General features: G+C 39.2%; 82 protein-coding genes and 1 pseudogene (1 of these 83 cut by a window edge). 51 read left to right on the top strand and 32 right to left on the bottom strand.

Annotated elements, in window-relative coordinates; all coding sequences use genetic code 11:
- Positions 1 to 94 precede the first annotated feature (94 nt).
- On the bottom strand, positions 95 to 2902 hold the full coding sequence (locus tag AC1EU0_RS10320) for a hypothetical protein (protein WP_480302310.1): 2808 nt from the start codon (positions 2900 to 2902) through the stop codon (positions 95 to 97).
- Positions 2903 to 3110: 208 nt separating this feature from the next.
- Between AC1EU0_RS10320 and AC1EU0_RS10315 the strand changes: the two genes are divergently transcribed.
- Positions 3111 to 3500 carry a hypothetical protein gene (locus AC1EU0_RS10315; RefSeq protein WP_480302309.1) on the top strand — a complete coding sequence of 130 codons (390 nt, stop codon included), beginning with the start codon at positions 3111 to 3113 and terminating at the stop codon, positions 3498 to 3500.
- A gap of 192 nt (positions 3501 to 3692) precedes the next feature.
- Positions 3693 to 4190, top strand: a complete 498-nt coding sequence (locus AC1EU0_RS10310; protein WP_480302308.1) for a hypothetical protein — start codon at positions 3693 to 3695, stop codon at positions 4188 to 4190.
- Positions 4191 to 4409: 219 nt separating this feature from the next.
- On the opposite strand, the gene AC1EU0_RS10305 is transcribed toward AC1EU0_RS10310, so the two are convergent.
- Positions 4410 to 5477 (bottom strand): 3-deoxy-7-phosphoheptulonate synthase, encoded by a 1068-nt coding sequence (locus AC1EU0_RS10305; protein WP_480302307.1) that lies wholly within the window; start codon positions 5475 to 5477, stop codon positions 4410 to 4412.
- Positions 5478 to 5829: 352 nt separating this feature from the next.
- On the opposite strand from AC1EU0_RS10305, the gene AC1EU0_RS10300 reads away from it, so the two are divergent.
- Positions 5830 to 7911, top strand: a complete 2082-nt coding sequence (locus AC1EU0_RS10300; protein WP_480302306.1) for an ankyrin repeat domain-containing protein — start codon at positions 5830 to 5832, stop codon at positions 7909 to 7911.
- Positions 7912 to 7988: 77 nt separating this feature from the next.
- Here the strand turns inward: AC1EU0_RS10300 and ppsR are convergent, their stop codons facing one another.
- Positions 7989 to 8801 carry a posphoenolpyruvate synthetase regulatory kinase/phosphorylase PpsR gene (ppsR, locus tag AC1EU0_RS10295; protein ID WP_480302305.1) on the bottom strand — a complete coding sequence of 271 codons (813 nt, stop codon included), beginning with the start codon at positions 8799 to 8801 and terminating at the stop codon, positions 7989 to 7991.
- A 291-nt stretch (positions 8802 to 9092) separates the two neighbouring features.
- On the opposite strand from ppsR, the gene ppsA reads away from it, so the two are divergent.
- Positions 9093 to 11462 (top strand): phosphoenolpyruvate synthase, encoded by a 2370-nt coding sequence (ppsA, locus tag AC1EU0_RS10290; protein ID WP_480302304.1) that lies wholly within the window; start codon positions 9093 to 9095, stop codon positions 11460 to 11462.
- Between the two features lie 103 nt (positions 11463 to 11565).
- On the opposite strand, the gene AC1EU0_RS10285 is transcribed toward ppsA, so the two are convergent.
- Complete coding sequence (locus AC1EU0_RS10285) at positions 11566 to 14913, bottom strand: magnesium and cobalt transport protein CorA (protein WP_480302303.1); 3348 nt, start codon at positions 14911 to 14913, stop codon at positions 11566 to 11568.
- A 109-nt stretch (positions 14914 to 15022) separates the two neighbouring features.
- Positions 15023 to 19417: a hypothetical protein gene (locus AC1EU0_RS10280; protein ID WP_480302302.1), complete on the bottom strand. Its 4395-nt coding sequence runs from the start codon at positions 19415 to 19417 to the stop codon at positions 15023 to 15025.
- Positions 19418 to 19540: 123 nt separating this feature from the next.
- Here AC1EU0_RS10280 and AC1EU0_RS10275 point away from each other — a divergent pair, with 123 nt between their 5' ends.
- From AC1EU0_RS10275 to AC1EU0_RS10200, 16 genes are all read left to right on the top strand, one after another.
- Positions 19541 to 20110 (top strand): pyridoxamine 5'-phosphate oxidase family protein, encoded by a 570-nt coding sequence (locus tag AC1EU0_RS10275; protein WP_480302301.1) that lies wholly within the window; start codon positions 19541 to 19543, stop codon positions 20108 to 20110.
- A gap of 69 nt (positions 20111 to 20179) precedes the next feature.
- Positions 20180 to 20476 carry a GNAT family N-acetyltransferase gene (locus tag AC1EU0_RS10270; protein ID WP_480302300.1) on the top strand — a complete coding sequence of 99 codons (297 nt, stop codon included), beginning with the start codon at positions 20180 to 20182 and terminating at the stop codon, positions 20474 to 20476.
- Between the two features lie 259 nt (positions 20477 to 20735).
- Complete coding sequence (locus tag AC1EU0_RS10265; RefSeq protein ID WP_480302299.1) at positions 20736 to 20909, top strand: GNAT family N-acetyltransferase; 174 nt, start codon at positions 20736 to 20738, stop codon at positions 20907 to 20909.
- A 610-nt stretch (positions 20910 to 21519) separates the two neighbouring features.
- The gene (gene napE / locus AC1EU0_RS10260; protein WP_121839983.1) at positions 21520 to 21675 is read left to right on the top strand and encodes a periplasmic nitrate reductase, NapE protein; all 156 of its coding nucleotides are present in this window, start codon (positions 21520 to 21522) and stop codon (positions 21673 to 21675) included.
- Positions 21676 to 21721: 46 nt separating this feature from the next.
- On the top strand, positions 21722 to 21979 hold the full coding sequence (locus AC1EU0_RS10255) for a chaperone NapD (RefSeq protein WP_480302298.1): 258 nt from the start codon (positions 21722 to 21724) through the stop codon (positions 21977 to 21979).
- A gap of 2 nt (positions 21980 to 21981) precedes the next feature.
- Positions 21982 to 24471, top strand: a complete 2490-nt coding sequence (gene napA, locus AC1EU0_RS10250) for a nitrate reductase catalytic subunit NapA (protein ID WP_480302321.1) — start codon at positions 21982 to 21984, stop codon at positions 24469 to 24471.
- Between the two features lie 7 nt (positions 24472 to 24478).
- Positions 24479 to 24982 carry a nitrate reductase cytochrome c-type subunit gene (locus AC1EU0_RS10245; RefSeq protein ID WP_480302297.1) on the top strand — a complete coding sequence of 168 codons (504 nt, stop codon included), beginning with the start codon at positions 24479 to 24481 and terminating at the stop codon, positions 24980 to 24982.
- Between the two features lie 8 nt (positions 24983 to 24990).
- The gene (locus AC1EU0_RS10240; RefSeq protein WP_480302296.1) at positions 24991 to 25578 is read left to right on the top strand and encodes a cytochrome c3 family protein; all 588 of its coding nucleotides are present in this window, start codon (positions 24991 to 24993) and stop codon (positions 25576 to 25578) included.
- 327 nt (positions 25579 to 25905) lie between these two features.
- Positions 25906 to 26064, top strand: coding sequence for a periplasmic nitrate reductase, NapE protein (locus AC1EU0_RS10235; RefSeq protein WP_480302295.1), 159 nt, complete (start codon positions 25906 to 25908; stop codon positions 26062 to 26064).
- 51 nt (positions 26065 to 26115) lie between these two features.
- The gene (locus AC1EU0_RS10230; protein WP_480302294.1) at positions 26116 to 26373 is read left to right on the top strand and encodes a chaperone NapD; all 258 of its coding nucleotides are present in this window, start codon (positions 26116 to 26118) and stop codon (positions 26371 to 26373) included.
- A gap of 2 nt (positions 26374 to 26375) precedes the next feature.
- A complete protein-coding gene (napA, locus tag AC1EU0_RS10225; protein ID WP_480302320.1) occupies positions 26376 to 28862 on the top strand; it encodes a nitrate reductase catalytic subunit NapA in 2487 nt (828 codons plus the stop codon).
- Positions 28863 to 28873: 11 nt separating this feature from the next.
- Complete coding sequence (locus tag AC1EU0_RS10220; RefSeq protein ID WP_480302293.1) at positions 28874 to 29383, top strand: nitrate reductase cytochrome c-type subunit; 510 nt, start codon at positions 28874 to 28876, stop codon at positions 29381 to 29383.
- Positions 29384 to 29391: 8 nt separating this feature from the next.
- Positions 29392 to 29979 carry a cytochrome c3 family protein gene (locus AC1EU0_RS10215; protein WP_480302292.1) on the top strand — a complete coding sequence of 196 codons (588 nt, stop codon included), beginning with the start codon at positions 29392 to 29394 and terminating at the stop codon, positions 29977 to 29979.
- Between the two features lie 150 nt (positions 29980 to 30129).
- Positions 30130 to 30879, top strand: coding sequence for a hypothetical protein (locus AC1EU0_RS10210; protein WP_480302291.1), 750 nt, complete (start codon positions 30130 to 30132; stop codon positions 30877 to 30879).
- Positions 30880 to 30965: 86 nt separating this feature from the next.
- On the top strand, positions 30966 to 32180 hold the full coding sequence (locus AC1EU0_RS10205; protein WP_480302290.1) for an RsmB/NOP family class I SAM-dependent RNA methyltransferase: 1215 nt from the start codon (positions 30966 to 30968) through the stop codon (positions 32178 to 32180).
- Positions 32181 to 32319: 139 nt separating this feature from the next.
- Positions 32320 to 32598 (top strand): peptidylprolyl isomerase, encoded by a 279-nt coding sequence (locus AC1EU0_RS10200; protein WP_480302289.1) that lies wholly within the window; start codon positions 32320 to 32322, stop codon positions 32596 to 32598.
- On the opposite strand, the gene AC1EU0_RS10195 is transcribed toward AC1EU0_RS10200, so the two are convergent.
- From AC1EU0_RS10195 to AC1EU0_RS10150, 10 genes are all read right to left on the bottom strand, one after another.
- Positions 32595 to 33791, bottom strand: coding sequence for an ankyrin repeat domain-containing protein (locus tag AC1EU0_RS10195; protein WP_480302288.1), 1197 nt, complete (start codon positions 33789 to 33791; stop codon positions 32595 to 32597). The two genes, AC1EU0_RS10200 and AC1EU0_RS10195, sit on opposite strands and share 4 nt — an antisense overlap.
- 201 nt (positions 33792 to 33992) lie before the next feature.
- On the bottom strand, positions 33993 to 37082 hold the full coding sequence (locus tag AC1EU0_RS10190; protein ID WP_480302287.1) for a hypothetical protein: 3090 nt from the start codon (positions 37080 to 37082) through the stop codon (positions 33993 to 33995).
- 139 nt (positions 37083 to 37221) lie between these two features.
- The gene (locus AC1EU0_RS10185) at positions 37222 to 37899 is read right to left on the bottom strand and encodes a hypothetical protein (protein ID WP_480302286.1); all 678 of its coding nucleotides are present in this window, start codon (positions 37897 to 37899) and stop codon (positions 37222 to 37224) included.
- 159 nt (positions 37900 to 38058) lie between these two features.
- Positions 38059 to 39063: a D-alanine--D-alanine ligase gene (locus tag AC1EU0_RS10180; protein WP_480302285.1), complete on the bottom strand. Its 1005-nt coding sequence runs from the start codon at positions 39061 to 39063 to the stop codon at positions 38059 to 38061.
- 106 nt (positions 39064 to 39169) lie between these two features.
- Positions 39170 to 39496, bottom strand: a complete 327-nt coding sequence (locus tag AC1EU0_RS10175) for a hypothetical protein (RefSeq protein WP_480302284.1) — start codon at positions 39494 to 39496, stop codon at positions 39170 to 39172.
- A 69-nt stretch (positions 39497 to 39565) separates the two neighbouring features.
- Entirely contained in the window at positions 39566 to 40252 is a 687-nt protein-coding gene (locus AC1EU0_RS10170; protein ID WP_480302283.1) for a DNA-3-methyladenine glycosylase I, read from the bottom strand.
- A 21-nt stretch (positions 40253 to 40273) separates the two neighbouring features.
- Positions 40274 to 42253, bottom strand: a complete 1980-nt coding sequence (gene recD, locus AC1EU0_RS10165; RefSeq protein ID WP_480302282.1) for an exodeoxyribonuclease V subunit alpha — start codon at positions 42251 to 42253, stop codon at positions 40274 to 40276.
- Entirely contained in the window at positions 42250 to 45804 is a 3555-nt protein-coding gene (gene recB / locus AC1EU0_RS10160; RefSeq protein WP_480302281.1) for an exodeoxyribonuclease V subunit beta, read from the bottom strand. Before recB ends, recD begins: the two co-directional genes overlap by 4 nt.
- Before the next feature lies 1 nt (position 45805).
- A complete protein-coding gene (recC, locus tag AC1EU0_RS10155) occupies positions 45806 to 49195 on the bottom strand; it encodes an exodeoxyribonuclease V subunit gamma (protein WP_480302280.1) in 3390 nt (1129 codons plus the stop codon).
- A 215-nt stretch (positions 49196 to 49410) separates the two neighbouring features.
- A complete protein-coding gene (locus AC1EU0_RS10150) occupies positions 49411 to 50250 on the bottom strand; it encodes an isopenicillin N synthase family dioxygenase (protein ID WP_480302279.1) in 840 nt (279 codons plus the stop codon).
- A gap of 125 nt (positions 50251 to 50375) precedes the next feature.
- Here AC1EU0_RS10150 and AC1EU0_RS10145 point away from each other — a divergent pair, with 125 nt between their 5' ends.
- Entirely contained in the window at positions 50376 to 51278 is a 903-nt protein-coding gene (locus AC1EU0_RS10145; RefSeq protein WP_480302278.1) for a bifunctional methionine sulfoxide reductase B/A protein, read from the top strand.
- On the opposite strand, the gene AC1EU0_RS10140 is transcribed toward AC1EU0_RS10145, so the two are convergent.
- The 3 genes from AC1EU0_RS10140 to rne form a co-directional block, all read right to left on the bottom strand.
- Positions 51244 to 52299, bottom strand: a complete 1056-nt coding sequence (locus tag AC1EU0_RS10140; protein ID WP_480302277.1) for a serine hydrolase domain-containing protein — start codon at positions 52297 to 52299, stop codon at positions 51244 to 51246. The genes AC1EU0_RS10145 and AC1EU0_RS10140 overlap by 35 nt on opposite strands.
- A gap of 127 nt (positions 52300 to 52426) precedes the next feature.
- The gene (locus tag AC1EU0_RS10135; RefSeq protein ID WP_480302276.1) at positions 52427 to 53983 is read right to left on the bottom strand and encodes a SulP family inorganic anion transporter; all 1557 of its coding nucleotides are present in this window, start codon (positions 53981 to 53983) and stop codon (positions 52427 to 52429) included.
- 147 nt (positions 53984 to 54130) lie between these two features.
- Complete coding sequence (gene rne, locus AC1EU0_RS10130) at positions 54131 to 57259, bottom strand: ribonuclease E (RefSeq protein ID WP_480302275.1); 3129 nt, start codon at positions 57257 to 57259, stop codon at positions 54131 to 54133.
- 625 nt (positions 57260 to 57884) lie between these two features.
- On the opposite strand from rne, the gene rluC reads away from it, so the two are divergent.
- Positions 57885 to 58838, top strand: a complete 954-nt coding sequence (rluC, locus tag AC1EU0_RS10125; RefSeq protein WP_480302274.1) for a 23S rRNA pseudouridine(955/2504/2580) synthase RluC — start codon at positions 57885 to 57887, stop codon at positions 58836 to 58838.
- Positions 58839 to 58877: 39 nt separating this feature from the next.
- Here rluC and AC1EU0_RS10120 read toward each other — a convergent pair whose 3' ends face one another.
- Positions 58878 to 59462 (bottom strand): Maf family protein, encoded by a 585-nt coding sequence (locus tag AC1EU0_RS10120; RefSeq protein WP_480302273.1) that lies wholly within the window; start codon positions 59460 to 59462, stop codon positions 58878 to 58880.
- 249 nt (positions 59463 to 59711) lie between these two features.
- On the opposite strand from AC1EU0_RS10120, the gene yceD reads away from it, so the two are divergent.
- The 8 genes from yceD to fabF all read left to right on the top strand — a co-directional run bounded on the left by yceD (position 59712) and on the right by fabF (position 66354).
- Positions 59712 to 60236, top strand: a complete 525-nt coding sequence (gene yceD / locus AC1EU0_RS10115) for a 23S rRNA accumulation protein YceD (protein ID WP_480302272.1) — start codon at positions 59712 to 59714, stop codon at positions 60234 to 60236.
- A 15-nt stretch (positions 60237 to 60251) separates the two neighbouring features.
- Positions 60252 to 60422 (top strand): 50S ribosomal protein L32, encoded by a 171-nt coding sequence (rpmF, locus tag AC1EU0_RS10110; protein WP_121839867.1) that lies wholly within the window; start codon positions 60252 to 60254, stop codon positions 60420 to 60422.
- A gap of 15 nt (positions 60423 to 60437) precedes the next feature.
- A complete protein-coding gene (gene plsX / locus AC1EU0_RS10105; RefSeq protein ID WP_480302271.1) occupies positions 60438 to 61466 on the top strand; it encodes a phosphate acyltransferase PlsX in 1029 nt (342 codons plus the stop codon).
- A gap of 124 nt (positions 61467 to 61590) precedes the next feature.
- On the top strand, positions 61591 to 62550 hold the full coding sequence (locus AC1EU0_RS10100; protein ID WP_480302270.1) for a beta-ketoacyl-ACP synthase III: 960 nt from the start codon (positions 61591 to 61593) through the stop codon (positions 62548 to 62550).
- A 334-nt stretch (positions 62551 to 62884) separates the two neighbouring features.
- Positions 62885 to 63811: an ACP S-malonyltransferase gene (fabD, locus tag AC1EU0_RS10095; protein ID WP_480302269.1), complete on the top strand. Its 927-nt coding sequence runs from the start codon at positions 62885 to 62887 to the stop codon at positions 63809 to 63811.
- 10 nt (positions 63812 to 63821) lie between these two features.
- Complete coding sequence (fabG, locus tag AC1EU0_RS10090; RefSeq protein WP_480302268.1) at positions 63822 to 64568, top strand: 3-oxoacyl-ACP reductase FabG; 747 nt, start codon at positions 63822 to 63824, stop codon at positions 64566 to 64568.
- A gap of 222 nt (positions 64569 to 64790) precedes the next feature.
- Positions 64791 to 65024: an acyl carrier protein gene (gene acpP, locus AC1EU0_RS10085; protein WP_480302267.1), complete on the top strand. Its 234-nt coding sequence runs from the start codon at positions 64791 to 64793 to the stop codon at positions 65022 to 65024.
- A 91-nt stretch (positions 65025 to 65115) separates the two neighbouring features.
- On the top strand, positions 65116 to 66354 hold the full coding sequence (fabF, locus tag AC1EU0_RS10080) for a beta-ketoacyl-ACP synthase II (protein ID WP_480302266.1): 1239 nt from the start codon (positions 65116 to 65118) through the stop codon (positions 66352 to 66354).
- Here the strand turns inward: fabF and AC1EU0_RS10075 are convergent.
- The 5 genes from AC1EU0_RS10075 to AC1EU0_RS10055 form a co-directional block, all read right to left on the bottom strand.
- Positions 66351 to 67184, bottom strand: coding sequence for a hypothetical protein (locus tag AC1EU0_RS10075; protein ID WP_480302265.1), 834 nt, complete (start codon positions 67182 to 67184; stop codon positions 66351 to 66353). The genes fabF and AC1EU0_RS10075 overlap by 4 nt on opposite strands.
- A 141-nt stretch (positions 67185 to 67325) precedes the next feature.
- Positions 67326 to 68567, bottom strand: coding sequence for an ABC transporter permease (locus tag AC1EU0_RS10070; protein WP_480302264.1), 1242 nt, complete (start codon positions 68565 to 68567; stop codon positions 67326 to 67328).
- Positions 68560 to 69267, bottom strand: coding sequence for an ABC transporter ATP-binding protein (locus AC1EU0_RS10065; protein ID WP_480302263.1), 708 nt, complete (start codon positions 69265 to 69267; stop codon positions 68560 to 68562). The genes AC1EU0_RS10070 and AC1EU0_RS10065 overlap by 8 nt, the downstream gene beginning before the upstream one ends.
- Complete coding sequence (locus AC1EU0_RS10060; protein WP_480302262.1) at positions 69264 to 70451, bottom strand: efflux RND transporter periplasmic adaptor subunit; 1188 nt, start codon at positions 70449 to 70451, stop codon at positions 69264 to 69266. The genes AC1EU0_RS10065 and AC1EU0_RS10060 overlap by 4 nt, the downstream gene beginning before the upstream one ends.
- An 85-nt stretch (positions 70452 to 70536) precedes the next feature.
- Positions 70537 to 71250, bottom strand: coding sequence for a YIP1 family protein (locus AC1EU0_RS10055; protein WP_480302261.1), 714 nt, complete (start codon positions 71248 to 71250; stop codon positions 70537 to 70539).
- Between the two features lie 245 nt (positions 71251 to 71495).
- On the opposite strand from AC1EU0_RS10055, the gene AC1EU0_RS10050 reads away from it, so the two are divergent.
- From AC1EU0_RS10050 to AC1EU0_RS10030, 5 genes are all read left to right on the top strand, one after another.
- On the top strand, positions 71496 to 72860 hold the full coding sequence (locus tag AC1EU0_RS10050; protein ID WP_480302260.1) for a hypothetical protein: 1365 nt from the start codon (positions 71496 to 71498) through the stop codon (positions 72858 to 72860).
- Positions 72861 to 72890: 30 nt separating this feature from the next.
- Positions 72891 to 74012, top strand: coding sequence for an imelysin family protein (locus AC1EU0_RS10045; protein WP_480302259.1), 1122 nt, complete (start codon positions 72891 to 72893; stop codon positions 74010 to 74012).
- A gap of 103 nt (positions 74013 to 74115) precedes the next feature.
- Positions 74116 to 75723, top strand: a complete 1608-nt coding sequence (locus tag AC1EU0_RS10040; RefSeq protein ID WP_480302258.1) for a di-heme oxidoredictase family protein — start codon at positions 74116 to 74118, stop codon at positions 75721 to 75723.
- A 201-nt stretch (positions 75724 to 75924) separates the two neighbouring features.
- Entirely contained in the window at positions 75925 to 76401 is a 477-nt protein-coding gene (locus tag AC1EU0_RS10035; protein ID WP_480302257.1) for an acyl-CoA thioesterase, read from the top strand.
- Between the two features lie 183 nt (positions 76402 to 76584).
- Positions 76585 to 76806 (top strand): hypothetical protein, encoded by a 222-nt coding sequence (locus tag AC1EU0_RS10030; RefSeq protein WP_480302256.1) that lies wholly within the window; start codon positions 76585 to 76587, stop codon positions 76804 to 76806.
- Here the strand turns inward: AC1EU0_RS10030 and AC1EU0_RS10025 are convergent.
- Positions 76803 to 77102: a hypothetical protein gene (locus tag AC1EU0_RS10025; protein WP_480302255.1), complete on the bottom strand. Its 300-nt coding sequence runs from the start codon at positions 77100 to 77102 to the stop codon at positions 76803 to 76805. The genes AC1EU0_RS10030 and AC1EU0_RS10025 overlap by 4 nt on opposite strands.
- Positions 77103 to 77195: 93 nt before the next feature.
- On the opposite strand from AC1EU0_RS10025, the gene AC1EU0_RS10020 reads away from it, so the two are divergent.
- Positions 77196 to 78734, top strand: coding sequence for an FGGY-family carbohydrate kinase (locus tag AC1EU0_RS10020; RefSeq protein ID WP_480302254.1), 1539 nt, complete (start codon positions 77196 to 77198; stop codon positions 78732 to 78734).
- Between the two features lie 11 nt (positions 78735 to 78745).
- Positions 78746 to 79621 (top strand): NAD(P)-dependent oxidoreductase, encoded by an 876-nt coding sequence (locus tag AC1EU0_RS10015; protein WP_480302253.1) that lies wholly within the window; start codon positions 78746 to 78748, stop codon positions 79619 to 79621.
- 400 nt (positions 79622 to 80021) lie between these two features.
- On the opposite strand, the gene cdd is transcribed toward AC1EU0_RS10015, so the two are convergent.
- The 5 genes from cdd to AC1EU0_RS09990 all read right to left on the bottom strand — a co-directional run bounded on the left by cdd (position 80022) and on the right by AC1EU0_RS09990 (position 85042).
- Positions 80022 to 80912 (bottom strand): cytidine deaminase, encoded by an 891-nt coding sequence (gene cdd / locus AC1EU0_RS10010; RefSeq protein ID WP_480302252.1) that lies wholly within the window; start codon positions 80910 to 80912, stop codon positions 80022 to 80024.
- Between the two features lie 131 nt (positions 80913 to 81043).
- Positions 81044 to 82450 carry an exodeoxyribonuclease I gene (sbcB, locus tag AC1EU0_RS10005; RefSeq protein ID WP_480302251.1) on the bottom strand — a complete coding sequence of 469 codons (1407 nt, stop codon included), beginning with the start codon at positions 82448 to 82450 and terminating at the stop codon, positions 81044 to 81046.
- A 173-nt stretch (positions 82451 to 82623) separates the two neighbouring features.
- The gene (locus AC1EU0_RS10000) at positions 82624 to 82917 is read right to left on the bottom strand and encodes a HigA family addiction module antitoxin (RefSeq protein ID WP_480302250.1); all 294 of its coding nucleotides are present in this window, start codon (positions 82915 to 82917) and stop codon (positions 82624 to 82626) included.
- A complete protein-coding gene (locus tag AC1EU0_RS09995) occupies positions 82917 to 83195 on the bottom strand; it encodes a type II toxin-antitoxin system RelE/ParE family toxin (protein WP_480302249.1) in 279 nt (92 codons plus the stop codon). The genes AC1EU0_RS10000 and AC1EU0_RS09995 overlap by 1 nt, the downstream gene beginning before the upstream one ends.
- 332 nt (positions 83196 to 83527) lie before the next feature.
- A complete protein-coding gene (locus tag AC1EU0_RS09990; RefSeq protein WP_480302248.1) occupies positions 83528 to 85042 on the bottom strand; it encodes a DKNYY domain-containing protein in 1515 nt (504 codons plus the stop codon).
- A 665-nt stretch (positions 85043 to 85707) separates the two neighbouring features.
- Between AC1EU0_RS09990 and AC1EU0_RS09985 the strand changes: the two genes are divergently transcribed.
- The 3 genes from AC1EU0_RS09985 (at position 85708) to ushA (ending at position 88952) form a co-directional block, all read left to right on the top strand.
- Complete coding sequence (locus AC1EU0_RS09985; protein ID WP_480302247.1) at positions 85708 to 86433, top strand: hypothetical protein; 726 nt, start codon at positions 85708 to 85710, stop codon at positions 86431 to 86433.
- 4 nt (positions 86434 to 86437) lie between these two features.
- On the top strand, positions 86438 to 87037 hold the full coding sequence (locus AC1EU0_RS09980; RefSeq protein ID WP_480302246.1) for a cytochrome b: 600 nt from the start codon (positions 86438 to 86440) through the stop codon (positions 87035 to 87037).
- Between the two features lie 154 nt (positions 87038 to 87191).
- Positions 87192 to 88952 carry a bifunctional UDP-sugar hydrolase/5'-nucleotidase UshA gene (gene ushA / locus AC1EU0_RS09975; protein WP_480302245.1) on the top strand — a complete coding sequence of 587 codons (1761 nt, stop codon included), beginning with the start codon at positions 87192 to 87194 and terminating at the stop codon, positions 88950 to 88952.
- A 143-nt stretch (positions 88953 to 89095) separates the two neighbouring features.
- On the opposite strand, the gene AC1EU0_RS09970 is transcribed toward ushA, so the two are convergent.
- Together AC1EU0_RS09970 and AC1EU0_RS09965 are read right to left on the bottom strand one after the other, a co-directional pair.
- A complete protein-coding gene (locus tag AC1EU0_RS09970) occupies positions 89096 to 89302 on the bottom strand; it encodes a hypothetical protein (RefSeq protein WP_480302244.1) in 207 nt (68 codons plus the stop codon).
- A gap of 110 nt (positions 89303 to 89412) precedes the next feature.
- Positions 89413 to 89589, bottom strand: a complete 177-nt coding sequence (locus AC1EU0_RS09965) for a hypothetical protein (RefSeq protein ID WP_480302243.1) — start codon at positions 89587 to 89589, stop codon at positions 89413 to 89415.
- Positions 89590 to 89637: 48 nt separating this feature from the next.
- On the opposite strand from AC1EU0_RS09965, the pseudogene AC1EU0_RS09960 reads away from it, so the two are divergent.
- From AC1EU0_RS09960 to AC1EU0_RS09910, 11 genes and pseudogenes are all read left to right on the top strand, one after another.
- Positions 89638 to 89988 (top strand): annotated as a pseudogene (locus AC1EU0_RS09960) (RbsD/FucU family protein).
- A 207-nt stretch (positions 89989 to 90195) separates the two neighbouring features.
- Positions 90196 to 90975, top strand: coding sequence for a glucosamine-6-phosphate deaminase (gene nagB / locus AC1EU0_RS09955; protein ID WP_480302242.1), 780 nt, complete (start codon positions 90196 to 90198; stop codon positions 90973 to 90975).
- Between the two features lie 68 nt (positions 90976 to 91043).
- A complete protein-coding gene (locus AC1EU0_RS09950) occupies positions 91044 to 91955 on the top strand; it encodes an ROK family protein (protein WP_480302241.1) in 912 nt (303 codons plus the stop codon).
- Positions 91956 to 93089, top strand: a complete 1134-nt coding sequence (nagA, locus tag AC1EU0_RS09945; protein ID WP_480302240.1) for an N-acetylglucosamine-6-phosphate deacetylase — start codon at positions 91956 to 91958, stop codon at positions 93087 to 93089.
- Positions 93090 to 93295: 206 nt separating this feature from the next.
- Positions 93296 to 93484, top strand: a complete 189-nt coding sequence (locus AC1EU0_RS09940; protein ID WP_480302239.1) for a hypothetical protein — start codon at positions 93296 to 93298, stop codon at positions 93482 to 93484.
- 250 nt (positions 93485 to 93734) lie between these two features.
- Entirely contained in the window at positions 93735 to 94160 is a 426-nt protein-coding gene (locus AC1EU0_RS09935; protein ID WP_480302238.1) for a hypothetical protein, read from the top strand.
- 73 nt (positions 94161 to 94233) lie between these two features.
- Positions 94234 to 96315, top strand: a complete 2082-nt coding sequence (locus tag AC1EU0_RS09930) for a hypothetical protein (protein WP_480302237.1) — start codon at positions 94234 to 94236, stop codon at positions 96313 to 96315.
- 325 nt (positions 96316 to 96640) lie between these two features.
- Positions 96641 to 97321 carry an ion channel gene (locus AC1EU0_RS09925; protein ID WP_480302236.1) on the top strand — a complete coding sequence of 227 codons (681 nt, stop codon included), beginning with the start codon at positions 96641 to 96643 and terminating at the stop codon, positions 97319 to 97321.
- A 170-nt stretch (positions 97322 to 97491) separates the two neighbouring features.
- Positions 97492 to 98376 carry an efflux RND transporter periplasmic adaptor subunit gene (locus tag AC1EU0_RS09920; protein WP_480302235.1) on the top strand — a complete coding sequence of 295 codons (885 nt, stop codon included), beginning with the start codon at positions 97492 to 97494 and terminating at the stop codon, positions 98374 to 98376.
- Between the two features lie 72 nt (positions 98377 to 98448).
- Positions 98449 to 98691 carry a permuted SH3 domain-containing protein gene (locus AC1EU0_RS09915; protein ID WP_480302234.1) on the top strand — a complete coding sequence of 81 codons (243 nt, stop codon included), beginning with the start codon at positions 98449 to 98451 and terminating at the stop codon, positions 98689 to 98691.
- Between the two features lie 5 nt (positions 98692 to 98696).
- Positions 98697 to 99057: the beginning of an efflux RND transporter permease subunit gene (locus tag AC1EU0_RS09910; protein ID WP_480302233.1), read on the top strand. The gene runs 2810 nt beyond the window's last position; 361 of the gene's 3171 nt are visible here — the first part of the coding sequence; the start codon lies at positions 98697 to 98699; its stop codon lies beyond the right edge, outside the window.

Raw genomic sequence — 99057 nt, 5'->3', positions numbered from 1 at the left:
CAGATAAGTCGTTAGTTCAGTCCCTTTTTTATAAATACTCTCACAACTTATGATATTAAATTCATACCAAAGTTAATATTCAAGCCATTTATTCTTACTGTAAAAAACTAGATTCAAATTCGGTGTATGCAGCTGGTAGGCTGTTCAGGAAAGGCTGAGGATGATGAGTAATCTTGCTATATGAGTAGCTATGTAAATACTCTTTATGGCCAGTAGAATTAACTCGTGAAAAGTAGTTTCTTAATACTTGCTCTAAATCCTCCATTAAAATTGGAGAATCTAAATCGACACCTTTCCAGCACAAAATGGAGTTGTCTAAAGAGAAAAAGGCATACAAATCATAAGCTGGTACTTTCTGTTCAGCTTCAACTCTTTTTTTTATATGAAAAGCTACGCTTTTAACGCTTTCTGGTCCACAACGATACTCATTTGCAGTAATTAGTAGTTCGCCTTCTATCCTTAATGCAGCAAAAAAATCAGGATCTAGTTTAATCTGATCGCACAAAACAATTTCTTTGCGTTCTGCAAGATAGGTTTCCCTATTTTCATAGTACTCCAAAACTAAAACCGATAAATAACTATATGTTTTTGTTTGCTCAATAAAGGGAATAAATTTAAAAGGGTTTGACTGGTGTCTACAGTAAATACTAAAAAGAATTGCTATGCCGTAGGGGGCCATGTGTGGAGGGTAAGCTTTTAGTGCTGTATGCGGTATAGCGCCTTGAGAAGTTACACTTAATGCTTGTTGGGAATTTCCTTCTTCAATTGGGAATTGCAACGGTAGTGAATGGTAGCGTATTCGATTTAAGCTTCTTTGTTTATCAATTTTGGCTTGGACATTCAAATCATGAGGGCAAATTAATGAAGTTGAATAAGATAGGGCAAGGCTTTGTATTCTTTCGTTATCCCTAAGGTCGAGACTACAATGCTGCCGCAGTATATCAGGATGCTTTAAATAGATAACGGTGAGAATACGGTATGGTCTATTTTCAGGCTTCAATGAATTTACTTCTACCTTCTTTAAAAATTCAGTCGCTAGTTCACGTTGCCAGCAGAGAAATTCCAGAGCGTTTGATGCGGCAGCACAATCACTCTCGTGTAGTCTGCTAAATAAGTTAACTGGTATGTCATTCCAGATTTCTTGTGCTAGAACTGGCCATTCACAAGCTAACAAAGCTTTTAGGATGAAGCTTAATTGAACTCCATGTTCTTGTGCATATGAGAGAAAAGTTACTGCTTTTTCTTCTGTATCGAGACAAGCGCTTGCTATGTCATATTGATCGCCTTCGTGTTCGAATTTAGTATTGGAATTTATTGCCCCAAGCATTTCAGGGTGAAATTGAGCTACTTGGGCAAAAGCTTCTGGTTCTAGAACGGATGAAAGTTGGGTAGCTGTACTAAGGTCTTCCTTGATTGCAAATATGGCCATCTCATATTGACAAAATTTACCAGATTTACCAGATTTATCTCTTATTGCTGCAAGCACTTCTTTTTTGGGATATGGATGATGGAGAGTGCACAGTTTTCCTGATAAAAGTTCCATCCTGTGTTTCTGTGCTAATTCTTGTAATTCTTTAGTTTTTTGTACCAATCTAGGCAATTGTACATCGTGGTTGGTAGCGAATTGTTGCATGTCATCTGTTTCATCATCTGGTAGAGCGCACGAAAGTTGATCCACTAAACTAAAAATATGCACGAATCTTGGTTTTTGTTGTTTAATTTGGCTGGCTGTTTGTTGCTTAAGAGTCTCACTTTGTCTAAAGACATAAATACAACGTATTCCAGCTTTACACAGTTGAGTAGCTTCAGAATTGGTAGTTAATAAAGTGCTTTCCTTACCTATTGGGACATAAAAAGATTTATCTATTTCATGTTGTAGCATCAGTTTGAGTGTAATACTGCATAATTCAAAGTAATGAGTAAATAACCTTGGTTCAGCTGAAAGTTGCAGCATTAGATCTAATACTATCGTGAGGTTTTCTATTTTCGGAATACTGGGAAGCTGTACTTGAACTTCTTGAGGTTTATGTTGAGTAAGTAGATTAGCAATTGTGCTTAAAATGCTTGCACTCTTAGGCCGTTCGTTTTTGACTAACTCTTTTTCTCTAGGGACAAGCATAGAATGATGTAATATATACTCGAAAAAATGAGTACTTCCTGAAGAATTAATGAATGTCAGTTTTGGATAATGCTTCGTGAAAAGCTGAAAGACTTCTTCTAAGGAGTAACTAGATGCGAATTCACCTTTAGTTAGTAAATCATATAAAGTTTGTCTTTCTACTGTAGAAACGTCAGGCAATTTCCAGCGAAACAAGGTTTGTGTCAATTCAGGAAAGGTTTGATGCAATAAAGCTAATTCATTGCAATTTAGTTTAAAGGCATCATAAAAGCATTCGAAGCCTGTCCTTTTATTCATACGGTGCCCTATGCTGTCAAGCAAGCTTTTCATCATCTCTTGATACTGCTTTAGATGACTAGGATTTGCCGTACAAAAATTACCTATCCCTATAATTAACCTGTTTACTTTGGCTTTTGTGTGTGGCTCAAAATTGTCATCATCCCACTTATGACTTGTGAATATATTATATATAATAAATTCAAATAGTTGAGGTTTGGCAAGAGTTAAGCTTAATAAATCTTCATTTGTTAGGCTATATAAAAGAGCTGGAAAGTGGCGTTTCTCTTTACTACTTTCAACGAAAAGGGCGATCTGTAATCGTTCATCCATATTGTGAGAATTTAGTAACCTTGAAAGCTGTCTTTCTAAATGCTGAGGAAGAAAGCCGTGATAGTCTCTAGTTTCCCGCTCAATATCAGATTGCAATTGACAAACCCTTTGTGAATAAACTGCTGCGTATGGGGGAGGTGTTAAAGAAGTGCTATCTGCTTTTAAACTCATCATTATGTCTAGCTGCAATACTCCAAGAGGTTGATTTAAGTTTATCTGAAAGCAGGGTGAAGTTCGTTAAACATGAGTGAATATTTATTTATCTTAGCGTCAGTTCTGTATAACGAATTTAGATTGAGTGGCTTGTATTTAAAAGGGTTAAAAACTGTATAATAAAAAATTGCCTAGCGAATCAAATTAGCATTTTTTAGAGGGAATTATCATGAAAAAATTATTTTTATTGATGCTGTGTTTATCACTATTTGCGTGTAATGCGGAGTTAAAGCCTAATTCGAATGTTCAAGTATTCATTAGTGATGGCGCAAAACAGTGCTTTGGCGGTGGAATGACTTTAAAAGACACAATGAGCCAACTTGAATTGCACGGAATTAAGGTCGCATCATCAACGTGTGGCCAAATTAAAGATATGATGGTGATTGCTCAATGTGGGGCATCAACACTCAATATTAACGTTCATAGCGTAGCTGAGTCAGATTTAGATAAAGCCATACAACTTGGTTTTAAACCAGTTTCAGAGTTAGAGTCTGGATTTGATAAAAGCGAATGCCCTCATTACAAAAGTACTAGAAACAATATAGATTCAACTAAATAGCTTTAGCTTTAGTTATTTTTTAACTGCTACCAGCTTATGTTCAGTAGGCTTGAGTTACTCTCCTCTGTCGTTAATTGAAGTAAATTTAAAGAAACGGATCTAGCTTCAGAAGGTGAAAAGTAATTGCTTTGAAGTTTTATGTACAGTTGCTCAACTCAGACAGCTATATTCGAGAGGTATGGGGTCATAAAAATGAAAGGCTTAATTTTATTCATAACATTGAGTGCGCCTGCTTTAGCTGCAGCACCAGTTCATACTTTTGGGAAATGGAAGGTAATTGGCTCAAATACTGGGTTTGCTACTCTTACACCCACTTCAGAACCAGAAAACTCAATAGTCTTTACACTTACCTGTGATACTACACGCAATTGTGAAATGGCATACACAGATTCTAAATCTTGCCGTACAGGTGCTACCCGCACAGCAAAAATAGTCACAAGTAATGATCATGGTTCATATACTTTTCCCATTACTTTTACCTGCACACCAAGCAAAGGTTGGGCAGATGGTAATCCAAATGAAGTTAATGATGTCAGATACGCTATTACCGGGGGGGATCACTACTACACAGATCTTGATATCTCTTATGAAGATGACTCCAATACGCATAACCATTATTCACTGGTTGGTGGTGCTGATGCCGTAATGTATTTATACAATCGAGGGAATAATTTCTCGTATTCTAGATAAAATGCATAAAACTTTGAGTCATCCTCGCAGTAAAAAAATACTAGTCTAATTGAATGCACGATGCATTATTTTTAGTAAGTTTTTATTATCGTTAGATAGTTGCTACAAACTAATATAACTGGAGATATGTACGGCTCTGAAGTTTTCTTCAATCAGATACCGTACACAAAGTTTTGGAATGGACTTTTCAGGCTGAACTAATGTAACGGAGTTAGGGGATTAGATCTTTTTCAATTTTTCTATTCGGTTTTGACTTGCTTTAGCCAGCTTTTGTAATAGCTCTTTAGTATCTTCCCAATGCAAACAAGCGTCGGTTATGCTTTTTCCGTATACAAGAGGTTGATCAGGAATGACTTTTTGGTTGCCTTCCTCTATAAAGCTTTCTGCCATAATACCTGCAATTGCCGTGCTGCCACTTTCTAGTTGGGCAATGATGTCATCTGCAACATCTAGCTGTTTTTTATGCTGTTTTTGGCTATTTCCATGGCTAAAATCAATGACCATACGCTGGAATAAACCGACATCCTTTAAACCTTGTCTTGCTTTTTCAATGTCTTCAGCAAAATAGTTTGGCTTCTCGCCACCACGTAAAATGATGTGACCGTATGGATTACCAGAGGTTCTTAGTACCGCCATAGCACCATCTTTATCTGGTGAATAGAAAATGTGTGGCACTTGAGCTGCACGCACTGCATCTACAGCAATTTGGATACTACCATTTGTACCGTTTTTGAAGCCAACAGGACAGGATAGTGCAGAAGCCATTTCACGGTGAATTTGGCTTTCAGTTGTACGGGCGCCAATGGCTCCCCAAGTGATCAAGTCAGCAATGTACTGGCCATTCACCATGTCTAAAAACTCAGTGGCAATTGGTAGGTTTAACTCTGTAATTTGCTGTAATAGGTGACGAGCTTTTCTCAAACCTTTATTTGGACTAAAGCTACCATCTAAATCTGGATCTGAGATCAGTCCTTTCCAGCCAACAATAGTGCGCGGTTTTTCAAAATAGACTCGCATTACGATACAAAGATCTTGTTTTAACTCATGGTGTAGGACTGCAAGTCGTTTAGCGTAGTCTAAAGCCGCATCGGTATCATGAATTGAGCAAGGACCGACAATCACTAGTAAGCGTTGATCTTTTCCTTCAATGATAGCTTCTACTTCTTTACGTTGTTGAAGCAAGTACTCAGCTGCATGAGTCGTTAGCGGATACTCTGATGCTAACTGTGCAGGTGAAATAACCTTACAAAGTAATGAGGTTCGTAATTCGTCGGTTTTGATGGTCATTAATAATCCACTTGAAAAAACAGCTTGATAGCAAAACTTAGCGAATTATATCTAAACAAAGTATTAAGCACAGCGAAAATTTTAATAAAACGGGGATAGATGAAGAAATATTGATGCACTCGAGAAATGGAACGATTAAATTTTCATATCAAAGCAGTACAAATTTGAGCCGGTTAAGCCGGTATGAATTTTAAAATATAGCTTTTGTATGTGATTAATATTCGTTCACATTTCAGTTTTGCCATGAACATTTTGGTATTACTCTAGTCAAAACAAAATTCGATAAAAATTGGCATAACTGTGGTTGTTAAGTTTTCTTAGTTTCTATTTATAAATATTAAGGTTGTACGTTATGGCAAGCTCGGCTGCAGTAGCAACATCAGCTCAAACTTCAACGGTTCAACAGACTGGTAGTGCTTCTGGCAACGGAATGTTGTGCTATTACACAGCGGGAAATCTATATTATTTAGAGTTTCGTGATCAAGAATATCGAATGTCTCGAGGCTATGCAGAGCTGACCAGTAAACTCAAACAACAAGTTGAACTTAGTTTCCAAATATTTAATGGAAGTCCTGACCTTGAAAGTAGTGCTACTTGTTCATTAGACATATCGCTAGACGTCCATCGCTACCCTGTGGTTGGGAAAAAGGCAAATGGCTGGCAGGTAAAGTTCTTAAATAGTGATAAATTACCAGAGGCAATATCCAATTCAGTTTCTTTTGTGGACGATAGACTTAATAACCCTCAACGAGCATTTGAACTTACCAAAGCTATTCTTCGTAATGAAGAAGCCAAGTTGCAAAAACTACTCATAAAAGGGGTTTGTGTAAATTATGTCGTTAACAGTACTAATTTTTTTGTGAAACAGGATGATGCAGGACACGAACACGGTTTTACGAGAATTAAGCGATCTAACGACTATGATTTAGTTCAATGGGGGAATAAGAAGAAATTCCAGTTTAAGGAGTTGATTCCTATGGTGGCAACACCTTTGCATCTTGCTGTAGTACTCGAATATCCCAGAATAATAGCTCATTTGATTAATGCTGGCGCATCTTTAAATTTTACTGATAAAGATGAAAATACCCCACTTGTTTTAGCGTTAAAGGCAAAACAATATGATTTATTACCGCATTTGCTTAAGGCCTGTAACCCGACCAATGTCAACCTTGCAGATAAGGATAAGTTGACAGCCCTGTTCCATGCTGTCAAAGCAAATAAAGTAGACGTTGTAAAAGAATTGCTTAAACGAGGTGCTAGTTGCTCTATAAAAAATCCACAAGGTGATACTCCACTTCATCTTGCAGTGGAACTTAAGTATTTAGCAATAGTTCAAGAAATACTTAAAGTTGATGCAAAGGCCGCTTTAATAAAAGATAAGAAAAATTGTACTCCATTTTATAACGCTGTTGATAATCAATCCCAAGAGTTAATTGAAGCCTTTATAAAAGCGAAAGTAGATGTGAATGCACAACATTCAAATGAAAACTCTTTGGTTTCTTGTTCGGTAATGAAGGGAGCAAAGGCAGCTGAGGCAGCGGTTAAGTCGTTGATTGCAGCTGGCGCGAATCCATTTTTAGTAATCGAGAATGGCAAACCAGCAGTGGCTCTAGCAATAGAGGGTCGTTTGTCACGGTATAGTTCAGCAATGTTTGATGCTGTAATAAATGTTCCCGATGGACAATTCAAAGATAAAATTGCCCAAAATCTCGAACACTTTTATCAAATGGCTAGGGAAGTAAGTAATTTATATGTCATGTTATCAGTTGTTAAAAGAATAGATAGTTCCCTTTTTGAAGCAAAAGTCAACGAAATTTTGATAGCAGCCATACACGCTGGAGATCAGGGAATAATTCAGAATGCTTTGAAGGTTATGCAAAACAATGGCGCAAATGTGCCTTGCTCTGCAATTGAGGCAGCTATTTCTAAATTCCTTTTATTAGATTTTGAATGTGTGCAAAGGAACCCTTTATATGTTCTTGTATCTGCGCCTAACTGTGATTACTCAAGTGTTAGGAGAGGGCAAGGGGGAATTATCGCTGTTGTGAACTGGTCCTACTCAATACTTAATGAACGTCAAAAGGCATTAGCTTGTAGAGTCTTTATTAAAGTAGCACTAGAGAAGGGGGATCTAGATATCTTAATCAAGAAATTTGGCGAACTAGAGACCTGGCAGTATTTAGATAGAATAAAGGATTCAGACCTCAAAGAAGATTATCGTGAAGCTGTTCACGTGTTGACTCAGCGCAAACGTGAAAAAGAATTGAAAGCAATAGCGCAAGAAAAAGAGTCAAAACTTGAACCAGAATTCCTTCTAGTTGATGAAAGAGATGCCCGAGTTCAAGTACAAAAGCAAAAGAAAAAGCAAGTACAAGAGCGAGGGCAGGTTTTGGTAAAAGCTAATGAAACTATTGAACTGAATGATAAGGTGTAAATAGAAAATCAATGTGCAGAAGGAGAATCCTGCAAAAAGCAATGGTTGAGTATACGTCATTGCAGAATTCTCTGAGGTTAAAACATGTGTCTTTCTAGCCCTGTGATATCAAGGATTTTTGCTGAAATTTCTTCTACAGAATGGTTGGTGGTGCTTATGTACGGAATACGTTCTCTTTTATAGAGCATCTCAACTTCTTTTACTTCAATTCGGCACTGCCTTAAAGATGAGTATCTACTATTCTGCATCCGTCCTTGTCTGATTTCATGTAAGCGCATTGGGTCAATGGTCAAACCAAATAGCTTCTTTTTATTTCGTTTTAGGGCTTCAGGCAGCTTGAGGTTATCCATGTCGTCTTCGACAAATGGGTAATTGGCGGCCTTAATACCAAATTGCATGGACAGATATAAGCTTGATGGCGTTTTACCGCAGCGGGAAACGCCTAATAAAATAATATCGGCTTCATCCATGTGCTTCATGGTTTGGCCATCGTCGTTATCTAATGAAAAATTGATAGCATGGATTCTGTTTTCGTAAGCGCCATTCGTTTTACCATGTGTTCTGTGTACCTTCGGCGATGCTTTTATACCTAACTGTTCTTCAAGTGGCGCAACAAAGGTATTTAAGAAATCATAATTCGCTCCTTCGGACGCTGTAATTATATGTCGGATTTCCGCCTTTACGATGGAATGAAAGACCAAAGGCTGTACGCCTGTTGTAATAAAACTATCATTTATCTGCTTGGTAACGTCTTCTGCTTTTTTTATCGTCTCCACAAAAGGAATTGTAACTTGTTCAAATTCAATGGGGAATTGTGACAAAACGGCATGCCCAAACACCTCTGCAGTGATTGCTGTTCCGTCTGAAATAAAGAATACCTTTGGTACCATAACTGCCTCTTGTGGTAATAAAATTACAAATGAAATTATACGTTTACGACTCTTATATCGGAGTGTAAAATGCCGTTGCGATTCTGTGAAGAGCTAGATACTTATTCTGATAGAAGTTTTACTTTAACCACCTGTAAATACTAAGTTTGTTTTTGAGCATTTCAAGATGAACTTAGTGTAAAGGTTTTTAACCGTATAAAGTGCTCTTTGGGTGAATGAAAGTTAGGTTGAAAGTGTTACAGTTTAAAACTCTTATCAGAATCAGTATTTCACACACACGGAGATAGAACTGTGCAACAATATGTACTCTGGTATCAAGAATTAGGCATGGGCGACGTTAACACTGTTGGCGGTAAAAATGCATCTCTTGGCGAGATGATCAGCAACTTATCTAATGCTGGTGTTCAGGTTCCAGGAGGCTTTGCAACTACTTCACATGCGTTTAATGAATTTCTTGAACAAAGTGGAGTTAATCAAAAGATTTATGAAATCTTAGATACATTGGATGTAGATGATGTTAATCAACTTGCTAAAGTTGGCGCACAGATCAGACAATGGGTAATTGACACCCCATTCCAACCTGAATTAGAACAAGCGATTCGTGAATCTTACGATAAATTATCTTCTGAAACTCAGGATGCTTCTTTTGCAGTTCGTTCATCAGCAACCGCTGAAGATATGCCTGATGCTTCTTTCGCGGGTCAGCAAGAAACTTTCTTAAACGTTAAAGGCTATGATTCAGTTCTTGTGGCTATCAAGCACGTATTCGCTTCTTTATTTAATGACCGCGCTATCTCTTACCGTGTTCACCAAGGTTATGATCACCGTGGTGTAGCACTTTCTGCTGGTATTCAGCGCATGGTTCGTTCAGATAAAGCGGCCTCTGGTGTTATGTTTACCATGGATACAGAATCTGGTAACAATGACGTAGTATTCATCACTTCATCATTTGGTCTAGGTGAAATGGTGGTGCAGGGTGCTGTAAACCCTGATGAGTTTTATGTTCATAAGCCAAGCCTTACCGCAGGCCACAAAGCCGTTGTTCGTCGCAACATCGGTAGCAAGCTAATTCAAATGGTTTACTCTGACGACTCTAGTCATGGTAAGCAAGTTAAGATTGAAGATGTTGCTGCTGAAAACCGTCGTCAATTCTCAGTTTCTGATGAAGAAGTGATGGAACTGGCTAAACAAGCCATGATCATCGAAAAACACTATGGTCGTCCAATGGATATCGAGTGGGCGAAAGACGGTAACGATGGCAAGCTTTACATTGTTCAAGCGCGTCCAGAAACCGTACGTAGCCGTGAAGACGTTCAATTAATTGAACGCTATCACTTAAAAACTCGTGGTGAGTTATTGAGTGAAGGTCGTGCTATCGGTCATAAGATTGGTAGTGGTGTGGCTAAAGTGCTTAAATCAATCGATGAAATGGATCAAATCCAAGAAGGCGATGTACTTGTAACAGACATGACTGACCCGGATTGGGAGCCAATCATGAAACGTGCTAGTGCGATTGTGACTAACCGTGGTGGTCGTACTTGTCACGCTGCGATTATTGCTCGTGAGTTAGGTGTTCCAGCAGTTGTGGGTTGTGGTGATGTAACTGATATCGTTAAGACTGGACAAGAAGTTACTGTTTCATGTGCTGAAGGTGATTCTGGTTATATCTACCAAGGTCAGCAAGAGTTTGAAGTGGTAACGAACCGCGTTGATACTCTTCCTGAACTGCCAATGAAGATCATGATGAACGTGGGTAACCCAGATCGTGCGTTCGACTTTGCTCGTCTACCACATGAAGGTGTTGGTCTGGCTCGTCTTGAGTTCATCATCAACCGTATGATTGGTATTCACCCTAAAGCATTGCTTGAGTTTGATAAGCAAGACGCTGAGCTTCAACAAGAAATCCATGAGATGATTGCAGGTTACGATTCTCCGGTTGAGTACTATGTTGCTCGTCTAGTTGAAGGTATCGCGACTATTGGTGCAGCATTCCACCCTAAAAAAGTTATCGTTCGTATGTCTGACTTTAAGTCAAACGAATACGCAAACCTTGTTGGTGGTGAGCATTATGAGCCTGAAGAAGAAAACCCAATGTTGGGCTTCCGTGGCGCAAGTCGTTATATTTCTGAATCATTCCGCGATTGTTTTGCACTTGAGTGTGAAGCCATTAAGCGTGTTCGTAATGATATGGGTCTTAAGAATGTTGAAATCATGATCCCATTCGTTCGTACTCTTGATGAAGCGGCACAAGTGATTGAGTTGCTTAAAGAACAAGGTTTAGAGCGTGGTAAAGATGGTTTACGTGTCATTATGATGTGTGAGCTACCATCAAACGCACTATTAGCTGAAGAGTTCTTAGAGTACTTCGATGGTTTCTCTATCGGTTCAAATGACTTAACTCAGCTATCACTTGGTCTTGACCGTGATTCAGGCATTATCAGTCACTTATTCGATGAGCGTGACCCTGCGGTTAAGAAGCTTCTAGCTATGGCAATTCAAGCCGCTAAGAAGAAGGGCGCTTACGTAGGTATTTGTGGTCAAGGTCCATCAGATCACCCTGACTTTGCAGCATGGTTGGTAGAACAAGGCATTGATACCGTATCTCTAAATCCAGATACCGTAATTGATACTTGGTTATACTTGGCTGAAAATCACGCTTAAAGAACGAGATTTTAGGGCGATATATCGTTTAGCAGAATAGTTTTGGTGAGGCATTTTGTCTTGCCAATCAGGGAGAGCTATTTTGATGATGTATCGCCCATTCTTATTCTAAAAATTCTCTGTCATCTACTTTCCAATCCATTACATTGACTATAGGTTCCTTCAAAGGATATTTGACTGGATCTATTAGAAAAGCTTTAACGGCGTCTCGATGTTCAGAACGAGCGTATTTATTTACGGCCGCTTCTATAATGTCACGGTTTTCTTGTGGCGAACTTGTTTCATGTAATATCCCAAATTCAAATGCGTCGCTTTCATCGCCGTTGCGTCGTTTGAAAAATTCAGGGTGCTTTGCGGGATCAAACGAACTAGGGCTTTTTTCGATTCTGTTAAAATCAATGTCTACACTTTCTAAAATTGTTAGTAATAAGGCATAATTATCTGCCATTTGTAACCCATGGCGATCAGCCTCTGTTTTTAATTTTATTATTCCTTGTGTAAAATGGCTGACGGTACCTGTTGGATGCTCTAATGGGAAACTGAATTTGTGACTTCTCTCAAGATCTCCTGTAACAGGAGCCCAGCATAAGGTTGTTAAGTCAATTTGATGAAGCTGTGGCCTGTCATAGCGAACTTGCTTTTCAGAGCCCGCATACTCCGCGTATAAAATATTATCAGGCTTAATATCTCGATAAAAATACCCAAGTTGATGTGAAGCAGCAATGTCTGCACTTAGTTGTTTAAAGCAATGAATATTAACCTTAGTAGGTTTTGCAGTTTTGGGTTTAGTAATTGCTGCTAGACTGAGCCCGCCCCTTGCAGCGATCAAAGTGCTGTACGGAACAATCGTTCCATCTGGCCTGTGTTGGACGTATTGTCCTTGCAACCCCGGTGTGATAGTTGGTAATTCACTGCCTACGGCTTTGGCATCCTTAATTAATTGTCCTAACATTTGTTGGTTTTTTTCAACCTCAAATGGATCTACCATTGCTGTATGACCACTTTCTTTAACTTCAGTTACGGTGAATTTAATAAATGACTCATCAAAGCTTTTGCATGTTTTATACGCACCTTTTAGGGTATTTCTAGCGGGGATTTGTTGGGTTGCTTTATCTGGTTCTCTTAGCGGGGGAATTACGCTGTTTTTCGTGTGCCAATAAGTGAGACGCTTGCTGTCATTAGTCATACTTACAAGGCTGGCGTCTGTTTCAGAAAACTTTTTAGCTCTCCGAGCCTTGTATCTCTTAAACCTCAGCTTTATGAGTGTTGCTTTTGTTTGCTCTTCCATTGTAGCGAAGCTCGTCGCAAGCAACTGAAACTGCCTTTTGTTTAAGAAGTCATCTCTTTCTTTTGCTAGTTCATTTTGTGGTAGAGTTTGCTTTAAGTTTTCATGGTCTATTTCATCCCATTTTGACAACAGCGTAGGCATCTGGGGGTGTAATACAACAGAGGTAAGGACTTCGACTCTTGCCGATTGAGGTAGTGTAATAATAGCTTCAGCTAGGTCTTTGAGTGGAATATTATAAAGTAATGCGTATCTTTGCTGGTGGCCGCATAATTGGATTAGTTCTGAAGTTGCTATTTTCTGTGGGCGAGTAAGCCAATAACGAGTTTGCAGCTCACTATGAAAGTCAATCCAAGTGTGCACTTGGTTATTTGGTATTTTTGTAGCAATTGTTAACCACAAGTCATTAGAAATGGATCTAATAATTTTTTGTTTTTGCTCAAAAGACAACTGGTCATAAACATCAAACCATGTATTGAAGTTATTAGCGGTTGTCGAGGGTAGGTTTTCTGGTTTGAATGATTCTAGGTTTTCATACCAAAAATTTGCAAAATAAGCTTTATCTCCAGCAGGCAATAGTGGAAACAGCCTAAGCATTTGAATAAATTGTAAATTTGGATGTGTCAACGCTTTACAACTGAACACTAATGCTTCTCTGAAAGCTGCTGGCTCTAATGCAGTGATGACAGTACTTGGTAGGTCTTCAAAACAATAATGTAGTAAATGGCCTAGTGATTCCTTTTCGCTGTTTTGCATTAATTCGGTAAATTGGCTGATAATTTCTGCTTTTATGTTGCTATCATGCAATGCAGGGAGCAACACTACTGAAAACAGCGCTGTAGTGCTCGGGTCTTTTAAAAAAATCTTTAGTGATTCTTCCGGAAGCTGTCGTAGCCTAAGCAAAATCGTTTGCGGGGCACACTCTGAAATAAAGTCAAATTTCTCCTGAGGTTGAGCAAGTTTAACCAATTGAATTACAATGGGGTAAATTCTACGGAGTTGACTTAATCTTTGTGTAAGAGGGAAGTTCTTTTTAATCAAACCTTGTTCGTTTGAGATCTGTCTTACTTGTATTAAAAAAGCCCCCTCTTCAGCTGTGAAGGTTTCAAGGATAATTTGGAGTCTGTCAGTTGATTGCTCTCTTAGCAAAGCAATACACTCATTAAAAACTTCATATGGTTCTGTTTTCGTAAGAGGGGAAGTAGATTTTGTAGTCGTGGGTAGCATTATCATCCAGCCATCGCTGATCATCTTTTTACATTCATCAACCCACCATGGTGCTTGCTGTCTAGTGGTTGAAATCTCCGAGCTAGTATGTAAATACAGTAAGCACACCAATACCTCTGCAATTCTTCTTTCCGGTATACGCAATAACACCTCTTTTTTATTGTCTTTAGAGAGGTGTTGTAGTAACTCCATAGCTGCCGAAGGAGAAATATGCGTAAATATTTCAACTCTTTTATCGGGAGCAATTTGATTCAACTGCTTCATGATCTGTGATTTAGGTAATGGGCCTAACTTTTGTTCTGATATAACGCTGAGTAACATAAAGTAGGGTTGAAGCTCAGTAACATCTAATTTATTTAATATAGGTAGAGCTATATTGGGAGGTAAGTACGGGAAGAGTTGATATAAATTAGGATTTTCCTGAGCCATATAATTGCTAACCAGACGATTGAGGGTAGTGTGGTTTATCCCTGAAATCATATTTAGGCCAATATCAGTTGGAAACACTTGTAGAAGCTCTAAAGCTGAACTTTGTCTCTTTTCCAACATAAATTTTATGACTTTCATGGCTTTATGAGGGGGGATTTTTTGTATTAGTTGTTTTTGTTTTTCTATTGGTAAGACGGAAAGTTGTTGTGCAATTATCTGCACTGGCATAAATGTTGACGCCAATGCTTCATTTAAAATGCAGGCGACAGGCTCTGCGGAATCTAAATCATAGGTATTGTCAGCTCTAGAGGAGCTCTTTTTATGGAATTCCTCTAGAATCATTTTGTTTTTCGATACCTTAATACGGTATTTTTGGTGCGCAAGTCCTTCTTGTTTTGCTAATTTCAACTCGACAGCTTGCGAGCCTCTAAGCTGAGAATAATCCGCTTTTTGTATTTTCGACAAATTTGGTTCGATTAGTGTCAGGACTGATGTTGGTGGTAAAGACAAGATGTTTTCCGATTAATATGCCTCAATAAAGTTTGGAAGCTAATGGCATGGAACTCAACAAAGATTAAAATATTTTAATGTTTTTAATGTGATAGCAATAAGTTAGGCATCAAGTGAGCGATTTTGACGTGTTTGGAACCTTGGTCTTATCACGTATGACTTCATGATTGTGCTGAGAAATACTAGCTTCAGGATGGGCTTTCGCTTGAGGGATTTCGAATGCCATCTTTTCTTCAGGTCTATCTTCTTCGCTTAAAGGTGCTAATTCGCCGTTTTCATTGAAGTCTTCAAATTGTTGAATATTGGTTTGATAATTTTTATCTAAATCTCTGTACCAATTAATTACTTCATCAATGGTATGGTCGAAATCAAAAACCGTAGGGTTAGTTAAAAATAGTCTGACATCACTTTGAAATTCTTTGAATACATATTCTTCAATCAAGTCTAGTAATATTTTTATATCATCTGCTGGCGTACTATTCTGGTGCAGAATACCGTCTTTTCGCATGCTTACACCATTATTGTCCGCAATGTAGAATGGACTATCTTGTGGGTAATCACATGGCCGTATAATCACTTTTCTTGCTTTGGCTGAAATTGTATAAAAGATAGTTAAAATCATCGCATAGTTGTCGGCAGCTCTTAAGGCCAGCGCTAGTTCAGCATAATTTGTTGTACCTCTTTTCAGTTCTAATATTTCAGAGGTCATGAATGCTTCTGTACCGGTATTAGCATCCATATCCACAATAGAGAAATGTTCACCCTCTGGGTTAGGGTTTAGCAGGCACATATCACTGAGATCAACTGAATAGAGTTGTGGAAGTTCATGCCTTTGTTGGCTAGTGGTGGCATGGTCGGCAAATTCAGCAATCAAGATATTGTCAGGCTTTATATCTCTAAAATAAAAACCGCCTCCATGACAAAATGATAAGTCTTCACACAATTTTTTTAAAACCCAGATATTCAATTCGTTAGGTACTCCATTTTTTCCAGCTAAATATCTAGTTAATGATGGCCCACCTCTGGCTGCAATCAGAAAACCTGCTACAGGAACCAAGCCTTGAAGCCCAGGTTGGATTGTACGACCTCTAAAAGTTTTGTCAGGCATTACATACTCTAATTCATCCAACATCCGCATCATTAATACTGAGTAATCTTTACTCATAATGTACTCATAGCCCTGACTTTCGGCATGCGTCATAGTAAAGCTGATAAAGTTCTCATCCATGCTGAAAGGTGTTTTAAATCGGCCGGGTGGAATTTCACTAACATCGAGTTGTGAATCTTGTTTGGGTGACCTTAAAATTGGATAGAGTTTGAGTTTATCATCATAATATTGAACATGGTTTTGTGTAGATTGCCCCTGTTTTTCTGTAGATTGAAGTACATTTACTCTTCTAGGTGCTTCTAGTTGAATATCTAGCAATCTAACCCGAAGATCTGAGAATTTAAGTTGAATTAATCTGGCTATTCGATCATGTCTTATCTCTTGACCAAAGAGAAAGGCTAAACGAACAAAACTTTTTGGTGATGTTAAAGCCGTTCCTTCAGTTTTATCTCCAGGCATTTTCCAACTCTTTCTCAGCTTCTCAAGGTGTTGTATCATCTTGAAATTTTCTGTTAATTTTTGGCGTATACCATGAAATGGTATCCCATATTTTTCGGTCGACCTCTGGCCTTCACTATTTATTATTACTTTCGTTCTTTCAATAACATATTCATCTGGAGTACTCTGAATTATTAAAGACAAGTTCTCTTTATCGTTATTGTATAGAAAGAATAAAATAATCGAGGTTTTTCTGTGTGTTGATGCTTCAATGAGCAAGTCAGCCGCTTTAGCGGGGGGGAGCGCAGCTAAGCTTGCGCTAATTTCTTCTGGAGCGATTGATTCCAAAATGGCGGAGAATTGTTGAGGATCACAAACACGAAGATATTGGGTAAGTTTAGTTGTGCTGCTGGCAAACTGGTTATTAAAAAATACAGTTTGTAATTCAGAGCGAAAATCTACCCAAAATGGTAACTGAGATTCAGATAACTTTCTGGCCACAGATAACCATTGTTTTTCATTTAAAATGCGGTTAACTTTTGATCGCTTCTTAAAGTGCAGCTGTTGAAAAAGGAAGAATAATTCTTGGGTGAAGTTTCCAACAAGTAATGTACACCAGAGGGCTGGAGCATTTTCTGTATGGTCAAATATACACTCTACAGCCAATGGAGGTAGCCTTGTTATAAGACTTGGATGGAACAACGATAAGCTACTAGGCTTGCTTTGCACTAAATATTTAAGTGCTTCAGGTGGTAATTTATTTGCTAGTTCTACAAAATAATCTTCATCCGATTTTATTTGTCTTTGGTAGTCCTTTAGAGTTTTCATTTGCTTAAATTTATTATTTATCTTCTGTTTTTGTGTATTTCGTACTATTGACTTTTCAGAAACCAGCACAGTAGATTCTTCTATTGACAGAGAATCAAAGAAGTCTTCCGCACTTCTATTTTCATCTGTGACTTTTTCTTGAGTGACATCTCGAGTCGATTTTAAAACAGTATCAGTGGTTCCTATCTCGCCGCTAGGCAATGTCTCAGCTTCGCTTTGAGTGCTTATTAAAGCTTCCGCATTTGTTGAGGGCTGTGCGATGCTTAATTCAGCGACTGCAACTGCTGAAGCTGTGGGGAGGCTTGGTTGCAAGCAAGGAGGTTCAAGAGCCGTAGGTAACTTTGATGGCGATTGTAAAGTCTTTTTTGAGTCTATGGGGAGACCGTCACTAGATATAGGAGCATCTTGCAAGAGTAGTCTTGTGTCTATATTTTCAAGGGCGGCTCGGCACAATGGGATATCTAATTCAGAGCTATCACTGTCGCCCCTCATGTTGTGATATAAAAAATAAACGGCTTGCTTCACTAGAAGGGGATTTAAGTATCTAATAACTCTTGCTGTATAAGCTTTGGGTAAATAATAAAGAAACCAACTGGCGATAGCTGTCTCTTGCCAGCCAAGTTCACTGATGGCTGTCGCTAACATTTTATGGTTATGAAATGGGCGACATTCATTTTGGAGCCATTGACTGATTGTGGTTTCAATAAAATCTTTACCATACTCAGAATATATGAAGTTTCCTCGCCTTAACAACGGAAGGTAAAAGATAGTTCTCAGTGCTTCTCTAGGTGCTACTAATTTAATTAAATTATATATTTCGTCATTGTTCATGTGGAATACAATTTGGCTTGCATGCCTACGTTGGTCGTCAAAACAATAACGAGTAAATTGACAGGTAGGATTACCTTTTACCTGTAGCAACAAAGTAGATAGCATATGAAAGTAAGCTATCTGAGCTGATGGCTGTGATTTATACTGAGATCCCATATTAATTATAAATTTTGATTCTTCTCTAGATAGTGCAGCAATGGCTTCTTTTAATTGTTGAGGGTTCCTTTTTTCCAATTCGATGACTAATTGATGTGTGCTGTAAGTTTGTGCAGGAAATAAGTCAGAATCTAATTTAGTCACTTTAGCTTTCACGTCACTGACTCTGTAACAACTCAGCCAATCTTCTAGCTCAATAAGTTGCTTCCCTGTTGACCACCAGTGATTTTTTTCAGTGATTGCTGCTGATTTTGGGTATTTGGTAAAATAAGTAGCTGACACCAAAAATTCGGCTACTTTTCTTGGTTCAAGATAAGAGATTAAAGTACAAGCTTCTTTCAATGAGAAACTCAATAGTAGCTGAGTGAGGCCTATTGGAGACATATAACCTATGATAATGGATAATTGCTCTTGTGGTAACCGTTTCAAAAAAGCTATGTAATTGTTGAAGTCATGACAAGGATATGGCCAACCACTAGTTTCATCTAATTTCGGTGAAAGGATACTTATCATTTTATCTTCATCAACTCGCGAGATAAACGTTGGGGGAGCATCGGCAGGAAAGTTAATAATAATTTCTAGTCTAGCGGCTTGATGCTCAGCTGAGACTTCACAGTTAACTAATACTCTTCTTTGCACATCAGTATGTTGAGTAGCTAGTGTTCTCGCTACGACCTTGGGTGGAAGTTGTAACAAAATAGAATTATCTAGGTTGATTGCTCCTTGTGCTTCCTGCATAGAATGGAGCACATAAAGCACTAACTCCTCTATTTTACGTTCTGGTAATGAAGCAAATAACCATTTTCTCTCAGCATCTGAAATTACGCCTAATTCATGGTGCAGTACCTTTACCGGTAAGCTAGGGTTGGTGAGCGCAGCGAGTAAAGCTGGACGCATGTTTTCACTCGGATAAGTTTGTATGTCTAACCCTCGGATTGAATCAGATTGTAGGACATGGAATTTAGCAATTTTTGTCAATATCAAACTATCACCATTATATGAAAAGCGATATTTTTGGCTAAAAAGATCCTCGCCACGCACTCTTACTTCCATTGCGTGATCGTTTTCAGGTACTGCTACGAAATCAATACCAGCAATCGCTGTTCTGTCATGCTGCGTTAAAGGCGCAAGTGGATTTGACATTGAGAAAAATATTTTTTAAAACAAGGAGTAAGAATCTAGCCAAACAAGTGGTTTTTTACAATAAAGTTTAAAACATGATTAATGGACCTCATTCAATAAAGGTCGAAAAAATAAGGATGTAAAATGGGCAAAATATTTGAGTCGATCACTACTCATCAACAAGATTTTATCTTGAAACAAAAGATGTTTTTTGTGGCAACGGCAGCAAATGAAGGAACTGTAAATCTATCCCCAAAAGGGTTAGATGCATTTAGGATCATAAACGAACATCAAGTGGTCTGGTTAAATTTAACGGGCAGTGGCAACGAAACATCTGCTCATGTTCAGCAAAACCCAAGAATGACTATTATGTTTTGTGCTTTTGAAGGTAGCCCTTTAATTCTGCGATTGTACGGTAAAGCTAGAGTGCTGCATCAGGGAGATAGTGATTGGAAAATGTATCAAGCACTATTTCCTACCTTTACTGGAACAAGACAAGTTTTTGTATTAGATGTTGATAAAACCCAATCGTCATGTGGAATGGGTGTGCCATTATATGATTTTGTTGGGCAGCGTGAACAATTAGTGAATTCCCATGACAAACAAGGCAAAGATGGCGTAGAGGCTTACTGGAAAAAGGCCAATCAGTTGAGCTTTGATGGTGATGAAACTAGAGTGTTGGAGCTGTCAGGTTTACAAGATGAAAGTGAATAAAGATTAATACCATTCTTCTCTTTTTAATAACAAAATGGCTACATAGTAGTTAACAACTTAAGGGAATAAATGGAAGTTAAAATTCGTAATGCAGTTGAGCAAGATTTGCCTGAATTAGTAGAATTGCTCGCTAATGATGACCTTGGAAAGCTTAGAGAAAATACAGATTTACCGCTCAATAAATCATATCTTGAAGCTTTCAGTGCTATTAATTCCGACCCAAACAATCAGCTTTTGATAGCGACTCTAAATAATGAAGTTATAGGAATGCTGCAAATCACTTACATACCGTATCTGACACACAAAGGCAGTTGGCGCTGCTTAATTGAAGGTGTAAGAGTGAGTGAAAATATTAGAGCGTGTTGATCTTTCTGGATTGAATTTTGTGCTATTTGAGCGCTTTTCTGTTCAAGGCGTGAGCAGTAAAGCTTAGTCATCTAAGTAAGCTGCTCACAACACAGAACAAGAAGCGCTCAAAGGCATCGCAGACAGCGTAAATTGGTCACTTCTGCTGCGTTATCGTTTGTTTATGTGGAGTAACCACACAGCACAAACTCCGCCTTGCATAAGATAACCAATTTATCGCTGCAAAAACAATCATGAAAGATTAACACGCTCTACAGGAATGGGTATTGGTGAGCTTATGTTTAACCATGCTATATCCTTAGCAAAAGAAAGAGGGTGCTCATTAGTTCAGCTTACAAGCGATAAACAAAGGCCAGATGCCATTCGTTTTTATGAAAAACTTGGTTTTGTAGCCACTCATGAAGGTTTTAAAATGAAAACAGCTTTAGGCTAAATAACCTGAGCTCTGCATAAGCAAACCTCTACAGCACAGCTACTTATGCGTATTTCTGTGTTAGAACAGCTCGAAATAGGCTGGCTATTACGAACTGTTCTGCCTTGAACTACACAAAATTAGCTGCACTGTAGATTCAATTTAAATTTCATCTATTAAAACAGTACGGTACTGATTTCTTTATACAGAGCTCAGGTTAAATAAGGTTTGGCCTCTTGTTAAAACTATCTTTAAAAGTCCATTTCAGCTGTGTTCGAATACACTCAAAATCTTCCAATGATGATTTACTATTAGTGCTGTAACTCTATTGTTAGCTTCTATTTAGTTGCTAACAATTTAACGTGATGTGATCTATTTCAATTTTTAACTGATTAATTTTGAATAAGAAAATTGATCTGGATCATGAATACTCTTTGCCTAAAAAAGCCACAGCTTTCCTTTTAATGCTCTTCTCGTCATTAACTTTTCATTTTGAATGATCTGGATCAACCGATACACGAATTTAACAGCTGTTAAGGGTATAGCTTCATTTTGTTGCCCGTTATTATTAACTCATCAGCTGGAGGGTTCAGCTGACACTACTTATCGACAATATCCGCAAGGAGGATACATGAGTAATGCTTCGAGCGATGAGAAGAAAGTGGAACTAAAAATGTTCGTGTTTTTGACCGTGTTTTTAGCGCCGCTTCTGTCAATTTTAATTGTTGGTGGATATGGCTTTTTAATATGGATGAGCCAGATTTTGATGGGACCACCCACGAGTTAATTAAAACGACAAACGAAAAATAACAAATCTTTTATTGAGTGTAAAAATGAGCAAAGAACTTCACGTAACCAGCTTGGTGGTACAAGTAAAACCAGATTATATGTCTGACGTTCGTAAGGCCATTATGGCCATCGAAAACGCTGAGCTGTCGGTAAACAACGAAGTTAAATTAGTGGTGGTCCTAGAGGGAAAAGGTCGCCGCGAAATTGTGGATATGATTGATGAAATCAACGCACTGGAAGGCGTTATATCAACCTCCATGGTTTACCACCAAAGTGAAGTGCTTGACGAGGGCGAGATATGAAAATGAATAGACGTGAGTTTATGAAAGCGAATGCTGTAGCAGCAGCGGCTGGCGTTGCCGGCTTAGCGTTACCTGCTACTGCAAGCAATCTCATAACAAGTTCAGAGCAAACTAAATTAGACTGGAACAAAGCACCATGCCGTTTTTGTGGTACTGGTTGTTCAGTTATGGTTGCCCGTAAAGACGGCAAAGTTGTCGCAACACAGGGTGACCCTGATTGTGAAGTTAACCGCGGTTTAAACTGTGTTAAAGGTTACTTCCTGTCTAAAATCATGTACGGCAAAGACCGTCTAACCTCGCCAATGCTTCGTATGACCGATGGTAAATACGACAAAAATGGTGAGTTTACCCCAATTTCTTGGGACAGTGCTTTCGACATCATGGCAGAAAAATGGAAAGAGACCATTAAGAAAAAAGGTCCAACTGCTGTAGGTATGTTCGGTTCAGGTCAGTGGACAGTCTGGGAAGGCTACGCTGCTGTAAAACTGATGAAAGCGGGTTTTGGTTCTAACAACATTGACCCTAACGCTCGTCACTGTATGGCGTCTGCGGTAGGTGGTTTCATGCGTACCTTTGGTATCGATGAGCCAATGGGTTGCTACAACGATATGGAAGCGGCCGATCGCTTCGTGTTGTGGGGCTCGAACATGGCAGAAATGCATCCAATCTTATGGACTCGTGTGACTGACCGTCGTTTAAGTGCGCCACATGTTCGTATTGGTGTACTTTCTACTTACAAGCATCGTTCTTTCGATCTTGCTGACGTACCAATGGTGTTCACTCCACAAACTGACTTAGCAATTCTGAACTTTATTGCTAACTACATCATTCAAAACGATGCAGTGAACTGGGACTTTGTGAAGAAACACGTTAACTTCCGCAAGGGTATGACGGATATTGGTTATGGTTTACGTCCTAACCATCCTACCCAAATGAAAGCGAAAAATGCTGATAAAGCGGGTGCGTCTTCTCCAATCGATTTTGATGAATTTAAGAAGTTTGTTTCTGAATACACAGTTGAGAAAGCAGAAGAGCTTTCTGGTGTTCCAGCCGACAAATTGATTGAAATCGCTAAATGGTATGCCGATCCTAAACTGAAAGTAACTTCTTTCTGGACTATGGGTGCAAACCAACATACTCGTGGTGTTTGGTGTAACAACCTGCTTTATAACATCCACTTATTGACGGGTAAAATTGCCACTCCGGGTAACAGCCCATTCTCGCTAACCGGTCAGCCATCAGCTTGTGGTACTGCACGTGAAGTAGGGACATTTGCTCACCGTTTACCAGCTGACATGGTGGTTAAGAATCCTAAGCACCGTGCAATTGCTGAAAAAAATTGGAAGATCCCAAGCGGCATCATTCCAGCAAAACCGGGTTTCCATGCCGTATTGCAAAGCCGTAAGTTGAAAGATGGTGACTTGAATTGTTATTGGACTCAAGTAACCAACAACATGCAAGCTGGACCTAACATCAACGAAGAAATTCTTCCGGGCTGGCGTAACCCTGAAAACTTCATTGTGGTTTCTGATCCATATCCAACCGTTTCTACTCAAGCCGCTGACTTGGTACTGCCAACTGCTATGTGGGTTGAGAAAGAAGGGGCTTATGGTAACGCCGAACGTCGTACTCAGTTCTGGCATCAAATGGTGAAAGCACCGGGCGAAGCTAAATCTGACTTATGGCAAACCATGGAGTTCTCTAAGCGCTTCACTACTGATGAAGTGTGGCCAAAAGACGTACTAGAAGCAAATCCTGAGTATAAAGGTAAGACACTATTTGACGTGCTTTATGCGAACGGCAACGTGAACAAGTTCCCATTGTCTGATATGGCTGAAGGCTATGACAATGAAGAGTCAGAAGCATTCGGTTTCTACGTTCAAAAAGGTCTATTTGAAGAATACGCTGAGTTCGGTCGTGGACATGCTCACGATTTAGCACCATTTGATACTTACCATGAAGTACACGGTCTACGTTGGCCTGTTGTCGATGGTAAAGAAACCCTATGGCGCTTCCGTGAAGGTTCTGATCCGTATGTTACTCCGGGTAAAGGTTATGAGTTCTATGGTAAGCCAGACGGCCGAGCAGTGATTTTTGCTCTACCTTATGAGCCTGCTGCAGAATCTCCAGACGAAGAGTACCCAATGTGGCTATGTACTGGTCGTGTACTAGAGCATTGGCATACTGGTTCTATGACTCAACGTGTGCCTGAACTGTATAAAGCCGTGCCTGATGCTGTTTGTTACATGCATCCAAAAGATGCGAGAGAAAAAGGTTTACGTCGTGGTGATGAAGTGGTTGTTCAGTCCCGTCGAGGTGAAATTAAAACTCGTGTTGAAACTCGTGGCCGTAACAAGCCGCCAGTAGGTCTGGTGTATGTACCTTTCTTTGATGCTAGCCAACTGATCAACAAAGTGACACTGGATGCGACAGATCCACTTTCTAAGCAGACTGACTTTAAAAAGTGTGCAGTTAAAGTGTTCAAGGCATAAGGAGCGAATGATGAAAACAGTTAAACAAACCGTCGTAAAAATGGCTGCACTGTTAGCATTAACTAGCTCTGCTTTTCTAGCGACTGCTGCGGATAAAGTGATTAACGAAGATGATTTAGCTACTTTGCGTGGTACAGCGATTACTAGCGAGCCAACGCCACCGCCATTGAAAAATGAAGTGGACCACAATGGAACCTTTGGTCGTGCATTTCCGACTCAAGCACCCGTTGTGCCTCATAAAGTGAGAAAGTATCAGGTAAACCTTAAAGTGAACCAGTGCTTAAGCTGTCATGATCGCAGCCGTATCGAAGAGTCAAAAGCGCCTATGGTCAGTGTGACTCACTATATGACTCGTGATAATCACTTCTTGGCACAAGTATCGCCACGTCGTTACTTCTGTACTCAATGTCATGTTGCACAAGATGAAGCTCAACCATTAGTGCCAAACGTGTTTATTGATGTAGATAAGTTGCTTGAAGCGGCCGAAGCCAAGAAAAGTGCAGAGCACTAGGAGGCACTATGATGAATAAACTGAAACAGGTTTGGCGTGTACTGGCTAAACCAAGTGTTCACTATAGTTTAGGCTTTCTAACCATTGGTGGCTTTATCGCGGGAATTATCTTCTGGGGTGGTTTTAACACTGCCCTTGAAGTAACCAATACTGAAGAGTTCTGTATTAGTTGTCACGAAATGGAAGCCAACGTGTATGAAGAGCTACAGGGCACTATTCACTTCAGCAACCGAAGTGGCGTGAGAGCAACTTGTCCTGATTGTCACGTACCGCACGAATGGACGAATAAGATTGCGCGTAAGATGCAGGCTTCAAAAGAAGTGTGGGGTAAAATCTTTGGCACTATTAATACTCGTGAAAAGTTTGAAGCAAAACGCCGAGAGCTTGCCGAGCATGAATGGGCGAGGTTAAAAGCGAACGACTCACTAGAATGTCGTAACTGTCATAACTTCGACTACATGGACTTTACTCGTCAAGCGCCAAGAGCCGCAGAAGCGCACTCAACTTCACTTGCAAGTGGTGAGAAGACTTGTATCGATTGTCATAAAGGTATTGCACATCATTTACCTAATATGACAGGGGTTAAAGGTTACTAATTCTACTCATCGTATTTAGTGATATTTAAAAGGTTGTCCATAGGGCAACCTTTTTCTTTTTAATCAATTCGTTATTGATGTTTTCCACTAATCTGAACAGGGGCTTACAAGTCATAGTGTGACCAAGTTCACATCATTTTTTATAAAAAAATCATACCGTTTTTTTCACCAAGAACATTCTTAATGCCAATTACTGGAATTGGTCTGGATTCGTTTCAACCCGATCAGTTTTACTCTTTTCTTAATGTTTTCACATGGACGAACTTACCGCTGAGCGGCATCAATCGCTTGGTTGGAACTTAACTCGACCAAATTAAAGGAGGGGACATGGGTAATGATTCAAGTGACGATAAAAAGTCTGAATTTCAGGTTTTTATCTTTCTTACCGTGTTTCTTGCACCACTGTTATCAATAGCAATTGTTGGAGGCTATGGCTTCCTCATTTGGATGAGCCAGATTATTTTCACTGGTCCGCCAACAAGTTAAAACTTCAAAGAAATAGCAATAATCCAAAAACAATAAATATTGAGTGAATAAATGAGCATAGAACTTCATGTTTGTAGTTTAGTGGTTCAAGTCAAACCAGAAAAAATGCCTGAAGTCAGGCAGGCAATCATGGTGATGAAAAATACTGAGCTATCGGTGAATAATGAGATCAAATTAGTGGTGGTAATTGAAGGAGAAAGGCGTAAACAAGTGATGGAGCGCGTTGATGAAATTAATGCCATTCCCGGGGTGATCTCTACCTCAGTCGTTTACCAGCAAAGTGAAGTGCTTGAAGAGGACGAGATATGAAAATGAATCGACGTGAGTTTATTAAAGCCAATGCCGTAATTGCTGCTGCTGGCGCTGCGGGTTTAGCTCTCCCAACAAAGGCCAGCAACCTCATAACAAGCAGCGAATTTACCAAACTTGAATGGAACAAAGCCCCATGCCGCTTTTGTGGTACTGGTTGTTCGGTCATGGTGGCGAGAAAAGAGGGCCGAATTGTTGCGACCCAAGGTGATCCAGATTGTGAAGTTAACCGAGGTTTAACCTGTATTAAAGGCTACTTTTTATCAAAAATCATGTATGGCGAAGACCGTTTGACGACGCCTATGCTTCGCATGACAAACGGCAAGTTTGATAAAAACGGTAATTTTACGCCAATATCTTGGGATAAAGCTTTCGACATAATGGCTGAGAAGTGGAAAGCCACGATTAAGAAAAAAGGCCCTACTGCGATTGGGATGTTTGGCTCAGGGCAGTGGACGGTATGGGAAGGTTATGCGGCTTCCAAGCTGATGAAAGCGGGATTTGGCTCAAATAACATTGACCCTAATGCTCGTCACTGTATGGCTTCAGCGGTTGGTGGCTTTATGCGAACCTTTGGGATTGATGAACCCATGGGTTGTTACAATGATATGGAAGAGGCTGATAAGTTCGTGCTCTGGGGTTCGAATATGGCTGAAATGCACCCAATCTTATGGACTCGGGTTACGGACAGAAGATTGAGTGCTCCACATGTTCGTGTCGCTGTGTTATCGACCTATCGTCATCGTTCGTTTGATTTAGCTGACTTGCCGATTATTTTCACCCCTCAAGCCGATTTAGCGGTTCTCAATTACATTGCTAATTACATCATTCAAAATAACGCGGTTAATTGGGACTTCGTAAAAAAACACGTTAATTTCCGTACTGGTGTTACCGATATAGGTTACGGTTTACGTCCAACTCATCCGTTAGAACAGCAAGCGCAAAATGCGGATAAAGCAGGGGCTTCTTCACCTTCTAATTTTGAAGAGTTTAAAAAGTTTGTTGCTGAATATGATATTGATAAAGCCCATGAGATTTCGGCAGTTCCAAAACACAAATTATTAGAGCTAGCAAAATGGTATGCCGATCCAAAGACCAAAATTACGTCATTTTGGACAATGGGAGCCAATCAACATACACGTGGTGTTTGGTGTAATAATCTTCTTTATAATATTCATCTGCTTACAGGTAAAATTGCGACTCCGGGCAGCAGTCCATTTTCACTCACTGGTCAACCCTCAGCTTGTGGTACTGCTAGAGAAGTAGGCACATTCTCACATCGTCTACCCGCAGATATGGTAGTAGCTAATCCTAAACACCGAGCTATAACTGAAAAAATTTGGAAAATCCCCAGTGGTATTATTCCGCCGAAACCGGGGTATCACGCTGTACTTCAAAATCGAAAATTAAAAGATGGTGAGCTGAATTGTTACTGGGTGCAAGTAAATAACAATATGCAAGCTGCACCCAATATGAATGAAGAAGGCTTACCCGGTTATCGTAATCCAGAAAACTTTATTGTCGTGTCTGATCCTTATCCAACCGTGACCACTCAAGCTGCTGATTTGGTTCTGCCAACGGCAATGTGGGTAGAAAAAGAGGGGGCTTACGGTAATGCTGAGCGCCGGACTCAATTTTGGCACCAAATGGTGCAAGCACCCGGTGAATCTAAATCAGATTTATGGCAATTAGTTGAGTTCTCTAAACGCTTTACCACTGATGAAGTTTGGCCAAAAGAAGTATTGGATGCTAACCCAAGCTTTAAGGGGAAAACGCTATTTGATGTTTTGTACAAAAATGGTCAAGTGGATAAATTTCCATTATCTGATCGTGCTGAAGGTTATGATAATCCTGAATCTGATGCTGTTGGCTTTTATATTCAAAAAGGACTATTTGAAGAATATGCCACCTTTGGGCGAGGTCATGGCCATGACTTGGCACCGTTCGATGATTACCATGAAGCACACGGTCTTCGCTGGCCTGTAGTTGACGGCAAAGAAACACTCTGGCGCTTTAAAAAAGGCTCAGATCCTTATGCAAAACGCGATGGGTGGGATTTTTACGGCAAGCCAGACGGTAAAGCCATTATTTTTGCTCTGCCTTATGAGCCACCTGCGGAATCCCCTGATGCTGAATATGATTTGTGGTTATGTACAGGGCGAGTGCTTGAACATTGGCACTCAGGTTCAATGACACAAAGGGTTCCTGAGCTGTATAAAGCCTTCCCAAATGCAGTGTGTTACATGCACCCAGTAGATGCTAAGAAGCGTGGATTAAGGCGAGGAGACGAAGTAATTGTGCAATCACGGCGAGGTGAAACAAAGACTCGAGTTGAAACTCGTGGTCGTAATAAACCGCCAGTAGGTTTAGTTTATGTACCTTGGTTTGACGCCAGTCAGTTGATTAACAAAGTCACTTTAGATGCAACTGATCCCATATCCAAACAAACTGACTTTAAAAAATGCGCAGTTAAAGTAATTAAGGCGTGAGGAGCAAGGTCATGAAAACATTCAATAAGTCCTTTGTTAAAATTGTGACATTGCTGACATTAACAGGAGCAGCATTTATCGCTGTAGGTGCAGGAATAGAGAAAACGATTAATGAAGACCATTTTGCAACATTGCGTCATGCTCCATTAAACACTGAACCTACTCCTCCACCTTTAAGCAATGAGAAAGAGCATCATGGTAAGTTAGCACGTAATTACCCATCTCAAGCGCCAATTATTCCTCACCAAGCTCATAAATATCAAATTAATAGAAAAGTAAATCAGTGTTTAAGTTGCCATGACCGCAGCCGTGTACATGAATCTAAAGCACCAATGATTGGTATATCCCATTATTTAACTCGTGATAATCATTTTTTAGCTCAAGTATCTCCGCGTCGATATTTTTGTACTCAATGTCATGTATCTCAAGAAAACTCGACTCCACTGGTGAAAAACACATTCGTTGATGCTGATAAATTAGTTGAAGCTGTAGCTAATAAAGCCAGTAAGAATCATCATTAGGAGGCAGCATGATTGAAATACTTAAGAAGGCTTGGCGGATTTTATGTAAACCAAGTGTTCATTACAGTTTGGGCTTTCTAACCTTAGGTGGCTTCGTAGCTGGCATCATTTTTTGGGGGGGATTTAATACTGCACTTGAAGCAACCAATACAGAGAAGTTTTGCATTAGTTGCCATGAAATGCGAGATAACGTCTATCAAGAACTAAAAACGACCATTCACTTTACTAATCGAAGCGGGGTGAGGGCGACTTGCCCAGATTGTCATGTTCCTCATAAGTGGACGAACAAGATTGCCCGCAAAATGCAGGCTTCAAAAGAAGTATGGGGCAAGATTTTTGGGACTATCAATACCAGAGAAAAATTTGAAGCTCACCGAAGGGAGTTGGCTGAACATGAATGGGAAAGATTAAAAGCCAATGATTCACTAGAGTGTCGAAATTGCCATAACTTCAACTATATGGATTTTACAAGACAGTCCCCTAGAGCAGCTAGGGCTCACTCAACAGCACTTGCCAGTGGTGAAAAAACCTGTATTGATTGCCATAAAGGTATAGCTCATCATTTGCCTGATATGAAAGGGGTTAAAGGGTTTTAACAATTTTGATAGTAAAAAAGGCTGTTTGTCATCAGCCTTTTTTATAACCATTTTATACTATTTAATTCTAATTAAATCTTTAGATTTTGAGTTGCTATGTGATGAAATGCTTTATCTTAAGTTGTTAATTTAAATAGGGTTAATGAAAATATGGCGGTAAGGTCTCCAAGTTTAACTGTGTTACTTGATTTTAACCAAGAAACAAAGAAGTTTTCAATATCAGCCGAACAATGCCAAGAGCTACAAGCTAAAGTTCCTAAACAGAAAAGTGGTTCAGAAATAGTTTATGTTGGTTCTGGTGGCACTTTTCAAGTAACTTTTGTTGGCTCTCGGAACAAGCAGTATGAATTTTTGGAACAAGTACCCAAGGCACGAAATAAAAAAAGTTTACTCGACTACAAGTACAAGAAAACAGATAAGTCTAAAAATTTGCAAGCTGAATTTCTTAAAGCTTTAGCAAGCCCTCCTGAGCAAAAAACTCATTTGATTCCTTTTAGTACCTCTAGACCCCCCTCTCTTGCTTCAAGTGCAAGTTTTAACAGTTTAGCTGATGCTGAAAAAAATGGAACTGAAACGCCTAGCAGCCGAAGATCATCACCAACGTCCCTAGATGATAAATATGGAGAAGATGCCCTGTTAGGGCCCAGAACTTTTACGATGATTAACGATGCTAAACACCCAACTACTGCACTTAGCTTTGGACATGGAGGCCCTAGCGCCGATAATGGTCATGGCATTGAGATCAGAGTATCAGACGCTGATGGTAGGACTATACCTAAGCGAGAAAGAACTGATAGCGAGAAAAAAGAGGCCAAGGGCTGGAAAAAAGCTGGAGTTACAGATATTGACTTTTCTAAAGTTCAATTAAGAAAAACAGAAAAAGGGGACAAAAAAAGCTAGCTACTAGCTATAGAGTACTGGATTTTTAGGGGTAAACTCCCTATGATCCGCACCTCTCTATAATTCTCAGTTTGGCTGTAGTGATCATGCTCAAAACCTCATTAAATGTTAAATCTTCTCAGCTCGTAGTTAACGTGCTTAAATTGGTTCTTGAGCAAGGTAAGCCACTGGATAGAGGCTACTCCATTAGCTTTTCTGAGATAAAACTTAAGCCAGAAGAGCAAGCAAGGATCACTCAAGTAGTGGGTGATTTGATGCGTCGCTTAAACCTTTACTGCTACCTTGCCAATATTCAACTTCAAGATGCAGCTAAAAACGCTGAACTTCTGGTTGTCGTTTGGCACGAGTTTAATGGATTGAACTTTGGTAAGTTACCTAAGGCAAGTCAATTTAAACGTTCTGAATATCAACATTTGTTGACCAAAGCTAAACAAGATGAAGTGTTGTGGGATGGTTGTCCAGAGTGGTTAGAAAAAATTGGCTCAGAGCAATTGGGCAAAGCGTGGCAGGCTGAGCGCAAAGCACTATTACAACCTGCGAAACGTTACCTACGTGCAAACCAATTAAAAACGACTCGTGATGAACTTAAAAAGTCATTGAGCAAAGAAGGCATTGAAACGCAGCTGGTTAACGGTGTTGATAGTGCGCTTGTAGTAACCTCAAATTCTCCGTTATTTAAGAGTAAAGCCTTTAAAGCTGGGTTATTTGAACAGCAAGATGCTGGTTCACAGCTTGTTGCTGCTGCCGTTGATGCAAAGCCGGGGATGAGAGTGGTTGACGCCTGTGCTGGTGCTGGTGGTAAAACACTGCATTTGGCTGGACAAATGCAAGGTAAAGGGCGCTTACTTGCCATGGATGTTGAGCAGTGGAAACTTGACGCGTTAAAAGACAGAGCTAAGCGAGCAGGGGCTCATAATGTCGAAACTCGTATTATTGCTAGCTCAAAAACCATAAAACGGTTGAAATTAACTGCTGATAGAGTGTTGTTAGACGTTCCTTGTTCTGGTTTGGGCGTGCTAAAACGCAATCCAGATTCAAAATGGCGTGATACTTCTGAGCGTTTGCCGGTCTTGGTAAAACTGCAAGAAGATATTTTACAAAGTTATAGTCGTATGGTGAAAGTGGGTGGAATACTCGTATATGCGACTTGCTCCATCATGCCAGAGGAAAACCGCCAGCAGGTGGATAAGTTTTTAGCTAATAATCCACACTTTAGTTTTATTGAAGATGAAAATATTACGCCTGCCAATACAGGCTTTGATGGTTTTTATTTAGCCAAATTAAAAAGAGTGGCTGAGTAAATAACCTGAGCTCTGCATAAGTAGCTGTGCTGTAGATTGAATTTATATTTTATCTATAAAAAGAAAACAGTACTGATTTCTTTATACAGAACTCAGGTTAAATACGGTTAGTTGATAAAAAGTAAGTGAGAGACGAAAAATGGCAAGAGCTTGCGCAAGGCATATTTTGGTGAAAACCAAAGAAGAAGCTGAAAAAATAAAAAAAGAACTCGCTAAAGGCGCTTATTTTGGCAAGCTAGCCAAAAGGTATTCGTTATGTCCGTCAAAAAAGCGCGGAGGCGATCTAGGTGAATTTAGCCCTGGTCAAATGGTTAAAGCCTTTGATAATGTCGTATTTAAAAAGCCTGTATTAGAAATTCATGGACCTGTTAAGACCAAGTTTGGCTTCCATCTAATCCAGACAGTTTACCGCTCCTAAAAAGTAGTCAAGAGTTGCCTTACATTAAGCATATGATATTTAGTACTAACAGGTACTGGTCTTGAGTTTGGATTCTTCACTAAGAAAAAACGAATTAATGGATGTCTACTATTGGCCGCTTTAGCTGTTCGATTCCACTTTTGCCCAACTTCATGAGGGAGTTCTCCAGCTTTATTTTTTATTTCAGTATTCGCACCATGTTGTTCTAATAACCTGATCATATCAGTATCTTTATTTTGGTAGGCGAAATGCAATGGCGTGTCCCCTACATGCATAGTTTGTGCTTGCAGCTGTCTATCTTTATTTTCTCGACGTAAAAATAGTTGAACAACATTATGCTGCTTATTTTGTACTGCTTGCATAAATGGTGTGACGTTAACATGATTTCTAGGTATAGAAACGACAGTGTGGTTTAGGATTATTTTAACCACATCTATAGCACCAAACGCCGCTGCAAAATGAAGGTATGTATTTTCATCATTAAATTTTCTATTCAAGTTTGGTTTGGCTTGTTTGAGCTCTTGAGCAACAGCATAAGCGATGAGGGTTTTAGCTGCAGAAACGTTAGATACCATGTCCAATGGTGTGTTTCCGCTTATATCTTCAGCGGTAGCGTCTGCTCCTGCCTCTAAAAGTGTTGTTAATAATTCTTGCGCGCCTCTCACCTGATCATTGATGCATAAAACTAAATGATGTAATGCTGTCTGATTGTTTCTATCACGGTAATTAACGTCAACAGTGCTTGTGTTTAATATTTCATTTGCTTTGGTGAAATTACCTTGCTGTATAGCTGTTAAAAACTGTGTGTGTGGAGAAGACTCTCCTGAATGTTCTAACGCCTTTTTTATTACTTTTTCTGCTTCAGTGCTACCCGCTCGCTCATGTAATGGATTACAGCCAAATAAAGTTTCGGCCACTTTAAACTTGAGCCTTTGAAAAATAGTAACAGGTCTATCGGTCGTTAAGAATTTTAGTATTACTTCAGGGCCACACAATACGACGTGGCGCTCATTATCTTGGCAAACAAAATATCTAGACTGACTCATTGAGCCATCGTCTTTGGTTAAGTAAAAACTATTTGGGAACCTAACTCTACTCCCCCTTGATTCAACATGCTGCTGTTGATTTTGAACGAGTTCAGAGTGTGCATCAAAATCAATTATTACACCTAATGGCTTTTCTTGAATGGACATAGGGGACTTCCAAATAAATAATTTTATACAATGATACTTTTTTAACCAAAAATAAAACAAGTGAGATGAATGAAATTTCATGAAGATAGATTGCATCAGTAACACAACTAAACAAGCACTAAAAGCTGCTATGTTTTATGCTTCAACACCAGCAGCTAGTAGCATTCGAGATTAAATAAATTCAAACATCTAACTAAAGATTTAATTTAACGTTTTTTCGACTTTTTGACGTATTTCCAGTGGTAATTTCTCTAATAATTGTGGGCGGTGAGTTTCATCGAGCATACTGACTAAGAGGGTGCCCCTATTTACGGTTGCCTTACCGTTAGCGATTGCCTTTATTCCAGCCTTAATTATCTCTTGTTGTAGCTTTTCAGCTTGCTCAGGGAAGCTCTTAAGTAAAAATTGCGATCTGTCTTCTCTTGTAATAGGCATGAGTAGCTTTACAACATGTTCTAAGTATGATTCTGGATGCTCCAGTTTTAGGTAATCTAAATAACTTTGTTTTTGTTCAAGAGTTAGTGCTTGTGCTACTTCTGCCCTATATGTAGATTTCGTTGTCGAAAAGTATTCATACATGAGCTCGTTGTTCATATATTCTCTTGCTATTTCAGAGCGCATGTGAGCAATTCCAACAAGTTTATAAAATACCTTGGCTTTGTCGGATTGGTAGTTTAATAACTCCCTTAAAATTTCTGCCGGTAAAACTGAACAAGCATAGGCAAATTCTTCATCTGATAAGATTTGTGAAAATTCGTTTAATGCCCACCCTGTCATTTGCTTTGGTGCTGTTTGGATGAGAGCAGACACGTGTGCTTGTATATTTGCCTTTGTTTCAGCATGTCTTGCTTGTATTTTAGCCTTTTCTTCAGCATCACTTGCTTGTATTTTAGCCGCTGCTTCAGCATGAGTTGCTTGTAATTTGGCCGTTGCCTCAGCATGACTGGCTTGTATTTTAGCCTTTGCTTCAGCATAGTTTGCTTGTAATTTAGCCTCTTCTTCAGCATCAGTTGCTTGTATTTTAGCCTCTGCTTCAGCATGGCTTGCTTGTTGATAAGTTTGTTTTAATTTTGGTGCATATTGTTCGAGTAAGCTCTGTAACGGCTGGTAACGACCTGACCGAGCGAACAATGATAGGACTTCTTCATTTGATAATGTTTCTAGCAAAGGTAATTTTTGTTTTGAGCTTAATCCGGTACTTTCCTCTTCTAACGCTAGTATGGCTTTTTTTGCTTTGTCTGGCATCATCGCACAGCACTCAATAAATGTAGCACCTGTTTCAACGTTTAATGATTCTATGTATAAGATAAGCTTTACTGTATTTGTTAATACCTGTTTATGCTGTGAGTCGTCAGTATTCATCATTGCTTGCTGTAGCCCTGCAAAAACTTGCTTAGATGTGAGGCATCGCTTAGGCAAGTAGACACGTCTCATCATTAGATCTAGTCGTTGCAATTGATCCTGTTTTGCCATCAACATGCCAGCTAAACTGCCTTCCATTTCAGCAAGTTGAGATGTAAAATCTTTCTTTCTACTAAAACCAATGACCAGAATGGGTTCGTTTTGAGGCAACATTTTCTCTAGCATGCCATGATGAATTTCAAGCATTTTTTGAGTGATAAATCTGCCAGTTAACGCTTTATGCTCCTGTGGTAAGCACTGATAAGCAGCTGATATCACCGTATGTTCAACTTTTTGGGGATTTTTGAGCACATCTTTTAGTTCATCAGTTGTAATGTCGGGTGACCCATGAGAGGCGATAAAGTTGAGAACCAAAACTTTTACATGTGGTTCCATTGCAGGGTGTGCAAGCGTGTGCACGAATAATAACGTTATTATTTGCTGTTGCATTTGGCCTGATGAAGAGTTAACTAGAGTCGATAATATAAGACTCGCCATATTTCTTGTTGTGAAATCCACAAGATAAGGGATTAAAAAATTAATTAAGCCAGAAGGGTCGACTAATTGCTTTTGTGTAAGCAGTGGTAAAACCTCAGCTATCATTTCCAATGGGTGTGGGCGTTTAATGCCTTTTACTACATCTTGAATTTGAGCTGGCGATGCTTCAGACCTATATATGAATATTCCTGTTGTTATAGGCCTAGCACTTGATTGAGCAGCATCTAATGCTTGCATACATTGTTTGAGTTCTTTTTTAGCTTTATTTTGTCTTTCAATTAACAGTTTTTTAGCAGAAGTTAGCGGGTACCATGCACTTTGTTTGGCGTCTTTCTCTGATTTTGTCAATTCAGACTCGGTAATTATTTCTACAACTTGGTTTAGTACTTTTACTAGGGTTGAGCAGTCAACTACTCCCATTTCTTGTTCCGCTAGTGCTTTAATAAGAGCGCAGCCTTTATGTAAGTCAGTCTTAAGTAATGTTTCTATATATGAGTCCAAAAACGGATCATTTTTTATCGCAGCCCATACTGCTGTTGAGAATTCTTTATGTGAATTTTGAAGGGGGTTTGTAGTCTCCATACCTGATACAGCAGCATAAAATAAGGATTGTACCAACTTCTCATCTGCTTGATCAGGTATATATTTTAGGAAGCGCCACAAAACGGCTGCTTGAGCTGGAGTATTTGCTTCTAGTAAAGGGTCTAATGAGCCTTTATTGAATAGTATATACCTTACTGCTTTTTTTCCCATTAGTTGAATCAGACTTTTGAGTTGAATTTCACTCTTTAATTGATTAAAAGCTGTTATAAATCTATCACTGGAAATATTGGCACAAATTCTATCATAAGCAGTGCCATGAAGATGTTTTGGCAATTGCTGTATAATAAGGATCATCTTTTGCGGATCAGTTAGGGCGATAGATACAGCTTGCTCACTTGACAAAAATGATTTATAAGCGGAAAGATCGCTAAGCTCACTCTTTGACTGCTCAGGGATTGTGAAAAATTCCTTCGTTAGCCTAGCAGCTATATTATGGCTTGAATCTCTTATGATGGTATATAATTCTTGCTCATTGGACTTAAATGTTTGTTTTTTAAGAGTGAATAATTCTTTGCTATCTTTGTCATCTATGTTAATTAATACTTGGCGTAATACAACAGAGCAGTTTTCATTTTGTGACGGCTTTGAAGCATGCCAAGAGCCCACTTTTTCTACTACTTGAATACCTTCACCATTGGATGCCTTACCCGAGATCTGAAAAGTATGCTTTTTTCCGTCTGTTGATTGGCAGGTAAGAGTAGTTGCTCCTTTGCTAACCAACTCTTGTTGATGCTCTTTATTCCAATCAAGGGTATCTAAGTTTAACTGTGTATTTGAAGCTGCAGCCATGGATTCTCTCTTCGTTTATCTAAGCTTAAAAATCATAAAGTTAAGTCTTGTCAACAAGCGAGAGATTAGCAATAAGAGTAAATTATAATTAATGACGAGAATATATTAAGAGCACTAATAGTTAATGGAAGTTCGACTTTTAAAGCCACTTCCAAGATATATTATTTTTAGTTTTATCAAAGCTTACAGATACCTTATTTTCCGAAATTTGACTAAAGGCTTTTTGTTCCTCGGGAGTTGGAGTTGCCAATAAATTTTGATGAAATGCAGAGAATAAAGCTTGATAAGTTTGAGTGTTTTTACTGTCATGGATTTCTTTTGTGACGCTCCAATAACCTAAGATATTTTCAGGAGAAACTTCATCTGAAGCAACTGTTAATGCTGATACTTCATGGCTAGTTATAAAATCTGTTTCATCAAATTCTTTTATAGTCTCATATAGAGGAACAGCTCTAAGGGCTCTAAATGCATATACATTTGTTGGCTCTTTCCAATTTGGAAAAAAGGAGGCTGCGGCAGCATTTTGACTCGCTGACACAGTGGTGCTAGCTTGAGCTTCGCAGTGGATTTGAGAAATTGTATCAGACTGACACATTTTACGGAGTGTTAGAGAGAAATGGTTATCTGCTGGAAGTTGTCTTATTTTAAATCCATTTTTAAAAATTTCATTATAAGAGCGATCATCTCCTCTATACACGAGACCACAGTTTTTGATTGCACATTCTTTAACTGTGTATTGTTCATCACTTAATTCCCATGAATTAAATCCTGTTTTAGAAGCAGTATCGATAGCAGGGGAAAGTAAAGGTGCACTCATAATAAACAACCATATGTTTTATACTTTGAAGTTCTACTCTACTTAGCTGTTACTGTATTTAGGCTGTACATTTGACTGATAAAAGAAGGTTTAAACAATATTTGTCTTGAATGGTTACCTCCAATTTACTTGAAGATAACCTTGTATAGTTATATGCGGTTACTTTCTTCCTTCCTTTTTAATGATTCCTACTAAAAACTCAGTAAAGTCATCACCGTGGTTTTGCAACATTTTAGGAAACATCGAAATTGGAGTCATACCGGGGAAGGTGTTTATCTCATTGAGTAAAATTTCATTTTCATCAGATAAAAAGAAATCAATTCTGGCTAAGTGACTCAGTTTCATGCCTTTAAATGCTTTAATCGCATATTGACGAATTTTTTCTGCTAGTTCTGCTGGAATGTTGGCAACAATTTCAGTGGTAGCTTTGCTGTCTTTAGCATACTTTTCATTGAAATCGTAGAAATGCTCAGAGTCCGTAATGATTTCGCCGGGTAGGGTGGCTATGATTTCATCATTATATTCATAAACAGCAACTTCTAGTTCTCTTGCTTTTATGGTCTTTTCAACAAGAACGAAAGGTGAGTATGAAAAAGCTTGTGCTATGGTTGCTTCCACATCATCAATATTATCAACTTGAAAACAACCCACAGAAGAACCTTGAGAAGCGGCTTTAATAAATACCGAGCCCCAATCTTTAAAGGCTGATTTCACTCGATCAACACTTTGAGGGTTATTTTCAGATAAGAACAAGTATGACGTGTTCGGAATACCTAAAGCTGTGAACCATTGTTTAGCCGTTATTTTATTAAAGCATTGTATGCTGGCTTCAGCTCCTGAACCTAAAAAAGGCAGCTTTAACAGGGATAACATAGACTGAATATCACCTGTTTCTCCGGGGAATCCATGAAAGCAAGGGATCACAAAATCAATTTTAAAATCAGAATTTGTAGAGCCACATTCCACTAAATAACCATCTTGGTTAATTTGATATCTTTTAGCATTTTCGCCAATATATTGGCCGCTTTTAGTTAATTCAATACGAACTAAGTTGATGGACTCTTGTGATGATAAGCAAGACTGAATGTATCCAGCAGAGATCAGTGATATGTCGTGTTCATCACTACCACCGCCGCAAAGTAATACTACATTTATTAACGACATGCCTGTCCTTTTTACTTCTTAATTAATGCTCTAATCATAGACATTATAGGTGTTCAATAACAAGAGCATTCTTAAAGATTTATAGCGATTGATTGAGAAAGGAGCGTTATTTTTTCGTATGTTTTTTAATAGCGTTACTAATAGCTCTAACTTGCTGCTCACATTCTTGTCGATTTTTACCTGATTTTTGTTTGCAACTTGAATTTTTTTGAGATATGACGCTTGCAATTGCTACAGCAGTATTTATAGCAGCATCAAATTCAGAGCAACCATGGGCTTTTGCGTGTGAAGATCGGATATCGACGGGAGTGTTACCATCTTTATCGGGCTCAGGTGCTGCTCTACAAGATTGTGCTGGAAACACTGTCTTTGAGCTGCAGCCTAATAGCTGGATACTGGCAAGAAAGATGAGTGTTAATGTTATGTTTTTCATTGAAAGTCCATTTAATTCTAATTACTTGTAGTATGAGTAAAATTAACTCAGCAAGTTCACATGAAAAATTTAAAAACGATTTTCACCAAAGCTAAATGCAATGATTTGACTTATTTCAGTTAGGCTTCGTCCAGATTCTTGTTGCCACTTTGCAAATGCGATATCGGCTGCTTTTAATGCGCGCTTGGTGTTTCTACCTGAGTCTATTATTTTAGTATTGCGTAAGTAGGCTTCTACATCTGAAGATAAGATGAAAGTATCAACCCCACATTGCCTTAGGGCGTAAGGGCCGGTATTACCGCCTAATCGTTTGCCATTCTTTTTTAAATGTTCCCATAGCCCAGTAATATTATCTTTTGGCCAATTGGCAACCATATTACTGAAGGTGCCATGCTCATAACTGGCATCAACCAACATTTGAGCATTGGCTGGAATTGACATAACTTTGGTTAGATGACGAATGATCTTAGGGTTTCTGGCTTTTCCTTCCCATTGCTCATCTGAGAGCATGAGTAAGAGTTCTGGGTCAAAGTTGAAAAATACTTCTTCAAATCCTTGCCATTTGTTGCGTACTACTTGCCATGAAATACCACATTGAAACACTTTCATCGTGAAGTGAGCCAGCCATTCACTATCAGAAATGTTGATCACTTCTTCTTGAGTTAGTGGCTTAGATAATAATAATTCTAATTGTTGTTCACCGCCTTTACGTTCAGCGGCTCTTTGATAGATGCTATCGAATTTTTCTTGTGTCATTATTTGTAACGCTTTAATTTTTTAGTTGTTTATCCAGAGTCGATCAGCCAAACCCGATGCTCTTTCAGTTGCATGATTCACACAGTGTTCAAAGGTGTTTCTCGAACCTAAACAGACAAAATGGCTTTTGGCACGAGTGATTGCAGTATAAAGAAGTTCTTTGGTTAATAGTTGCCATTGTGATTGTGTCGGTTGTGGCGGCATCACCATGGCGACTCGATCAAATTCGCTACCTTGGCTTTTATGTACTGTCATGGCATAGCAAGTTTCATGGGTAGGTAGTCGAGCTGGAAGCACTTTTAAAATACTACCGTCAGCCTTTATAAAGTGAGCCATTAACCTATCAGGTTGCTCACTGTCTTGAAGGACTATCCCTATGTCACCGTTAAACAAGCCTAAGTTGTAATCATTAGATTGTATGATGATGGGTCTGCCTAAATAAAATTCTTGGTTAACGTTTATATGATGATGTTTATTTAATAGATCAGCCATTTGTTGGTTGATGCCGTCGACACCGTAATCGCCAGACCTCATAGGGCAGAGTATGCGATAATCATTAAACTTATTGATCACTTCTATTGCCGCTTCATCACCCTTGTTGATACCTGATTTATAACTTTCTTGTAGGTTTTTAATCAGTTGTAGATAAGGGCGGTAATGCTTTTCTGATTGATTAAGCAAAGTCACCAAGCCGATATTTTGTTGTAGGTTGGCTGATATTTCCCCATGCCCTAACCAACTTATTTCATTATACCCTTGCTGCCACACATTAAGCACATTACCAATATCACCATTATTGACAGCGTTCGCTAATTGACCAATGCCTGCTTCTCCTGCAAATCTATGGCTGTACTGGAGCATACACAAGCTATCACCAAAGTGACTATCGGTATCTAAAAATTCCCTTAAATCTGTATTGGTGAGGTCAGATAACAACTGTAGTTGATTTTGCGAGTAACGCATTTTCCATGTATTACCTGACTCACCGTTTAGCTTAATACCATGACAAATATCCGCGAGCACGGCTCCAGCTTCTACAGAAGCCAGTTGATCTTGATCTCCTAATAAAATTAGACGTGCATTTTCCGGTAATGCGGATAACAGCTTATCCATCATCGGCAGATCCACCATTGACGCTTCATCGACGATTAATAAGTCTAATCGTAATGGATTATCTTTATTATGTCGGTAACGATGAGAGTTAGGCACAACACCTAATAATCTATGAATGGTTGAAGCTTCTTCTGGGATTTTATCAATGGCGCTTAGGTTGATTTGATCTTTATGTTGCTCTAAATCTGAAGCTAATCTTGCTTTCGAGGCTTTGATTGATTCAGTTAAGCGAGCAGCAGCTTTGCCCGTCGGTGCCACCAATTTGATATTAAGCTCTTGATTAAGCTGTAATAAAAACAACATCTTGGTGACAGTAGTCGTTTTGCCTGTGCCGGGGCCACCTGTTATTACCGCAAGCTGTCTAGTTAAGGCTGTCGCTGCCGCAATTTTTTGCCAATCAATGTCATGAGTGTGAGGAAACACCAAAGATAATTGCTTAGATAAGCTAGCTAAGTCTACCTCAATTGGATTAGCGGCTAAGCGATTTAATGTTGAAGCAACGGTAATTTCAAATTGATGATATTTTTGAAGATATAAGCGATTGCCATCCAAAATAATTGGCGTGATACAGGGTTGTCCTTTTTGGTATTGGCTGATCCCCGGAAAGCTTAATAATGCGGCTTTAAAATCTTCAATCTCAAAATTTAAGCTACACAATCTAGGAGACTCGAACATTGGGTTCACTTGGTTGATTTGGTCTAACACCACGCAACCATGTTGATTAGAAAGTTGTTTACTCAAATAGGCACAAATAAAGAGATACAGCGGCTCTCCACATTGATGCATTTTGGCCATTTCGATAGCGAAATGGCGGTCAAGTGGCGTGAGGTGACCCTGCAACTCCCAATATTTGAGTAATTCTGGCATAGGCTTGTTGTTATAAATCATGACTGCGCCTCTTGATTGATGAAGTCGTTTCCTGAAAACAAGTTGTCCAAGCGTTCAATTAATGCAAGAGGTGGCAGGTCGTAATACACGCCTTTGCTTGGCTCATTGGCTGACATGCCCCTTAAAAATAGATAGTAACTTCCACCCATGTGAGTCTCGTATTGATAATTAGGCAGTCTTTGTTTTAAATAACGATGAAGCGCAACGGTATATAAAATGAACTGTAAATCGTAGCGATGATCTGTCATGGCTTGATACATTTGACGGATTTCATAGCAAACGAAGTCATCGCCTAAATGGTTAGACTTATAATCGGCAATATAAAATTTTCCTTCGAATTCAAAAATTAAATCAACAAACCCTTTTAACATGCCTTTCAAATCATCAAAAGCAAGTCTATCGCTGTAACCAAAATCCTGTAATGCTTTGTTAAGTTGGGTCGCTTTCAGCTTGGTAATAGGTAGGTAAAACTCCATTTCAACCAATCGCTTATGATTTGGAATTTTATAGAGGGACAAACCCTCTTGGTTCATCGGTGCACCTAGCAGATCTAAAAACCATTCCATTAGAGGCTCTTGCCAATGTTTCTCGATTCCGTACCGTTCCATTAAAACAGGTAAGTGTTCTTCTAGGTCTGGCTTTGCATTAGTGAAATCAATGTCTTCAAGCACATTATGTAAAAAACTACCTGCGTTCGCTCCTTTTTCGAAATTAAATCGGTCCAATTTGGTCATTGGACTGATAACCTCAAGTTTAACTGGCGTACTGGTAAAGCCTTCGGTGGTATCAGTACCTTCGTCATCAGCACCCGGGTATAGCTGCTCATGGGGAGCATGTTTTACTAAACCTGAGTAACTGCCTACCTTCCAAGGAGTAAGGACAGTACGATTAAGTGACTTGGCGCTATATGCCTTGCTTGTGTCTGAGTCAGTATGTACTTCTTCTTTGTTAGTGTTTGTTGGTTCGATTTTGCTTACACTGATTGCATCACTGGTTAATTTATTAGCCTGCTGTTCGATTAATGCAAAGTCGCACTTTGCTTCTCTAATATTGAGCAAATAACCTATGGCGGTTTCACATAACTGGCTGGTTATTCCTTTAGATTTTGTTACCTTGCAATGATTCGCAATACTTAGATAACAGCGATATACAGGTCGAGTTAAGGCGACATAAAGTAGGCGTAAATCTTCAGCGAGAGTTTCTTGTCGTTGTTTGTCCCAACCATCGTCAGTTTGTTCAATGTCCCATACTAGCTGCTGATTGTTGTGATACACCATGGGGCTAGGTTTACGATTTAGACGAGCCAAACTAATAAAAGGAATAAAGCAAATGGGGTATTCAAGCCCTTTACTTTTATGGATAGTAACGATTTGAACTAGGTTTTGTTCGCTTTCTAGTCTTAGTTGTTGTTCTTCGCCTTCAGAGTGATTAAGCAAGTGCTGTTCAAACCAAGCCACTAAAGCACTGCTTCCGTCTAATTCTGTAGCTTTTTGTTGTAACAATTCGCACAAATGGCGGAAGTCGGTTAGTTTTCGCTCTCCACCTTTGATAAGTAGTAAGCGCTGTATAAGCTGAGTGTGCTGCGCCAGTTGCATTAGTGCAGGCATAATTCCACGCTTTAACCAAGCTTGTTGAACGTCATAAAATAGTTCCAACAAGTTTTGTCTGTGGTTTTCATCATGATTGAATTGATGAATTTGCTCGGCACTGTAGCCTAAAAGGTGGGTTGCAAGCGCATTTCGCAGTAGTCTTTCGTCTTTTGGTGCCTGCAGGCTGCGTAAGATGATGGCTAATTCTCTGGCCTCTAAACTGTCAAATACACTGTCGCGACTTAAAAATACCGCACCAACACCTCTATCCGTTAAGGCTTGTTTGATCACGGCTGCTTCATTTCTGTCTCTGACCAGTATCGCAATATTTTTGGCTTGAAGTGGTTTATCGCCAAGCAATGCTTTTTTATTGAGGAGTCTCACTATTTCTGCTGCGGCATCATTGGCTAAATGCTTTCGAGCCGTTTCTTTGTTAAGCCCTTTTTCATTATTTTCAGGTAATAATCGAATTTGAAGTGCTTTAGAGTCGCCATCAACGTGAACGATTTTGTTTTTTGCTGAGTCAGGGGTATCAACAAGCTCAAATGGAATAGCCTTACTGATAAAAGGGTCAGTATTATTGCTGAATAATTGGTTAACACCATTAACCATGTGTGCAGCAGACCTATAATTGGTTGCCAGCGAATAGTGATCTTGTGTCTGATTTCGGGCACTGATATAGGTGAAAATATCGGCGCCACGGAAAGCATAAATGGCTTGTTTAGGATCACCGATCATCAATAAGCCCGAATTATCTGATTCTGGATAAATAGACGAAAATATTTGAAATTGCAGTGGATCGGTATCCTGAAACTCATCAATTAAGGCAATAGGAAATCGCTCTTTTATTGCTTGTGGCAAAGTGTCTGAGTTGGCAGTAATAGCATTTGAAAGCGAAGAAAGCAGATCGTCTGGCGTTAAAACATTTTTTTGTTGCTTTTGTTTGGCAAAACGGCTGCGAATATCCTGTAATGCTTGATGCAAAAATGCAGGCTTGATGTTTTGTATTAAATCTAAAATCGAATCAACTTCAGCCAGAAGTGGTGCTTCTGAATCAGTTGGAGCTTGACCGCCTTTGTTCAGTCGTAAATCGGAAAGTTTAATTTTTTCCATATCACCAGCTGGTGGTAAACCGTTACCATGCTTGGCCCAATGACTGATGTTTTCAAACATGGCTTGCAGCTTAGGGAAATCGTCAGCCTTTTTACCAAAGCGAGTTCCGTTGAGTGGCAGTGTCATTAACAATTTGAGAGTTGCTGCAGATTGTAAATTCCAATTCTGTTTATAGGTGATCAGTTTTTGGTTGAGCTGATTGGTGATCTCGTTAAAACTTCCGGGATCAGATAAAGGCTGACAGTTAACGCTACTCAGCAAAGGTCTGAGTTGTTTAAGTAGTTGATCGGGTTCTTTGAACTCTTTAGCAATAATTTGAGCTAAAGTTGGATCTAATGGATAACAGGCGTGGCGCCAATAATCACGGACGGCATGATGTAAATAATCAGAGTCATCCAAGGTAAATTCACTTTCAAACAGAAGGGCAGATTCAAAAGCCATGTCGGTGAGAACACGCTGACAAAAGCCATGAATGGTGAAAATTGAGGCTTCATCCATCGACTTTAATGCCAGATCTAATCGTCTCAAACTTATCTTGTGTTCACTGGGATCTGTTTCAGCATAAAGGGTGTTTATAAACTCATCATCGCAGTCAAGCCCTAAGAAAGCGTGATAGGCAAGGCGAATTCGATTGCGTATACGGTCTCTAAGTTCTTGTGTAGCTGCATTAGTAAAAGTTACAACTAAGATCTGTTCGCAAGTCAGTGGTTGTACGTTGCCATGACCAAGTAATAATCTGAGATATAAGCCTGAAATCGTGTAGGTTTTACCAGTACCTGCACTGGCTTCAATTAATCGTCTTCCTTGTAAAGGGAGGGTGTGAGGGTTTAGCTTTTGTGCTTGTTGCATATCACTTATCTCCCTTTGAATGGCTTTCTACATAAGGTTGTAATCCATCTAACTTATCTGTGTAGTAGATATCGATTAGTGGATCAAACACGGTTTTACTAAGCTGAATAAAGGTATCGTCAAAATCATCGGGAAAAGTAAACAGTCTTTGATAATGCGGATCTTCACCTTCTCCAAATTCGCCAGACCAAGCTTTTTCTGCTTCCGCCATTTTTTCATCATGTTCATCATCGGTAGAAACATAAGCCATAGCTGTTTTGGGAGGGAATAACAAAGGTTTCTCTAAGCCAGAGAAATACAGTTCAATTAATTTTGCTAACGTGTCGTGAGCTTGGCTGGCTTCAATAGGCTCAAAGGTATGAAAATGGCTTACATCGATGAGAAAGCTTGGCTTATGAACCCCCATTGCGTTTATGGCAAGGTGACGTAGATAAACTCTGAGCAAGTCTCTGCCGTGGGATTTCCCCGGGCGCAGATTAATGAGCCCTTTGCCGCTAATATCATCGACTCGACCCACTAAGGTGATCCCAGAAAGTAGTTGTGGGAACTCAAGCTTGATTTCAGAACTGATGTTTTGCCCATCACCTTTCAAATAAATGGCTCGACCTGCTGTAGCGCTGATATCACTTTGATATTGCTTTATAAGTAAATCATCAAAAGGGGCGACAGGTAATTGTCCATTTGCTTTAAAGTGTTCAATCTGAGCATCATCTATATATTCAGCTTTAGTTTCTACGGTGTGATTTAAAAGCAAGCTTTGAATTTGATAGCGCTCAAGGGCATTTAACATAAAAGGTTCGTCGTTTTCATCTTGTTCAATTTGTAACCCTAAATCTAAATTTAAAGTGCGATTGAAAAAGAATTGAGCCGGATTTCGGAAAAAACGAATTAAAGACGATAGCTCCAATACATCTGGAGTTTTATCATCTTCAGAAGTCAGAGCTTTATTGATAAAGGCTGCTTGAGGTTGCTTATCGTTAGGAGGACACCATTGTTTGTCATAACTTTGCAGATTTGGAGCTTCATCATCATACAAAGCGGCATCAAACGCTTGTAAAGGTTGTTGAGTGATTAATCGAGAAGTGATCTCATTTCCACCATCTGGTAATTGGTAACAAAGCTGACAGTAATCGAGTAAATCAGACACTAACATTGATGGAATACGTTCGGAGTTATCTCTTTCACTCAGTCCTACGAAACTAATATATAAGTGTTGTCTTGCTGAAAGCAGTGCTTCTAAAAATAGATACCTATCATCTAACCGACGCGAACGATCGCCTTTACGTGGAGCAAAATGCGACATAAGGTCGAAACTAATTGGGTATTGGTTTCTTGGGTAGACTCCATCGTTCATTCCCAGTAAGCAAACTACTTTAAACGGAATGGAACGCATCGGCATTAGAGTACAAAAGTTAACGTTCCCCGCAAGATAGCGTTGTCCAACTCTGCTTTGGTTTAGCTCACTATTAAACCAAGAAGATAAGGTTAATGGCGTCAATTCTTCAGAAAATTGAGCTTGTGACAATTCTTGTTTTAACTTGCTAATGGCATCGCGAATATCTTGAAGCTGAGAGCGCTCGTCATTATCGATGAGATAGAAAGACTCAACCAAAGCTTCAAGCTGCTCAATACGTTGCTCAGCATTCACTTGTTGATTAAGTGTGTAGTGCCAAGTATCTATAGCCTCTATAAAGTTAAGTAATTTCCCCAAGGCTTGGGCTGACATGCCTTCAACACCTTCTGTTTTAAGACAGCCTTGATATAAGTCCGCATCATCACTTAATGAATAACCCAGAATTAATCGCTTGAGACCGAAAGCCCATGAGTTTTGCTCAAATGACGGTACATTAAATTCGTGGCGGCTGTCTTTATTTCTTCCCCAACGAACCCCAGCTTCAATAAGCCAATGTTTTATGATTACAAGCTCATCATCATTAATATTAAAGCGGCGCATTACAGCTGACACTTCAAGAATACTGGTTATTTCAGATAGTGAAAAACGGCTTAGATTTAAGGTAAGCAGATTTAAAAAGCTGCTTACTAAGGGGGATTCTTGGGCGGCACCTCGATCGGCAATCGCATAAGGGATATAGTGATTACCATGTTTTGCTGAAAAAACGGCATCTATGTATGGCGCATAGGAGGCTACATCAGGCAGCATAATCACAATATCTTTAGGTTGCAGCTTAGGATTTGCTTCTAATAGTGATAATAAGTGGTCATGTAAAGTTTCTACTTCCCTTAAAGGACTGTGACAACTACTGAGCTGTAGTGAGTTATCACTTTCAAGTAATGTTCGACGCTTGTGGGGCTGGCTATAGATATCTGAATCAGGACCCAATGGCTCGCCAAGCGTTTCCATCTCTAGAATATCGTGTTGTAACTCATGGAGTAGGCTTGGTTGTTGTTGATTCAAAGGGTCTTGGTAATGTTCAAAACCAAGTTCTACATTATCTTCTGGCAATTCAAGGACAAGATCCAACAGTTCACGCCCCATTTTGCCGTTGTTGGCCAATAATGGATTACCGACTTGTAAGTTTTCTTCCCATTGCTCAGGTAGCAACTGTTTGTTTTCAAATTGGATTGCCATTTTAGCTCTGAGCTTGGGATCGACAATATCTCCCCAATAATGTTGGCAAGGGCTCAAGTTAAACATAAAGACATCAATGCGCTGAGCTAATTTGTGTAATATTTCAAGTAGCTGGGGAGGCATGGATGAAATCCCAAACACGAATAACTGCGACGGAATATCAGTCAGTTGTGTTGCAGGGTTTTCAATCGCTTGCAATAGAGCCTGATGTAAGTTGGCTCTATGATAGGGGTTCTGTTGTAATTGCTGCTGGTTAAATTCAATCAAACCACGCCATAAAACCGGTTGCCATTGTTGGTTTTCAGCAAGTTCAATTGGCTGTTCGCCTTGTTCCCAGCCAGCAATCCAATCTGGTCGATAAACAAGGTATTGGTCAAAAGTATCCGCTATTCGATTACATAATTGGTAATACTTAAGTTGCAATTGGCTCTCGTCGTGACCTTGATGTGAATCTAAGTATTCTTTTAATGGCGCAAATTCAACATTGTTAATTAAAGAAGGCAGTAACGACATTAGTTTCCAAGTCATCATTGGCTTGGTAAAGGCGTTTTCTTCGGGAACATCAGTTAATAAATTATGGTATAGCTGCCAAGTAAAACTGGATGGAAGTGGAAAATCAATCGCAGCTGCAATACCGTTATGCTTAGCAATCTCCAATCGAAGCCACGTCGACATTCCAGGACTTTGTACCAGTATTTGTTGTGGTTGCAATACAGATGAAATTTCGGTTGGTTTTTTTAATAAATCTGCCAGTTGCTGGCTAAGGGATTCCATACGATTCGATTGGATAAGGTAGAACATATACTCTGACTCTTATAGGTGATGACTTATTCTAAGTTTCGGAATAGAAAGATTCAACATAACGTCTTCTTTATGAAGAATAATTTTTATTAGTTACTATGTTGTAAATAAGAATAGATGCAAATTGAGGAAATTGAATACGAGTATGAGTGTTTTTAATGAAATATGTTTGTTAAATGGTAAAAGAGGAAGCCGTAACTTCCTCTTTTGGGCGGTTAAATAACGCCTAATTCTCTTAATCTTTCCATCAAGTATTGATTGGCTGTGTATCTATCAGATAGTACAACGTCAGGCTTAGGATGCAAGAAAAGTGGCAGTGAGATGCGTGACTTCGTCTTATCTTGGCCTTCAGGGTTAATTACTCGATGAGAAGTCGATGGGAAATAACCGCCCGAAGCTTCTTGTAACATATCACCGATATTGATAATAATGTTTCCAAAGTCACTTGGAACGTCTAACCAATCACCACTTTTATCTTGGACTTGTAAGCCTTTCTCATTAGCTGCAGGTAAAATAGTGATTAAGTTGATGTCTTCATGTGCTGCCGCTCGGATAGCACCAGATTCTTCATCACCCTTCATTGGTGGGTAGTGAAGAACACGTAAAAGAGTTTGAGTACTTTCATGAACCATCTCAGAAAGTGCTACAGAATAATGCTCAGCAACTTCTGGTGGTGAATATTTTTCTATCCAGCCAAGAAGTTCTTCTGCAAATGTATTGGCTTTGTCGTAATAAGCCATAATGTTTTCACGAAGTGAATCTGGGATTTGTCCCCAAGGGTAAACATGATAAAACTCTTTGATGTCTTTAACATCGTTTCCCTTTGCTGTTTCAGACACTTCGGGAGGAAAAAAACCGTCTTGAGTGTCTACATTAAAGCGATAGTTATACTTTTCTTTTGTAGAGAAAAAAGCATGCCATTCTTTATAGATGCTCTCAACTAAGTCTTGACTGATTGGATGGTTTGTAAGAACACCAAAACCAATTTGGTGAAGTGACTCAACGAACTTTTCAGCTGCGTCCGGAGCAAGATAATCAATAGTTTCTAATTTCATTTTAATCTATATTGTTATATTGGATGACCCGGATGGGCATTCTACTCAAAACGCTATAATACTGCAAAGAATGTGTGGTTAATCACGCTTCTTAAGTATTACAAATTGGCATATAGGAGCAAAACATGACGCGGCTAACAGATTTTGAAAAATATGTCATAGAAGAAAAGGGAACTGAGCCTCCGTTCAGTGGCGAACTGGTTAATAATACTGCTCAAGGTGTCTATTTGTGCAAAAAATGTCAGGCGCCTTTGTATACTTCTGTGCACAAATTTCATTCCTCTTGTGGTTGGCCATCGTTTGATGATGAAATTCAAGGTGCGGTGACTCGGGTGCCAGATGCTGACGGAATGAGAACCGAAATAGTCTGTAGCGATTGTGGAGGGCATTTAGGTCATGTATTTGAAGGCGAATATTTAACCTCGAAAAACCTTCGCCACTGTGTTAATTCAGTTTCTATGATTTTTTTACCAACAGAAGAAGAGCTAACCAGCATGGTTAAGTATGCCACTTTTGGTGCTGGATGCTTTTGGTGTACTGAAGCCGTTTTTAAATTGATTAAAGGGGTTAAGCAGGTGCAATCTGGCTACTGTGGTGGTGCAGCGTCTGAAGCCAATTACAAAGCAGTGTGCTCAGGTAAAACGTCTCATGCGGAAGTCGTTCATGTTGAATATGATCCACTGCAGGTTAATTTTGTCACTTTGGTTCAAGCCTTTTTCCAAAGCCACGATCCCACAACTCTCAATCAGCAAGGGCATGATATAGGTCCACAATATCGCAGTGTGATTTTTGCTCATGATCATGAGCAAGTTAGAATTGCTAATCAAGTGATTGAAGAATTACATAAAGCTCAAGTATATGAAAAGCCGATTGTAACTGAAGTTACCATTTTCGATAAATTCTATCCTGCTGAGGATTATCACAATGACTATTTTGCTCAGAATCCTGATCAAAGATATTGCCAGCTGGTGATTCAACCCAAAGTGGATAAATTTAAAGGAGTGTTTGAGGCCATTTTGATGAAATGACCTTTAGATTATTTTTGCTTTTAATTAGATGACTTCGGATTGTTTGGCGTATTTGATTATGAATTTCAAATACTCTATCTAGATCATTGAGATTCAAAGCCAAATTTTCAAGAATAACCAGATCTATTTCATGTTCAGGATAGTGGAGAGACATCGACATATATCCTGAAACATATCCAGTGTGACTATATTCAGTCAAATTATTATCTTTATTTATTCTCAGGCCATATCCATAGCTCATGTTAGGCCACAGAAATTTGATTTTTGTATGAGGTTGAGTCATCAATTGATAACTTTTAGGGCTGATGAGTTTTCTTGAATGTAACAAGTGTTGGAAAGAAGCAAATGCACTTGTTGAAGCAATTAACCCGCCACTAGGAAGTTGTGACGCAGTAATCAGCAAATTCGAAGGGGTGAGTTTGTCGATTTCATTTAAACCAGTAGCAAGTTCAGACACTGTTTGTTGAATTTTATTGATACTGCCAATATTGGCATGTATTCCGTCTAGTTTATTCTTAGCGGTAAATGCTGATAGCTGTTTGGCAAAAGGTTGACGGTTGACTTGCTCTAGTACTTTACCCAAAAGTGAATAGCCCAAATTCGAATACTTAGATTGGCTTCCAGGGGCAAATAAATTAGGTTTACCTAAAGGTTGCACACCAGAGGTATGTGTAAGCAGATGATGTATTGTGATCGAGTTATGGTATTTCTTTTCGGACGGAAAATTTGATTTATAAAGATAGCGATTAAGAGAATAGCCTAAATCAATTTTTTCTCTATCTACCGCTTGCAATATCAAAGTAGCGGTAATTTGCTTTGAAAGAGAAGCAATAACGAATTTAGACTCTTTACTTATTCCATTGCCTTTTTGGAGTTCTAATATTGGCTTGCCTTGCTTGAGTATGACAACAGAGCCACTAAATGGAATTGAGGTATTATTAATGATTGCTTTAATATTGGAGTTAAGGCTTTCTAGATCAACCTCATTATTGGATTCTTTACCAAAGCTATAGTTACTCATTGCTAGCGAGTACATTAAGCAAAAAATTAGACATAAACGAAAAAACACAGGTTGTCCTTAACTGTAATTACGCGTTTATAAAAAGAGCGCTGATTAAGCGCTCATTTTATTAGATGCAATAGTAAAATTAATCCAGCTTATTATCAGCTACATGATAATGCGGATCTTCAATCAAATTCACTTCAACCAAATCGCCAGCTTTGCTAAGAAGTTTCTTACAATCACCACTTAAGTGACGTAAATGGAGTTTTTTACCTGCTGCAATGTAACGCTCTGCCAACGTATCAATGGCATCTAGTGCTGAATGATCTGCTACTCGTGAGTTTTGGAAGTCAATGATCACATCTTCAGGGTCATTTTTAGCATCAAATAACTCTAAGAAATGAGAGACTGAACCAAAGAATAGTGGACCGTTTAGGCGGTATACTTTCCAGCCGTTAGCATCGGTTTCTGTACTTACATTGATGTGTTTTGCATGTTCCCAAGCAAACACAAGTGCAGATACGATTACACCAACAAATACGGCAAAGGCTAAATCAGTAAATACAGTAACGGTAGTTACCAACACAATGACGAATGCATCGTGTTTTGGTACTTTGCGCATTACTTTGAAGCTTGCCCATTCGAAAGTGCCAAGTACAACCATGAACATCACACCAACAAGAGCGGCTAGTGGGATCATTTCGATAAAGCTTGCGCCAAATAGAATGAAAGCTAATAGTGCTAAAGCCGCTGTGATACCTGACAGGCGACCACGACCACCAGAGTTGATGTTGATCATCGACTGACCAATCATGGCGCAGCCACCCATGGCACCAAAGAAGCCACTGGTGATGTTTGCAACACCTTGACCAACACACTCTTTATTACCTTTACCACGGGTTTCCGTCATCTCGTCAATAACGGTTAGCGTAAGTAATGACTCGATTAAGCCAACGGCTGCCAGAATGAATGAATATGGCAGAATGATCAGCAAGGTTTCCATGTTAAAGGGAACTGATGGAATCGAGAACGTAGGCAAACTACCTGCGATCGTCGCTGCATCATCACCACTCATTGAGCGTAAGAAGTCTAAAACGGTACGAGTGTCTAGGTTAAAGCCAACCACAATAGCAGTCACTGTTAAGATTGCAGCTAATGAAGACGGAATTGCAGTGGTCACTTTAGGTAAAAAGTGAATGATAAACATGGTTAAGGCGACTAAGCCTAACATTAGGTAAAGCTGCCCACCTTGAAGCCATTGCATAACACCATTAGCATCAGGCACTTGGAACTGGCCTAGTTGAGCTAAGAAGATCACAATTGCTAAACCGTTCACAAAACCAATCATTACAGGGTAGGGAACGATACGAATAAACTTACCGAGTTTAAATGCTCCTGCAAGAACTTGTATTAAGCCAGCGAGCACAACTGCTGCGAATAGATATTGCACTCCATGCTGAGCAACAAGAGCAACCATTACTACGGCCATTGCGCCAGTTGCACCAGAAATCATACCCGGACGGCCACCAATAATGGCGGTAATTAAGCCCATGATAAATGCAGCGTATAAACCAACCATTGGTTCAACACCAGCAACAAAGGCGAATGCGACAGCTTCAGGGACTAAAGCAAGTGCAACTGTAAAACCAGAAAGCAAGTCGGCTTTATGGCTAGCTGTTTTGTGACGAATTAAGTCGAACATCTGACCTCTAAATTGAGTAGTTTTTAACTTGATATTGATCAAGCGAAGGAAAATTAAGAAGCGGCGATTTTAGCAGAAAAATTCACCGCTGACACAAAAAAGAAAGCCATCAAAAGATGGCTTCTTACACTTCTTCAGTTGAAGCTATTATGCTTTAGCTGTCTCTGAACCTGCAACGTTAGTTGGTTTGGTTTTAGAGGGTGCTTGAACTACTGCATCAGAGTAGTCGCGACCTTTAGGGGTTTCTACAGCTATGCGTTTCGCTACAGTTGGTTTAGTGGTTTGTGAACCGACCATTCCACCAAAACGACTGGTTCGTTTTGGTGTTGGTTGAGGCTTAACTTCAATTATGGCCTCTTCTTTAACTTCAGGTTCGTCAGTATCAACTACAATCGGTGCTGATAACTCAACATCTACGTCTGCTTCAACACTGATTTCAGTCTCAGTTTTAGCTTCTACTTCAGCTTCAACCGGAGATTTTGCTTCAACTTCATTTAAAGTATCAACAATCTCGTTGGTTTGAGCTTCAAGCACAGGCTGTGTTTCTTCCACTGCTGCGGGTTGATCTTGCTGTTCAGTATTTGGCTCTGAGAATTCCATTACTTCTTGCTCAGGCTCTGAATTAGTCTCAACAAATGTTGATTCTACTTTTTCAACAACTTCAGTTTCTACTTCCGTTGAAGCGGTAGATGTTATTGCTTGCTCAGTAGTTTCAACAAGATCCAGCTGCTCTGGAGCTGCTTGCGTTTTTTCAGCTTGTTGGCTTTCATCAATTTGAGATAAGTCATAAATCACAGGCATTTCGTCATGAGATTCAAACGCTGGAGAGCTTTCATTTTCAGGCTTTTCATCACGGCGACGACGTTGGCCAGCTGCACGTAAATGACGAGGGCTGCGGCGGCTACGACGAGTACCGGGTTCTTTATCATCAGCATTTACATCTGATTCAACAATCTCAGTTGCGTCAATGATTTCCAGCTCTTCAGTGCTTTCTGCTTCAACTTTCTTAGCTTTAGCTTCTTTCTTAGGTGCTTTGCTTGTGCTTTGCTTTTCGGCTTCGCTAGAGTCAACAGCTTGAACTTTTTTCTTAGTTTCAGCTTTTTCTTTCACTTCTTTTACTGGTTTTTCAGATTCAGAAGTTGAAGCTTCAACTTTAGCTCTAGGCTTACGTCGAGTTTGACGAGGCTTTGTCTCTTTGTTGTCTTTTTCAACTTTAGCTTCAGATGCAGTCGCTTGTTCTGCTTGAGCCTCAACAGCAGAAGTCTCTACTACTTCTTCAACCTCTGTGTTGATACGAACTTTACGTTGCATATTGCGACGTTGACGACGTTCTCGAACCGCTTCCTGCTTAGGTTGTTCAGAAGCTGGTTTATCAGATTTACGGTTAGTGTTCTCTGATTTATTGTTACGCTTGTTACGTTCTTTGCGCTCTTGAGTTTCAGAAGCTACGGATTCATTTTTGTTGCGATTGTCACGATCGTTGCGAGTATTGCGCTTATCGTTTTTACGATTACGGCGACGCTGAGTATTTCGATCTTGGTTTGAGCGTTTTTCATTTTGCTTTTTCTTTTCAGTTTCTTTTTCTTCAGAGCTGAATAAGCCTTTGAAGGCAGAAACTATAGAAGCAATAATGCTTTTCGATTCTTTCTTAACAGCTTTAGGTTTAGCTGCTATTGGCGCTTTTTTAGGAGCGCTAAAACCTTTTAATGCTGGTTGATCGTTAGTGGTACGCTCAAGCTTGCGAGGTTCATAAAGGTTTGACTCTGGCTGCTCGGTGCGATTATAGCTAGCTTCGACAGCTTCTTCGTCTTTACGATGGCGAACAACTTTAAAGTCAGGTGTGCTCATGTGAGCATCTGGGATTATATAGACTTCAACGTTATGGCGTTTTTCAGTTATGCGAATGGCTTTGCGCTTTTCATTCAATAGGAACGCTGCAACATCAACAGGAACAATGGCTTCTATTTGTGAAGTGTTCTCTTTAATCGCTTCTTCTTCCATCAAACGTAGAATGGATAACGCGAGAGATTCGGTGCCACGGATCGTGCCTTGACCATGACAGCGAGGACAAATGTTTGCCGCTGCTTCTTCGAGAGAAGGGCGTAAACGCTGGCGAGACATTTCCATCAAACCAAAACGAGAAATACGGCCTAGCTGAACACGAGCGCGATCATTCGCCACAGCTTCGCGTAAGCGATTCTCTACTTCACGTTGGTGTTTTGCTGGTGTCATATCGATGAAGTCGATAACAACCAGACCACCTAAGTCGCGAAGACGTAATTGACGAGCAATTTCATCGGCAGCTTCTAGGTTGGTGTTGAGTGCTGTTTCCTCAATGTCGCCGCCTTTAGTGGCGCGAGAAGAGTTAATATCGATAGACGTTAGTGCTTCAGTTGGGTCAATAACAATTGAGCCACCAGAAGGAAGACGTACTTCACGTTGGAAAGCGGATTCGATTTGCGATTCAATCTGGAAGTGAGTAAATAATGGCACTTCAGATTTATAGAATTTAACACGCTCAACAAAGTCAGGGCGAACTAATGCGATATGCTGTTTCGCTTCGTCACAAATACGTTGATGATCAATAAGAATTTCACCAACATCACGACGTAAGTAATCACGAATAGCACGGACAATGACATTACTTTCTTGGTGGATCAAGAATGGTGCTGGCTTGCTAGCCGCGGCTTCTTGAATAGCGGCCCAGTGGTGTTGAAGAACTTGTAAATCCCATCTTAGCTCTTCAGCGTCTTTGCCAACGCCAGCTGTGCGAACAATCAACCCCATACCTTGAGGTACATTTAATTGAGATAATGCCGCTTTCAACTCTGTACGCTCATCACCTTCAATACGGCGAGAAATACCGCCAGCACGAGGGTTATTTGGCATAAGAACTAGGTAAGAACCAGCCAGGCTGATAAAGGTAGTCAATGCTGCGCCTTTATTGCCACGTTCTTCTTTGTCAATTTGAACAATAACTTCTTGGCCTTCAGAAACCACATCTTTAATGTTTGGCCGGCCTTGGAAAGTGTAACCTTGTGGAAAGTATTCTCTTGCGATTTCTTTTAATGGAAGGAAACCGTGACGTTCAGCACCGTAATTAACGAATGCTGCTTCTAAAGAAGGTTCTACGCGGGTGATTGTACCTTTATAAATGTTGGCTTTTTTTTGTTCATGACCCGGGCTTTCAATATCCAGATCATAAAGTTGCTGCCCATCAACAAGGGCAACACGCAACTCTTCTGACTGAGTTGCATTAATTAACATGCGTTTCATGATTATTTGATTCTTCTATATTTATATCATCAAACAGCGTGTAGATTGCATTATGGGCCTGTTTATACAACGAACCTCACGGTTTGGTGCAGGCTAAATTATGTGGTACGCAAATTTTTAAGTAGTTAACTTACTAATTTTGTCAGACGCATTCACTGCGTGTCGTTACCGTTGTAATTTCTGTGTTTACTTTTTTGTGCCAGTAATCACAAAACTCACAGTCAAAATTCGTTAGGAAATTTCCAATAATGCCAAATCGAACACAACTCTTTGATATTTAGTTAAAATGATGTTCTGTTTCTTTGTTTTTTCTCAAATAAAGCCAGCATTTTTATGGCTTAAGTCTTAGGTTTGGCTGTTTATCAATATTTTCTTAAGCTTGATAATTTTTCAGCTTGCAACTCAATGAATTGCTACCTTAACAATCGACTTCTTCTGTGGGAAAAACAAGCTTGGCTCAGCAATGAAATTAGTTTTGTTACTATAATTTCTGCTTTCCAAAGATGAAATATAGCAATAATCAAAAACATCAGCAACGTAAAGTGAAAAAAGTTACATAAAACATCAATGATATTCTGTTCATGTTGTACAATGCACACAGTTCTTAATGATATAACCGTGATAGATGACTACCCAAGAAGCCGTAAAAGTACAATTTGTAGAAATTGATGAAGATCATGCTGGTCAACGTATCGATAATTTTTTGGTCACCAAATTAAAAGGTGTACCTAAAAGTATGATTTACCGTATCGTCCGAAAAGGAGAGGTAAGGGTAAATAAAAAACGTATCAAGCCTGAATACAAATTACAGTACGGTGATTTGGTGCGAATTCCCCCAGTGCGAGTTTCTCAAAAAGAAACGGCGGCTCCATCGCCAAAATTAGAGCGTGTTGCCATTTTAGAGCAACGTATAGTTTATGAAGATAAATTTCTTATCGCATTGAATAAGCCATCTGGTATTGCCGTCCATGGCGGAAGTGGTGTTAATTACGGTGTAATTGAAGCATTAAGAAGCCTTCGACCACAGCAAAAATTTATTGAGTTGGTTCATCGACTCGATAAAGAGACGTCAGGCATTTTATTAATAGCTAAAAAGAGAAGCACATTAAAGCACTTACAAGATCAGCTTCGTGAAAAGAAAATGCAGAAAGACTACATGGCGCTAGTAAAAGGTGAGTGGGATAAAAAAGATAAGCTGATCAAAGCTCCTTTATTAAAAATCACTTTAAAATCGGGCGAGCGTATTGTTCGCGTAAATAATGAAGGTAAGCCATCTCAAACTCGCTTTAAAATCATTCAAAAGTATCAAGGTGCTACTTTGGTTAAAGCAAGCCCGTTAACTGGGCGTACTCACCAAATTCGTGTTCACTGCCAATATACCGGCCATCCTATTGCATGTGATGAAAAATACAGTGAACAAGCGTTTGATGACTCTATGAGAAATCAAGGATTACGCCGCTTATTTTTACATGCAGCACAACTTGAATTTACGCATCCAGATTCAGAAGAGCGTATGACAGTGAATGCGCCGCTGGATGATGACTTACAACAGGTGATAGCTAAGCTAAAAAGAGCTTAATTAATAGGTGACAATAGAAAGGAGCAATCGCTCCTTTCTTTATATTACTTCAATTCCATGTTCTCTTAGGAGTTCAATTAGCCTTATAAGAGGCAAACCAATCAAAGTATTTGGGTCATCGCCCTCAAGCCGCTCGAAAAGTGCAATGCCTAATCCCTCGCTCTTGAAGCTACCTGCACACCAAAGTGGCTGCTCTTTCTCTACATAATTTTGTATCTGTGAAAGCGTTAAGTTTTTAAAGTGAACGGTAAACGGTTCTACACATGAGCTTAATTTTTTCGATTCACTATCGAATACTGCCAATCCTGTATAAAAGGTAATGCTTTTACCACTGGCTGATTGCAATTGTTTAATCGCGTTGGCTTTTGTTAAGGGTTTACCAATAATTTTTTCATCAATCACGGCTACTTGATCAGAGCCTATGAAAATAGATTTATTTCCGTCGACTAACTCGGCACCTGCCTTTGCTTTTTCAATGGCTAAGCGCTCTACTAATGCTATAGCAATTTCATTTTCGAAAGGTGATTCGTCAATATCAGGCGATACACTGATAAAAGGAATTTGAAGTTTACTGAGAAGTTGCTGTCGAAACTCAGAGCTTGAAGCTAATACAAGTGATTTCATACCATATAATTTTATTAACAATACTATGTGTATTTTGAGAGACTTAGTGGGAAATAAGCAATAGCAAATAAAGAGATTTCATTAATTGCACTTTATTTAGACGTTGCTTGCTTGTTTACAAGTCGGGGCTTAGGTAAAATCCGCAGTCCGTTAATTTCAATGCGAAAGCTAAAGAACACTTACTTTTTGTGAAGCAGGTGATAAAATTTCTTTGACTCAAGCGTTTTCAAACTATAATATGCGCGCCTTATGCAAACAGTAAAGATACCGGTTTCAATCGATCCGTTACGTGCAGCCCAAAGTCGCCTTGATGTTCAAGGTGTCGTTCCGGGTAAGCAGTTAAAACGATTGAATGAATTTTGTGCCGGCGACTGTTCCGATGTATCTGTGTCATTGGAATGTGGTGTTGATTTACAGGGGATAGTCTACCTGAAAGGGAAGGCTGTGACGGAGCTCACTCTGCTATGTCAGCGTTGCATGACACAACTAAATACTGAGGTTACGGTCGACTTTAGTTTCAGTCCTTGTAAGACTGAGGCCGAAATCGATGAGCTCCCGGAAGCGTATGATCCTATTGAGTGCGATGAAATTGGCGAAATACGTTTACATCAATTGATCGAAGATGAATTGATAACGGCCATACCTTTAATTCCGATGCATGAAGATTCTTCATGTCATCAAGGGTCAAAGGATGTGGTTGTAGGCGAGATTGAACCCGCTCAAGAGGAGCGTCCAAATCCGTTTGCTGTATTAGAAACACTAAAGAGCAAGTAATCTAGGAGACAGGCAATGGCTGTACAACAGAATAAAAAATCACGTTCAAAGCGCGGTATGCGCCGTTCACACGATGCATTAGGCACAGCTCAGTTATCAACTGACGCGTCTACTGGTGAACTACACCTACGTCACAACGTGACTGCTGACGGTTTCTACCGCGGCAAAAAGGTTATCAACAAGTAATAGGTTGATAAGCTTATGCAAAATCTGACGCTCGCGTTAGATGCAATGGGGGGCGATTTCGGTCCCCAAGCCTCGGTGCCTGCTGCAATGCAGGCGCTTAGGCAAAATCCTTTCTTAAAAATAATTTTGGTTGGTGATCAAACTAAAATTAGTCCTCTTACATCTTCTTTTCAAGATATTTCAGCTAGATACGAAATCATTCATACTGATGAAATCGTTACCATGTCTGATCGCCCAGCACATGCCTTGCGAAATCGCAAAAAGAGTTCGATGCGACTTGCTATTGAATTGGTTCGCGATAAAAAAGCTGACGCTTGCTTAAGTGGCGGCAATACAGGCGCGTTAATGGCTATGTCTAAAGTGCTGCTTAAAACACTTCCTGGCGTTGATCGTCCTGCATTGATTGGGCGTTTGCCCACTGTAGCTGATAAACCGGTTTATGTTTTAGACTTAGGTGCAAACGTTTCATGTGATTCGGAAGCGTTATTTCAGTTTGCCGTAATGGGATCGGTAGTAAGCGAAGTGGTGGATAAAACCGTATCGCCATCAGTTTCGTTATTGAATGTGGGCATCGAGGAAATTAAAGGTAATGACCAAGTTCAGCAAGCGGGCTTGTTATTACAGCAGTCTCCTCAGGTTAATTATCGTGGCTTTATTGAAGGTAATGAAATTTATTCAGGTAATTCTGATGTGATTGTCTGTGATGGTTTTGTTGGGAACATTACCTTAAAAACCTCTGAAGGCATTGCCAAATTCTTGATTGAAGATCTCAAGTCTCAAATCACTCAAAACTGGTTCGCTAAAACTATTTCGAAATTATTAGGCACTAAAATTCAAAGTGTTTTAAGTCAGATGAACCCCGACCAGTACAATGGCGCAAGTCTGGTAGGATTGCGAGGAATTGTTGTTAAAAGCCATGGAAATGCAGACGAAAATGCATTTTTGAATGCCATTAATTTGGCCATTACTGAGGCTCAAAGACAACTTCCCGAGTTGATTTGTGAACGATTAGAGTCAATTTTGCTTGATATACAAGCTGAGTAATCCTTTATATTGCACAAAGACCTTGAAAGATCCTATCTAGGTCACAATTTTGTAAAGGGCTTATCGTCAAAATAAACATAACAACGTTAATCGGTCAACCGACCCTGAAAAGCTGATTTGATATATGCATACAAAAATTCTCGGTACCGGAAGTTATTTACCGGTACAAGTGCGCAGCAACCAAGATCTTGAACAAATGGTCGAAACCTCTGACCAATGGATTGTAGAACGAACCGGTATTTCAGAGCGTCGCATCGCGGCGACGGATGAAACAGTATCGACAATGGGTTACCAAGCCGCACTCAATGCATTAGAAATGGCTGGTGTGTCAGCAGATGAATTAGATATGATCATTTGCGGTACAACTAGTGGTGAAAATGCATTTCCTGCTTCAGCGTGTGAAGTTCAAGCCATGCTTGGCTTAAACACTATTCCCGCTTTTGATGTTGCTGCAGCATGCTCAGGTTTTATTTACTCGCTTTCTATTGCTGATCAATTTATTAAAGCTGGTGCTCATAAGAAAATTCTTGTGATTGGTGCCGATGTGCTTTCTCGTTTTTGTGAACCTGAAGATCGTTCGACGATTATTCTTTTTGGAGATGGTGCTGGTGCAGCTGTCGTGGGGGCATCAGAAGAAGTGGGTATCATTAATACTCATATTTATGCTGATGGTCGCCAAGGTGACTTACTTAAATGTGCTTTCCCTGCTCGCCCACATGAAACTGAAAAAGCATTAAACTACATGACAATGAAAGGCAATGATGTCTTTAAAGTCGCGGTAACTAAGCTTTCTCACGTTGTTCAAGAGACTTTACGATTAAACAATATCGAAAAAGAAGATATTGATTGGTTGGTTCCTCATCAAGCAAACTTCCGTATCATCAATGCTACAGCTAAAAAGCTAGGCATGAGTTTAGATAAGGTAGTATTGACTTTAGCCAAGCATGGTAATACCTCTGCGGCATCAGTACCAATCGCACTTGATGAAGCGGTTCGTGATGGTCGTATTCAACGTGGACAAACATTATTGTTAGAAGCCTTTGGTGCAGGGTTTGCTTGGGGCAGTGCTCTGGTGAAGTTTTAATAACTTTAAACACAAATTTTAGCGGGTTGCGTAAGAAAGAATTTTACAAACGCCAACAGAAGCGCATTTGATAGGCAGGACGCCTGAATGCCTTCAAGTACATGGATATGCTAGAAAGACCATGTGCTGACGATCGTGACTTCCTGTCACGGACGGTTGTCTTATTGCAAAATCCTTTCTCCAAGTCGTATCGACTTTATCCTTGGGAACATTATCATTCTCTCTTAGTCATAAAAGTGGCGCAGGGAATTCATTTAATACATTGTTTCCAGATGATAAGTTATTAAACTGAATAAGTTTTTTAGAATAGTTATAAAAATATAGGAATTGAATTATGTCTAAAATGGCATTTGTTTTTCCGGGACAAGGCTCACAAGCGATTGGGATGCTGGCTGATCTAGCGGAGAGTTCTTCAATCGTAGCAGATACATTCGCAGAAGCGAGTGAAGCATTAGGCTATGATCTTTGGGCACTTGTGCAAGATGGTCCGGCAGAATCATTAAATCAAACCGATAAAACACAACCTGCATTATTAGCAGCAAGTGTGGCTGTTTGGCGTGTTTACCAAGCCTCTGGTAAACCACAACCAGAAGTTATGGCTGGTCACAGTTTAGGTGAATACTCCGCTTTAGTATGCGCTGGCGTGATTCCATTTTCTGATGCAATCAAGTTAGTTGAGCTTCGCGGACAATTAATGCAGCAAGCTGTACCAGCAGGCACTGGTGCTATGTATGCAATTATTGGTCTTGCAGATGATGCGATTGCCAAAGCTTGTGAAGAATCATCGCAAGGCGATGTCGTTAGCCCTGTAAACTTCAATAGCCCTGGCCAAGTTGTGATTGCCGGTGAGAAAAACGCCGTTGAGCGTGCTGCCGCGGCTTGTAAAGAAGCCGGTGCCAAAATGGCAGTTGCTTTGCCAGTAAGCGTACCTTCCCACTGTGCCTTAATGAAGCCAGCAGCTGACAAGCTAGCTGTAGCATTAAATGACATTCAATTTAATCAGCCTGCAATCACATTGATCAATAACGTAGATGTGGCAACGCCAACTGAGCCGGAAGCGATTAAAGATGCACTTATTCGTCAACTGTATTGTCCAGTACGTTGGAGTGAATCCGTCGCGGCTATGGCAGAAATGGGTGTAAGTGAATTGTACGAGTTTGGTCCAGGTAAAGTATTAACTGGTTTAACTAAGCGAATTAACAAAGCTCTGTCTGCAAAAGCAATCAATGATTCAGCATCAATTGCTGCGCTGACAGAATAAGGAAAAACAAATGAGCATTAGCATTAGTTTAGAAGGTAAAGTTGCATTAGTTACTGGTGCGAGTCGTGGTATTGGTCGCGCTACGGCTGAAACATTAGCACAAGCTGGCGCAACGGTTATTGGTACAGCAACAAGTGAACGTGGTGCAGCTGCAATTCAAGAATATCTTGGGGAGTCAGGTTTTGGATTGGTACTAAATGTTACCGATAAAGAATCTGTTGCAAATTTATTCACCCAGATCAAAGAAAAAGCGGGTGACATTGATATTCTAGTGAATAACGCAGGCATTACTCGTGATAACTTAATGATGCGTATGAAAGACGATGAGTGGGATGATATCATTGATACCAACCTAAACTCTCTATTCCGCCTGACTAAACCAGTATTACGCGCAATGATGAAGAAGCGCAATGGTCGTATCATCAACATTGGTTCGGTAGTGGGTAGCAGTGGTAATCCTGGTCAATCAAATTATTGCGCAGCAAAAGCGGGTTTGATAGGTTTTACCAAGTCTTTAGCTAAAGAAGTTGCGTCTCGTAATATCACTGTTAATGCTGTTGCGCCTGGATTTATCCAAACAGATATGACAGACGAGTTGACGGAAGAACAACAAAAAGCTATTTTGACTCAAGTGCCAAGCGATCGTCTGGGGCAGGCTCAAGAAATTGCGAGTTCTGTACTGTTTTTAGCTTCAGATTCATCTGCTTATATCACAGGGCAAACGTTGCATGTGAATGGCGGAATGTATATGGTATAACTGAATTATACTCGTGATTTCTTAACGTCCTTAATCTGCGCCTAAGATATTATGAGTATGCATAGTACTCAGCAGGGAACTGCGTTAACTGAGTGGCGTTTAGCTGTGCAATTTCCAAAAATCGTGGTTAGACCACAAAATCTGGGGTTGCAATGTTGGCTGAATCGAATAAACTACTCCCAATCTTACGCAAGTGCGTAATTTGAATAGGAAAGAAAACTAATGAGCAACATCGAAGAACGTGTAAAGAAAATCATCATTGAGCAACTAGGCGTTAAAGAAGAAGACGTAAAGCCTGCAGCATCTTTTGTTGATGACTTAGGTGCAGATTCTCTAGACACAGTTGAGTTGGTTATGGCTCTAGAAGAAGAGTTTGACACCGAGATCCCTGATGAAGAAGCAGAAAAGATCACTACTGTTCAAGCAGCGATCGATTATGTGACTAATAATCAGTAAAACTGAATTATTAGAGACAGGCGGCATTTATTGCCGCCTGTTTTGTTTTAGGACTATTATAAGTCGTTCATAAAAATTTAAGGTAAGCATTGTGTCTAAACGTCGCGTTGTTGTTACTGGATTAGGCTTAATTACTCCAGTAGGAAATACCGTGCAAAGCACTTGGGAAGCGCTTGTTGCAGGAAAAAGTGGTATTGCACCAATTACCTCTTTTGATGCAAGCGAGCTCACCACTCGCTTCAGCGGTTCAATTAAAGACTTTGATGTTGAGCAGTATCTTTCTAAGAAAGACGCTCGCAAGATGGATAAATTTATTCAGTACGGTATGGCTGCAAGTATCCAAGCCATTGAAGATTCTGGCTTAGATATGAGTCAAGAAAATCCTGGTCGTGTTGGTACTGCTATCGGTGCTGGCATGGGTGGTATGCCACTGATTGAACAAAATCATTCCGCATACATGAAAGGTGGTGCTCGTAAGATTTCTCCTTTCTTTGTACCAAGTACCATCATCAATATGATTGCGGGTCATGTATCGATTAAATACGGCATGAAAGGCCCTAACTTTGCAGTTACTACGGCTTGTACTACTGGTGTACACAACATAGGTTTTGCAGCTCGTACAATTGCTTATGGTGATGCAGATGTAATGATCGCCGGTGGCGCAGAAGACGTCACCTGTCCAATGGGAGTAGGTGGTTTTGCTGCCGCGAAAGCACTTTCTACTCGTAATGATGATCCACAAGCAGCTAGTCGTCCATGGGATAAAGACCGTGATGGTTTTGTTATCGGTGATGGTGCGGGTATGATCGTGATGGAAGAGTACGAACATGCTAAAGCGCGTGGTGCGAAGATTTACGGTGAGCTGGTTGGCTTTGGTATGAGTGGTGATGCTTTTCATATGACTTCACCTCCAGCAGACGGCGAAGGTGCTGCAGCGGCCATGCAAAATGCCATTAATGATGCACAGTTACCTTTAGATATGATTGGCTATATTAATGCTCACGGTACTTCAACGCCTGCGGGTGATAAAGCCGAAGCAGCTGCGGTTAAATCAGTTTTTGGTGAACATGCTTATAACTTAATGGTGAGCTCCACTAAGTCGATGACAGGTCACTTACTTGGTGCGGCAGGTGCGATTGAGGCTATCTTTACCTTACTAGCTCTGCAAAACCAAGTTGTTCCCCCTACCATCAACTTAGATAACCCAGATGAAGGCTGCGATTTGGATTTTGTTGCTCACACAGCAAGAGACGTATCATTAGAATACGCATTATGTAACTCGTTTGGTTTCGGTGGAACTAACGGCTCATTGTTGTTCAAAAAAAGCTAAGACGCTTGTAGTTCTGCTTTAACTTGAGATGGCATGATAGGCTCTATATCTTGCCATCTCTCTTGCCAACTAGCATTGCTTACTTTGCAGCACCAAATTTTGCATTTGGTAGTTTCAACTGCTGGTTGAATACTGAAAACATTCCATTCTCTTGATCCATTTAAGCGATAAAAATAAGTGACTCCAATTTGTGAAACATCGAAATCTTGGTTTTGTTCTCCACAAATGTGCAATTCACTATTTTCCGTATTTTCAGTAAAACATTGGTCTAATTCTGTTGCCTCTTCTTGTTTGATATATGCTTTTTCTGATGATGTTACAGCGTATTTAGATTTGTAAACTACCCAAAATGGCATTGTCGGTGTTTGCCTATTTGCTAATAAAAATAGGTTATTTTTCTTTGCTGCGATGATTTTCGAAAGAATATGTAATTCGTATTGGTCAGCTGAGTCATGATGAATGGCTCTAATATCTAAGGGAGAGGTTGTTTTATCTTGATCGAAGCAAAATTCTAGGCATGGATATTCGGTGTGAGATATACACATGGTTTTTAAATTATTCTGGTTAAGCTCCCATATTAAGTGTTCTTCTACGCATCTAACCATGTTTAAGCAAAGTTCTAGGCTTGAATTATCGCCTCTTGGAGTATAACAAGCGACCCCTGATCTATTTAATTCTTCAAATACAGTTTCACAATCTGACTGTTCAGACGGTGACATTAGCACTCTAAAAGTATGTGAGTTTTTTATTGCACCTAGAAATTGTGATTCATCAGATTGTTTTAGTAATAATTGACTAGCTAGTGAGAGAGAATGAATTTCAGTTGCCATGATTATTAATACTTTGGAATAAAGGTGAATTCACATTAAATGATTGTGATTGATAAACAATGAGAAGCATATTAAAAATGATTAATCTAAAAAAAGGGCTAAGATAGCCCTTTTGATTTTCACCTAGCAAAATCAGCACCTTTACTCATATCTCAATGCATCAATTGGGTTTAATCTTGCCGCTTTAATAGCTGGTGCTAAACCAAAAATAATGCCGATAGCTGAAGTGAAGCCAAATGAAAGCACAATTGCCCATCCTGGAATATAAGATCCCGGTAAGCTGGGAACCATTACTGATATTAGTGAAGACAAGCCATAACCAATGGCTAAACCAATCGCTCCGCCAAATAGTGATAGTACGACAGCCTCTACTAAAAACTGCAGCATTATAAAACCGGGTGTTGCTCCCAGCGCTTTTAAGGTGCCAATAACCCGCGTTCTTTCGGTAACCGAAACAAGCATAATGTTCATAACACCGATGCCGCCCACAATTAGGCTTATTCCAACGATTCCCGCAGTTATACCTGTTGCGCTGTTAGTGAATTTTTCGAAGTTTTCTTTGGATTTCTCAGCTGTTTCAAATTCAAAATCATCAGGCTGACCCGATGTGATTTTATGCTTCTGTCGCAAAATTCTAGAAATTTGCTCTTGTACTTGCTTTTCATCGGCATCTGGTTTCAATCGATACATAATCTGTACATTACTTCTGCGCTTATTTGAGCCTTCAAGGGCATTCATTGTGCTGATAGGAATATTAATATAATCATCCTGATCAAATCCTAATAGACTACCTTGCTCTTCAGCGACACCGATAATATGGAACCATTCACCGCCAAGCTTGATGTATTCACCTACTGGGTTTTTCGGCAAATGTAATGCTTCAATAATGCTTGGGCCGATAAATGCGACTCTACGACGTTTTGCATCATCTTCTTCACGGATAAATCGGCCTTTTTCGGGAAAAATTCGATATGCTTTTTGGTAGCTTTGTTCAGTCCCGACGACTCTTGAACTATGAGTATAATTTCGATACTCCGCTCCGCCAGAAAAACGCCAAGTGAACATTAAAGCTGTCATGGTGTCGGCTTGCTTGATCTTATCTTTAAGGTATAAAAAATCTTCGTAGGTTAACTTACTTCTTTTTCCAAGCATTTCCTGCTGTGGATTGGTGTAGGCTTTTATCGTTGTTACGTCAGGAGCTAAGTCTGCAAGTTGATCGTTAATTTGCTTAGTAAAGCCTTGCATTACTGCAACAACGGTAATAACAGCCGCCACACCAATTATTATCCCCAAACAGGTGAGGGCAGAGCGCATTGCATTAGCTCTAATCGCTTGCAGCGCTGCTTTAGTGCCCTCTAATACTGCGATTGCTGAATTAAACATGCAAACGCTCCTTTTCATCTTTTCTAGTATCGGCTACGACTTTACCGTCTACCAAGCGTATTACGCGCTGGCAATGATCAGCAATGTCTTGTTCGTGCGTTACCAAAATAATGGTATGACCTTCTTGATGAAGTTCATCAAAGAGTGCCATGATGTCTTGAGTTGTCTTGCTATCAAGATTTCCCGTTGGCTCGTCACCTAAAAGAATATGAGGTTTGGTTACGAGAGCTCGAGCAATTGCGACACGCTGTCTTTGCCCACCGGAAAGTTGGTTGGAAAGATGGTATACCTTATCTTCAAGCCCAACTCGTTTTAGCGACTCTAAAGCTAATGTTTTACGTTCCTTTGCAGAAATAAAACGGTACACCAAAGGCTGCATCACATTTGCAAGCGCTGTAGCTCTAGGTAATAGATTAAAGCTTTGAAAAATAAAACCGACACTCTTATTTCGTTGATGGGCAAGCTCAGTTTCAGACATTTTTTTTACATGACTGTCTTTGAGATAGTAATCTCCAGATGTAGGTGAATCTAGACAGCCAAGTAAATTCATAAGTGTGGATTTACCAGATCCAGAAGGCCCTATAATAGCCACGTATTCATTCTCTTGAATGTCTATATTGATACCATCTAGCGCTTTAAAAGTTTGCTCACCCATTTTGTAATGTTTGGCGATATCTCTAAGCTTGATTACAGTACTCATGCTTGGTTACCCTTTTTATCCTCTGAGCTTGAGTCATCGTCTAATTTCGGAGTAATTTCATCACCATTCTTAAGCTTACTAACTGGACGAGCAGGGCCGATAACAACGCGATCTTTTGTGGTTAAGCCAGATTTTATAGCTTGCTCAATATCAGAAGCTATTCCAATTTTCACCTCATGCTTTTTGACTTTATTTTCTTTGTCTACCAGCCAAACATAGTATTTGTTGTCTTCTTGATGGATGGCTTCAATAGGGAGTTTTACTGCATGATCTGAAACAGATGTTGCGATTTCAGCACGGCAACTCATGCCTGCATATAGATGACGCTGTGTTTTGTCTAGCAGCACCTTAACTTTAAATGAAAGTGCATTTGAACCTGTTTCTGTTTTTGCAGAAGTACCAATATTAATTACTTCGCCGGTAAACGGTTCATTGGGATAGGCCGCAGCAAAAATGTCAGCTTTTTGATTGAGTTTGATGCTGGCAATATCAGTTTCATCCACTCTTAACTCAGCCAAAATTGCGCTTGGGTCGGCAATTAACATTAAATCAGAACCAACAATATTAGTGGTACCGGCAATAACTGTTTCGCCTTCTTTAATATCAACCGATGCAAGTAAACCTGTCATTGGAGAACGGAAGACACTCTTACTTAACCGATCTTTGGCGATAGAAAGTGAGGCTTCAGATTGCTCTAATTGTGCTTTGGCAGAACTAATATCAATACGAGCGAGGTCGCGCTGATTTTTCAAGTTATCAAAGGTTTCAGCGTCGGTCAGCCCTGCGTCGAACATTTTTTGTTTGCGTTGTAACTGAATCTTGAGATTATTCAAGCTGATTTCAGCTCTTTTCACAGCAATTTTGCTGGCTTTAACTATGGCATCTGAGCGTTCAACATCAGCTTCAAAAGCTTTGGTATCCAGCTTCATCAAGATCTGACCTTTTTTTACAGTTTGACCTTCTTCAACCAAAACTTGAGCCACTCGACCTGTGACTTCTGAGCGCAATTGCACTTGAGTATTAAATACAAGATTACCCGAAGCCAGAATTGAATCAGAGATTTTTCCTGTTGTCGGGTGGGTGACTTCAACTTTTACAGTATTGCCTTCGCCTGTAATCCGTTTGCTAATTAAAATTCCAGCAAAAACGGCGATAGCAAGTATAACGATAATAGCTTTTTTCATATTTTGTGCTCGCAAAAAGCTGTGTAAAGCATTACTTGTACACAGCTTAAATAGATCAAACTTGGTGTAATGGAAAGCAGTTGTCTTAAACTAAAGCAATGATAAACCAGATACCCCAGATTAACGCTGAAGGGAGTACACCCAAAATAACGGCTTTTGAAGTAGTGAAGTTTGTCCAACTTTTAAGTCCGATTACAGAGAGTGCAATTCCCCATAAAGCGAATAAGGTTATGCTATCTGCCAACGTATAAAATGCTGAAGAAGGTTCAAGCCCTAACAAAAGCTGGTTAATTGATGAAAATTGAAACATCGTAAGATATAGCTGATCTGATGAAGCCGTTAAAACTAATATGATCACGCCTATCCAGTTAAATATATTCGGCATTTGAACCCACATTGTGAACCCATACCAATCTCCGAATTTAAAATCAGAGTCTGGGTCCAGCTTGCTAATCAGCATGTAATATACGGCAAAAACCGCGGTAAAAAAGATTAAGCCAATAGCTCCAAAACCTAGGTATAACCATTGGGTGGAGTCCTTCATCATCTCAATACCTTGAATAGCACCATCTCTTTCTTGTGCAGATAAGTCGGAGGACAGTGCTGATACTTGTTGGTCAACCAAAAATTGTGGGTCAGCTGAAGAGAAAAACAAAGTAGTTCCGACAATTTGGAGCCCCAAAAGCAATGCGAAAGCGGTCCAAGACCAACCTTTAGATTCCTTTAGCCCGTTAAAAGCTTTAGTTGGAGATAAGAAAATATCGGTAATGGCACCGAAAACAGTGGCAGATTTCATCATTAAGTCCTTTTTTGTAATTAATGGCTGAATGTTATCAGCTTTTTATATTTATTGTTTAAAAATGTAAATTATACGCTGAGACATATTATGTCAATATGAATTTATGTCACAAAAAAGGTTAAAACCTCGAATAAATCAAAGAAAAGTATTTTTTGCAAATCAATATAAAATAACAAATGCAAATCATTATCATTTAGTTTAAGATCCAGCTGTAATTGTAAACGGTATGTTGGAGAATTGATTAAATGAGAAAATCATTGGTTGCAGTAGGGATTCTGCTTGGGCTTTCAGGAGTTGTGCATGCTGCTGATACAAGCAGGTTAGAGGAGATGATACTTGCACAAGAATCTCAGCTAAAAGCGTTGAAAGCCGAATTAGAGCAAGTTAAGCAACAGCAAGTTGAAAATAAAGTTGAGTCAGAGGCTCTAAAAGTATTAACAGCCAAAAAAGCGGAAAACATTAGCAAGTTTACTTTTAAGTCTTATGGTTCTGCTACTTATACCAATGATGAAATATTTGAAAATGCTCAAGATACCACTCCAACTCGACGAGGACGCTTTGATTTAGAGCGAATTGTTACTGAGTTTGGTTACCGGTTTGACAATGAGTGGGACTTTGAGGTTGAAGTAGAGTTTGAACATGGTGGTACAGGCGCAACGCTAGAATATGACGGCTTTGAAGAAGCAGGTGAGTTTGAATCTGAAATCGAGGCTGGTGGTGAAGTTGTTATTGAAAAGGCACAGTTCCGTTATCGCCCTTCGGACAGCTTCGGCATCAAGTTCGGTAACATTCATGTGCCAGTAGGTTTAGGAACCATTCTTCATAAACCTAATCAGCATCTAACTGTCATGCGCCACAAAAGTGAAGCGACGTTGATCCCGACAACTTGGAATGAGTTTGGTGTTGGAGTCTTTGGTCAATTAGGTGATTTTAATTATCAAGCTCAAATCATTAATGGCTTAAATTCAGAATACTTTAGAAGTTACGGCTGGGTAAGTACTGGTCATCAAACTCGATTTGAACAAGTAAACGCCGATGACTTTGCCGGTGTTGTTCACCTTGACTACGGTAACTTCAAAGAAACAGGTTTAGCAATAGGTGCGGCTTATTATTACGGTTTCTCTGCTGGCAATCGCCATAATGATGGTCGTATTACAGGGGATGGGACTATTCAAATTGCGGCTTTATCCGGAGCTTATGTTGAAGGTCCTTGGATTTTAAGAGGTCAATACCTTTACGGCACACTTTCTAATGCTGATGAAATCACTCTAGCGAACAAAACTACCCCTGGGTTAAGACCTGGCGGATTCTCACAAGTAGGCTCAAAGGCTGTTGCTTATTTTGTTGAAGCAGGCGTTGACTTAAAAGAATATTTTGATGTTCCGGTCACTGTTTTTGCCAACATTGATTACTCAAATCCAGTAAAAGAAGTGGAGTCCGGTATTGCTACAAAACGTTTTGAGCAAACGTGGACTAGCCTCGGTGTCAATTATTTCCCAATTCCTCAAATTGTGCTTAAAGCCGAAGCGGGTAGAAAACAAATTGCAGTTCATGAAATACCAGATACCTACTTTTTCAATCTAGGTGTTGGCTATCAATTTTCTTTATAAATAATCTTAACGATGAATGGAAATCAAGTAATGAAAAAAACAATTATTGCAGTGTCTTTAGTTACCCTATTAGCAGCTTGTGGTGGTTCGGGTAAAAAAGATGATGGCAAGTTCAGCTATAAAGCTCAAGATATGATCGTGAACTTAACTGATGACGTTATCGTTGCTGGTTACTCGAATCTAGCGATGAAAGGCTCTGAACTATTCCAGTTAACTGAAACGCTTCAAGCAACTCCAAATGCTGAAAACTGGCAAAGAGTTCAAGACGCATGGAAAGCAGCTCGCCAGCCTTGGGAGCAAGGTGAGTCACATATTTTTGGTCCGATTGAAGCGCTAGAAATTGATCCGCATCTAGACTCTTGGCCACTTGATACTGTTGACTTGAAAAAACAGCTCGATGGTACCGATTCTTTTGATGCCGAGACAGTTAAAACTTGGGGAGATGGCGTTCAAGGTTTCCACGCAATGGAGTACTTATTGTTTGGTGATGGAAAAGATGACAATGAAAAAGCATTCTCAGAATCTACGGCTAGAGAAAGAGAGTACTTAAAAGCGCTTGCTGAGGTTTTACGTGATTATACCTCAGATCTTGAAAAAGCTTGGAAAGACAAATTCAAAGATGCTACCAGCGAAACTCCATTTGCTGAACGTTTAAAGAACGTTGCTTCAAGCCCAACCTATTCTTCTCAAGTTGGTGTGATTGAAGAGCTAGTACAAGGCATGGTTGGTATCGCCAAAGAAGTAGGTGAAGCGAAAATTGCTGAGCCATTCGGTGGCTCTATCGATAATGTTGATACATCAAAAGTTGAATCTCAATACTCTTGGAACTCGTTAATTGACTTCGCAAATAACATCAAAGGTGTAAAAAATGTTTGGGAAGGTGAGTTTACAGGTAGCAAAGATAAGCCAGGTATCGTTGATTTTGTAAAGGCGGGTAACTCTGCTCTTGCTGATAAAGTGACTAAGCAAATCAATGACTCTATCACTAACATTGAAAAAATTGCTGGTGACAACAATATGCCTTTCCGCCAAGCAATTAAAGATGCTGAAGGCCGTAAGCGCGTAAAAACCGCTGTTGATTCATTAGCGGCTTTAAAAGCGAGTTTAGAAAATGAAGTCGTACCGCTAATTAAGAATTGGGATGCTAAATAACACTTAGCGCAATAAATGGAATAAAAAAGTCAGGGACAGTTATAGCGCATAACTCGTCCCTGTTTTGTTTGAGCAAAAATACAAATGTGGAGCGATGTGACAGATGGATGCACACAAAAATAAAAAAAGAATATCTATCGCACTTGCTGTAGCAATGGGGCTAACAGCTTGTGGTGGAAGTGGTAGCAAAGTTAATGAGGATGGTAATGGTAAATCATACCCTTCATATACAAATATTGAGTTGTTAGGTGGTGATACAACCACGACTGAAGCATCTAATTCAGGGCATGGTTTTTCTACACCAGCACCTAACTTAACAGAAGCAGAAATCAAACATCACGAAGAAGGTGATGCCAACTTTGAAACGTCCTTTGTTACAGCACCAAGTCAAGAACATCCTGAGCTGGACGGTTTAGGACCAGTATTCAACAATATTAACTGTAATGCTTGCCATCAAAGAGATGGAAGAAACTCGACGATAGTCATTCCAGATGGTGAAACGCGAGTTTTGCTAGGCAGTGGTGCAGGTATCTTTTTACGTATTTCTAAAAAGTCTGAAGAGGCTTGTACAAATGGTACCAAGGAAAATAATTATTGTGCGCCAATTCCCGTTCCTAATTTTGGCGGACAACTATTCCACCGTGGGGTGTTACAGGCTCGTCCAGATTGGGAGCAAAACAAGTTTAAAGGTCAAGCTGATGTTTACCTTTCATACGAATATTCAGAAGTGATCTATGATGATGGCACAAAGGTTAAATTGAAAAAGCCTTTATTCGAAGTTGAGAATGCCTATGATTCTCCGGCAAACTTTTCCGCTTCTGAACTAGGTCAAGCTGATGTACTTATGGGGTGGCGAAATGGCATGCCTGTATTCGGATTGGGCTTACTAGAAGCGATACCAGAATCTTCGATTTTGGCGAATGCTGATGTAGAAGACAAAAATAATGATGGGATAACGGGTAAAGCAAACTATGTATTCGATCCGGTAAAAGCGAAAGCGGGTGACAATAACCCTGTTTCTTTAGGTCGTTTTGGTTGGAAAGCGAATACACCAAGCGTTCGTGTTCAGTCATTAGGTGCGTTAAGAGGTGATATTGGTATCACCAATCCATTGTTTCCTGATGAAAGCGTAAAGGGGACGGATTTACACGAGAAATACCTGTCGAGAACTGGTCACCTAGATACGGGGAAAGGACCGAATGGTGAACCAGAAGTTGATGAAAAGTTTAGTGACTCTCTCGTCTTTTACTCTGAAACATTAGCGGTACCAGCACGTCGAAATGTAAAAGATCCTGATGTAAGAGAAGGCGCTCGCTTATTTGATACCGTTAATTGTACAGGATGTCATACTCCTAAATTTGTAACTAAAGCAGAAGGGAAAATCGGTGGCAAGGACATGTCTAAGGCGTTGAAGTCACAAACTATCTACCCATTTACCGATATGTTGCTGCACGATATGGGCGAAGGCTTGGCTGATGGTCGTTCAGATTTTCTTGCTGATGGCAATGAATGGCGTACTCGCCCATTATGGGGCATAGGATTGACTAAAGCGGTTAACCCAAGAGCAGGTTTTTTACATGATGGTCGTGCTGCCACAATTGAAGAAGCCATTCTTTGGCATGGTGGTGAAGCCGAAAAGTCGAGAAAGGATTTTATGGCGTTAAACGTTAAGGAAAGAGAACAGTTGATTATGTTTGTTAACTCATTATAAAAATAATGACCAAACAGCTCAAAGTAATTAATTGCTTTGAGTTGTTTTAACAAACTATTCCTCCTATCTATGTATTGCAAAACCTATCTATTTATCATTTCTACAAATCATAAACTTCTAGCAATCAATAAGAATATAATTTGCGCTAAAAACTAACTTTTATCTACACTTCTAAAGGATGAGAGAATTGGAGTGCGAATAATGGAAGGTAAAGAAAGAGAAATTACACTAAGGTTTTTGGCTGAACCATCGGACGTGAATTTTGGTGGTAAAGTGCATGGTGGGGCAGTGATGAAATGGATTGACTTAGCGTCTTATGCATGCGGAACTCAATGGAGTGGCAAATATTGTATTACGGCCTATGCTGGTGGCATTCGCTTTGTTGAGCCAATTTATGTAGGTAATATTGTAGAAATCACGGCTAAAGTTCTGTATACAGGTAGAACCTCTATGCATATAGGTGTTGAAGTTAAGGCTGGTGATCCCAAAGAAACAGACAGGTATTTAAAAACCCATTGCTTGACAATCATGGTTGCAGTCGATGGTAATGGCAAATCCACACCAGTCCCTGAATGGATACCTGAGACTGAAAGTGATATTTATCTTCGAGACTCTGCATTGAAATTGGTTGAAATGCGTAAGCAAATTTCTGACGAAATGACGTCTTTTATTGAATAAGTCGTATCTCAAATGATTACAAGACCACTAAATTATCCTCCGAGCTGCGACTCAACTAAGGGAAGCAGCTCTATTAAATGTTCCCCACAAAAAAATCATAGTAAACCTCCGTTTCAAACATTTGTTCCAGTAAGGAACAAATGCAAATCAGAATACGCTCCTAAGTGGGATATTCATGAAAAGTTGGCAAATATTGTAGATGAAGCATGGATGCTAGAAGTCGATAAAATTCCATTGTTTGTTGATCAAGTTCGGTTATCCATCAGATTTAGGGCTCAAGATAGATTACCCAAGACTGAAAGTGCCAGATTGTATCGACAACAGGTGAGGCTTCGAGGTCGAGAAATTCAAATCCAGAAGCAAGTAAAGCTAATTGAGCGTTTGCTTCTACAACAGAAACGTTAATTAGTGTTATCTGTCGACTTACAATAACAAGTTGCAGTACCAAAATAACACCCTTTTATTAATCCACCTCTGTCTGCAGGAATATCTAATTGGTGGCTCGCACAAACTTGAGCCGCTTCGGATTTTCTTTGTTTTGAGCAAAATAAGGTCGATTTACAGTTTGAGACGAATCCAGATTGACATAAACCATTTTTGTCGGGAGAAAATAAGCAGTTTGGTTTATGCTGTGCACCAGATGCAGTAAAGCAAATAACACAAATGAAGCTAGTGAATATGATCTTTTTTATATGAGTCATGGTGTTAGCCTTTTGCGAAAGAGACATTAATTTGGCATTATCTAGTAACAAAAAATGTGAACCAGCTCTCACAAAAATAATAAGAAGAACAGAATGGATAAACCTTACTTTCTTGCCCTTGATTATGGAACGCAGAGTGTTCGAGCAATAATATTCGATAAAAATGGTAATATTCACACTAAAGTGCAGAGTAAAGTAGAGCCGTTTATTGCTAATTCAGAAGGGGCAGCTGAGCAGTTACCTGAATATTGTTATCAGCAGCTCGTTAACGCAATAAAACTGCTGTTGTTAAAAACAGAAATCTTACCGAAACAAATTGCCTGTTTATCTATTACCACGCAAAGAGCTTGCACTTTGCTATTGGATAAAAAACAGCAGCCAATTTCTCCTCTCTATATGTGGTCAGATACTCGATTAGCCACTCAAGAGAATTTAAAGCCAATGAGCTGGTATTTTCAGCTTGCATTTAGAATGATTGGTTTCCATGACCGTATTAAATTTTTGCGTCAAACGGCTAAAGTAAATTATCTTGCAGAGCATCAGGGCGAGCTTCTAAAGTCTGCAGACAAGGTCGCATTACTCAGTGGCTTTTTTTTGTCACGAATTACAGGAAAATTAACAGATAGTGTTGCATCGCAAGTGGCTTACTTGCCGTTTGAATATAAAGATCTGACTTGGGCCAATAAGTACAGTTGGCGCTGGCAAGCATTAGAGTGTACATACAGCCAGATGATGCCCTTAACACCTGCAGCCAAGCTTGTTGGAAATGTTTCAGAGCAGTTTGCTAAAGAAACAGGTTTAGATATCCATACTCCGGTAGCCTCTGCTGGCGCAGATAAAGCGTGTGAAATGTTTGCCACAGGTTCGGGAGAAGAGGGCGTTGCAAACATCAGCTTAGGCAGTGCAGCAAGCATTAGTATTGGGTTAGAAACATACCAAGAAACAATTCGTTTCATGCCATCATTCCCGTCATTGGTCGAAGGCCAATATATGAATGAAATTCAATTAGAACGTGGGTTCTGGTTACTAACTTGGCTAATCGAGCAATTTGGTGATGAAGACATCAGAAAGGCCGAGGAGTTAAATGTAGGAGTTGAGGAATATATTTGCAGCAAAATTCAAGAAATTGAACCAGGCTGCAGCGGATTGTTGTTAAGTCCAACTTGGTCTCAAGGGGTTATTTTTCCGGGGCCTGAAGCAAGAGGAAGTATTATAGGTTTTACACCTAAACATACTCGCTATCACTTATATCGAGCCGCTATTGAGGGGATAATATTTACCCTCAAAGCGGCATTGATACGCTTAGAGAAACAGCATAAGTATCCTGTACAGTTAGTTAGAGTCAGCGGTGGTGGCAGTCAAAGTGAGCAAGTGGTGCAGATGGTAGCAGATATTCTTGAAAAGCCAGTTGAAGTCATTACTACCCCTGAAGCTTCAGCACTAGGTGCAGCAATGTGCAGTGCTGTTGCAACAAAATGCTATTCCGATCTTTTTTCAGCACGAAAAGACATGATGAAAGTGTCAAAGCGCTATTTACCACAAAGTGAGTACAGTAAGACTTATCATGGTTTATTTCGATCACACGCAAAAATTTATAACAATTTAAAATCAATTTTTAAAACATTAAGTTAATGGAGCAAAATATGGCTAATGTTGCATTTATTGGGTTAGGGGTTATGGGTTACCCAATGGCGGCTCACCTCCAAAATAATGGTCACCAAGTAACTGTTTATAATCGAACTACTGCAAAAGCTGAGCAATGGGTCGTAGAAAATGGTGGAAAGGTAGCGCTATCACCAAAAGAAGCTGCAGTTGAACAAGATATTGTTTTTACATGCGTTGGCAATGATCAAGATTTAAAGCAAGTTATTTTAGGTGACAAAGGTGCTTTAGCTGGAATGAAGCCGGGCTCAATTTTGGTTGATCACACGACAGCTTCGGCTGAAGTTGCAAGAGAGTTGGCCAAAACGTTAGCGCAGCATGATATAGATTTTATTGATGCACCGGTTTCAGGCGGTCAGGCAGGTGCAGAAAATGGTGTATTAACAGTAATGGCTGGTGGGGATGAATCTGTTTTCAATTCGGTTAAGCCTGTTATCAAGTCATTTGCGCGTTGTGCAGAATTGATTGGCGATACTGGAGCTGGGCAATTGGCGAAAATGGTAAACCAAATTTGTATTGCTGGCGTAGTGCAAGGATTAGCAGAAGGGCTTAATTTTGCCAAGCGCGCTGGGCTTGATGGTGAAAAAGTAGTCGAGGTGATAAGTCAGGGGGCAGCACAGAGCTGGCAGATGGAAAATCGGTATCAAACTATGCTCAAAGGCAAGTACGACTTTGGCTTTGCTGTAGATTGGATGCGTAAAGATTTAAGCATTGCTTTGGATGAAGCCAGAAAGAATGGCAGTGCTTTACCTTTAACGGCAATGGTGGATCAATATTATGCGGAAGTTCAAAATATTGGTGGTAGCCGGTGGGATACTTCGAGTTTAATGGCTCGATTAGAAAAATTAAGTAAATAGTTGATATAAAGATTATATATTGGAGGACACCTGTTCATTGTTGACATCAGGTTGCTCCTGAAGATGCATAATGAGAGTAAAATTTTTACTTATTTAACCTCAGCTCTGTATAACGAAATCAATAACATTATGATTTACAATACAAACCTTAAATTTTTATCTACAGTGCTGCTAATTTTGTGTAGTTCAAGGCAGAACAGTTCGTAATAGCCAGTCTATTTCGGGCTGTTCTAACACAGAAATACGCATAAGTAGCAGTGCTGTAGAGGTTGGCTTATGCAGAGCTGAGGTTATTTAGTGTTTCCCAAAATACAGTCAAACTAAGAAAGAAGCTGGAGTTTAGGTTTCAATAAAAAAGCGCAGCAGAGAGTTGCTGCGCTATCTAAACAATTACTAATTTTTACTCTGGCTCAACCGTCACATGCTCAAGCTCGATGTTGGTAATATCGTGAAGGGCATTCATGCTGACATTTGCCAAACTGATCTTTCCTGATGCCGATTCAACTAAAACCGCGCGTTTGATTTCAGAAAAATCTCTATTCCTTCTTACTAAATCACACAAAGCAACCTGCATTGGCAACATAGAAGGATTGAAAGCCGCATTTTCTGCGTATCGACCCGAGATAATCGTACCATCGTTTAACTCTAACGACACTGCAGCATGGTTGTTGCTGTATGGAGAGTAACTCTTTGAAGCTTGATGAGTTGCTTCAAGAATCAGGGGATCTTCACTAATTAATTTAAGCTGTACAGCCTCAGAAATAAGCAATGGCGTGGTGACATCTAAGTCTTTAGGACCAAAAGCATAAGGCAAGTAATGGCTCATTGGTTGAGTGGTTTGCTCTGGCAAATGGATTTGGATATTTGAACTGCTTACCAATTCATTAATGAATTGACGACAGTGGCCACAAGGACTGTAATTGATGAAAATATCGGTAATTTGCTTCTCGTTTTGCATCCAAGCATGGCTAATCGCGCTTTGCTCTGCATGAACCGTTTGGCTGAGAGATTCGTTTGGGAACTCTAAGTTTGCTCCCATATAAATATCACCACTAATGCCTTTAGCAATAGCTCCAACGTAAAATTTACTGATTAACGGAGTAGCCAAATTGGCCGCTATCGGAAGCAAAGAAAAGATAAGTTTATCTTCAGATAAGCCTGACATCCTTTGTAATTGCTCGATTTGTTTAGCGTCTATATGTCCAGAAAAACTTTCATTTAAAACAGGCACTAATGCTTGTGCTAATAAAGGTGGTAGCTGGGCGATGCTGTCTACAAATCTATCCTGCATTCCCTTTTCCTCATTTGATATTTGATTTAATGCCTCTGATTCTAGATAACTTAACTAGAACTTAATGAGACAACACTCTCATTTATAACCTATTTATGTTTAATAGGTTTCAATTTATGATGTTTTTAACCCTAAAGGGATTGTAAATATTTACAAAGTGCTTGAAGTAATTTTTGTTTTTGTTCGTCTTCAGCAGTTTCATGCAATAAGTTCTCTAGACGCACAATATACTCTGGGTTATTTAATCTATCTTGACAGAATTCACGCCATTTCTCATTTTCTATATCTGAAAGCGTTTCTGGGTAGTTTCTTGCACGGAAACGAAATAACATTTCAGGCAAACGTTCATCTTCGAAATGAAGCTCTAAAGCAGCTAAATTTTCAGGTTTAGTCTGTTGAACCATAGCTATTTTGTTTTTATCGGCATGACTGAAGAAGCCTCCAGAGTAAAGCATGATGTCAGGATCTGAAGAAGAAGGGCGATCATCTTCAATACTAAATAGTTCGGTTAGTTTTTGTCTAATTTCTTTAGATTGTTTTAAACGCTTATATTGCTCTCGAGCAAAGCCTAAATCAAAATCAAGCCGTTCAGCATGACTATCAGTTAACGCTTTAGCCGTGGTAATGAATGGACATTTGTTCACATGGATTTCTTTAAGCGGTATTGGCAGCTCATCAGGCGCAAGCTCACTTCGTTTGGTGAACATTCTTTGTTTTATGTCTTCAACGCTTAATTCAAAAAGAGGTGAAACATCCATTGCGAGATTCACACAAACAACGCTGTTTTTATTGGTTGGATGGTGAACCATGGGCGTAATCAATGTGGTACAGCCGTTAATTGCAGGTATTTTTGAAGACACATGTAATAAAGGTTGCATATTTACTACGTCAACTAGTGAGCTTACAGCTTGCTTGCGTCTCAAGTTAAAATAATACTCATATAGTTTTGGCTGTTTTTCTTTTATTAACTTGGCTAGTGCAATTGTCGCTTTTACATCAGATACTGCATCATGAGCATTTTCATGAGCTAGACCATTAGCAACGGTTAGGCGTTCAAGTTTAAAACTTGGGCTGCAATCATCATTCTCTGGCCAATTAATTCCATCTGGGCGCAAAGCATAACAAGCTCGAACAAGATCAATTAAATCCCAACGAGAATTATTGTTCTGCCATTCACGTGCATAAGGGTCGATAAAGTTGCGATAAAACCCATAACGACTGACTTCATCATCAAACCGCAGCGAGTTATAGCCGACAACACAAGTATTGGGTCGGCTGAATATTTGATTAATTCGAGCCATAAATTCAGCTTCGGGTACGCCTCGAGTGTTGGCAATTTGTGGTGTGATATGAGTGACTAGTATAGCTTCAGGTTGAGGTAAATAATCTGGAGATTGCTTGCAATAAAAACTGATAGGCTCTTCAATAATGTTGAGATCGAGATCTGTACGAATCGCCGCAAATTGAGAAGGTCTATCCTTGGCAGGGCTTGCCCCGAAAGTTTCGAAGTCGTGCCACAGCAAACTTGGATTTTTCATGGTTTCACCGTAATTTTATATTTAAGTTTTAATTTTATACTTATAACTGTACTTAAAGTTTGATTTTTGAGTGTGTTTGCTGTTGTTTTTTAGTTTAAATTTTATTTATATTCAATTGTATATGAATAAATGCTGCTGTTTATACGTGTTTAGTTAGCTTTTAATGTCTAGATTTAGGCTACAGCAAAATTTAAAGGTTGTACGTTTGCGAGATTCAAATTTTGCTTAGCATGCCAAAGGTCGTAATTATCTTGCATTGCTAACCAACTCTCAGGTGATCTTCCCAGAGCTTTGGACAAACGTAGTGCCATTTCAGGAGAAATAGAACTCTGACCTTTCAATATTCGGCTTAATGTTGAAGATGCTACATCAAGTTGCTTGGCAAGAAAACGACAACTTAAACCTGATGGCTCAAGATAAATATCATAAATGAACTCACCGGGGTGAGGAGGGTTATGCATAGTCATTAGTGGTAATCCTCATAATTAAGAATGTAAGCATTTCCGTCTACAAATTCAAAAGTAATACGCCAGTTGCCATTAACAGTTATAGACCAAATACCTTCTCGGTTACCTTTCAAAGAATGTAGCTTAAAGCCTGGTAAGTCTATATCGTCAATTTCTTTAGCAGTATCAATGGCTGCAAGCTGCATCCGTAACTTTCTTTGGTGCTTTGCTTGTACGCCTGATGTATTACCAGTTTCAAAATATTTTTTTAGACCTTTATGTTTAAAAGATTTGATCATATATAAAGTGTAGCGTGATGCGCATCATTGTTCAATTAATTTTACTTCTTTGGAGGTATTATGCAAGGGAAAATATTAGGTATAGGTTATGAGCTCTTGTATTACTAGTCTCAGAGAAATTGAAATAGCAATTCAGCCTGAAAATAGAGGGAGATGTATAAAAGTTGCCTCAACAAAGGAACCAAGTGAATCCTATATATTCATTATGTTAAATGAAGCTAAGCTTATAGTTAAGAGAAATTAGATGTAGTAGCTCAGGTCTGATATGACAGTAACCAATTTTATATAAGGTGTCACATCAGATCTGGGGTTAATTTTATACTGAATAATTCTTATAGATAAATCAGCCTGTTCATGATTTGCTTTGTCATTTTAGGAACCCATTGTTCTCTGATGTATTCAGAGCTAATTTCTCCGTCGAAAAGCTCTAAATAGTATGCTTCAATGCCGTACTTATCTAAAATATAGTATTCAACGAAAGCCCTTTTCCCCTTTCTATGGGATACACGCTTCCATACTCCATTGTTATAGCTGATGGTGTATTTTTTTACACTTATATCAAAATCAGAAGTTTTAGGGTTAAATTTTCCCTTTCTGATTTCTTCACATTTACCAATAGTAATTAGACATTTACCAGTTTGATAATGTTTGTTTAGTAGCCCGAACGCTCTAACTTGTTCTTTAACTATTTTTTGCTCGTTGTTGTATATTCTCACTAAGGGTTCGATTTCACCTCTTTCAAAAATAGTTAAAACCGTTTCTTTATTGTTTTTTGATGTCACTTGGTAATAAAAAGGGTTTTTATTAGTGCTATCTGTGTGAACAAATTGAGCTTTAAAATTGTTGGGTAAAGAAATTGGCTTTTGATCAGGTTTAAGAATATTTTCGCCTGACATTTGTACAACAAAGTTCATAGTTTCATTTTTATTCTTTAAGGCAAAACTTTGTAGTACTTTTCTTTCGTTTATATTTAGATCAATAAACTTTTCAGAAAAACTTTTTTGTTTATACACTTCTTGCTTCTGTTTTTGCAGCTTGCAGTCAACCTTATTTCCTTTGGTATAGCATACCTTAGCTGATGATTTGGTCGTTAAATCTGCGTGTTGAATTTGGACATCGTTTGGATGGACATCAGGAACGATTCCAAGGGGAGAGTACACATGATTTTTATCTTTTGCATAATATGTACTGAGTACCTCGAAGGTCTTACTATCAATTTCATCGCTGACCACATCTGCAAACCAATACGCGCATTTATTATCACTTGACCACTTCTCTTTAGCCACTTTTGGAAAAGATTCGGGAGAACATAGTTTGAAAGACTCGCTTTCAATAATCCCTTGGCCTTCAGACTTTGCGAAATCAGCTGTGCGTATTGGATTAGTTTTTAGTACCTTAAACTTTGAAGGTTCAACACCTTCTATGACTTCACCTCTATAATAAACAAAGCTTTTATCTTTAGAAAAACCTGAATCAAGGATTTTAAAAGTATCTGGATCTGCGAAGAGAATCGGGTCGCCCCATAAATATACATGATTCTTATCCTTTGAGTAACCTAAGCTATTTTTAATATATTTGAATGTCTTAGGATCTGAAAATGCGATTGGTGATCCATCAACATAAACAAAGGAATCATTTTTTGCGAAGCTAATCTCACGAAGAACTTTAAAGTTAGGTGAATCGCCTTTATAAAGAGGGATACTTTTATTTTTACGAAGTGAATCTCCTGCTGTCCAATATGCTTTGCCGTCAATAAGAGCATAATTGGGTTTTTGCTTCAAAGCACAACCAGGAAGCAAAAGTGCAGTTAGCATACAGAATAGAATTGTTAGTGACTTCTTCATCATTTTCTTTTTCTTATGAAATAAAAGATATTTTACTCGTAATAGACTGTCAGTTTATAGAAGAGTTATAACTGTAAAGTTTGTTTGAGCGTTTTTTGCTCGAAATCTTATGAGGGGTTGTGAATTAGCATTAATTATGATGTTTGAATGAAATACACTAAAGATTTAGTATGCGAAAGAAAGTTGTTTTGGAAAACCGAACGATAACCAAAGGTAGGTGATATCAATTCAGTATAGCTAAGTAACTGTCTGATTAATTTCATGGATGCTACAAGCTGAGAAATACTAACGCTTCAAAAACAGATGTGCATCAAGTCCATTTGTACTAAAATTTATTCCTTTATTTTCAAGTGAATACAGAACAAAGCTACTAATCGTGCCACAATAAAGTTGGCTGTTCGCTGTTGTTCATGTGTGTCCTTTATTGTTGGCAAATATAGATACTCGTCTTTACTGCTTGATTATCACTTCAGATGATACGTTAAGCAATACTCAATGAGAATTGAAAAACAGCTTGGTGTTTTATTCTTCAAATGTTGGGATGTGTTTTGTGATTCTGTGTCTGAATTAGCTGTATGCTTCGATATATTTATAAGTAATGGTTTCAGCCGCCATTTCTATTTTTCTTTTTAACTCATCTAAATTCACATTCATTATTGGCAGCGTTTATGAGTACATTAGATACCCAATTAAATTGGGGGTCTTCGTATCTCATTAATAACATCTATTCGCCGTATTTAGTTAAAGACAAGCCTAAAGAACACTATGTGGCAGCGGCTCGAGTCAGCATGCTGTTATTGACTATTGTGGCACTGTTTGAAACGACCATGGTTACCAGTATTATTCAAGCTTATGAGTATATTGTTGTGGTAGTGATTCCACTTGCCTTTGTTCAGGTTATTCGTTGTAACTGGTGGAAAATAAATGTTTATTCTGAGATTGCCGCATTAGTAACGGCTGCGATTGTAGGTAATGCATTGCTCTTTATTCTTCCTTATGTCGATGAAGAACGTTGGTTTGCGGTGAGAATGCTCATTACAGCTCTAACTACTGTTATGTTAACAATAATTGTTACTTTACTGACTTCAGCGAAAGAGCCAACTGTTAAGTTCTATGGGCGCTTGCGAGTACACGGTCCGGGTTGGAAAAAAGTACGTGAAATGACAGGAATTACGCCGCTACCTTCAGGGTTAAAAGATAATTCAATTGCTTGCTTAGCGAGTATTGCAATGATTTATTCGCTCTTATTGGGGATTGGTCATTTATTGTTTGAGCAATGGCAACATGCTGCTCCTTATGCCGTTGCAATAGTTATTCCAGCAGGGCTTTCACGTTTTAATTCGAAAGCCCTTTTTTTATTTTGCTTCACATTCCTTAATGCTTTGTCAGCATAGGTTAATGGACATATTATCCTGCCTGTTTTACAACACAATTATCACTCCTCAGTTAGATAACATTATGCCTAATAAGCTAAGTAAAATGACTATTGTTATGCATTGGACATTAGGAGTTGGAATGCTAGGAATGCTGTTTCTTGGATGGTTTATGACAACATTTAAAGAACATTCTCTGTTCCCATGGCATAAATCGTTTGGAGTACTCATCATCTTCTTTGCTGTTATTAGGATTTTTTGGCGATTAAAAGAAGGATGGTTTGCTCCTGCAGCACCAATGGAAAATTATGAAAAAATGTTGAGCCGCAGTGTACATGTTACCTTGCTCATTATAACCGTACTTTTTCCTTTATCAGGAATGATAATGTCCGGTGCGAGTGGCCACGGTATCGCTTTTTTTGGCCATGTGCTTGTGTCAACGAATATTGATCCTATCACTCATAAAGCCATTCCTTTGAACCATGCTTTGGCCACCATAGGTGAAGATATTCATAAATTTTTAATGTGGGCACTTGCGATTATTGTTTCGCTGCATATTTCTGCCGTGATTAAGCATCACTTCTATCATAGAGATGAAACACTAAATCGAATGCTAGGGAAGTGATTGTTGTTTAGCTCAGTTCAATAGTCAGCGATGGAGAAATTTAAAAACATAAAGCTAACACTATTTTCACTTTTGATGTTGCGATTTTGTGTGTTGCTGATAAGGTGTCGCACTTATTAAATTCTAAAAAAAATTAAAATAAAAAGGTCGTAACATGAACACCCTATTAGTCAAAGGATTTGTCATAGCATCCTTTTGTTTTTCGGTGATATTTCTTGGCGTTAAACATTATCAGGCAAACGATGTTCCTCAATGTGAAGACTATGGCGATCAATGCTTAAAATTTACGATTTTGCATACTAATGATAATCATGGTCGCTTTTGGCATAACAAGCATAATGAATATGGGATGCCAGCTAGAGCAACACTGATTAAATCAATTCGAGAAGAAATTAATCGACAGGGCAACAAGGTAATCTTACTTTCTGGTGGAGACGTTAACACTGGCGTGCCCGAGTCTGATTTACAAGATGCAGTGCCAGATTTCATCGGTATGAATATGATGAAGTACGATGCAATGGCCGTTGGTAACCATGAGTTCGATAATGAACTTAGCGTACTCGATATGCAAAGAAAGTTAGCTAACTTCCCTATGCTTTCTGCCAATATTTATAAAAATGATCCAGTAACAGGTGAATTGGTTCGTTATTTCGAGCCTTATAAAATAATTAATGTAGGTAATCTAAAGCTTGCAGTTGTTGGATTGACAACAAAAGATACAGCCAAGCTTGGTAATCCTCAGTTTATTGCTGATCTTACTTTTACTGATCCTTTGTTTGAAATGAAGAAAGTCATAAAAGAAATTAAGCAAGGGAATAAAGCAGACCTTATTATGGCTGTCACACATATGGGGCACTTTATTATCGGAAAACATGGCAGCAATGCTCCTGGTGACGTTTCTTTAGCTCGTGGCCTTAACAAAGGTGATTTACAAGCAATAATCGGGGGACACTCTCAAAACCCTGTTTGTATGGAGCCATATTCAAATCGTTACTCCAATTTTAAAGCTGGTAAAGATTGTACGCCAGATATTCAAAATGGCACTTTTATCATGCAAGCGCATGAGTGGGGTAAATACATTGGGCGAGCAGATTTTGAATACTTCAGTGGAAAGTTGCATCTTGCTGATTATGAGTTAATTCCAGTAAATTTAACGGAACAAGATTCATATAGAAAGCGTAAGTTTATTGAAGAATACATTGAACCTGATCCAGAGGTAAAAGCAAAATTGCAGCCCTATCAGGATAAAGGGCAGAAAAAACTCGACGTTAAGATTGCCAAAATCAGCGATAGACTTGAAGGAAAGCGATCAATAGTCCGTTTTCAGCAGACTAATTTAGGGCATATAATTGCGATTGCCCATAAGGAAGCTCATAACACTGATTTTGCAATTATGAACTCTGGTGGGGTGCGTGCTTCAATAGAGAAAGGACATGTATCTTATCGTGATATTCTCACTGTACAACCATTTGGAAATGAAGTTTACAGAGTGACAATGAATGGAAGTGACCTTGCTAGTTACTTAGGGCTTGTTGCATCTAATCAAATAGAGTCAGGTGCTTATGCTCAGCTTGTAGGGTTAAAGATGAGCGTCGATTGCAAGCAAAGAACAGCTAAACTATCAGAAATTAATGGCAAACCATTTAGTAAAAATGACACTTACAGCTTTACCATTCCGGGCTTTAATGCTGCAGGAGGAGATGGTTTTCCAGTGTTGGTTGGTTCATCTAATCAATTTGTTGATGCTGAAGTGATTGATAACTCAGGGCTTATTGACGAGCAAGTGTTGTATCAGTTTTTCAAATCAAAATCTGAAAATAACAGCAAAACGATTGATGTAAGCGAGTTTGGACCTTCTGCTAATGATGTTACTTATCTAAATAGTAAAGATCACAGAGGTTGTAAATTAAACTAATAATAAGTAATGCATAGCAAATAATTTGCGGCTTATGTTTAAAGTCCATAATCTTACGATTATGGACTTTAAGATTCACGAAGTTAGTTTATTTATACTGCACTTCATCAACTAGCATATAATTGCCAGAATGCTTATACACTTCAATTGTATGTGTTCACTTTCAAAGAGATGTAAATAACTTGTTGTACCTGCCTGTCATCTGAATGAGTATCAATTACGCCTCGTGCTACACCATTAACAAACTCTTCCACATCAGCTTCGTCACCAGCTTTAGAGGTTGCGACAACAATGCTCTCACCAGTAAAGTTGTATGTGTAGTATGCTCCGTTTACCTGTGTTGCATGCATATCTTGGTTAAACTCACCCGTTTTACCCCCATTTTCTCTGCTAAATCGGCATAAGCGTCTACATCAAATTCGTTAACCTAGTTATTCCACTTATTGTAGTCTTGAATGCTTTACCAAGCACTATCTAGAGCACCACCTGCAAGGTAGTGATGGCTAATTCCCCATTTTGCGTCTTGCATCCATTGAACTTCAGATGGAATAGCTGCTGTTGTAAATTGACTCATTGCCATTAATGCCCAAGCAGCTAGCAAAGAACCTGCAAACTTTGTTTTATATGCCTTCTTCATGATTAAGTTTTTTTGCTAATCATATTGTTTTTCTTTTGTTCAGGTTTAGTGATTGTCGATGCTAACTTTCCTGCAGATAGCCATGCTCAGCGATTAGTACGTCTCGACGGTGCTAGTGCAACTCAAGCGTTAGAAGCCATAGTATCAGTTTTGCCATTAGATACTTATGTGGAAGCGCCCGTTCATACGATGCAAGTGGTTGGAGATGCTATGGCCGTCCCTGAAATTGTTTCTGATTTTTATTAGATTGCATCAAGTGGCCAAGGTGGTGAAGTTCCACACCAAAGCATTGAACGATTCGCTTTTTATGAACAAGTGAAAAACGCCTATGCTGTAGTAGTGACCAATGAAACTCGGTTATATGGCAATGTTATTTTAACCAAAGGCGTGATTGGTTAGAGTTACATTTGCTAGTGATGTTTTGCGTATGTTTATAGTTACGAAAACAAGGAAAATAGTGCGAACGCCAACAGAAGCGCACGCCCATGTGCTGACGACCGTGACTTCCTGTCACGGACAGTTGTCTTATCGCACCATTCTTCCTTTTATGTCATCAGCAACCGTTTAACTAATATGAGAAAATGTACCTGAGACAGTAGGAAAAAGATGGAAGTCATCATTTTTGAGAATGAAACATTAGTAGCTGAACGTGCGGCATGCATGTTTACTGATTTATTGGCCGTAAAACCATCAGCGGTTTTGGGGTTAGCTACTGGGTCAACGCCGATCAAAACGTATCAAAAATTAATCGAAAAGTTTAATAATGGTGAAGTAAGCTTTAAAGATGTTTCAACTTTTAACCTTGATGAATACGTTGGGTTGAAGTCAGAGAACAAACAAAGCTATCAATACTTTATGCGTGAACAATTGTTTGACTCCATCGATATTCAACAGGAAAATACTCACTTCCCAGTGTGTTTCGATGCGAAACAGAATCAAGAAATCGCAGAAAATTACGAAGCAAAAATGGCTGAAAAAAATGGTATTGATCTTCAGTTACTTGGTATCGGGCACAACGGTCATATTGGATTTAACGAACCATCATCTAGCCTTGCATCCCGAACCCGCTTAAAGACACTCACTAGTTCTACCATTGAAGCTAATAGTCGTTTATTTGATGCTGGTGAAATTCAGCCCACTATAGCAATGACTATGGGCATTGGCACCATCATGGAAGCTAAGAAAATTATATTGGTAGCCACTGGTGAGGGCAAAGCTAAGGCGGTACGTGATGCTGTTGAAGGTGCTGTTTCAGCTTCATGTCCGGCGTCTATATTGCAAATGCACCCTAATGTCACTGTACTATTGGATAAAAGCTCTGCATCAAAATTACAAAACACAGAATATTATCAAAGAGTTGCTGAGCAGGTTAAGGAATTGAGTTAAATTTCTTAACCGTGATAGTGTTGTCGTTTATTTATAATTAATTCAAACCAAAGTAAGGCGAGCCCAATATGTTGATGTATGGCTTTGATGTTGGCGGTACAAAGATTGAAATCAGTATATTCGATACTGATATGAATATATTGGATAGTTGGCGAGTACCTACGCCCACCAAGGATTACTCTGTTTTTATATCAACGATACAAAATATGGTTTACCGAGCGGACGAAAAGTTTGGTACTCAAGGCTCGGTAGGTATAGGTTTGCCGGGGGTGATTGATAAAGCTGGAATCGTAACCACCGTTAACATTCCTTGTTTATGTGGCAAGCAGTTACAGCACGATTTAGAGATAAAATTAAAGCGAAAAGTTGGGTTCGTGAATGATGTTAGAGCATTCGCTTTATCAGAAGCTATGGCTCGTGAAAATCATAAAAGCGAGACGGTACTTGGTGTTGTGCTTGGAACAGGTGTTGCTGCAGGTTTGTGTATCAATGGGCAAATTCACTATGGAAAATCTGCTGTTGCAGGTGAAATTGGCCACACCTGTATTCATGCCACTCTTCAGCAAAAGTATTTGTTTCCAATACCGCAATGTAATTGTGGACTATTAGGTTGCTACGAAAAGTTCCTGTCTGGTTCGGGTTTGTTGTTTATCAGCCAACATCTTGGTTTTTCTTACGCTGACACGCACGAGATTGTCAGAGATTTAAAACAAGATAACCTTGAAGCTATAAATGTAATGAATTGTTATCTCGATTGCTTGGGGCAGTTTCTTGCTCAGCAAATGTTGGCTTTCGATCCTGATGTTATTGTGCTTGGTGGTGGTCTGTCTAATATCGAGTATTTATATCAAGAATTACCTCAATTTATCGAAAAATATTTGTTTGGTGATCTAAAGTCCCCTCAAGTTTTGCCTCCTCAATTTGGTGACTCTAGCGGTGTCCGTGGGGCAGCTTTAACTGGAAAAGTAGAGAGTAATTAAATGAAAGCCATTATTAATGCCAATGTTTTTGATGGATACCAGTTGCATAAACAGCATGCCGTTGTATTTGACCCTGATCGCATCGTATCAATCACTCCTATGAATACTTTAGATGAAAGTATTGAAGTAGAAATAGATCTAAAGGGAAATTTATTGATACCAAGTTTCATTGACTTACAAGTCAATGGCGGTGGTGGGGTGATGTTTAATGATGCCCCAACTGTTGAAACACTCAAAACGATGGCTCAGGGGCATCGTTTGTTTGGCACAGGTGCCTTAATGCCGACCTTAATCACTGATGATTATCACGTGATGGAAAAAGCCATCGCAGCCGTCGATGTTGCAATAGATCAAGGTGTTGAAGGAATTTTTGGAATTCATTTAGAAGGGCCTTTTTTAAGTGTAGAGAAAAAAGGCGCTCATGATGCTGATAAAATTTGCTTGTTAGATCAAGAAGGCTTTGACTTAGTTTGTTCGTTAAAAAATGGCAAAACCATTGTCACATTAGCACCTGAGCAAACGACGTCATCGATGATTCAAAAATTATGCGAAAAAGGGATCATCGTATGTGCTGGTCATAGTGCGGCCAATTATCAACAAGCAATGGATGGCTTTAAAGCTGGAATATCAGGTGTTACCCATTTATTTAATGCTATGACACAACTCAATAGCCGTGAACCGGGAATGGTTGGGGCGGCTTTAGCTCATGATGATTCTTGGTTTGGCATTATTGCCGATGGTTACCACATGCACCCTGATTCGTTAAAAGTCGCTGTGAGAAGTAAAAAGCAGGGTGGGGCTATTTTAGTGACGGACGCTATGGCGACAGTGGGATCGGATAAAGACTACTTCTATTTAAATGGCGAAAAAATTTATTCAAAAGAGGGTAAGTGTGTCAATGCTGCTGGCTCTTTGGCGGGTTCCGATCTCGATATGATTTCTGCGGTGAATAATGCTGCTGAGTTTGCAAGAATAGATTGGTTTGAAGCCGTAAGAATGGCAAGTTTATATCCAGCGAAAGCGCTTGGGTTAGATAATTATGGGCAGATTACTCCCAGTGCTAAAGCCAATTTTGTTGCTGTCGATTCCAATAAAAACATTCTTTATACATGGGGTGATGGTAAACGGTCGTAAATTCGTGTTGTATTTGGTTTAATACAACCCATTAAAAAATAAGAAAATGGACTACACAATGTTGGAAACAGAAAAAATGGCAATATTCGGCACCTGCGCTAAGTAAAGGATTAGATATTCTTGAGTTAATGGCTGGCCAATCAGAGGGCTTAAGTTTAAGATAAATCAGTGATCTTCTAAGGCGACAAAAATCTGAACTTTTCAGAATGTTAGTGGTACTAGAAGAACGTGGCTACATCAATGTATTACCAGATTCTGACAAATACATCATCTCGATGAAGCTATTTGGACTTGCCCATCAATTACCTGATATCAAACGTATTACAGCAATCGCAGAACCATTAATGCGTGAGTTTTCTAATCGTTCAGAACAATCCTGCCACTTAGTGCTGTAGAGGTTGGCTTATGCAGAGCTAAAGTTATTTATATTCAATAGTGAACGCTTTGAGTTGATCACATTTGAATCGCTCAAATTTTTCCAAAACATCATTTCGTAAAAGGCTTTACTTTAATAAATTCAATCAGTAACAAATTAATCAAGTTATGCGCTTAATTTTTGATGAATAGAGTTTAACTGGATTGTACATGCTCATGATGGTCAAATACTCATTATGATTATTGTCGAGATTTTTGAAGGTGTTAAGCATGGCGGCTTCACAATTTGTAGGGTTAGGTGTGGGAACACCTGTCGGTAGATATGACTCCCCAAAAAGTGAACTACCTGTATACAAAGATACTGATCCTGTCATTACATTTAGTCGCGAACGGTATAGGGATTTAAGATCGTTCGAGGGCAGTAGATCTTACACACGATTTAAACAGCACTTACTCTATGAGATAGGGGAGCTTGAATCTTTTTGTCGCCAAAAGGGCATATCGACATCTCCAAGTTTTGATACTTTTATAAATACATTCAAATATCATTTATTTGATAGACCTTTATTTGTTGATGGTGTAGAGCAAAAGATTGGTCCTGAAATATTGACTCAATTTCGAGAAAAAATGTACGGAAAAACCCGCCGAGAATTGCATTCTTTAATCTGTATTCTTCAAAAAAAAAAGTGTCATTAGTAGCGTACAAAAACGATCAATCGAAGATTTCATTGAAAGCATTGCGACCTGTTCGGGGGGCATTGAGCATACTTTGTCTGAGGCAATAAATTCATTTAATGAATCTAAACATACCCCTGAAGAAGTGCTAAGGATGGCAAGAGTGGGGATTATTAGGCAAGCCGCAATTGAGCACTTGTCTCAGGTAGTCAACCACCAAACATATCATACGGGGAACCACAGGCATCATGTAAACCGACTGTCTAACTCGGTAGCGGCTCAATACGATATACCCTTTTGTAAAGATGAAAGCATGGATCGCCAATTTCGACGGCAGTACCTACAAGGGTTTGAAGCTAGAGTGGAAAAGGCTGTAACTGTCGGAAATATTGTAACTTATTTAACAGGAAATTTTTTTGATAAATTTTGTGATTTACTAGAGAGTCGTGGTGTTCATAGAGAACATATCGAAGAGCTAAGTCCAAGTATACATGCTCAGTTAGATGAAAAAGTGTTCCATATCATTTCAGGGATTATGCCGAATGTGCGGATTTCATCATCCGTATTTTTTCGCACATTTGAAGTGTGGACCTTGGAAGGTATTAAAGTAAAATTGAATTCGTTAGTAAATGGAAATCCCTACCTTGATAATAATGAATCGATTGAAGCGTTTATGACAACAATAGAAAGCTGTTTACGGGCTAATGTATCTTTTCGTAGTTATAATTTTTTTCGATTAGAAGTGTTTTGTAGTGAACAGATTCGGCGTGGTGTTGAGCATGAAATTTCAAAGCCGATAGAAGCCCTTGCTGGAAAGGGATACACAGTTGCAGATCTGCTTACAAGTGATGACACCTCTAAATTATCGTTTCCTCAGCTTAGGTTAAATATTTCTCAAGCCATCACTTGTGGTTTTACTTTTAATAGAGGTATGGGTGCAAAATGCCTTGATCTTGATTTGCCCATTCGAATCATTAATGGAACAAAAATCCAGCAAGTTAATCTCAAAGGAGCTTATAGTTGTGGTTGCTTTTGGGTTGAAGACGAGTGCACTTCAAGAGCTGTGACTTTAAGAGACTTAGTTGCAGTGGACTTTTCCGATGAGCGTAGGCACGATGAAGTTTTAAAGTTATTTAAGCATGCGGCTGAAAATACATTTGCAGCTCAAGATTTTTATGATTTTATCACTAAAAATCTGCTTTCTATTGCTTACCAAAGACGAGTAATTACTCAATCATGGGTAATCATTCAAAACCAAATTAAAGAAAAGCCACATATATCGCCTAAAATTCAACAGTTTGTAGAAAGAGAACCACCCTCATGTCGATTGAGTACGTTACATGAGAAACTTAACCTGAGAGGCAACACTCAAAATGGGGAGATAGAGCGAAAGCTCATGCAATACATCAACCTTTCTACAGCTGAGCAAACTATTTGCAGAGAACAAATTCAGTCCTTGCCTGATTCCCTTTATTCTTATCAGCAAACAGCAGCCAATTTATACTTTCTATTTCAGTTGTTATTGGATTTGCTTAATAGTCAAAGCTTAGGTGCTGATTTCGTAATGAAGAGACTCCAATTATTAATAGAGAGTAATGATTTTTTGATGGTAAAGAGTTTCAAATATCCGACTGTAGTGCAAGGCAATAGAATGTGCTTAAATATTTTTGAAATTGCGATAACTTCTGGTTGGGAGAACATATATAAGTTGCTTCCTGAGCAACGTTATAAATGGGTCAATTCAGCTTCAGATGGTGTGGATGCAATGGGGGTTTTTCCTATTCACCTAAGTATTTTTTGTGCTGATGCAGCAAGCTATGACTTTCTGACAGAGGAGTGTAAAGTTGATCTCAATTCTCAAGATCACGATGGAAATTCTATTGCCCATTATATTTTTCAGCATCCAAATATCTCGGAAGTTACCAAACAATTCATTGTATATTCTGAAAGTGTGAATTTCTGGTTGAAGAACAAGCAAGGGATGACTCCGATCCAATTAGCTGAAAAGGTTGATAAGGTATTTTTAAATATCATAAAAACTAACTTTAAAGTAAGAGATCAGATGCTCCCCGCACCTAGTCAACATCCTGCACAAGGGAAAGCAGCTTATGGTCATGTTGTTGTATGCCCTCCTAATGTACCCGTAATTGCTAATAGCGGAAAGTTAGTTATTTAAATTTAGAGTCTTATTAGGAGCTGTTGATCTTTTGTGTTTATTTTTGCAGCGATAAATTGGATATCTTATGCAAGGCAGAGTTTATGCTGTGTGGTTGCTTACCGACAGACAAAACTGTTGTTACTACGTTTCACATAAATAAACGATAACGAAGCAGCTTTCCGTTTCAAAAGAAGTACCAATTTACACTGTCTTCGATGCTTTTGAGTACTTTCTACTCATAGAATTTGTAAAAATAAGACTTACCTCACATACATTTCAAAAGCTAATTCCTATATTGTTTTTAAATATCAGAACGATAAAAGATGGTTATCGTAAACCCCAAATGAATAAAACCACAAACGTTCATCAGCTTAATATCACTAAAGTAGGCCTACGGGGATTGTTAATCACTCTTTTACTGGTGATTGCAGTATTCCCCTTTTCGATTTACATGCCCTTTGCTGGTTACTTTCTGAGCATTAGTATGACCGTACTTTTATTGTTTGCGGTATACACAGTAAGCAATAATAAGCGCACTTTATGGATTGGCGTTTTTCTGGCGATTCCTACGTTTATCAGTAGTTGGGCTGTCGGAGGCTCAGAATCTAGCGTTGAATTTTCAATTAATTTGTTGACCAATATATTGTTCATCGGTTTTATTACTTTAGCGTTAATGGAGGCTGTATTCAAAGCGAAGAGAGTTACGGGTGATATCATTGCTGGAAGTGTTTGTATTTATTTATTGTTAGGTTTTTTGTGGAGTTTTATTTACATTCTTTGTGATCTCATCTTGCCTAACTCATTTATGATGAAACCGAATACGATAGAGTCTCAATATAATTATTTCTATTTTAGCTTCGTTACCCTGACATCGCTAGGCTATGGTGATATATCACCTAATAATCCTTTTTCAGAAACGTTCGCTATGCTAGAAGCGATTGTTGGGCAGATATATTTGACCGTTATGGTGGCTTGGCTGGTTGGGGTTCGTGTAAGTCAACAGCAGATAGACAAAACAAGATAACAGGTTGAGTTTAACGATTAAAAAAGCTTAGAATTGCGTCTCATATTTGTCATTTTAATAATAACTATATGGCATATTCAGTTGTTCAAATCTCTGCATGCCCAAATCAAATACCTCTCGGAGAAACTAAATTGATTCATAAAGCCATATCCAACATAGTGAGTAGAAAAATGGCGATTGCTATTTTGCTATGCTCACCACTATTTGCAGCTCCTACAATGGCAAAAGATTCTAAAGCAGTTGTTGTTGAAGCTTATACTATGAAGAAGGCTGATATTAGCCAGTATCAGTATGCTCAAGGCACAATTAAGTCTGTACGTCGTGAGTATCTTGTATTTCAAAACTCTGGGCGTGTTGCCTTCATTAAAACCTTCGAAAATGGTGAAATTCTCCAAGAAGGCGATTATGTAAAGGGGCCATCAAAAACGATTAAAAAAGGTGAACTTCTCGCTGAGCTTGACCATAGAAAAAGTAGTCAACAAATCAAAAGTGCTCGAGCTCAACTTGATTCTGCAAGAATTAAGTTAAGACAAGCTAAAAAAGCGTATGCACGTGGGAAAGAGCTTAAACAGCGAAATGTGATTGGTGCTCAAAAATATGAACAATACGAAGCTGACTACCAACAAGCATTAGTTGGCGTACGTCAGGCTGAGGCAGATCTAGATAGATTAGAAGTAGGGTTAGACGATAGCCAGATACGTGCGCCTTTTGATGGGCAAATCGCTTTCATCAATATTCGTGAAGGTGACTACATTACTCCACAACAGTTTGATACGACGAATCAAGACTCTGCTGCTCGAACCGCTCCAATCGTACTGATTGATCCAAAGAACTTCCAAGTAGAAGTAAACTTGCCTTTATTCACTGGTCGCTATGTTAAGAAAGGTCAACCAGCTTACATTATCGACCAAGAAACCCTAGCTAAGTTGCAAGTTGTTGGTGAAAAAAATTACCGTTCGTTATCTGATCAGTTCGTACCAGCTCAAGTATTATCGGTAAGTCCAGCCGTTAACCCTAAAGATCGTTCTATCCGAGCACGAATTCGAAGTACTTAGGTAACTAAGCCGCTGCTTAATGGTGACTTTGTTACTGTTTGGATTGCCGTCGCACAAAAGCAAAATACGCTTGTGTTACCAATGAATGCATTGGTCAATCTTGGCAATAAAAGTTTCACTTACGTTATTGATGCTAACAATGAAGTCCATAAGCGTCAGTTAAAACTTGGTATTTTGGGAACTGAAGGCGTTGAAGTTGTTTCTGGCCTTAACGTTGGCGATCGTGTTGTAACTCGCGGTAAAGCGCGAATGAGTGACGGAATGAAAGTGAAAATTGCCAAAACTGAGCAATTGTCTGAATCTAACGAAGGGTAGTAAAAATGAGTAGCCAAGAACAGTCCAAGGCACCCTCGTTTTTTCAGCGCTTCTTTTTCTTAAAAACGACGTTTGCCAAATTATTATTACTGATCATCATTGTTGGGGGCTGGTTATCAGCTTCCAATATGGTCAAAGAATCTCAACCTGATTTAGAAATTGCATCAGCAACAGTTACTACCACATGGGCGGGTGGTGATGCACAAAGCATTGAACAAACGGTTACTAATAAGCTTGAGAAAGAATTAAAAACCCTTAAAGGTTTAAAAACCATTCAAAGTGGTTCTTTCACAGGTTACTCAGTGATCAATGTTGAATTTAAATCCAATGTTGATGCCAAAGATGCTATTACACGTTTACGTGGCA

The sequence above is a fragment of the Parashewanella sp. 2210YD4-3 genome, assembly GCF_056591735.1.
This window is presented reverse-complemented; position numbering and strand designations above follow the sequence as displayed.

Coding starts and splice junctions, on each gene's coding strand:
- AC1EU0_RS10210 (WP_480302291.1), top strand. CDS start 30,130: ATGGCGGTAAGGTCTCCAAGTTTAACTGTGTTACTTGATTTTAACCAA.
- yceD (WP_480302272.1), top strand. CDS start 59,712: ATGCAAACAGTAAAGATACCGGTTTCAATCGATCCGTTACGTGCAGCC.
- AC1EU0_RS10265 (WP_480302299.1), top strand. CDS start 20,736: ATGGGTATTGGTGAGCTTATGTTTAACCATGCTATATCCTTAGCAAAA.
- AC1EU0_RS09995 (WP_480302249.1), bottom strand. CDS start 83,195: ATGATCAAATCTTTTAAACATAAAGGTCTAAAAAAATATTTTGAAACT.
- AC1EU0_RS10255 (WP_480302298.1), top strand. CDS start 21,722: ATGAGCAAAGAACTTCACGTAACCAGCTTGGTGGTACAAGTAAAACCA.
- plsX (WP_480302271.1), top strand. CDS start 60,438: ATGCAAAATCTGACGCTCGCGTTAGATGCAATGGGGGGCGATTTCGGT.
- AC1EU0_RS10035 (WP_480302257.1), top strand. CDS start 75,925: ATGGAAGGTAAAGAAAGAGAAATTACACTAAGGTTTTTGGCTGAACCA.
- AC1EU0_RS09925 (WP_480302236.1), top strand. CDS start 96,641: ATGAATAAAACCACAAACGTTCATCAGCTTAATATCACTAAAGTAGGC.
- AC1EU0_RS10205 (WP_480302290.1), top strand. CDS start 30,966: ATGCTCAAAACCTCATTAAATGTTAAATCTTCTCAGCTCGTAGTTAAC.
- rpmF (WP_121839867.1), top strand. CDS start 60,252: ATGGCTGTACAACAGAATAAAAAATCACGTTCAAAGCGCGGTATGCGC.
- AC1EU0_RS10135 (WP_480302276.1), bottom strand. CDS start 53,983: ATGTTCGACTTAATTCGTCACAAAACAGCTAGCCATAAAGCCGACTTG.
- fabG (WP_480302268.1), top strand. CDS start 63,822: ATGAGCATTAGCATTAGTTTAGAAGGTAAAGTTGCATTAGTTACTGGT.
- AC1EU0_RS09965 (WP_480302243.1), bottom strand. CDS start 89,589: ATGAAGAAGGCATATAAAACAAAGTTTGCAGGTTCTTTGCTAGCTGCT.
- AC1EU0_RS10170 (WP_480302283.1), bottom strand. CDS start 40,252: ATGACACAAGAAAAATTCGATAGCATCTATCAAAGAGCCGCTGAACGT.
- AC1EU0_RS10235 (WP_480302295.1), top strand. CDS start 25,906: ATGGGTAATGATTCAAGTGACGATAAAAAGTCTGAATTTCAGGTTTTT.
- AC1EU0_RS10145 (WP_480302278.1), top strand. CDS start 50,376: ATGACGCGGCTAACAGATTTTGAAAAATATGTCATAGAAGAAAAGGGA.
- AC1EU0_RS10070 (WP_480302264.1), bottom strand. CDS start 68,567: ATGTTTAATTCAGCAATCGCAGTATTAGAGGGCACTAAAGCAGCGCTG.
- AC1EU0_RS10280 (WP_480302302.1), bottom strand. CDS start 19,417: ATGTCAAATCCACTTGCGCCTTTAACGCAGCATGACAGAACAGCGATT.
- napA (WP_480302320.1), top strand. CDS start 26,376: ATGAATCGACGTGAGTTTATTAAAGCCAATGCCGTAATTGCTGCTGCT.
- nagB (WP_480302242.1), top strand. CDS start 90,196: ATGGAAGTCATCATTTTTGAGAATGAAACATTAGTAGCTGAACGTGCG.
- AC1EU0_RS10040 (WP_480302258.1), top strand. CDS start 74,116: ATGGATGCACACAAAAATAAAAAAAGAATATCTATCGCACTTGCTGTA.
- recD (WP_480302282.1), bottom strand. CDS start 42,253: ATGATTTATAACAACAAGCCTATGCCAGAATTACTCAAATATTGGGAG.
- AC1EU0_RS10240 (WP_480302296.1), top strand. CDS start 24,991: ATGATGAATAAACTGAAACAGGTTTGGCGTGTACTGGCTAAACCAAGT.
- AC1EU0_RS10200 (WP_480302289.1), top strand. CDS start 32,320: ATGGCAAGAGCTTGCGCAAGGCATATTTTGGTGAAAACCAAAGAAGAA.
- AC1EU0_RS10190 (WP_480302287.1), bottom strand. CDS start 37,082: ATGGCTGCAGCTTCAAATACACAGTTAAACTTAGATACCCTTGATTGG.
- AC1EU0_RS10185 (WP_480302286.1), bottom strand. CDS start 37,899: ATGAGTGCACCTTTACTTTCCCCTGCTATCGATACTGCTTCTAAAACA.
- AC1EU0_RS10050 (WP_480302260.1), top strand. CDS start 71,496: ATGAGAAAATCATTGGTTGCAGTAGGGATTCTGCTTGGGCTTTCAGGA.
- AC1EU0_RS09940 (WP_480302239.1), top strand. CDS start 93,296: ATGTTAGTGGTACTAGAAGAACGTGGCTACATCAATGTATTACCAGAT.
- AC1EU0_RS10065 (WP_480302263.1), bottom strand. CDS start 69,267: ATGAGTACTGTAATCAAGCTTAGAGATATCGCCAAACATTACAAAATG.
- fabD (WP_480302269.1), top strand. CDS start 62,885: ATGTCTAAAATGGCATTTGTTTTTCCGGGACAAGGCTCACAAGCGATT.
- AC1EU0_RS09950 (WP_480302241.1), top strand. CDS start 91,044: ATGTTGATGTATGGCTTTGATGTTGGCGGTACAAAGATTGAAATCAGT.
- AC1EU0_RS10300 (WP_480302306.1), top strand. CDS start 5,830: ATGGCAAGCTCGGCTGCAGTAGCAACATCAGCTCAAACTTCAACGGTT.
- AC1EU0_RS10310 (WP_480302308.1), top strand. CDS start 3,693: ATGAAAGGCTTAATTTTATTCATAACATTGAGTGCGCCTGCTTTAGCT.
- acpP (WP_480302267.1), top strand. CDS start 64,791: ATGAGCAACATCGAAGAACGTGTAAAGAAAATCATCATTGAGCAACTA.
- recC (WP_480302280.1), bottom strand. CDS start 49,195: ATGTTCTACCTTATCCAATCGAATCGTATGGAATCCCTTAGCCAGCAA.
- AC1EU0_RS10000 (WP_480302250.1), bottom strand. CDS start 82,917: ATGACTATGCATAACCCTCCTCACCCCGGTGAGTTCATTTATGATATT.
- cdd (WP_480302252.1), bottom strand. CDS start 80,912: ATGCAGGATAGATTTGTAGACAGCATCGCCCAGCTACCACCTTTATTA.
- AC1EU0_RS09990 (WP_480302248.1), bottom strand. CDS start 85,042: ATGATGAAGAAGTCACTAACAATTCTATTCTGTATGCTAACTGCACTT.
- recB (WP_480302281.1), bottom strand. CDS start 45,804: ATGCAACAAGCACAAAAGCTAAACCCTCACACCCTCCCTTTACAAGGA.
- ppsR (WP_480302305.1), bottom strand. CDS start 8,801: ATGGTACCAAAGGTATTCTTTATTTCAGACGGAACAGCAATCACTGCA.
- AC1EU0_RS10120 (WP_480302273.1), bottom strand. CDS start 59,462: ATGAAATCACTTGTATTAGCTTCAAGCTCTGAGTTTCGACAGCAACTT.
- AC1EU0_RS10305 (WP_480302307.1), bottom strand. CDS start 5,477: ATGACCATCAAAACCGACGAATTACGAACCTCATTACTTTGTAAGGTT.
- rluC (WP_480302274.1), top strand. CDS start 57,885: ATGACTACCCAAGAAGCCGTAAAAGTACAATTTGTAGAAATTGATGAA.
- napE (WP_121839983.1), top strand. CDS start 21,520: ATGAGTAATGCTTCGAGCGATGAGAAGAAAGTGGAACTAAAAATGTTC.
- napA (WP_480302321.1), top strand. CDS start 21,982: ATGAATAGACGTGAGTTTATGAAAGCGAATGCTGTAGCAGCAGCGGCT.
- sbcB (WP_480302251.1), bottom strand. CDS start 82,450: ATGAAAAATCCAAGTTTGCTGTGGCACGACTTCGAAACTTTCGGGGCA.
- AC1EU0_RS09920 (WP_480302235.1), top strand. CDS start 97,492: ATGGCGATTGCTATTTTGCTATGCTCACCACTATTTGCAGCTCCTACA.
- AC1EU0_RS10175 (WP_480302284.1), bottom strand. CDS start 39,496: ATGAAAAACATAACATTAACACTCATCTTTCTTGCCAGTATCCAGCTA.
- AC1EU0_RS09985 (WP_480302247.1), top strand. CDS start 85,708: ATGAGTACATTAGATACCCAATTAAATTGGGGGTCTTCGTATCTCATT.
- AC1EU0_RS09980 (WP_480302246.1), top strand. CDS start 86,438: ATGGACATATTATCCTGCCTGTTTTACAACACAATTATCACTCCTCAG.
- AC1EU0_RS10320 (WP_480302310.1), bottom strand. CDS start 2,902: ATGATGAGTTTAAAAGCAGATAGCACTTCTTTAACACCTCCCCCATAC.
- AC1EU0_RS10195 (WP_480302288.1), bottom strand. CDS start 33,791: ATGTCCATTCAAGAAAAGCCATTAGGTGTAATAATTGATTTTGATGCA.
- AC1EU0_RS10060 (WP_480302262.1), bottom strand. CDS start 70,451: ATGAAAAAAGCTATTATCGTTATACTTGCTATCGCCGTTTTTGCTGGA.
- AC1EU0_RS10075 (WP_480302265.1), bottom strand. CDS start 67,184: ATGGCAACTGAAATTCATTCTCTCTCACTAGCTAGTCAATTATTACTA.
- AC1EU0_RS10015 (WP_480302253.1), top strand. CDS start 78,746: ATGGCTAATGTTGCATTTATTGGGTTAGGGGTTATGGGTTACCCAATG.
- AC1EU0_RS10220 (WP_480302293.1), top strand. CDS start 28,874: ATGAAAACATTCAATAAGTCCTTTGTTAAAATTGTGACATTGCTGACA.
- AC1EU0_RS10025 (WP_480302255.1), bottom strand. CDS start 77,102: ATGACTCATATAAAAAAGATCATATTCACTAGCTTCATTTGTGTTATT.
- AC1EU0_RS10150 (WP_480302279.1), bottom strand. CDS start 50,250: ATGAAATTAGAAACTATTGATTATCTTGCTCCGGACGCAGCTGAAAAG.
- AC1EU0_RS10230 (WP_480302294.1), top strand. CDS start 26,116: ATGAGCATAGAACTTCATGTTTGTAGTTTAGTGGTTCAAGTCAAACCA.
- AC1EU0_RS10020 (WP_480302254.1), top strand. CDS start 77,196: ATGGATAAACCTTACTTTCTTGCCCTTGATTATGGAACGCAGAGTGTT.
- AC1EU0_RS10275 (WP_480302301.1), top strand. CDS start 19,541: ATGGGCAAAATATTTGAGTCGATCACTACTCATCAACAAGATTTTATC.
- AC1EU0_RS10140 (WP_480302277.1), bottom strand. CDS start 52,299: ATGAGTAACTATAGCTTTGGTAAAGAATCCAATAATGAGGTTGATCTA.
- AC1EU0_RS10215 (WP_480302292.1), top strand. CDS start 29,392: ATGATTGAAATACTTAAGAAGGCTTGGCGGATTTTATGTAAACCAAGT.
- AC1EU0_RS09935 (WP_480302238.1), top strand. CDS start 93,735: ATGGCGGCTTCACAATTTGTAGGGTTAGGTGTGGGAACACCTGTCGGT.
- AC1EU0_RS09970 (WP_480302244.1), bottom strand. CDS start 89,302: ATGCATGCAACACAGGTAAACGGAGCATACTACACATACAACTTTACT.
- AC1EU0_RS10315 (WP_480302309.1), top strand. CDS start 3,111: ATGAAAAAATTATTTTTATTGATGCTGTGTTTATCACTATTTGCGTGT.
- AC1EU0_RS10270 (WP_480302300.1), top strand. CDS start 20,180: ATGGAAGTTAAAATTCGTAATGCAGTTGAGCAAGATTTGCCTGAATTA.
- nagA (WP_480302240.1), top strand. CDS start 91,956: ATGAAAGCCATTATTAATGCCAATGTTTTTGATGGATACCAGTTGCAT.
- AC1EU0_RS10100 (WP_480302270.1), top strand. CDS start 61,591: ATGCATACAAAAATTCTCGGTACCGGAAGTTATTTACCGGTACAAGTG.
- AC1EU0_RS10055 (WP_480302261.1), bottom strand. CDS start 71,250: ATGATGAAATCTGCCACTGTTTTCGGTGCCATTACCGATATTTTCTTA.
- AC1EU0_RS10045 (WP_480302259.1), top strand. CDS start 72,891: ATGAAAAAAACAATTATTGCAGTGTCTTTAGTTACCCTATTAGCAGCT.
- AC1EU0_RS10245 (WP_480302297.1), top strand. CDS start 24,479: ATGATGAAAACAGTTAAACAAACCGTCGTAAAAATGGCTGCACTGTTA.
- AC1EU0_RS10180 (WP_480302285.1), bottom strand. CDS start 39,063: ATGTCGTTAATAAATGTAGTATTACTTTGCGGCGGTGGTAGTGATGAA.
- ushA (WP_480302245.1), top strand. CDS start 87,192: ATGAACACCCTATTAGTCAAAGGATTTGTCATAGCATCCTTTTGTTTT.
- rne (WP_480302275.1), bottom strand. CDS start 57,259: ATGAAACGCATGTTAATTAATGCAACTCAGTCAGAAGAGTTGCGTGTT.